Source organism: Paenibacillus sp. FSL K6-4396 (assembly GCF_038002525.1).
Lineage (GTDB): Bacteria > Bacillota > Bacilli > Paenibacillales > Paenibacillaceae > Paenibacillus > Paenibacillus amylolyticus_B.
On record NZ_JBBOCR010000001.1, the window covers coordinates 4959755 to 5075097 of the forward strand.

100 protein-coding genes and 1 other RNA gene (2 of these 101 running past the window's edge) are annotated in these 115343 nt (G+C 46.7%); 10 read left to right on the forward strand and 91 right to left on the reverse strand.

Translation table 11 applies throughout. The features are described 5' to 3' along the window. The 24 genes from ftsA to MHB85_RS21975 all read right to left on the reverse strand — a co-directional run. On the reverse strand, window positions 1–171 hold the beginning of the coding sequence (gene ftsA / locus MHB85_RS21860) for a cell division protein FtsA (RefSeq protein WP_036614863.1). It extends 1113 nt beyond the left edge of the window; 171 of the gene's 1284 nt are visible here — the first part of the coding sequence; the start codon lies at window positions 169–171; its stop codon lies off the left edge, out of view. A 293-nt stretch (window positions 172–464) separates the two neighbouring features. Beyond that, on the reverse strand, window positions 465–1232 hold the full coding sequence (locus tag MHB85_RS21865; protein ID WP_149846753.1) for a cell division protein FtsQ/DivIB: 768 nt from the start codon (window positions 1230–1232) through the stop codon (window positions 465–467). A 58-nt stretch (window positions 1233–1290) separates the two neighbouring features. Further along, window positions 1291–2574 carry a UDP-N-acetylglucosamine 1-carboxyvinyltransferase gene (gene murA, locus MHB85_RS21870; protein ID WP_091014075.1) on the reverse strand — a complete coding sequence of 428 codons (1284 nt, stop codon included), beginning with the start codon at window positions 2572–2574 and terminating at the stop codon, window positions 1291–1293. A gap of 17 nt (window positions 2575–2591) precedes the next feature. Then, window positions 2592–3497 carry a UDP-N-acetylmuramate dehydrogenase gene (gene murB, locus MHB85_RS21875; protein ID WP_091014073.1) on the reverse strand — a complete coding sequence of 302 codons (906 nt, stop codon included), beginning with the start codon at window positions 3495–3497 and terminating at the stop codon, window positions 2592–2594. Between the two features lie 149 nt (window positions 3498–3646). Further along, complete coding sequence (gene murG / locus MHB85_RS21880; RefSeq protein ID WP_192134174.1) at window positions 3647–4756, reverse strand: undecaprenyldiphospho-muramoylpentapeptide beta-N-acetylglucosaminyltransferase; 1110 nt, start codon at window positions 4754–4756, stop codon at window positions 3647–3649. A gap of 7 nt (window positions 4757–4763) precedes the next feature. Then, entirely contained in the window at window positions 4764–5861 is a 1098-nt protein-coding gene (gene spoVE / locus MHB85_RS21885) for a stage V sporulation protein E (RefSeq protein WP_074095851.1), read from the reverse strand. Window positions 5862–5909: 48 nt separating this feature from the next. Next, the gene (murD, locus tag MHB85_RS21890) at window positions 5910–7331 is read right to left on the reverse strand and encodes a UDP-N-acetylmuramoyl-L-alanine--D-glutamate ligase (protein ID WP_192134176.1); all 1422 of its coding nucleotides are present in this window, start codon (window positions 7329–7331) and stop codon (window positions 5910–5912) included. Window positions 7332–7334: 3 nt separating this feature from the next. After that, on the reverse strand, window positions 7335–8303 hold the full coding sequence (gene mraY / locus MHB85_RS21895; RefSeq protein WP_047843751.1) for a phospho-N-acetylmuramoyl-pentapeptide-transferase: 969 nt from the start codon (window positions 8301–8303) through the stop codon (window positions 7335–7337). A 12-nt stretch (window positions 8304–8315) separates the two neighbouring features. Continuing rightward, on the reverse strand, window positions 8316–9728 hold the full coding sequence (locus MHB85_RS21900) for a UDP-N-acetylmuramoyl-tripeptide--D-alanyl-D-alanine ligase (protein ID WP_341074262.1): 1413 nt from the start codon (window positions 9726–9728) through the stop codon (window positions 8316–8318). Then, the gene (locus tag MHB85_RS21905; RefSeq protein WP_341073695.1) at window positions 9728–11215 is read right to left on the reverse strand and encodes a UDP-N-acetylmuramoyl-L-alanyl-D-glutamate--2,6-diaminopimelate ligase; all 1488 of its coding nucleotides are present in this window, start codon (window positions 11213–11215) and stop codon (window positions 9728–9730) included. Before MHB85_RS21905 ends, MHB85_RS21900 begins: the two co-directional genes overlap by 1 nt. A 140-nt stretch (window positions 11216–11355) precedes the next feature. Beyond that, a complete protein-coding gene (locus MHB85_RS21910; RefSeq protein ID WP_192134183.1) occupies window positions 11356–13308 on the reverse strand; it encodes a stage V sporulation protein D in 1953 nt (650 codons plus the stop codon). 94 nt (window positions 13309–13402) lie between these two features. Beyond that, complete coding sequence (locus tag MHB85_RS21915) at window positions 13403–15754, reverse strand: penicillin-binding transpeptidase domain-containing protein (RefSeq protein WP_192134185.1); 2352 nt, start codon at window positions 15752–15754, stop codon at window positions 13403–13405. Between the two features lie 12 nt (window positions 15755–15766). Beyond that, complete coding sequence (locus tag MHB85_RS21920) at window positions 15767–16195, reverse strand: hypothetical protein (RefSeq protein WP_036614881.1); 429 nt, start codon at window positions 16193–16195, stop codon at window positions 15767–15769. 27 nt (window positions 16196–16222) lie between these two features. Further along, complete coding sequence (rsmH, locus tag MHB85_RS21925) at window positions 16223–17173, reverse strand: 16S rRNA (cytosine(1402)-N(4))-methyltransferase RsmH (protein ID WP_091014057.1); 951 nt, start codon at window positions 17171–17173, stop codon at window positions 16223–16225. Between the two features lie 18 nt (window positions 17174–17191). Further along, window positions 17192–17629 carry a division/cell wall cluster transcriptional repressor MraZ gene (mraZ, locus tag MHB85_RS21930; RefSeq protein WP_091014054.1) on the reverse strand — a complete coding sequence of 146 codons (438 nt, stop codon included), beginning with the start codon at window positions 17627–17629 and terminating at the stop codon, window positions 17192–17194. A 273-nt stretch (window positions 17630–17902) separates the two neighbouring features. Further along, window positions 17903–19168 carry an adenosylhomocysteinase gene (locus tag MHB85_RS21935; protein ID WP_091014053.1) on the reverse strand — a complete coding sequence of 422 codons (1266 nt, stop codon included), beginning with the start codon at window positions 19166–19168 and terminating at the stop codon, window positions 17903–17905. Between the two features lie 44 nt (window positions 19169–19212). Continuing rightward, window positions 19213–20844: a bacillithiol biosynthesis cysteine-adding enzyme BshC gene (gene bshC / locus MHB85_RS21940; protein WP_192134187.1), complete on the reverse strand. Its 1632-nt coding sequence runs from the start codon at window positions 20842–20844 to the stop codon at window positions 19213–19215. A gap of 157 nt (window positions 20845–21001) precedes the next feature. Next, a complete protein-coding gene (locus MHB85_RS21945; protein WP_105599709.1) occupies window positions 21002–22771 on the reverse strand; it encodes an ABC transporter ATP-binding protein in 1770 nt (589 codons plus the stop codon). 17 nt (window positions 22772–22788) lie between these two features. Further along, window positions 22789–23670, reverse strand: a complete 882-nt coding sequence (locus MHB85_RS21950) for an ABC transporter permease (protein ID WP_370511422.1) — start codon at window positions 23668–23670, stop codon at window positions 22789–22791. A gap of 47 nt (window positions 23671–23717) precedes the next feature. Next, the gene (locus tag MHB85_RS21955) at window positions 23718–24650 is read right to left on the reverse strand and encodes an ABC transporter permease (RefSeq protein WP_036614893.1); all 933 of its coding nucleotides are present in this window, start codon (window positions 24648–24650) and stop codon (window positions 23718–23720) included. Window positions 24651–24839: 189 nt separating this feature from the next. Beyond that, window positions 24840–26537, reverse strand: coding sequence for a peptide ABC transporter substrate-binding protein (locus MHB85_RS21960; protein WP_076211569.1), 1698 nt, complete (start codon window positions 26535–26537; stop codon window positions 24840–24842). Between the two features lie 153 nt (window positions 26538–26690). Further along, window positions 26691–27065 carry a DUF3397 domain-containing protein gene (locus MHB85_RS21965; RefSeq protein WP_192134189.1) on the reverse strand — a complete coding sequence of 125 codons (375 nt, stop codon included), beginning with the start codon at window positions 27063–27065 and terminating at the stop codon, window positions 26691–26693. After that, a complete protein-coding gene (locus MHB85_RS21970) occupies window positions 27065–28024 on the reverse strand; it encodes a ketopantoate reductase family protein (protein ID WP_192134191.1) in 960 nt (319 codons plus the stop codon). The genes MHB85_RS21965 and MHB85_RS21970 overlap by 1 nt, the downstream gene beginning before the upstream one ends. A 150-nt stretch (window positions 28025–28174) precedes the next feature. Further along, the gene (locus tag MHB85_RS21975; protein WP_076211575.1) at window positions 28175–28825 is read right to left on the reverse strand and encodes an RsfA family transcriptional regulator; all 651 of its coding nucleotides are present in this window, start codon (window positions 28823–28825) and stop codon (window positions 28175–28177) included. A 315-nt stretch (window positions 28826–29140) separates the two neighbouring features. Between MHB85_RS21975 and MHB85_RS21980 the strand changes: the two genes are divergently transcribed. Further along, window positions 29141–29377 carry a DUF2626 domain-containing protein gene (locus MHB85_RS21980; RefSeq protein ID WP_076332330.1) on the forward strand — a complete coding sequence of 79 codons (237 nt, stop codon included), beginning with the start codon at window positions 29141–29143 and terminating at the stop codon, window positions 29375–29377. Between the two features lie 183 nt (window positions 29378–29560). Next, a complete protein-coding gene (locus MHB85_RS21985) occupies window positions 29561–30640 on the forward strand; it encodes a hypothetical protein (protein ID WP_105599713.1) in 1080 nt (359 codons plus the stop codon). Window positions 30641–30742: 102 nt separating this feature from the next. On the opposite strand, the gene MHB85_RS21990 is transcribed toward MHB85_RS21985, so the two are convergent. Both MHB85_RS21990 and MHB85_RS21995 read right to left on the reverse strand, forming a co-directional pair. Further along, window positions 30743–32014 carry an ABC transporter substrate-binding protein gene (locus MHB85_RS21990; RefSeq protein ID WP_105599715.1) on the reverse strand — a complete coding sequence of 424 codons (1272 nt, stop codon included), beginning with the start codon at window positions 32012–32014 and terminating at the stop codon, window positions 30743–30745. Window positions 32015–32236: 222 nt separating this feature from the next. Then, window positions 32237–33571: a PhoH family protein gene (locus MHB85_RS21995; protein WP_024628438.1), complete on the reverse strand. Its 1335-nt coding sequence runs from the start codon at window positions 33569–33571 to the stop codon at window positions 32237–32239. A 152-nt stretch (window positions 33572–33723) separates the two neighbouring features. On the opposite strand from MHB85_RS21995, the gene MHB85_RS22000 reads away from it, so the two are divergent. Continuing rightward, window positions 33724–34422, forward strand: coding sequence for a YhcN/YlaJ family sporulation lipoprotein (locus MHB85_RS22000; protein ID WP_192134193.1), 699 nt, complete (start codon window positions 33724–33726; stop codon window positions 34420–34422). A gap of 7 nt (window positions 34423–34429) precedes the next feature. Here the strand turns inward: MHB85_RS22000 and MHB85_RS22005 are convergent, their stop codons facing one another. The 6 genes from MHB85_RS22005 to MHB85_RS22030 form a co-directional block, all read right to left on the reverse strand. Further along, on the reverse strand, window positions 34430–34882 hold the full coding sequence (locus MHB85_RS22005) for a pyridoxamine 5'-phosphate oxidase family protein (RefSeq protein WP_105599717.1): 453 nt from the start codon (window positions 34880–34882) through the stop codon (window positions 34430–34432). Between the two features lie 98 nt (window positions 34883–34980). Next, on the reverse strand, window positions 34981–36042 hold the full coding sequence (locus MHB85_RS22010; protein ID WP_105599718.1) for an LCP family protein: 1062 nt from the start codon (window positions 36040–36042) through the stop codon (window positions 34981–34983). Window positions 36043–36132: 90 nt separating this feature from the next. Beyond that, a complete protein-coding gene (locus tag MHB85_RS22015; RefSeq protein WP_053781242.1) occupies window positions 36133–36429 on the reverse strand; it encodes a YlaH-like family protein in 297 nt (98 codons plus the stop codon). Window positions 36430–36734: 305 nt separating this feature from the next. After that, window positions 36735–38579 (reverse strand): translational GTPase TypA, encoded by a 1845-nt coding sequence (gene typA / locus MHB85_RS22020; protein ID WP_036614992.1) that lies wholly within the window; start codon window positions 38577–38579, stop codon window positions 36735–36737. Window positions 38580–38756: 177 nt separating this feature from the next. Continuing rightward, window positions 38757–39251, reverse strand: a complete 495-nt coding sequence (locus MHB85_RS22025; protein WP_091014032.1) for a hypothetical protein — start codon at window positions 39249–39251, stop codon at window positions 38757–38759. Window positions 39252–39542: 291 nt separating this feature from the next. Next, entirely contained in the window at window positions 39543–40202 is a 660-nt protein-coding gene (locus MHB85_RS22030) for a TerC family protein (protein WP_091014030.1), read from the reverse strand. An 87-nt stretch (window positions 40203–40289) separates the two neighbouring features. Here MHB85_RS22030 and MHB85_RS22035 point away from each other — a divergent pair, with 87 nt between their 5' ends. Continuing rightward, window positions 40290–41000 carry a TerC family protein gene (locus MHB85_RS22035; protein ID WP_047843768.1) on the forward strand — a complete coding sequence of 237 codons (711 nt, stop codon included), beginning with the start codon at window positions 40290–40292 and terminating at the stop codon, window positions 40998–41000. 124 nt (window positions 41001–41124) lie between these two features. Here MHB85_RS22035 and thiI read toward each other — a convergent pair whose 3' ends face one another. The 6 genes from thiI to MHB85_RS22065 all read right to left on the reverse strand — a co-directional run bounded on the left by thiI (window position 41125) and on the right by MHB85_RS22065 (window position 45975). Continuing rightward, window positions 41125–42366 carry a tRNA uracil 4-sulfurtransferase ThiI gene (gene thiI, locus MHB85_RS22040; protein ID WP_341074263.1) on the reverse strand — a complete coding sequence of 414 codons (1242 nt, stop codon included), beginning with the start codon at window positions 42364–42366 and terminating at the stop codon, window positions 41125–41127. 5 nt (window positions 42367–42371) lie between these two features. Beyond that, a complete protein-coding gene (locus tag MHB85_RS22045) occupies window positions 42372–43520 on the reverse strand; it encodes a cysteine desulfurase family protein (RefSeq protein WP_341073696.1) in 1149 nt (382 codons plus the stop codon). A gap of 173 nt (window positions 43521–43693) precedes the next feature. Then, window positions 43694–44446 carry a lytic transglycosylase domain-containing protein gene (locus MHB85_RS22050; RefSeq protein ID WP_341073697.1) on the reverse strand — a complete coding sequence of 251 codons (753 nt, stop codon included), beginning with the start codon at window positions 44444–44446 and terminating at the stop codon, window positions 43694–43696. 190 nt (window positions 44447–44636) lie between these two features. Then, window positions 44637–45050: a hypothetical protein gene (locus tag MHB85_RS22055; RefSeq protein WP_091014021.1), complete on the reverse strand. Its 414-nt coding sequence runs from the start codon at window positions 45048–45050 to the stop codon at window positions 44637–44639. Window positions 45051–45085: 35 nt separating this feature from the next. Next, the gene (locus MHB85_RS22060; protein WP_074095869.1) at window positions 45086–45304 is read right to left on the reverse strand and encodes a DUF1540 domain-containing protein; all 219 of its coding nucleotides are present in this window, start codon (window positions 45302–45304) and stop codon (window positions 45086–45088) included. Between the two features lie 164 nt (window positions 45305–45468). Then, window positions 45469–45975 carry a YpuI family protein gene (locus MHB85_RS22065; protein WP_091014020.1) on the reverse strand — a complete coding sequence of 169 codons (507 nt, stop codon included), beginning with the start codon at window positions 45973–45975 and terminating at the stop codon, window positions 45469–45471. A gap of 283 nt (window positions 45976–46258) precedes the next feature. Here MHB85_RS22065 and MHB85_RS22070 point away from each other — a divergent pair, with 283 nt between their 5' ends. Further along, on the forward strand, window positions 46259–48133 hold the full coding sequence (locus MHB85_RS22070; RefSeq protein ID WP_105599723.1) for a S8 family peptidase: 1875 nt from the start codon (window positions 46259–46261) through the stop codon (window positions 48131–48133). Window positions 48134–48234: 101 nt separating this feature from the next. On the opposite strand, the gene MHB85_RS22075 is transcribed toward MHB85_RS22070, so the two are convergent. Continuing rightward, the gene (locus MHB85_RS22075) at window positions 48235–48492 is read right to left on the reverse strand and encodes a hypothetical protein (RefSeq protein WP_076211601.1); all 258 of its coding nucleotides are present in this window, start codon (window positions 48490–48492) and stop codon (window positions 48235–48237) included. Window positions 48493–48578: 86 nt separating this feature from the next. Next, window positions 48579–50099: a MocR-like pyridoxine biosynthesis transcription factor PdxR gene (pdxR, locus tag MHB85_RS22080; RefSeq protein WP_192134199.1), complete on the reverse strand. Its 1521-nt coding sequence runs from the start codon at window positions 50097–50099 to the stop codon at window positions 48579–48581. Window positions 50100–50206: 107 nt separating this feature from the next. On the opposite strand from pdxR, the gene MHB85_RS22085 reads away from it, so the two are divergent. Continuing rightward, window positions 50207–51436 carry an aminotransferase-like domain-containing protein gene (locus tag MHB85_RS22085; protein WP_091014010.1) on the forward strand — a complete coding sequence of 410 codons (1230 nt, stop codon included), beginning with the start codon at window positions 50207–50209 and terminating at the stop codon, window positions 51434–51436. A gap of 251 nt (window positions 51437–51687) precedes the next feature. Here the strand turns inward: MHB85_RS22085 and rnpB are convergent. The 24 genes from rnpB to MHB85_RS22205 form a co-directional block, all read right to left on the reverse strand. Further along, window positions 51688–52097, reverse strand: an RNA gene (rnpB, locus tag MHB85_RS22090) — RNase P RNA component class A. A gap of 82 nt (window positions 52098–52179) precedes the next feature. Next, complete coding sequence (locus MHB85_RS22095) at window positions 52180–53295, reverse strand: Nif3-like dinuclear metal center hexameric protein (RefSeq protein WP_192134202.1); 1116 nt, start codon at window positions 53293–53295, stop codon at window positions 52180–52182. Continuing rightward, on the reverse strand, window positions 53271–54029 hold the full coding sequence (locus tag MHB85_RS22100; protein WP_192134204.1) for a tRNA (adenine(22)-N(1))-methyltransferase: 759 nt from the start codon (window positions 54027–54029) through the stop codon (window positions 53271–53273). Before MHB85_RS22100 ends, MHB85_RS22095 begins: the two co-directional genes overlap by 25 nt. 184 nt (window positions 54030–54213) lie before the next feature. Beyond that, a complete protein-coding gene (gene rpoD, locus MHB85_RS22105; RefSeq protein ID WP_017687256.1) occupies window positions 54214–55353 on the reverse strand; it encodes an RNA polymerase sigma factor RpoD in 1140 nt (379 codons plus the stop codon). 43 nt (window positions 55354–55396) lie between these two features. After that, window positions 55397–57217 carry a DNA primase gene (gene dnaG / locus MHB85_RS22110; RefSeq protein WP_091014001.1) on the reverse strand — a complete coding sequence of 607 codons (1821 nt, stop codon included), beginning with the start codon at window positions 57215–57217 and terminating at the stop codon, window positions 55397–55399. A 47-nt stretch (window positions 57218–57264) separates the two neighbouring features. Next, on the reverse strand, window positions 57265–57732 hold the full coding sequence (locus tag MHB85_RS22115; protein ID WP_017687254.1) for a YaiI/YqxD family protein: 468 nt from the start codon (window positions 57730–57732) through the stop codon (window positions 57265–57267). 229 nt (window positions 57733–57961) lie between these two features. Further along, entirely contained in the window at window positions 57962–60037 is a 2076-nt protein-coding gene (gene glyS / locus MHB85_RS22120) for a glycine--tRNA ligase subunit beta (RefSeq protein WP_192134207.1), read from the reverse strand. Further along, window positions 60030–60917: a glycine--tRNA ligase subunit alpha gene (gene glyQ, locus MHB85_RS22125; protein ID WP_017687252.1), complete on the reverse strand. Its 888-nt coding sequence runs from the start codon at window positions 60915–60917 to the stop codon at window positions 60030–60032. Before glyQ ends, glyS begins: the two co-directional genes overlap by 8 nt. Before the next feature lie 410 nt (window positions 60918–61327). After that, a complete protein-coding gene (recO, locus tag MHB85_RS22130) occupies window positions 61328–62080 on the reverse strand; it encodes a DNA repair protein RecO (protein ID WP_047843778.1) in 753 nt (250 codons plus the stop codon). Between the two features lie 33 nt (window positions 62081–62113). Next, window positions 62114–62254 (reverse strand): YqzL family protein, encoded by a 141-nt coding sequence (locus tag MHB85_RS22135; protein WP_091013993.1) that lies wholly within the window; start codon window positions 62252–62254, stop codon window positions 62114–62116. A 104-nt stretch (window positions 62255–62358) separates the two neighbouring features. Continuing rightward, on the reverse strand, window positions 62359–63258 hold the full coding sequence (gene era / locus MHB85_RS22140) for a GTPase Era (RefSeq protein WP_047843779.1): 900 nt from the start codon (window positions 63256–63258) through the stop codon (window positions 62359–62361). 37 nt (window positions 63259–63295) lie between these two features. Next, entirely contained in the window at window positions 63296–63709 is a 414-nt protein-coding gene (locus MHB85_RS22145) for a cytidine deaminase (RefSeq protein WP_036615035.1), read from the reverse strand. A 307-nt stretch (window positions 63710–64016) separates the two neighbouring features. Next, window positions 64017–64388, reverse strand: a complete 372-nt coding sequence (locus MHB85_RS22150) for a diacylglycerol kinase family protein (RefSeq protein WP_017687246.1) — start codon at window positions 64386–64388, stop codon at window positions 64017–64019. After that, the gene (gene ybeY / locus MHB85_RS22155; RefSeq protein WP_036674804.1) at window positions 64388–64885 is read right to left on the reverse strand and encodes an rRNA maturation RNase YbeY; all 498 of its coding nucleotides are present in this window, start codon (window positions 64883–64885) and stop codon (window positions 64388–64390) included. Before ybeY ends, MHB85_RS22150 begins: the two co-directional genes overlap by 1 nt. Window positions 64886–65103: 218 nt before the next feature. Then, entirely contained in the window at window positions 65104–67353 is a 2250-nt protein-coding gene (locus MHB85_RS22160) for an HD family phosphohydrolase (RefSeq protein ID WP_091013988.1), read from the reverse strand. Window positions 67354–67369: 16 nt separating this feature from the next. Then, window positions 67370–68341 (reverse strand): PhoH family protein, encoded by a 972-nt coding sequence (locus MHB85_RS22165; protein ID WP_192134209.1) that lies wholly within the window; start codon window positions 68339–68341, stop codon window positions 67370–67372. A 6-nt stretch (window positions 68342–68347) separates the two neighbouring features. Further along, on the reverse strand, window positions 68348–69541 hold the full coding sequence (gene yqfD / locus MHB85_RS22170; RefSeq protein ID WP_091013986.1) for a sporulation protein YqfD: 1194 nt from the start codon (window positions 69539–69541) through the stop codon (window positions 68348–68350). Continuing rightward, the gene (yqfC, locus tag MHB85_RS22175; protein WP_017687241.1) at window positions 69538–69831 is read right to left on the reverse strand and encodes a sporulation protein YqfC; all 294 of its coding nucleotides are present in this window, start codon (window positions 69829–69831) and stop codon (window positions 69538–69540) included. The genes yqfD and yqfC overlap by 4 nt, the downstream gene beginning before the upstream one ends. A 179-nt stretch (window positions 69832–70010) precedes the next feature. Next, on the reverse strand, window positions 70011–70610 hold the full coding sequence (locus MHB85_RS22180; RefSeq protein WP_091013984.1) for a hypothetical protein: 600 nt from the start codon (window positions 70608–70610) through the stop codon (window positions 70011–70013). 13 nt (window positions 70611–70623) lie between these two features. Further along, window positions 70624–71634: a flotillin-like protein FloA gene (floA, locus tag MHB85_RS22185; RefSeq protein WP_091013981.1), complete on the reverse strand. Its 1011-nt coding sequence runs from the start codon at window positions 71632–71634 to the stop codon at window positions 70624–70626. 159 nt (window positions 71635–71793) lie between these two features. Then, complete coding sequence (locus MHB85_RS22190) at window positions 71794–73116, reverse strand: NfeD family protein (RefSeq protein ID WP_091014395.1); 1323 nt, start codon at window positions 73114–73116, stop codon at window positions 71794–71796. Window positions 73117–73398: 282 nt separating this feature from the next. After that, on the reverse strand, window positions 73399–73842 hold the full coding sequence (locus MHB85_RS22195) for a GatB/YqeY domain-containing protein (protein ID WP_017687237.1): 444 nt from the start codon (window positions 73840–73842) through the stop codon (window positions 73399–73401). Between the two features lie 15 nt (window positions 73843–73857). After that, entirely contained in the window at window positions 73858–74031 is a 174-nt protein-coding gene (gene rpsU / locus MHB85_RS22200) for a 30S ribosomal protein S21 (protein ID WP_005547957.1), read from the reverse strand. Between the two features lie 232 nt (window positions 74032–74263). Beyond that, entirely contained in the window at window positions 74264–74623 is a 360-nt protein-coding gene (locus tag MHB85_RS22205; RefSeq protein WP_017687236.1) for a histidine triad nucleotide-binding protein, read from the reverse strand. 304 nt (window positions 74624–74927) lie between these two features. On the opposite strand from MHB85_RS22205, the gene MHB85_RS22210 reads away from it, so the two are divergent. Next, window positions 74928–75851, forward strand: a complete 924-nt coding sequence (locus MHB85_RS22210; protein WP_192134211.1) for a PLP-dependent cysteine synthase family protein — start codon at window positions 74928–74930, stop codon at window positions 75849–75851. Between the two features lies 1 nt (window position 75852). Further along, window positions 75853–76986: a bifunctional cystathionine gamma-lyase/homocysteine desulfhydrase gene (locus MHB85_RS22215; protein WP_341073698.1), complete on the forward strand. Its 1134-nt coding sequence runs from the start codon at window positions 75853–75855 to the stop codon at window positions 76984–76986. Window positions 76987–77294: 308 nt separating this feature from the next. Here MHB85_RS22215 and MHB85_RS22220 read toward each other — a convergent pair whose 3' ends face one another. The 6 genes from MHB85_RS22220 to MHB85_RS22245 all read right to left on the reverse strand — a co-directional run bounded on the left by MHB85_RS22220 (window position 77295) and on the right by MHB85_RS22245 (window position 92526). After that, complete coding sequence (locus tag MHB85_RS22220; protein WP_105599735.1) at window positions 77295–77639, reverse strand: hypothetical protein; 345 nt, start codon at window positions 77637–77639, stop codon at window positions 77295–77297. Window positions 77640–78139: 500 nt separating this feature from the next. Continuing rightward, window positions 78140–81559, reverse strand: coding sequence for an SMC family ATPase (locus tag MHB85_RS22225; RefSeq protein WP_341073699.1), 3420 nt, complete (start codon window positions 81557–81559; stop codon window positions 78140–78142). Next, a complete protein-coding gene (locus tag MHB85_RS22230) occupies window positions 81556–82740 on the reverse strand; it encodes an exonuclease SbcCD subunit D (protein WP_341073700.1) in 1185 nt (394 codons plus the stop codon). The genes MHB85_RS22225 and MHB85_RS22230 overlap by 4 nt, the downstream gene beginning before the upstream one ends. Before the next feature lie 59 nt (window positions 82741–82799). Then, window positions 82800–87221 (reverse strand): helicase-exonuclease AddAB subunit AddA, encoded by a 4422-nt coding sequence (addA, locus tag MHB85_RS22235; RefSeq protein ID WP_341073702.1) that lies wholly within the window; start codon window positions 87219–87221, stop codon window positions 82800–82802. After that, window positions 87218–90721, reverse strand: a complete 3504-nt coding sequence (gene addB / locus MHB85_RS22240; protein ID WP_192133646.1) for a helicase-exonuclease AddAB subunit AddB — start codon at window positions 90719–90721, stop codon at window positions 87218–87220. The genes addA and addB overlap by 4 nt, the downstream gene beginning before the upstream one ends. A 428-nt stretch (window positions 90722–91149) precedes the next feature. Then, window positions 91150–92526: a class I SAM-dependent rRNA methyltransferase gene (locus MHB85_RS22245; RefSeq protein WP_341073704.1), complete on the reverse strand. Its 1377-nt coding sequence runs from the start codon at window positions 92524–92526 to the stop codon at window positions 91150–91152. 364 nt (window positions 92527–92890) lie between these two features. Between MHB85_RS22245 and MHB85_RS22250 the strand changes: the two genes are divergently transcribed. Beyond that, window positions 92891–93892: a Na/Pi cotransporter family protein gene (locus MHB85_RS22250; RefSeq protein WP_105599743.1), complete on the forward strand. Its 1002-nt coding sequence runs from the start codon at window positions 92891–92893 to the stop codon at window positions 93890–93892. Between the two features lie 63 nt (window positions 93893–93955). On the opposite strand, the gene MHB85_RS22255 is transcribed toward MHB85_RS22250, so the two are convergent. The 18 genes from MHB85_RS22255 to gpr form a co-directional block, all read right to left on the reverse strand. Next, entirely contained in the window at window positions 93956–94390 is a 435-nt protein-coding gene (locus MHB85_RS22255) for an NUDIX hydrolase (RefSeq protein WP_105599745.1), read from the reverse strand. Window positions 94391–94503: 113 nt separating this feature from the next. Next, the gene (gene mtaB / locus MHB85_RS22260) at window positions 94504–95850 is read right to left on the reverse strand and encodes a tRNA (N(6)-L-threonylcarbamoyladenosine(37)-C(2))-methylthiotransferase MtaB (RefSeq protein ID WP_047843791.1); all 1347 of its coding nucleotides are present in this window, start codon (window positions 95848–95850) and stop codon (window positions 94504–94506) included. Window positions 95851–95852: 2 nt separating this feature from the next. Next, the gene (locus MHB85_RS22265; RefSeq protein WP_192133644.1) at window positions 95853–96617 is read right to left on the reverse strand and encodes an RsmE family RNA methyltransferase; all 765 of its coding nucleotides are present in this window, start codon (window positions 96615–96617) and stop codon (window positions 95853–95855) included. 138 nt (window positions 96618–96755) lie between these two features. Then, entirely contained in the window at window positions 96756–97436 is a 681-nt protein-coding gene (locus tag MHB85_RS22270) for a site-2 protease family protein (RefSeq protein ID WP_091013958.1), read from the reverse strand. A gap of 3 nt (window positions 97437–97439) precedes the next feature. Further along, window positions 97440–98405, reverse strand: coding sequence for a 50S ribosomal protein L11 methyltransferase (prmA, locus tag MHB85_RS22275; RefSeq protein ID WP_105599750.1), 966 nt, complete (start codon window positions 98403–98405; stop codon window positions 97440–97442). A gap of 190 nt (window positions 98406–98595) precedes the next feature. Beyond that, window positions 98596–98988, reverse strand: coding sequence for a hypothetical protein (locus MHB85_RS22280; RefSeq protein ID WP_105599752.1), 393 nt, complete (start codon window positions 98986–98988; stop codon window positions 98596–98598). Then, a complete protein-coding gene (locus MHB85_RS22285; protein ID WP_017687220.1) occupies window positions 98981–99160 on the reverse strand; it encodes a YfhD family protein in 180 nt (59 codons plus the stop codon). Before MHB85_RS22285 ends, MHB85_RS22280 begins: the two co-directional genes overlap by 8 nt. Window positions 99161–99438: 278 nt before the next feature. Continuing rightward, window positions 99439–99807: a hypothetical protein gene (locus MHB85_RS22290; RefSeq protein ID WP_017687219.1), complete on the reverse strand. Its 369-nt coding sequence runs from the start codon at window positions 99805–99807 to the stop codon at window positions 99439–99441. A 240-nt stretch (window positions 99808–100047) separates the two neighbouring features. Beyond that, window positions 100048–101172, reverse strand: a complete 1125-nt coding sequence (dnaJ, locus tag MHB85_RS22295) for a molecular chaperone DnaJ (RefSeq protein ID WP_091013948.1) — start codon at window positions 101170–101172, stop codon at window positions 100048–100050. 129 nt (window positions 101173–101301) lie between these two features. Beyond that, on the reverse strand, window positions 101302–103146 hold the full coding sequence (gene dnaK, locus MHB85_RS22300) for a molecular chaperone DnaK (protein ID WP_192133641.1): 1845 nt from the start codon (window positions 103144–103146) through the stop codon (window positions 101302–101304). Between the two features lie 161 nt (window positions 103147–103307). Continuing rightward, window positions 103308–103871 (reverse strand): nucleotide exchange factor GrpE, encoded by a 564-nt coding sequence (gene grpE, locus MHB85_RS22305; protein WP_076211668.1) that lies wholly within the window; start codon window positions 103869–103871, stop codon window positions 103308–103310. A gap of 44 nt (window positions 103872–103915) precedes the next feature. Continuing rightward, window positions 103916–104947, reverse strand: coding sequence for a heat-inducible transcriptional repressor HrcA (hrcA, locus tag MHB85_RS22310; protein ID WP_036615092.1), 1032 nt, complete (start codon window positions 104945–104947; stop codon window positions 103916–103918). 255 nt (window positions 104948–105202) lie between these two features. Next, the gene (locus MHB85_RS22315; protein ID WP_017687214.1) at window positions 105203–105673 is read right to left on the reverse strand and encodes an N-acetyltransferase; all 471 of its coding nucleotides are present in this window, start codon (window positions 105671–105673) and stop codon (window positions 105203–105205) included. Window positions 105674–105791: 118 nt separating this feature from the next. Then, entirely contained in the window at window positions 105792–106976 is a 1185-nt protein-coding gene (gene hemW / locus MHB85_RS22320; protein ID WP_091013944.1) for a radical SAM family heme chaperone HemW, read from the reverse strand. A 219-nt stretch (window positions 106977–107195) separates the two neighbouring features. Further along, a complete protein-coding gene (lepA, locus tag MHB85_RS22325; RefSeq protein WP_036615097.1) occupies window positions 107196–109010 on the reverse strand; it encodes a translation elongation factor 4 in 1815 nt (604 codons plus the stop codon). 145 nt (window positions 109011–109155) lie between these two features. Beyond that, window positions 109156–109515, reverse strand: a complete 360-nt coding sequence (locus tag MHB85_RS22330; protein WP_091013942.1) for a hypothetical protein — start codon at window positions 109513–109515, stop codon at window positions 109156–109158. Between the two features lie 53 nt (window positions 109516–109568). Further along, window positions 109569–110864, reverse strand: coding sequence for a stage II sporulation protein P (locus tag MHB85_RS22335; protein WP_091013939.1), 1296 nt, complete (start codon window positions 110862–110864; stop codon window positions 109569–109571). A 145-nt stretch (window positions 110865–111009) separates the two neighbouring features. Then, window positions 111010–112011: a GPR endopeptidase gene (gene gpr, locus MHB85_RS22340; RefSeq protein ID WP_091013937.1), complete on the reverse strand. Its 1002-nt coding sequence runs from the start codon at window positions 112009–112011 to the stop codon at window positions 111010–111012. 175 nt (window positions 112012–112186) lie between these two features. On the opposite strand from gpr, the gene rpsT reads away from it, so the two are divergent. Next, window positions 112187–112459: a 30S ribosomal protein S20 gene (rpsT, locus tag MHB85_RS22345; protein ID WP_024628504.1), complete on the forward strand. Its 273-nt coding sequence runs from the start codon at window positions 112187–112189 to the stop codon at window positions 112457–112459. A gap of 188 nt (window positions 112460–112647) precedes the next feature. Here the strand turns inward: rpsT and holA are convergent, their stop codons facing one another. The 3 genes from holA to MHB85_RS22360 form a co-directional block, all read right to left on the reverse strand. Then, complete coding sequence (gene holA / locus MHB85_RS22350; protein WP_036668560.1) at window positions 112648–113664, reverse strand: DNA polymerase III subunit delta; 1017 nt, start codon at window positions 113662–113664, stop codon at window positions 112648–112650. Window positions 113665–113919: 255 nt separating this feature from the next. Next, window positions 113920–115203 (reverse strand): anti-sigma factor family protein, encoded by a 1284-nt coding sequence (locus tag MHB85_RS22355; RefSeq protein WP_341073707.1) that lies wholly within the window; start codon window positions 115201–115203, stop codon window positions 113920–113922. After that, window positions 115200–115343, reverse strand: the end of a protein-coding gene (locus MHB85_RS22360) for an RNA polymerase sigma factor (RefSeq protein WP_017687205.1). Its footprint extends 405 nt past the window's final position; the window shows 144 of its 549 coding nt (coding positions 406–549); the start codon falls outside the window, past its right edge; the stop codon is at window positions 115200–115202. The genes MHB85_RS22355 and MHB85_RS22360 overlap by 4 nt, the downstream gene beginning before the upstream one ends.

The following is a 115343-nucleotide window of genomic DNA, read 5'->3' on the forward strand; positions in this document are numbered from 1 at the left end:
AATCGACTGCACCGTCTGATCGATATCTACGATTACACCTTTGCGAATTCCCTCCGAGTCGGCAGATCCAACTCCTATAATATTAAAGGTTCCATTATTCATTTCCCCAATAATAGCGCGAATTTTGGATGTACCGATGTCCAAACTAACAATGATGTCATTGTTGCTCAAGTCTGTGGCACCTCCTGACTCCAATAGTAAATTACGTTCGAATTTAAACACTCTTAAAACATATTCAACACACTTCAGGCTTTCCCTCTTTTTTCTACAATGTTTTTGGGTGTCAAAATCTGGTTGCCAGACATAAAACATTGAAGAAAAAAGAAGGAGGCAACTCATGTGCCATAAGTTCAAGTGTATCATTTTTTCTTCATCTCAGAAAGAACAAGTTTCATTGCTCTGACGGGGTCAAACCCCGACCTGCCTAGGCTTTCATATTCAGTCCAGCCTCATCATGGCAAAGATCAGGGGGTTGCTCCTAGTTCAGCATCATCTTCCGGGTCATCCGGGATGAAAGGGACATAGGTATCTGCCTCAAGCATGGTGATTTTCCCAGGCCGTTCGGTCTCAATCACCTGATTCAGATACTCCACTTTATCCGATAAAAGAGAGACGGTTGTAATCACTTCAAACTGTGATTTGGTATACATCCGAATCTGATCCGGAAATGAAGGCGTTGGATTGGGAATAATTTCCGAAATATCCGTCGTCAATTCATTCGGAATTTTAGCCAGTGTCTGGCTCAGTTTGGCTTTGAGTGGATCATCAGCCTTCCATTGGGTCAATATGGGCTTCTCCACAGCAACACCAATTGTTGCCGGAACCGTCAAGCTTGTCCCACTGGCTAATATCGCTTTTAACGTACCGTCAGAACCAAGCTCATAAGCAACCGTGGCATATTCCTGAACCTTGATATGGATGATACCCGGGAATTGCTTGTCCACGGTAACGGTGGAAATCGCCTTGATGGTCTTGAGACGCTCAATAACCTCGGCAGTACTTGTCCCAAAAAATTGTTCGCCTTCTTTCAGCCCGCTTTTCTCCAGCAGTTCTGAAGTTGCTGTATATACATTACCCGTAATTTCAATTGCCGAAATCCGACTCATGGAAGAACGAAAGAATAATACAGCAAGCAATACAATAAATAATAATAAGAGAATAATTACAATTTTTCGGCTTGTGTTTCCTTTTGGCCGATTCTTCTTCAGAACCGGAATTTGACTTTTAGGCATAAGTAGCGCTCCACAAAGCCTCAGGTCCCCTCCCTTCAAGAAGGGGACGCCAAGGACGTTAATTGGCAAAATCCAACTGTTTCGAAACGGACGACTGTCGCTCAACCGATGCTCCAAGACTTTGGAATAACTTCTCGATCTGATCGTAGCCCCGGTCAATATGATGCACTTGCTCCACAACCGTTTTGCCTTGAGCAGCCAGACCAGCAATGACCAGAGCTGCACCTGCACGAAGATCGGTTGCTTCTACTGTAGCCCCGTACAGACGGGGAACACCACGGATAAATGCTGCGTTCAGATCGACTGAAATATCAGCCCCCATCACATTCAGTTCATCCACATGTTTGAACCGGCCCTCGAATACCGTTTCCTTCATCACACTGAATCCGTCTGCCAGACTGAGCAGCACCATGATTTGCGATTGCAAATCTGTCGGAAACGAAGGATACGGAGAAGTCACAATACGGTCTACTGATTTGGGACGGCTCATACAGCTCACCGTCATTATATCATTGCAGACTGTGATTTGAACACCAGTGCGCTTCAATACATGTATAAGTGAAGTAAGATGAGCAGGATTGCAGTGTGTAAGGGTAACATTGCCTCGTGTTGCTGCTGCTGCAATCATCACAGTTCCGGCAACGATTCGATCCGGTATAATCTCATAGGAACAAGGCTTCAGTTTCTCAACGCCATTGATCGTGATTGTATCCGTTCCTGCACCAATAATGCTTGCACCCATAGCATTCAAAAAGTGTTGCAGGTCCTGTATTTCAGGTTCTCTTGCCGCGTTGCAGATGGTTGTCGTCCCTTTAGCCATAACGGCTGCCATCATGATATTCTCGGTCGCACCCACACTCGGGAAATCCAAAAGAATATCTGTACCCACCAGATTACGTCCATGACAGATAATCTGTTGGTCCTGCTCTTCAATCAAAGCTCCGAGCGCTTCCAGGCCCCGGAGGTGAAGATCAATTTTGCGTTCTCCGATGGCACAGCCTCCTGGCTGATACACTGACACTTGCCCAAACTTAGCCAGCAATGGTCCCATCAAAAAAATGGAAGAGCGCATCTGCTTCATTAGATCTTCTGGCACATCATATGACCGGATAGACGAGGTATTAATCGTCACTGTTCCCTGTTCATGCCGACACGTGCATCCAAGCCGTTCCAGGATATACAGCATCACTTCAATGTCCAGCAAGTGTGGAACGTTATGCAGTGTAACTTCTCCATCTGCCAACAAACTTGCGGCCATAATCGGTAAAGCGGCATTTTTTGCTCCATGGATGCGTATGGATCCTGAGAGGGGTTTCCCGCCTTCAATCACCAATTTGTCCAATGTATCACCTCCGGGGTTTACCGCTCACCCACTACGAAGACTTCCGGTACCAGGTTAATACCGTTTTGAGATGATATAGTGCTCTGTATCTGCTGCATTAGGGTGATAACGTCCTCTGCTGTTGCTTGGCCTGTATTGACAATGAAATTGGCATGCATGGTGGATACCTGTGCGCCTCCCTGGGTCATTCCTTTCAGCCCTGCTGCTTCAATCAGGCGGGCTGCATGATCACCCGGTGGATTTCGGAATACACTACCTGCACATGCCATCTGCAGTGGCTGTGTGCGGCGCCGGCGATCTTTGTAAGCCGCCATGGTTTCCGAAATGACGTTACGCTCTCCATGCTGGAGTTCAAATGCAGCTTCCAGCACAATGCCTCTCCGATCATGCAGAACAGAGTGGCGGTAGGCAAAATCCATGTCCTCCTTGCTGTAACGTACCAATTCCCCTGTCTCCAGTACAATCTCAGCGAATTTGAATATCCGTGACACATCCGATCCATGCGCGCCTGCATTCATGTACACAGCTCCACCGACAGTGCCGGGGATACCGCTGGCGAATTCCAGACCGACCCATTCCTTTTTGGCAGCAACCACACTGAGTTTAACAAAAGAATGCGCCGCTCCGGCGGTTACACCACCTTCGTGAAATTCGGCATAATCAAAGCCCTCGCCTGGTTTCACCACAACACCACGTATTCCTTTGTCTGACACCAGCATGTTTGAGCCCCGTCCAAGTTGCATCCACGGAATCTGATACGTGTGAAGCAATTGAACGAGATTCATCATCTGCTCTTTATTCTCGGGAATGACCAGTGCATCCGCAGGACCGCCGATCTTCCATGTGGTGTATTTGGCTAGTGATTCGTTTTCAAGAACTCTGCCAACATTATTCTGGGATAGTAACGATATCCACTGATGCATGTTTGCTTCCTCCTTTGCTTCAAAACCGATGAGCACGGTATGTTCTGTTGTTACAGACCGTGTTCTGGCGCCATGGAACGATGGTCACGATTTATACGGTATCTTATGTCAGCCCCGTCTTGTGTGTGACAATCGCCCACAAACACACTTTATCGGCGTGCAGCAAGACGCTGAATTTCATGAACAAGCACTTCAGCTGCATCAGGTTTCCCCAGTTTCCTAGAGGCTTCAGCCATCCGTTTGCGTCCCGATTCATCATTCATAATCTTGGCGATGGCTTCATACAGGACTTTGCCTGTAAGATCCTTCTCCAGCATCGTGAGTGACGCACCTCCACCTTCAAGCGTGCGTGCATTGGCTTCCTGATGATTATTAGTCACGTTAGGTGAAGGAATCAGGATCGAAGGAATACCCAGTGATGTGATCTCCGCAAGGAATGATGCACCTGCACGGTTTACAATCAAGGATGTGCAGGCAAGCACCTCAGGCATATTATGCATGTAAGGCAGGACATGCAGGTGGTTTGGCATCGTACCCAATGAGCTGCGAATGGCTTCACGCGTTTCATCAAAATAGGTATCCCCTGTCACGTAAACTACATGTACATCGTCCAGTTGTTCCAGCATTGGAGCCATGTCCACCATGGCCTGATTGATTGCTTTTGCCCCGCGACTGCCCCCAACCACAAGAACAACACGGCTATTCATCGGTACACCTAATGTGGCAAAACCACGATCACGGCTAGCCTGGGCTACCGTAGTCGCTCGCGGATTACCGGTATAGATCACCTTTTTTGCGCCGGAAAACGATGTTTCAGAACCTTCAAAGCTAACGGCAACCGTGTCCACATAACGCATCAAAAATTTGTTCGTCAGACCAGGAATGGCGTTCTGTTCATGAATTATACTCGGAATTCCCAGTTTTGTTGCTGCATATACCACAGGTCCACACACATATCCACCTGTACCAATCACAACATCCGGTTTGAATTCCTTCAGCATTTTTTTGGACTTGCGTACACCTTGAATGAAACGCATGACCGTTTTCAGGTTGTCGATGGACAATTTCCGCCGAAAGCCCGTAATATCAATGGATTTAAAAGGAATATTTTCTTGGGGAACCAGCTTGCTTTCCAGCCCTCTGGTTCCTCCGATGTACAGAAATGTCGAGTCCGGGTTCTCCGCCTCGCATTGTCTTGCTATGGCAACGGCCGGATAGATATGTCCACCCGTACCGCCACCGCTTAGAACGACTCGCATCGCATAGTCACCTCGCATAACGGGATAAATTCACTAAAATGCCCAGTGCTGTGAGCATGAGGGTTAATGATGATCCACCGTAACTGATCAGAGGCAATGTAATGCCCGTAACAGGCATCATGCCAATGACAACACCAATGTTAATAATGACCTGTACGGCGACCATACCCACGATACCAACACCAAGCAGACTGCCAAAGGCATCCGGAACGGTCATGGCTACACGCATACCTCTCCACACCAGCACCAGAAACAACAATAATACAATCATTCCACCTATAAAGCCGAGTTCTTCGGCCAAAATACTAAAAATAAAGTCCGTTTGAGGTTCAGGTACATAACTGTACTTCTGCCGACTCATACCCAGTCCCAATCCCGCCAGTCCACCAGGACCAATCGCGTATAAGGATTGAATGATCTGATATCCGGCACCCAGCGGATCGGACCACGGGTCCAAAAACGCTGTGATACGCTGCAACCGATAGGGTGCTGCTGCAATCAAAGCTGCAAACCCCGCTACGCCGCCAAGAGCAAGCAAGCTCAGATGTTTCATTCGCGCTCCGGCTGTGAAAATAATAAGCATCGATGCGCCCATCATCACGGTGCCAGTCCCCAAATCAGGTTGCAGCATAATAATCCCAAAAGCCAACCCGATCAATCCCAGCGGTGGTAGAAGCCCCGATGTGAAGGTTTTGATTTTGCCCGGTTCCTTGCTCAACCAGTGAGCGAGAAACAGAATCATGCCCAGCTTCATGAATTCCGAGGGCTGAATACCGAACGAACCAATGCCCAACCAACTTCGTGCACCACCGCGAACCACACCGATTCCAGGAATGAGCACCGCAATGAGCATAATAAAACAGGCAATCAATATAGGCTTGGCGTATTTCCTCCACACCCGGTAGTCTACATTAGCAGTTACGAACATGGCCACAAGCCCAAGCACCGCAAACAGGGCCTGTCTTTTTACAAAATAAAATGAATCGCCATAGTCATGAAAGGCAAGCACCGAGCCCGCACTATATACCATAATAATGCCGATGGCAAGCAATGCCAAAATACAAATCAGCAACCAAATATCTGGTGCCGGTCGCGTCTGTTTCATCAGGAGGCCACCCCTTGCATGGAAGTAGGGGCTTTTCCACCCCCCTACTTACAAGTTATGCGCCGCCTCTTTAAAAATGCGTCCCCGCTCTTCATAGGAAGCAAACATGTCCCAACTTGCACATGCCGGGGATAACAAAACGACATCACCGGCACTGGCAAGCTTCGATGCTTCCTGCACAGCAACGGTTAACGTCAGGGCAGCGTCCTCCTCATTATCGACGACCTTAATTTGCTTTAATCCGGCAAGTTCCGCGACCTTGGCAATTTTTGTCCGTGTCTCTCCAATTGCAACAACAGCTTTTACCCGTTCCTGGAACAAGGGTAACAACTCCATCATGTCTGACCCGCGATCCAACCCTCCAGCAATTAATACAACTGGCTCCTTGAACGAGTTCAGAGCCATGACCGTAGCCTTCGAATTGGTCGCTTTGGAGTTGTTGTAATACGCAGCGCCATTATGATCTAGTACATATTCAAGGCGGTGCTCAACTGCCTTGAAGTCTGCGAGCGGCGCTGCCAGTACCGCTGGATCAGCTCCTGCAGCCACGGCAATAGCCACAGCCGCCATTGCATTTTCCACATTAAATCGTCCAGCTATGCCAATGTCCTCAATATCGATGATCATCTGCTGATCTCCGTTTTCATCCGCGTAGATAATCTGGCGCTTCACATCATCCTCTTCTCCATCCACATAAGGTGGATATGCATACACACCTGTATCCAATTTCTCAATCATTGAGAAGGGAAGCAATCTGCCTTTGATGTAAGGAACCAGACCACGACATACCGCATCATCCCAATTCAGGATGGCTACGTCGTCAGGCTGCTGATTGGCGAACAGTTTGGCTTTGGAAGCCACATAATCATCCAGATCCCCATGATAGTCCAGATGCGTCTCTGCAACGTTAAGCAAGCTGGCGATCCGGGGACGGAAATCAACCGTTCCTTTGAGCTGGAAACTGCTAAGCTCAACAACCATCCAGTTATCTGGAGAAGCTTGCTCTGCCGCTTCACAGAGAGGTGTTCCGATATTACCGGCAACGATCGGTTTGAGGCCGGCATGCTCCAACATTTTACCCACCCAAGTGGTCGTTGTTGTTTTACCGTTGGAACCCGTAATCCCGATCATGGGTGCAGCACATAGATGATAAGCTACCTCTACTTCGGTCACCACTTCAATGCCCAATGCCATAGCTTGCTGCACAGGAGCTGCATGGTATGGGATACCCGGGTTTTTAACGACCAGCTTCACACCACTGTGAATCAGATCATCCGGATGTCCTCCGCATACAACAGAAATTCCCAAAGCCTCCAATTCGGAAGCTTCGGGACATTGATTTCTCTCTTTTTTATCATTTACTGTGACCTTCGCTCCGGCGCGATCCAGCACTTTGGCGACCTGTACCCCACTTTTCGCCAATCCGAGCACGACTACTTGTTGTCCGCGATATGATTCAGGATGATTCATGATCTACAACCCCTTGTTGAGATAAAGTCCAAGAGCGGCCAAAATTGCGCCTACCGCCCAAAAGGTAATAACAACCCGCCACTCTGACCAACCACTTAATTCAAAGTGATGGTGAATGGGGCTCATTTTGAATACACGCTTGCCACGAGTCTTGAAAGATACCACTTGAATGATGACAGACAGGATCTCGATAACAAAAATACCGCCAATGATGACAAATAGAAGCTCTGTCTTGGTTACAATGGCTACCGCACCAATCGCACCACCAATACCCAGAGAACCGGTGTCTCCCATAAACACTTTGGCCGGGTGTGCATTGTATACCAGAAAACCGAGTACGGCTCCGATCATCGCTGCTGCACAAACTGCTGCCGGCATCGACGTGGCTTGCATCGCTACAATGGCAAACGCGCCAAAGGCAATCGCACTTACCCCTGATAGCAAACCATCCAGACCGTCGGTAAAGTTAACGGCATTGGTAATAGCAAGCATCATGAATACAACAAACGGATAATAGAACCATCCGGTCCAGTCAAACGAGAATGACGTACCCGGGATAGAGATGGCTGTGCTGTGTCCATTCTGGATCAGCAAGAAACACATCACTGCACTGAAGAACAATTGACCCAGCATTTTTTGTCTGGCCGTCAGTCCCAGCGAACGTTTGAACACAATTTTGATGTAGTCATCCAGGAAACCTATAAGCCCGAATCCCAGCGTAGCCACAAGCAAGACATAAAAGTCTGTATTCTTGACTGCCGAAAATTTCAAAAAGGCCAATGTGAACGCAACTAAAATGACGACTCCACCCATTGTAGGTGTTCCGCTTTTTTTCAAATGGCTCTGAGGCCCATCTTCCCTAACTTGCTGTCCGAATTTCATCCGGCGTAACAGCGGAATCAGGAGCGGTGCGGCAATCACCGCCAGAATAAATGAAACGCCGATTGTTAACAGTAATACCTGAAAATCCATGGGTTCACCCCTCTAGTCTACTCGATTCTGTAATGGTGCTATTTGTAGTGCTTCGACCACGTCCTCCAGCTTCATGCCTCTTGAAGCTTTGAACAAGACAACGTCTCTGGGATGTAGTTTCTCCAGTAGATAACGGGTCATTTCTTCTTTATCTATAAAAGCATGCACAGCCTCTGCCGGCATATGCTTTCTTGCTCCTTCAGCAATATGTGCTGATAGGTGACCATATACGAGCACCATGTCCATTTTGGCAGATGTAATATACTCACCAATTCCAAGATGCAGATTCTGTTCTTCAGGTCCAAGTTCAAGCATATCACCAAGCACAGCCACTTTCATGCGGTATCCTTTCAGACCCTCTAGTACATCAATTGCGGCCTTCATGGAGGTTGGACTTGCATTGTATGCATCATTCAGCAGGGTTAGACCACTAACGCCTTGAGTAACCTCAATACGCATGCCTGTCAGTTTCAAGCGAGACAATCCCGCTGCAATCTGCTCTGTCGTCACTTTGAAATGACGGGCTACAGCCAAAGCAGCCAGACAGTTAACGACATTATGCGTTCCCAGCAGAGGTAGCGTAAATGCATGTTCTCCAGACTGTTTGGTGGTGAAAACTACGCCGTTCTGCGCATTCATAATTCCGGTAGGATAGTCATCATTATCGGTTTGCAGACCAAATGTAAACCGCTGCAATCCCTCAGGTTGTTTCGTTGCGGGCTCTTCAAGGACTTGTGCAATTAAAGGCTCGTCTCCGTTGTAGATCAGTAACCCGCCAGGCTTCAATCCCGCGGCAATCTCGGCTTTGGCTCTGGCAATCTCCAATCTGGACCCCAGCTGAAGCAGATGAGATTCACCAATATTGGTTATAATCGCTACATCTGGCTGAGCAATAACCGACAAATCATTAATTTCCCCGCGACCACTCATACCCATCTCCAAAATGATAATCTCGGTATCCGGGTCCATGCTTAGTACAGTCAGTGGTAAACCAATGTGATTATTAAAGTTGCCTTGTGTCTTATGCACTTTGAACGTCGTTGAGAGAATGGCATCTACGATGTCCTTTGTTGTTGTCTTGCCGTTGCTGCCTGTGATGCCGACTACAGCTGCTTTATTCTCCGTTAGATAAGCCGATGCGAGTGCTTGCAGTGCGACAAGTGTGTCGTCAACAACAATGACAGCTCCTTGTGGCGGAATACCATGATCCTTTTGCCAGATCGCGCCTGCAGCCCCCTTCTCTAGACAGGCTTGCACAAATTCGTGTCCGTCAAACCTTTCACCCACTAGCGGAATAAATAAACTGCCTTCCAGAGGTTTACGCGAATCGGTAAACACCCCTTCAACCATTACATTGCCATGAGCGGCAACATCACTTAATGTTCCTCCACACATCTCGGCCAATTGTGCCAATGTTCTTTTTATCAATTGGATTTGCCCCTTATCGCTTCTTTGGCTATGATTCGGTCATCAAAATCGGTTTTGGTTGTGCCGATAATCTGATAGGTCTCGTGACCCTTGCCCGCAATCAATACTACATCGGCTGGGCTTGCCATTTCAATAGCTGCATGAATCGCCTGGCGTCGATCCACAATCATCGTATAACGTTCAGCAGGAACGGATTCTTCAATCAGGCCCTGTTCAATGTCTTTGAGAATCAGATCCGGATCTTCTGTCCGTGGATTATCGGAAGTAACCAGTACAAAATCACTATAATTCGCAGCAATTTTCCCCATGAGAGGACGTTTGGTACGGTCCCTGTCACCACCACAGCCAAACACGCAGATTACACGCCCTTCGGCAAATTCTTTCACCGTCCGCAACACATTCTCCAGTCCATCCGGTGTATGGGCATAATCGACAATAACAGCAAATGGCTGTCCTTCGTCCACTCCTTCAACACGTCCATCCACGCCCGGAACCGTCTCCAGACTGCGCTTGATCTCTTCCAGCGGAATACCTTCCACCAGCGCTGCAGAGATTGCTGCCATTGCATTGTACACATTGAATTTGCCTACCATGCGCAAGCGAATATCCGTGCTGCCTGCAAATGTATCCACGTGGAAAGAAGTTCCCTGAGACGTGATTGAGATTTGGGATGCGCGTACATCCGCCTTTTCACCCATGCCATATGTAATCACTTCAGCCGCAGTCACAGAGATGAAATAATCCGCTGCCGGGTCATCTGCATTGATAACAGCAAATTTACGCTGTGAGACATCTTCCGTATAACCGTTACCCAGACGTGCAAAGAACAATCCTTTGGCCCCGCGATATTCCTCCATGGAATGGTGGTAGTCCAAATGATCCTGCGTCAGGTTAGTGAATACCGCAGTGCGGAAATTCGTTCCCTTTACTCGCCCTTGTTCCAACGCGTGAGAAGAAACTTCCATAACACAGCAGTCCGTACCCTTCTGAACCATATCATGCAGACTACGCTGCAGATCAAGCGCCTCTGGTGTTGTTCCTGACATCGGGTAGGTGCGACCGTCATACCGCATTTGAATGGTACCGATTAATCCCGTCTTGCGCCCGTAATCACTCATGATTTTTTCAATTAAATAGGTGGTCGTTGTTTTGCCGTTCGTTCCCGTTACACCAATCATATTCATCTTCTGGCTTGGCGAGTCAAAAAAGAAATCTGCCAGAACAGCCATCGCAAATCGGCTGTCTTTCACCAGCAATTGTGGTACAGGCAGATCCAGCTGCCGTTCAACCACCAATGCAACTGCACCTGCATTTACAGCTTTTTCTGCATAATCATGACCATCTACCGTATGTCCCGGAAGACAGATAAACAGATCACCCGGTTTTACCTGCCGGGAATCTGTCTGAAGGTTTTGGCATTCTGTATTTGATTCGCCCACGAGGCGGGCGGTGGTCAGCATCGATGCAAATTGTTTTAAAAGCACATGAATAACCTCACTTTTCCAATTATACTTCTGTTTTAACATATGTCTGTATTTATTAATATCGTCAATACAACCCAATAATGAAACGCACCTGGATGAATTTTGTTGCGCTAGAAGCTTCAAACTACCCCTAAGCCCCGTTATTCATCCTTTGTGTGATCATGTGCATCGTTCAGTACATTCCCCATATAAATGCGGATGGTTGATCCCTGATCTACCCTCGCCCCAGGCTTAGGTGCCTGATTAATTACGTATTTACCACTGCCAGACTTCGCCAGCATAAAATTCATGTTCAGGTCTTCGTACAGATCTTCAACAGTAGCTCCTGTCAGGTCTGGGACTGTCACGATTTTGGTTTCACCATACTTGTATTCTTTGGCGACCTGATCCTTCCGAACAGGTACATTCATATAATGCAAAGCATCTTCAAGGATGTTCTGCACAATCGGGGCGGCAACCACACCTCCGAACTGAATTCCTTTGGGATTATCCACTGCGGTATAAACCACAATCTGTGGGTCATCTGCCGGTGCAAATCCGATAAAGGATACGATATGCTCAGTCGAGGAATAACGTCCGTTGATAACCTTCTGGGCTGTACCTGTTTTGCCACCAACCCGGTATCCATCAATGAATGCCGGACGTCCGGTACCTTTTGCGACAACACTCTCGAGTGCTTCACGTACTTGTTTGGATGTATTCTCCGAGATCACCTGACGAACCAGTTCTGGCTTGGCTTCTTCCATAACTTCCCCTGTGACCGGATGGACCCACGCTTTCGTAACATAAGGCTTGTAAAGTTTACCCCCATTGATGGCCGCTGACACAGCTGCTACTTGCTGAATGGGCGTTACCGATACACCTTGACCAAAAGCAGTCGTTGCAAGCTCGACAGGTCCCACTCTGGACAGTTTGAACAGAATTCCACTGGCTTCTCCGCTGAGATCGATCCCTGTCTTGGTACCGAAACCAAAATCTTTAATATAGGAGAAGAGCGATTCTTTGCCCAGCCTCTGCCCCAAAGCCACAAAGCCCGGGTTACATGAGTTCTCCACAACTTGTAAGAAGGTCTGACTTCCGTGGCCGCCCTTTTTCCAGCAACGCAGACGGGCTCCACCCACCTCAACATATCCGGGATCAAAAAATTGATCCTGTTGCAGATTGACCTTTTTCTCTTCAAGCGCTGCTGCCAAAGTAATGATCTTAAATGTGGAGCCCGGCTCGTAGGTCATCCAGATCGGTAAATTGCGATTGTATATCTCCGCTGGATATTGCTGATAATCGGCAGGTTCGTATCCCGGCCTGCTGGACATCCCCAAGATTTCACCCGTTTTGGGATTCATCGCTATGGCCAATGCTGAGTTCGCCTGAAACTTCACCATGGCCTGATCCAGTTCTCTCTCCATGATGGACTGAATGGATTTATCAATGGTCAGCTTGAGGTTAAGGCCGTCCTTCGGTTCCACATACTTCTCGGATGAGCCCGGCATTAGCCTTCCGGCCGCATCGGACAAGTAGGACACACTGCCATTCAAACCATTCAGCTTATCATCATACTTCTTCTCGACACCCGTTAAGCCCTGATTATCAATGCCCGTAAAACCAAGAATATGGGCAGCCAAATCATCATAAGGATAAAAACGTTTATTGTCCTCAGCAACAACGATACCCGGAAGCTTCAAATCACGGATGCGTTGAGCTTTCTCCATCGTAATTTTGCGGCCGCCGGGTTGTAGTCGTACAATGAGTTCTCGTTTCTTGATGGTTGCGAGCACTTTTTCATCCGTCATCCCAAGCAATGGGGCCAGCGCTTTAGCTGTCGTTTCAGCTTCTTTAACCTGAGCCGGAATGGCCATAATGGTCGGTGTTGTCACATTATAGGCCAGAGAGGTTCCATTTCGATCCAGGATCTCCCCCCGCTTGGCTGAGTAAGGAATATTACGCCGCCAGGATGCTTCTGCTTTTGCTGATAATTCAGGGCCTTCCCCGAGCTGTACATAAGCAAGCCTGATCATCAGGGCCGAAAATAACAAAACTAAAATCATTAAACTCCATAGCAACCTGCGCCGCAGATTTACGCTTGATCCCTTCACGAAAAGATCCCCCCACTCGTCCCAAAATCATGACATTCGTTCCATTCATGAATATTCAGGACAACCGGGGGTTAGAACAAGCTGTCAGAGCTCCCTATGGAAGCGAAGCTCCGTTTGTGGCTGGATCATTAGAGGATTCGGATTCATTGGCAGGAGCCTTGTTGTTATCTGTTTTATCTGTTTTATCTGTTTTGTCTGTTCCGTCGGTTTTACCTTCTCCGCCCGAAGGCTCTTGTTCCTCCACTTCAGCTTCTGACGACGGATCAGAAGAGATCGGAGCCTCATCGGCTATACCTGTCACTGCAGCTTTGGCAGTTTGCAAGTTCAACTGCACAGTTCTCTGCTCACCTGCGACCTGCTCGGTTTGCTTCACGACATAGCCCTCACCCTTGACCGTAACCCCCACCTTCATGAGAGAAAGTACTTCAAGGGCATCACGGAGAGATTCACCTGTTAGATCGGGAATCTTCATCTTGCTGCTTTCTTCCGTTAGCAGATAGATTCGTTGTCCTGGATTCATAGAAGCGCCAGCAACCGGATACTGCCGAATTACATTATCACCTTGACCAAGAGTCACATAAGCAATACCTGCGCTTAGAAGCTGGCTTCTGGCCTGTTTGGCTGTCTTGCCACTCAAGTCAGGTGCCTTGGCTTGCACGACAGAGACTTCTTTTGACTTTTTGTCAGGAGTTTTGGCTGTATCTTTGGGTATTCCCATATATTGAAGAGTCTGGCTGACAATCTTTTTGAACACCGGTGCAGCTGCGGTTCCTCCCCCAATGTTGGTTCCATCCGGTTGGTCAATGACAACAAGTATAGCAATCTTCGGATTATTCACGGGCGCGAATCCAATAAACGATACAACGTCTTTTGACTTACTGTATGCTCCATTAACAACCTTTCTTGCCGTACCTGTCTTACCAGCTACACGGTAACCCTCAATATAGGCGTTACGACCAGTACCAATCGTTTGGTCTGCAACCACTTGTTCCAAATAACCACTCACCAGTTTGGAAGATTCCTTGGAAATCACCTGACGAACAACTTTAGGTTTGATCACTTCCGTTGTCCCATCATTCGGGTTCTTGATCTCCTTCACCAGATGTGGCTCCAGCAATTTGCCGCCGTTGGCGATCGCAGAGATGGCTGCGACCTGTTGAATTGGTGTTACCTGTACAAGACCATGCCCATAGGCTGCCGTGGCAATCTCAGATTTGTATACAAGTGGCTTGATCGGTGACGCTGACTCATTCGGTAGATCAATACCTGTCTTTTTACCAAAACCGAATTCGTCTATGTAATGACGCAGACGTTCACCACCAAGCATGTTATAACCCAAGTTAACAAAGGCAATGTTACTTGACCGTTTGACACCTTCAAGATAAGATATCCAACCATAGGCATGTCCATTATCACTAATTGGGAAACCACCGATATACATGCGTTTGGATTCGAAACTTGCATTGGGATCGAAAAGTTTTTCTTCTACAGCCCCTGCCAGCGTAACTATTTTGAATGTACTACCTGGCTCATAGATGGATTGAGTAGCATGATTGATAAAATTCTTTTGATCAGGTGTACTCCCATACGAATTCGGGTTAAAAGTTGGCCAATTCGCCATGCCTAGAATCTCCATCGTGCTCGGGTCTGCTGCAATGACCGTCATACTCAGTGGATTATATTTGGCAACGGCTTCTTTCATTGCATCCTCAATGTAGAACTGGATCGTGTCATCGATGGTTAGCGTAAGGTTTTTACCGTTCTGAGGTGGCAGATAGTTATCCTGTGAATCCGGAAGTTTAATGCCTTTGGCATCCTTCTGATAATTCAGATATCCGTCTGTACCAGTCAGTGCTTCATCATATGAGACTTCAAGTCCATTGACAGCTTTCCCATCACGGCTCATATATCCCAATAGGTGAGAGGCAAGTGTTTCTTCAGGGTAAAAACGCTTCGACTCCTGAGCCATCACAATTGCATTACGCGCCTTATATTCATCTTGCAGTTCTTCACGCAACTCGTTGACTTGTGCAGCAAGTTCAGGACTTATCTTATATCCTTCACTGCGTACTTCACGTTGCTGATAGAAGACTCCATCTTTATTTTTGGCAGTGACCAGAGCACGCATCTCACTCTCATTTTTCCCAAGAAGGGCAGAAAGTTTCTCCGTAACAACATCCTGAATTCCAAGTTCATTAATTAATAACGGATTAACAGAAACCGTATACGCAGGCGCGTCAGTAGCCAAAATGTTACCATTGCGATCCGTAATCGTTCCACGTGCAGCCTTAATCGTCTGTTCCCGCTCTACCAAACCGGCTGCCCGTTCCTGCCATACACCGCCATTCACAACTTGAATGAAAAAGATTCGGGTTACGAGTACAAGAAAAAAGAGGGTAATACATCCCCCTATAAGCAACGTGCGCATCTTTATTCTTTTTATCATCGGAACACCTCTTTACTTACTGCTTGCTGTATTCGAGGACGACTCAGTACCAGTTGATTTCGTACTTGTTGAGCGAGGTACATAAATGACATCCTTACCGGAAGCTTCAACGTAACCAAGTTGTTTTGCATTTTCGATAACCTGGTTATTCAATGTTTCTTTTTCCACCTGCAGGTCTGCGATCGTCTTTTCATACACCTTGATATCCGAAATAGTGGACTGCGCCTGCTTGTTCAGATCGTAGATATGAGCATAACGAGACATCAAGGCTCCTCCAACAAGGATAACTGCAACCAGGGTAATCAGATACAAAATCTTCTCGCGCGCCGGAAGACCCGTACGACGGGTCACCACTTTGGTGGTTTCTTTGTATCGTTGCTGGGTCACACGTTCCTGGGACGCTTTTTCTTTTACAGCGAGATTACCACGTGTATATGCCATACTCCGATTCTCTCCTCCACTCTTGATCTACAATTTCTCGGCTACGCGCAGCTTGGCTGAACGAGCACGTGAATTTTCGGTCAATTCCGTTTCCGTTGGAATCAACGGTTTTCTGTTAACTAAACGCAGGGTCCCCTTGCCGCCGCATACACACAACGGAAAATCGGGTGGGCATGTACATTTTTCCAGATAACTGCTGAAAATCTGTTTACATATCCGATCCTCAAGGGAATGGAAGGTGATAACAGATACACGTCCTCCTGGTGCCAGACAACGAACAGCCTGATGCAAACCTTCCTCAAACGCACCCAACTCATCGTTGACGGCAATGCGTAGTGCCTGGAAGCTGCGTTTGGCAGGATGTCCACCAGTACGTCGAGCTGCCGCCGGGATGCCTTCCTTGATCAATTCCACGAGTTCACCTGTCGTCTCAATGGTGGACTGCGCTCGTTTTCCGACGATAACACGGGCAATTCTTCTCGAAAACTTCTCTTCACCATAGCGATACAAAATTCGAGCAATCTCTTCTTCTGGCCACTCATTCACAATCTCTTTGGCCGTCAGCATTGCATCCTGGTCCATTCGCATATCGAGCGGAGCATCGTGATTGTAACTGAATCCACGTTCTCCTTCATCAAATTGCGGAGATGACACACCCAAGTCGTACAAAATACCGTCGACCTGTGGCACACCATCCATCATTGGTACATCCAGATCCTTGAGTACCTGTTCCAGATCCCGAAAATTGGTTTTCACCAATGTTACACGTTCTCCATAAGCTGCGAGCTTCTCACGAGCATTGTCCAAAGCCCAATCATCCTGATCAAGTGCGATCAGACGTCCCCCTGGACCAAGCTTGGAAGCAATCACGGAGCTATGTCCGCCACCGCCTAAAGTGCAGTCCACGTATATACCGTCCTGCTTGATGTTTAATCCCTCTGTTGCCTCTTCTTTGAGTACGGTTATGTGGTGAAACAACCTGCACCCCTCCTGACTTTATAAATCAAAATTAAAATCGACCAGCTTTTCGGCAATGTCGTTGAATGCTTCTTCGGATTGATTGAAATAACTCTCCCATATGCCTTTGCTCCAAATCTCCACCCGGTTCGACACGCCAAGAACAACACAATCCTTGTCCAGCTTGGCATACTCTCTTAAATTGCCCGGCAGATTTACCCTGCCCTGTTTGTCCAGTTCACATTCGGTTGCACCCGAGAAAAAAAACCGGGTAAACGCACGTGCATCAGATTTCATCAATGGCAGTGCTTTGAGCTTCTGTTCCATGACCCCCCACTCCTCCATGGGGTACACGAAAAGACACTGGTCCAAACCCCGTGTGACAACGAAAGACGATCCCAGAGATTCGCGGAATTTAGCCGGAATGATAACCCGACCCTTATCATCAATGCTATGTTGGAACTCCCCCATAAACATTGGCCCACTCACTCCTCACCCGTTTCTCCCACTTTGCCCCACTTTCCACCACCTAAGCATAATAGATTCGCACAAAAAAATCAAAACCCTTCTTGCATGACTTGATTTTTTATTTTTTCAGCATAAAAAAAACGTCCTTGATCCTGTCACTCAGGATCAAAGACGCTTCCGTAAACGGGCAATCGTATGTCTACCCGCACATGAGCCATATCATCAATAAACCATTCTATACCTATTGAATCATTTCATCAGCTTGTAATTATTGGATAGTGCTTAAAATTTCCAGCTATCCAGGTATTTCACTTGCTCAGTTGACAAGGAGTCGATGCCAATATTCAGGCTTTCAAGTTTATAGCTGGCAACCTGCTGATCAATATCATAAGGTACATTAACAACGTTTTTACCCAAGTTTTCATAATTCTCACTTACATAACGCAGACCAAGTGCCTGCAAGGCAAACGTCGTATCCATGATTTCGGCAGGGTGACCATCTGCTGCACCCAGGTTCACAAGACGACCTTCTGCAAGAAGGTACATCTTACGACCGTCTTTGAAACGATATTCCTCAATGTTGCGGCGAACTGTGCGAATCGATTCCGAACGTTTAGCCAGTTCAGGTTTATTCACTTCAACATCAAAGTGACCTGCATTACTCAGGATCGCTCCATCCTTCATCACATCGTAATGCTCCCCTGTGATAACATCCTTATTGCCTGTAACCGCAATAAAGAAATCGCCCAATTTGGCGGCTTCCACCATTGTCATGACCCGGAACCCGTCCATGTGTGCTTCTACCGCTTTGATTGGATCGATCTCGGTTACGATCACATTCGCACCAAGACCTTTGGCGCGCATCGCTACACCTTTACCACACCAGCCATAACCTGCAACCACTACGTTTTTACCAGCGATAACCAAGTTGGTTGTACGAATAATTCCGTCGAATGCAGATTGTCCTGTACCGTAGCGATTATCGAACAGATACTTGCAGTATGCGTCATTAACTGCAACCATTGGAAACTTCAATTGGCCTTCTTTCGCCAATGCTTTCAAACGAATAATACCCGTTGTCGTTTCTTCTGCTCCGCCGCGAATTGTTGCTGCGAGGTCAGGGCGCTCGGATGCAATAATGGTTGCAAAGTCTCCGCCATCATCAATAATGAGATCAGGCTTCACTTCAAGCGCACGCAGTTGCAAAGATTTGAATTCCGCAGGTTCCGGATTGTATTTCGCATATACTGTAACACCGTCTTCCACTAATGCTGCGCAGACATCATCTTGCGTAGACAATGGGTTACTGTGCGTAATCGTTACTTCCGCCCCACCCGCTTGGATCACTTTTGCCAAGTAAGCTGTTTTTGCCTCCAGATGAAGACAAATCGCGACCTTCAAACCTTTGAAAGGCAGATCCTGTTCGAATTGGCGACGAATGCGGTTTAATACCGGCATATGTGCCTCTACCCAGTCTATTTTCAGATGACCCTCTGAAGCGAGTCCCATATCTTTAACAATACTGTTTTGCAACGCAGGTGTAGTCATTTCATATCCTCCTTGTTTATGTGTTTCTTCTATTATAAAGGACTCTATAGTGCAATAACCTTGTGCTCTCCAAGGAATTCACTTGAGGCCTTAATCAGTTCATCGATCCACTCGGTGCCATAACGATTCAGGTAAAAGAGTGCATTATGTACTCGTTCCTGTGGTTTGCCCGTTGGGAATAAGGAGTTTTGAATGCCGTTCCAGTGCCTTAGACTCACATGGTGTTTATCTTCGATAGCTTTGTGAGTCTGCTGTTTCAGATACTGCATTTGCTCGTTGATTTTACTCAAATTGGTATCGCCAATTCGTTCCAGCCCAGGATGAATCTCCGCAATCTCATCTAGCAACGGTCCATACAGATCAAGAAACGCCTCCTGAACCTTGTCAAACTGTTCATCTACCTGGAACGTCTCCTGCTGTGCGAGCCACTGCTCCTTCTTTTCTTCCATATGATATTGAACATCCTGAAAAGAAAGTCCATATTGTTTCATATGTTTGTGATGAACATCTTCCATAATGGTGAAAGACAACCGCGGCAACAAAATGGGCATTTGCAGGCCGAACTGACGGAATGCTTCCCGAGTCAAACCCCAATATGCAATTTCACCTTGCCCCAAAATAACAGCGGCTACAGGCAACACGGAATCTTGCATTAATGGTCGTGTCAATACGTTGTTACTGAAGCGCTCCGGATGTTCTCCCAGTTCCTGAAGCAAACGTTCCTCTGTGAAAGAAACCAAACCTTTGCGATCACTATATAGACCGTCCTTCAACAACAAGAGCAGACGCGTACCTTCATGAATATAGAACAAATTGGCTCCATCCTCCGCTACTTCGGCAGGCATAGCATAACCAGCTTGTTGTACCAGCGAAGCACCTTGTGTGTATGCGCTGCGCAGCACTTCATTTTTTCGTATCAACCGCTCAAACACGGGCTGTTCCAACCTGCGTAAATCTGGATCCGATGCATCCATTAGAACAAGTCCACTACTGGCAAACAAGGCAGATATCATGCGAGCAAACGCATCACTCAGATTTGAACTGGATTGATGGATCTCTGTGATGCATTTCATCAGTCCTGGTTTATGTATCGTATCAGGTAAAAGATGTTCCACCTGTTCGAGTACATTCACCCACTGCTGCGAATCCACATGAACATTACTCACAGAATCCCTTCCTGCGAATCGTCCTTGTAACTTAACCTTCTTCATGTCTCCCTGATGATCAGGTAGATAAGTGTGGTTAACCTCATCCCAGTCATGGTCTTCACCGGCAATCCAAAATACTGGGACTACCGGGCGTTGAAGTCTTTCTTCCGCTTCACGCGCAGCTGCCACTACGCTGGCGGCTTTGTATATGACGAACAGAGGTCCGGTCAACAGACCGCTCTGCTGTCCTCCTGTAACCACTAGTGCATCTTGTTCTGCAAGACGTGTGATGGACGCATGAACCTCTCCATGGTCGTTCACCCGCTTATTATATATACGTAAATACTCTGCCAGATCACGACGATCAATACGTGTGTTTTCCGATTGGTCCACCCACTCGGCACGCGCCTGAAGTCCTGATTCCCAGCGAATGTCATACTCGTAAAGGCCACGCGCAGCATCTCTTGAACAGATATAATCTTCTGCAAGTCTTGATCCGCTGCGGAGTGCCTCGGTAATACCGTTCATGAGGTCTGCCTCCTATTCTGCTTCAAAGAGCCTTTCTTGATTGTACCGAATTCAAGGCCGCTTCGTCAAAAGAAAGTGATCAAAATACGAAAAAAACCGCCGAACGAGTCGGCGGCATTTAATACATCAATAATAGCATATCGCTTTAATATTCCTATTATACGTAAGGTTCTGCAACCCAGTGACCTTTGGAAACCTCAATCAATTGAGAATTTTCCAGGTTGTACGGATCATTTGCAGGACCGCCAGATCCATTCTGAATCGGGCTCATATGCTCTTCTGGCAGCAAGATGCGACGTTTGTTCGCTTCCACTTCCGGATCAGGTACAGGGATCGCGGAAAGCAATGTTTTGGTGTAAGGGTGGACAGGGTTCGCATACAGTTCTTCACTTTCTGCGAGCTCAACCACTTTACCCATGTACATTACAGCTACACGGTCACTGATATGTTTAACCATTGACAAGTCATGCGCAATAAACAGGTATGTCAAGCCGAGACGTTGCTGAAGTTCTTCAAGCAATTTAACGACCTGCGCCTGAATGGATACATCCAGTGCAGACAATGGCTCATCACAGATGATGAATTTAGGGTCTACAGCAAGTGCACGCGCAATCCCGATCCGTTGTCTTTGACCACCGGAGAATTCATGTGGATAACGAAGTGCATGACTTGGATTCAAACCTACCAGATCAAGCAGTTCCTCCACTCGTCTCTTGCGCTCTTTAGAGCTGGAAGCCAGGCCATGAATATCGAGTGACTCCCCGATAATATCCATAACATTGAAACGCGGGTTAAGAGATGCATATGGATCTTGGAAGATCATCTGCATATCTTTACGCATTTCTTTCATTTTGCGCGGGGACAACTTATAGATATCCGTTCCGTTGAAGTTAACATTTCCGCCAGTTGGCTCATAAAGACGCAGAATGGTACGACCTGTTGTTGATTTACCACAGCCAGACTCGCCTACAACGCCAAGTGTTTCACCTTCAAAGATATCAAAGCTTACGTCATTGACCGCTTTGAGAATGTTACCTTTACCCAAATTAAAGTACTGTTTCAAGTTTTTCACTTGTACCAGAGGCTTATTGCTGCCTTTGATAATACCAGCCGGAGCTGCTTTTTCCTTTTTGGGCTCGTCCAGACGAGGCAGAGCATTCAGCAATTTAATGGTGTATGGATGTTGAGGGTTACTAAAGATTTCAGCTGTTGTTCCTGTTTCAACAACTTCGCCTTCCTTCATAACAACAACACGGTCACACATACCCGCTACGACACCAAGGTCATGCGTGATCAGCATGATCGATGTTCCCAGCTTTTGCTGCATGTCTTTCATGACATCCAGAATTTGAGCCTGAATTGTAACGTCAAGTGCAGTTGTCGGCTCATCCGCAATCAGAAGGGATGGACGACATGCAAGCGCGATCGCAATCATGGCACGCTGACGCATACCACCAGAGAATTGGTGAGGATAATGATTCATGCGAATAGCCGCATTTTTAATACCTACAAGTTCCAGCATCTCCAAAGCCGCTTTATTCGCCGCTTGTTTGGACATGTTCTGATGCTTGCGCAATACTTCAGTAATTTGTTTACCAACTTTAATGGTAGGATTCAATGAAGTCATTGGATCTTGGAAGATCATACCGATATCTTTACCACGAATCGCTTCCATTTGTTTGTCTGTCTTATTCAGCAGGTCTTGCCCGTGAAAAGTAATTTCTCCGCTTTTGACCTTCGAAGGCGGGGAGGGAATCAATTTCATGATGGTTTGGGCGGTAACACTCTTACCACTACCCGATTCACCTACGATCCCCAGCGTCTCTCCTTTGCCAAGTTCAAAACTCACATGTTTAACGGCATCAAATTCACCAGAACGTGTTGAGAACGACACACTCAGGTCTTTGACAGTTAAAATCGGCTCCATAATCCCACCTCCTGTTTCTATTTACGTAATTTCGGATCTAGTGCGTCGCGCAGACCGTCTCCGAGCAAGTTAAATGCAAGCATTGTAAGAACCATCAGACCTGCTGGGAACCACATCCGCCACGGGAATAGCGTCCAGCCTGTAAGTGCATCATTGATCATAGAACCAAGTGAAGATCTTGGTGCTGATACACCCAATCCAAGGAAGCTCAGGAACGCTTCGGCAAAGATTGCATTTGGAATAGACAATGTCAATGTTACAAGAATGGGTCCTATTGCATTGGGTAGCAAATGACGGAACAATTGACGCCCTGTGCTTGCTCCCATGGACCTTGCAGCAAGAATAAAGTCTCTGTTTTTGAGTTGCATAATTTCACCACGCACAATCCATGACATGCTGATCCAGCCTGTGATGGTGAGGGCAATGATAATCGTTGTCAGACTTGGTTCCAGTACAACCAGCAACAAAATTACAACAAGCATGTACGGCAATGAGTAAAGGATTTCGGAAAACTTGTTCATAATTCCATCTACACGTCCACCGTAGAAACCCATGATCGCTCCATAAATAACCCCGATAACAAGGTCAATCAAGGCTGCGGCCAAACCTACAGTAAGGGATACACGTGCTCCTACCCAAGTTCTTACCCACACGTCACGACCAAGCTCGTCCGTACCGAACCAGTGCTCCGCACTCGGCGCTGCATTGGCATTCAACAAATCATTGGAATAATAATTATAACTTGTAAACAAAGAAGTTGGACCAATCAAAGAGAAAATCACGACAAGAACCAATACACTCAGACTGATCATAGCAGCCTTATTGGTTGCAAGTCTGTACATGGCATCTTTAAAAAGGGATACACTTTCTTGCGGTTTAACCGCTGCCTGACTAGTCAGGTTCGTGTTCGCCGTTTCATTCTTTTTATTATTCGTGCCAGACAACGTTATGCCCCCTTCCGGCTTTCCAGCTTAATTCTAGGATCAATCAGCACGTAAGCGATATCCGTAAAGAAACGAGCCAACATCAGGAGGATACCATAGAAAATCGTAATCCCCATGATCATAGTGTAATCACGGTTTGTGATACTCTCTACGAATACTTTACCAATTCCCCCGATGTTAAAGATCTGTTCAATTACAACGGAACCTGTGATGATATTCGCTGTCATTGGACCAACATAAGTTACTACTGGTAGAATACCGTTTCTTACAACGTGTTTAAACATAATTGCAGGCCATTTCAGACCTTTGGCTTTAGCTGTTTTGATATAATCTGCATGTAATACTTCAAGCATGCTTGAACGCGTCAAACGAGCGATAAAAGCAATCGGAGATGCAGATAACGCTGCAACCGGAAGAACATAATCCAATGGACCATCAAAGCCCATAACGTTAAACCAGCCTAACTTAGTAGCAAAGAGGTACTGCAATAGTGAGGCAAGCAAGAAGCTCGGAACAGCTATCCCTATGACAGCCAGGATCATCGTGATATCATCAATGAGTTTACGATGGTAAACTGCAGCAATAAGGCCCAGCAGAACACCCACGATAATGGAGATAACAATTGCAAATACTCCAAGCTTCAGCGAAGCGGTGAATGTTTCACCGATCATTCCGGCTACATCTCGATTGAGATATTTCATTGAGACTCCGAAATCTCCCTTAATGATTCCACCCATATACTTCAGGTATTGTTCATACATCGGTTTGTCCAATCCATACTTCTGTTCCAGCAAGACCCGAATTTCAGGCGACACTTTTTTCTCGGATGTAAAAGGGTCACCCGGAATAGCCTTCATCAGGAAGAAGGTTGCAGATGCGAGTATGAAAAGCGATAGCAGCATAAATAATAGTTTTTTCAACACATACTTAACCAACCCTTGCACACCTCCACAAACAATATTTTGTATACAAATCGATTGTAGAATTAGACAGAAATAAAGTCCAATCCATTTATCGGAAATTTCAAGAATTATAAGGAAAATCGGTACACATACAAAAAATCGGGATATATATGGAATTCCACATATATATCCCGAAGTATTCATATTAGACTTCAGAACAACTTATTTCTCTTCCAGATATGCACGCGTGAAGTCAATAGCTCCACTGAAATCAAGTTGTACGCCTTTCAGGTAAGGCTTGGTCAAAGATACGTTAGTGTAGTAATAGATTGGCATAACGCCCATTTCATCTTGAATCAGGATTTTCTCAGCGTCAGCAAATGCAGCCATACGTGCAGCTGGATCAGCAGATTTTACAGTTTCTTTAACATCTTTGTCATACTGTTCGTTGCTGAATTTGGAATCATTGTTTGTGTTTCCAGTAGTCCACATTTCCAAGAAGTTGTATGGATCGTTGTAGTCAGCAGACCAACCTGCACGAGCTACTTGGAAGTTTTGGTTTTGACGGTTCTCAAGGAATACGCCCCACTCTTGGTTTTCTGTTTTCACATCAACACCAAGATTTTGTTTCCACATGTCAGCAACCGCCAAAGCGATTTTTGCGTGACCATCACTAGTGTTGTAGATCAACGTAACAGCTGGCAATGTTGTGTAACCTTCTTCTTTCATACCTTCAGCAAGCAATGCTTTAGCTTCTTCCACATTTTCTGTGAAGTAATCGTCTTTGTGCTCATCACGGAATTCGCCGTTTTCACCACGGATACCTGGAGGTACAAAGCCGAATGCTGGAATTTGTCCACCTTGTGTAACTTTGTCAACAATCAGCTGACGTTGAATTGCCATTGCAAATGCTTTACGGATTTTAACGTTGTTAAATGGTGCTTCGTTTACGTTGAACTGATAGTAGTACGTACTTGCAATACCAGTAGCTTTGAACTCGTCCGGCAATTCCGCTTTTACAGAAGGAATTTGGTCGGATGGAATTTCACCGTTAGGTGCACCAGTGTAGTCCAATTGTCCTGATTTGTAAGCTTGCAGCTCGGAAGCACTGCTGTTTGTCAGAGACATATCGATTTGAGCCAATTTAATATCGGCAGCTGCATGATAACCATCGTTTTTCTTCACAACAATTTTTTGACCTTTAGAATATTGATCCATTACAAATGGTCCGTTAACAATCATGTTTTTGTAGTCTGTGAAGAATTTGTCATTTGTGTCAGCAGATGCATGTACTGGGTAGTACGTGTAGAATGCTGTCAGACCCAAGAAGTAAGGTGTTGGGTTTTCCAACGTTACTTCCAATGTGTGCTCATCAGTAGCTTTAACGCCTACTTGTGAAAAATCTGTGACTTTAGTACCTTTGTATGTTTCATCTTTGCTGAGGTTGTAACCTTCAGCACCTTTGATGTAGTACAATTGGTAAGCATATGGAGAAGCTGTTTCCGGTTTCAAAGCACGTTCCCAAGAACGAACAAAGTCTTCGGCAGTGATTGCATCACCGTTGCTCCATTTAGCATCCGGGTTCAGGTTGAAAACATATTTCAAACCATCTTCGGAGATTGTCCAGTCTTTAGCTACGCCTGCTTGTTCTTTACCATCAGCATCGATGCGTACAAGACCTTCGTACAAGAATTTCAAAACTGTGTTGGTTTGGCTGTCTTTTGCTTGAGCCGGGTCCAACGTAGGAGGTTCAGCTGACAGGTTGATTTTCAGAATTTGATCTTTAGCAAGACCATTTCCTTCGTTTGCAGAACCAGTATCGGTGTTACCTGTGCCTTCGTTTTTCGATCCGCACGCTGCAAGTACGGTACCGAACGCCAAAATCAGCGTCAAAAGGACTAATAGACTTTTCCTTTTCATCTAACACGTTCCCCCTAAATTGATATGGTTTATATGTTTATAGATTATACAACCACCGGTCAAAAAAATCTACATTACTTTTTCAGAAAGTAATGTTTTTTTCAGTATTCGACAAAATCGACACATTTTTTGCCTCTTTTGCGTTATGTAACCTTACATCTGTTTCATTAAGTATCTAAATAATCCAAATAAAGTAAACAAAATATACCCAAAACTCATAATGATGAAGGCCATGCGCCATACGGCCCGGAACATTCTCCCCCCATCGACCTTCCCCTTTAGTCGATTTTGCGCACCTCCGATAAATCCAAGTGCTAGTAGTATGAGTAATAATGTCAGATAAAAACCAAAACTCGAATCAAATGTTAAGTTGAATAACGCCGATACTGAAAAAACAAGAAAAAAAGTAGTTATATCCATTGCCATCCGCATGGCGTTCCGTTTGTCTTTTTTCCATACGTACATGCCCCAATAGACAAGAAAGAACGGAAAAAAGGGCAATATGCTCAACACAATAAAAAGTCCCATTAATTCACTCCTTCCGGTTGCATTCCTTCAATCAGATGAAGCAGTATTTCATGTGTAGGTGCAACAAGGTCCAACTTCTGCGCCATATTTACAATATGACCGTTAATTGACCTCACTTCTGTACCACGTCCAGCGAGAACATCTGCGAGCATGGAGGAAGTATTCGTGGCAGTAGAACGACAGACCGATATCAGTTGATCCCACATATCCTGATCCAAACATATTCCACTTGCAGAGTAGATTAACAATACTTCATCATATAACTGGCGCATTAGCCTCTTTCGTTCTTCTTTAACGATCAATTCTCCATTAGGGATTCGCCATACTGCCGTGAGCGGGTTAATGACTGAATTAATCAATAGTTTCCTGTATATCAGCTTATCGATTTCATTCGACACTGCACAGTCAAATCCTGCTTGCTGCAACGATCCCGACAGAGTAAATGTTCTCTTCTCCTCTATAGAGGTAGAAGCTACTATATGTATGTTGTACCTCCCCAGCCTGGTTTCACCTGTACCTGCACGAGTCACCTGACTTTGTGTACGCTTCGCACCTTCTGTTGTAACTGCACTACACAGAAGCGACTTTGGCAAAGCTGCTTGAAGTTTTGCCAGATGGCCCATCCCATTCTGAAAACAAGCGATATTCAGCACATGATCTTGTAATGGACTAATCTCATGAATGAAATCATCCATGCTTGTCTGCTTAACCATGAGCAGTAACCATTCTCCTGGTGTATTCTTCCATGTGTCAGTCAGCTCACTTATTGGTTTCGCCTGTATTTGATCCGGTAGAATATGTATCTCCTCGTCTTGTTCTACAATGGTTACTCCATTATGGCTGAGGAGGTCTGCCTGAGCTGTTGTTCTGGTCCAAAATCTGACCTGGTTACCTGACGCCAGCAGTTTCCCGCCATACAAAAGACCCAGTGCCCCCGCTCCTACGATGTCAATGATCATATGATGCACTCCTCTCCGCTTCAGTAGTTTCTCTTCTATTATCTATAATAGAACAAAAACACCAAACTAAAAACCCGTCATACCTGCCGTTTTGTAACGGAGGTGTGGCGGGTTCATACCTGACTTTCACAAATCAAACGTCTGAATTTGTTACTCAATTCGTTCCAGATTTCCGTTGGCATCCATCTTGAAACGTGTCTTAAGTTCCTCTTCTTCTTCGGACAAGAATGCGAGTCTGCGAGCCCGATCCATAATCTGAATCAAAGCTTTGTAGTCGTCATTCACCACACGGTAATCCGTCTGCACTTCATTCACTTCCTTGGAAAGACGGTCATTCTCAAGACGTAGTTCAAGCAATTCATCTTCTTTCTCGCGAAGCTCCTTCTCCAGCATCTTGAGTTGACGATTGCTCTCCTGCACGGTTCCCTTCCATTGTCGCAGGAAGCGGATTACTGCATCCATCGATAATGAATCGTCTGAAATCCCATCTGATTTGTACAGATGTTCTTCAGTGTCCAGGGTAGACAATGCTGCAACCTGCGGTCCGAGCATAGCTGGTTGCTTTCTGAGATAACTTCGTTTTTGTCGTTGTGCCTTGGCGTTACTGATGGCAGAATCATACTTTTTACGTACACAACTGTTCCAGCGAAAACCGCATGCGGCAGATGTTCTGCCTATTTTTTCGCCTACCTCTTCAAAAGCGGCCAATTGTGTACTGCCTTCCCGAATATGACGCAAAGTAACCTCAGCCAATATCAAATCGTCCTCTGTACTCCAAGCATCCTGTCTCACTGCAGTCATGCTATAATACCCTCCTAACAACATCCTAAAATAACCGTCCGCATTACCGGAAGCCCGGTATGTGAATTAGGTATAAAAGCTGCTTCATTCATTCTTATGCCTCTCATAGAGTTCATAGAATTGATTTCATACTAAAATGTATTTCCACATTCAGGCTTGCTCATACGTGACTCACGTAAAACATATCCCTCTATACTTACTTTGAGCAAAAAAAAGAATTCGCTTTCATATCCAAATTTGTTTACACGTTTTTCCTTTCCCGGTATAATGTTGTGTAGACAATCTATGAACGTACTTAGGAGAGGAGGATTTACCGTGGCACGCATGTTTCGGGTACTCGGGTTCTTCACGCTTGCGATTGGCCTGATGGCTTTTGCGGGAGATCTGGTCGAAATGGCTTTGCTTTTTTTCCTGCAGACTGCGTTTTTTGTCATTTTGGGATACTTGAAATTTACTGAAAGAACGTACATATTGCTCTTCTGGGGTTATATGATCGTCACATTCACGGGGTTCAGCTACTGGACCGTATTCCAAATGGGTTTGCCGCTATAATCCACCTGCAGCATCAAAGTAATCCGATATCTGTCGGGTTGCTTTTTTGTTGTGTTCAGATTAAATGGTTGTTCATGGTGTTATGTAACCACTAAGGATAATTCACGTAATTGTTTCATATATTGTCTGGAAGACAACTAGCCTGTACTATTGTCATTGAAGAAGTGGAAAGGAGAATGATCGTTGAGACGTCATAACGGCATTGCCGCATTTATATTATGCATCATCGTATTCCTGCAACTACCCTCAACCTATGCCTATGGAGAGTCTTCACCTGAGGATACACGTGAGATATTGCAAAAAAGTCTATCCATCGTTGAAATCGATCACGAAATTGAACGTATCGCAGGCAGACAGAAGCAGCTGGCTCAACAATACGAGACATTATCTGTCCAGCTTCAGGATCAAGAAGAACAGATACATATTCAGCAAGATCGGGCCGGAGCTGTAGTGAGGTCCTACTATACTGGAGAACGCGACAGTCTTCTTATGACGGTCCTGGGAGCCCGGTCATTCAAAGACCTGTTTGTACTGTATGATTATTACCAGATTATTATTGGACGGGATCAGGCTGTGCTGGACAAGTATCAGGACCGGTACCGCAACCTGCAACAGACTTCCACTCAGATTCGTCAGACTACAGCAGAACTAACCGAAATGAAGACTAATCTTCAAAACCAGCGGGAACGTGTAGTCACCTTGCAAAAAGAAGTAGATGCCCAAATAGCCACCAGCGGAGATGCGGCAGCGATTCAGAAACTGATGGATGAACTGACCCTCTATTGGGAGAATATCGGCATCTATGAGGTGAAACGATATTTCAAAGCATTGGCATCTGCCATGCAGAACCTGCCTGACTTTATCCAAAAACAAAACGGAGGCATATCCACAACTGGAACAACGTATACGATTCGTATTGGGCAGGATGAGCTTAATGCATTTTTACGTTCGCAAAATCCCATCTTTGAAGACTTTGCCTTTCAGTTTAATCAGGATAAGATCATAGCTTCCGGTCAGCGGGATCAGTTGCAATTAAGCATTGAAGGACATTATACGGTAGAAAATGAACCTCAAAACTCCATTCGTTTTCATGTGGACAAACTTGTATTCAACCAACTTGAATTACCAGACACCACTCGCCGAATGCTGGAAAAAGAATTTGACCTTGGGTTTTATCCACAGAAAATCCTCTCGTTTGTGAAAGCAACCGATGTTTCAACAAGTGAAGGCATACTGGAAGTAAAACTAGCTATATCATTTTAAAGAGATTGTTCCAAAAGTCTGCTTAAATTAAAAAGGATGCCTAATGGCATCCCTGGCATTAAAGTTAAAATCCAGACTTTTTTTTGAACAGGAACTAAAAGGTTAGTTCGTCGTTCTAATACTATTTACGTATTGATTCGCTGTAATCTCTCCCTTTAAGAATTGTTGTACCTTTTTATGAAAACGAGTTATTAGAGCGAGCCTTTCGGTCGTTGCAGCAGGGGCATCTTGGGTTGTTGAGAACCAGGAATGTCTCTTTGTCATTTCATAACGTCGAGTAAGTTTATCAGACTCCAAATCCAGTTCCTGTTGCTTTGCCGGCAATCGGTTGACCTCCTGGTACCATTTTAACTGTGTCGTAGCGGACGTCATTCCTTCAATCCATCTACTGGCCTCCTCTGCCTCAACCGAACCCGAAGTAATGACAAGACTTCTGGAGCTTACAGTTTCCAAGGATTCAAAAGAAATGCGCTCTAAAGAATCTTTATGAACTGTACTCGATTGATCAGCACTTAATAATTGAGATAACAAGGATACAACCATCGGTATGTTATTCTCGTCAGCAGTTGATGAGAACATTGGATAGGTAGACTGGGCCATTATATGAGGTTGAATGTGATTCATCAATTGAATCCCCTGTTGGAGATCCCCCGGTTGCGAATCTAATTGCGTTTGATTAACTTGATCAGGTGCCATCCTCGGTTCCAAATGATTTAACCACGCATTTGTCCCGTACATATCATTGATGTTCATTGTAATTAAAGGGATTCCTTCGGCAATGGCTTGTTGAGTAAGTTTGATCCACTGATCTTTATTGTGAGGTAATGACTCCATTCCAGCTCTCTTCAGAAATGAAGATTGTGCAGCCAGAATGTAGGGATCAAAATCAAAAGGCATCCCCCATTGATAACCATTCCACTCTGTCATTCCCCGTAATCCAACTACCGTATCTCCAAGCGACTTTGATAATGTTGTTCCGTTTAACGGATACAGGTACCCTTTTTGGGCATAGTATTGCACTTCCTCACTATCAAGCAGAACAACATCACCGTTCTCTCCTAGTGAAAATTCAAGATCCAAAACATGCTTATATGTATCCGGCTTCTCATTCCGAAGATTAATCTCTACCAGCTGGGAAGCAGCAACTTCTTTAGCTATTTTTTGAAAGGCTTGAAACTCTTCATCCGACATGGCGACTACAATCTCCAGCGGAGCTTGAGCATCTTCATTACGGGACGAAGACCCAGGAAAAGCATCCTTCTCCTGATCGCGTTCCTGATTGAGCTGCGAACCTCTAAAGTCAAAACTCGGTGACAAGATCGTTAACGAAAGCAGCAATACCGCGAACAAAACAACCTGATGTCTACGCTTCATTAACTTCCCTCCCTGTTCCACCTAGTTTTTTCCTGCAGCAATTATTGTAACAAATAAGTAGTGCTCTTGTCCTACCCTGCCGAAAAACACTTTTTCTGATTTTTGCATAATACGAGCATATCGAGTTCTGTGTAATAACGCTTACTTATTTTTTCAGCAAAAAACCGGCTCCAGGAGCCGGCTTTAATAACAACATTTTCCGGGAAATAAATCCCCTGAATGTTACAACAAATCAGCTGCAAGCTGTGCCAGCTTGGACCGTTCTCCTTTTTCGAGCATGATGTGTCCGCTGATTCCCTCTTGTTTGAATCGTTCCACGATATACGTCAGGCCGTTACTCGCAGAATCAAGATACGGATGGTCTATCTGCTCGGGGTCTCCCATCAAAATAATTTTACTGCCTTCACCGACCCTTGATACAATGGTCTTCACTTCGTGGCGCGACAGATTCTGGGCTTCATCAATAATGATAAACTGTCCAGGTATCGATCTTCCACGAATATACGTTAAAGCCTCCACCTGAATACTGCCAAGCCCCATTAGGATTTTATCGATATCTCCGGCTTTTTTGGTGTCAAACAGAAACTCCAGATTATCATAAATCGGCTGCATCCATGGACGAAGCTTTTCTTCCTTCTCACCAGGCAAATAACCGATATCTTTCCCCATCGGAACGACAGGACGAGCGATCAACAGTTTTTTGTATTTATGATCATCCTCTACCTTAAGCAGACCTGCTGCAAGTGCCAGCAAGGTTTTCCCTGTTCCGGCTTTACCAGTGATGGTAACAAGCGGGATGTCATCATTCAAAAGCAGTTCCAATGCCATACGTTGTTGTGCGTTACGTGCGCTAATGCCCCAGACATTATCATTACTGAGGAAAAGCGGCTCCAGCTTTGTTCCCTCTGTGTTCACTTTAAGCAAAGCCGATTTATTGGTTCCCATCTCATCTTTAAGAATGACAAATTCATTCGGATACAACGAATAAGACAACTGCAACGGTTTGATTGGTAAAAAACGATATGTGTAAAACTCATCAATCACTGACGGATGAACTTTTAGGGCCGTATATCCTGGATATAACTCACTGAGTCCTGCCGTCCGATCTGATAAGTAATCCTGTGTGAACAGACCAAGTACATCCGCTTTAATACGCACAAGTACATCTTTACTGACAAGCACAACCTGACGTTCGACTACTTCCTTTTCATTCTCCTCAATCTGATAATTCAGTGCGACAGCTAAAATACGATTATCATTGGACACTTCACCAAACATTTCCTGAACTTTCACGAAACTCCGATGATTCAGCTCTACTTTCAGGTTACCTCCATTAGCCAAAGGTACCCCACTGTGCAAGTGACCCAGCTCTCGTAATCCATCTAACAGTCTGGATACATTACGGGCATTACGCCCAATTTCATCAGCATTTCTTTTTTTGGAGTCGATCTCCTCCAGTACAACCGCGGGAATGATTACCTCATGTTCCTCAAAGGCAAATATGGCATTGGGGTCATGCAGAAGCACGTTGGTATCCAATACAAAAATCTTTTTCATTCAATCCCCTCCAAAGCGGCGTCGTTAAAGGCATGAATAGTGTGATCTTTCAGCAGCGGCATGGACAATCATGATCCCATACATAAATGTATTCGACTAGGGCAAAATAATTGTCAACCATTCTGAAAAACTCCAAGAAAGGATGAACATTTATGAAAATATGGGTTTGCACGCTGCTTCTGATCTTTATACTTACAGGTTGCAACAGTTCCACACGCAGCGCTTCTCAGGAACCGCATACGTCACATCCAAGAAGCTACGGAGGAAATGTAACAACTCAGCAAGAACAAGGGAAAGGATCTCACATGCTCAATGCACAGGAAGATCGGATGAATCCTTCACGTTTGGATCGTCTCAATGAGAATACAGGTGAAGTCCATGATACCAACATTGCTGATGATGCACAGAGTGGCCGGATGCCAAATGAAAAACGAATCAATCACCTTAAAGCCCTTGCCAAGCAAGTAGAAGGTGTTGAAGATGCGAACTGCGTCATACTCGGTAATACAGCCGTAGTTGGCATCGATGTTGATGGTGAACTGGAACGTGCTCGGGTGGGTACCATTAAGTACGCTGTTGCCGAAGCACTTCGCAAAGACCCCGAAGGTATAGATTCCATCGTTACTGCTGATGCAGATGTCACTGAACGAATTAAAGAGATCGGTGAACATATTCGTCAAGGGCACCCAATTTCGGGTTTTGCTTCAGAACTCGCTGACATGGTGGGACGAATTATCCCTCAACTCCCGAAAGACGTCAAAGTCCGTCAAAATCCGGATGAACACGTGAGTCAAAAACAACAAATGCAGCAGCTGCATTCATCAGACAAAAGACAACAAAAAGCCCAGTGATCTCTCACTAGGCTTTTTTCATGGCAGCAAAAACCTGCTCATCTAATTTCTCAGCAGCACGCTGATCATATATTTTGACATATTGAGGCACAGAGGACAATTGAGCGCCGTAAAACAGAGCATTCCTCACCGCTTCAATGGTAATGTCGAAACAGCACATATTAAATGGAACATCCAGTAGAGGATCTTGTCGTACCGCAGCACGTCCGTTCACTGCGTACACCGTCTCTTCTCCAAAGACAGTAACCGTAATGAGCGGATTAGTAATCATGTTATTCACTAAACGTGAACGATGATCGATCGCTACACGAAAAGTAGAAGCATTCTCCGCATAAATCCAGGAGATGGCTGTTGAAGTCGGACCTCCGGATTCTCCATCCACTGTGCTCAAAAGCACAAAGGTCTCATTCTTGAATTGCTGTAAAAGAGATTCAGTTAATTGTGTGACGGCTTCGGACATTCAACCAGCCCCCTAACCTTCTTTATGCAATTCTTGTACTTGGTTTATGTTATTATAGCATACCGATTAACGTGCTTCCAATCCTAAAAGATTGAAGGTTATTCGCCTGAAGGTGAAGCCGTTACTTTACCTGAAAGTGTATCTTGTAAAGCCTGCTTGGCATTGGCGAGTTCCGTTTCATTAATATACACATATGGACTTCTCCACTCTCCAGTAACCGGAGTATAATGCACATCCGAAGTGGAAATGTTCCAATACGTCGAGATAAAGTTTTTCATTTGTTCCGATTCCACATCTGTCGTCATATTCTTGTCAACTGCACCAATCACTTTGCTGATCTTTGTAATGCCCCCAAGAGATTTCATCTGATCCAGCATGGAGTTCAGCACTTGGTTTTGACGTTTGTTACGATCAAAGTCGTTGGATTCATCAGTCTTCGGATTACAATTGGATTTGCGGTAACGAACAAAATCTAGTGCTGCTTTACCATCGAGATGTTGTGCCCCTGCGACCAGATTGATATCTGTACCATCGGCTGTATCTCTATAACACATATTTTTATCCACAGTCACATCCACGCCACCCACGGCATTAACAGCATCACGGAATGCCTGGAAATTCAGGACGGTTGTATAATTAATATCTACATCCAAATACTTGCCCATCATTTCTTTCATCTGATCCTCTGCATTTTTGCCAGTGGTTTTTTCCTGTGCTTTGAATTTCGGATAATAAGAATTCAGCTTGTTGGATTTGTACCCATCCAATTGAATACGCGTGTCTCGCGGCAAAGATACAATGGTTGCCGTCTTGGTCTCCGGATTCAACGAAGCCACCATAACGACATCCGAGAGATATGTGCCCGTTTCAGGACGGTTATCTGTGCCTAATAACAGCATCGTGATCGGTTTGGTTGTGGCTGACATCCCGGGAGGTACCGGTTTATCGATGCCTGTATCCACGACTTGATTGTATACCCAGTACGTATATCCACCGCCTACCACAATGGCAATAACCAATAGACTTAAAAGGATTCTGCCAAAAGCATTCATTCTCTTTTTCTTCTTAGGCTGCTTGCCCTTGCCATTCTTCGATCCAGAAGCACCGGATTGCGTTGGTGCCTGTCTCCGTGGAGGCAGTCCGTTCGAATTTGAGTTCATATCTTCAACACCTTTATCACATCTGTTTTTGTCTAAATAAAAGACAACCGCTTTCCCTAAGGAAAACGGATGGTCTGTACAAGACAGGATTTATGAGTTTCGAGCGGCAGCTTCCGCTTTTTTCTTTTGACGGCCTTCGATAAAATAACGCACTCTCACTAACAACATCAAACCAACCGCGACCAACAAACATTGAATGATGGGCAGCTTGTCGATCTGAAAAACAAGAAGCATGAATGTGCCCATCGCCATCAAAATATAGAGAACGATTTCCTTACCAAGTGGCAATTTCTGACGTACCCGAAACACCTTGTTATATACGTAAGTAATCAATACAAAGATGACGATGTAGGCTACGATCGGGTTTGACGCGAACCATGCTTGCATGCACAGCCAGCTCCTTTCGTGTTCATGCTAGGATATAAGTTAACTGGTTGATGGAGCACACCAACAACATTAATTACAAAGCTCTGCATGTGAGACCGTTTCGAATTCGGATCGTTCTTTTGGTCGCTGTTATCCCCAGATTTTTTTGATCCATTTTTCAATGGTAAAATCCGGGGATAAAGGCGAACGCTTCGCTCCTACAGAATCGATTCCGTATCCTCCACTACTTTAGTGGATTGTAACCAACGCCGATGGTGCATATGTGTTCCATCAAACGTTAACTTATAACTTTTATTTTGTTGTTATTAAGCTTTAGAAGCCATTTTGCGTTGTTTTTCTGCACGTTCACGCTCGGATTTATTCAGGATCTTCTTACGAAGACGAATAGATTTTGGTGTAATCTCACAATATTCATCTTCATTCAGATATTCAAGCGCCTGTTCCAACGAGAAGATAATCGGAGTTTTAATTTTAACCGTATCATCTTTACCGGAAGAACGAACGTTAGTCAGTTGTTTTTCTTTGCAGATGTTAACAACGATATCATTGTCACGTGTATGTTCACCAACAATCATACCTTCGTAGATTTCAGTACCCGGCTCCAAGAAGAGCGTACCGCGATCCTCAACGCCCATCATACCATAGAACGTAGATGTACCCGTTTCAGTTGAGATCAACACGCCTTGGTGACGTCCACCCACTTGACCGGATACTACTGGAGCGTAGCTGTCAAATGCATGGTTCATTACACCGTAACCACGAGTCAATGTCAGGAAGTTGGTGCTATATCCGATCAAACCACGTGCTGGAATCAGGAACTCCAGACGAACTTGACCACTACCTGTGTTAACCATGTTAACCATCTCTGCTTTGCGTGCGCCCAGGCTCTCCATTACGGAACCCATGCTCTCTTCAGGGATATCAATCAACAAGCGCTCAACAGGTTCCATTTTCTTACCGTCAACTTCTCTTACGATAACTTCTGGTTTGGATACTTGAAGCTCATATCCTTCACGACGCATATTTTCAATCAGGATACCCAAGTGAAGCTCACCACGTCCAGAAACGATAAATGCATCTGGGCTATCCGTTTCGTCAACACGAAGGGAAACGTCTGTTTCCAATTCTTTTAACAAACGCTCACGAAGTTTACGGGAAGTTACCCATTTACCTTCACGACCTGCGAATGGACTGTTGTTCACGAGGAACGTCATTTGCAGTGTTGGCTCATCAATTTTCAGAACTGGCAAAGCTTCCGGGTTGTTAGGGTCGGCAATGGTTTCACCAATGTTGATGTCCTTGATCCCTGCAATGGCAACGATGTCGCCTGCTCCTGCTTCTTCCGTCTCAATACGTTTGAGACCTTGGAAACCAAACAGTTTCTCGATACGTGCAGTTTTGCTCTTACCATCACGCATAATAACCGTTACCGATTGTCCTTGACGGATCACACCGCGGTTAACACGACCAATGGCAATACGGCCAAGGTATTCATTGTAGTCCATCAAAGTAACGAGGAATTGAAGTGGTTCTTCAACATTTTCGGTAGGGTGTGGGATATGACTAACGATGGTATTGTAGATCGCCATCATGTTGTCATCTTGTTTGGCAGGATCATTATCCATGCTGGATGTTCCGTTCAACGCGGAAGCATATACAACAGGGAATTCGAGTTGTTGATCGTTGGCACCCAGTTCAATGAACAGGTCCAATACTTCATCAATAACCTCAGTCGGACGAGCCGCTGGACGGTCAATTTTGTTTACAACAACGATTGGTGTCAGGTTATGCTCAAGTGCTTTACGAAGTACAAACTTCGTTTGTGGCATACAGCCTTCATAAGCATCAACAACGAGCAATACACCGTCAACCATTTTCATGATACGTTCAACTTCACCACCGAAGTCGGCGTGTCCTGGTGTATCCACAATATTAATCAGGTAATCTTTATAAGTTATAGCCGTGTTTTTGGCCAAAATCGTAATACCGCGTTCACGCTCCAAATCGTTGGAGTCCATTACGCGCTCCTGTACCGTTTCGTGATCTCGGTAAGTACCGGATTGCTGGAGCAACTTGTCAACGAGTGTTGTTTTTCCGTGGTCGACGTGGGCAATAATCGCAATATTGCGAATGTGTTCTCTTGAATGCATGTTTTGTATCCATATCCTTTCCAATTTCAAATCATATCTACTTAAACTTCCCGCAATTTCGCAGGTTACTCACAAAATAAGCGTCGGTGATATCCCGACGCATGTCTATATCCCTTATATTATAGTTTATTATAGGTAAAAATCAAGATATTTCGCACGAAAAGACCACTGGGAATGTTACCAGCCTCTCCCTTGACGTCCTCGTCCAAGTAATAACCAAACTCCACCCAAGATCAAAAGGACAGCAAGTACATAGATTATTCCCGTTTGCAGCAGGGTAAATCCGAATAATATGATGGACACCGCACCAAAGATCAAAGCTGCAGGTAACACATATTCCGGTCTTCGTCGTTCAGCCATTCCATATTCGAGTAACCCTATGGCGATCCCAAGCAAGAATGCTGGCCACAGCCTGCTCATAAGTCCAGCACCCCATGTATTCGTTATACTGAATAAAACACCATACACCGTTAGTATGCCGGCAGGAACGAGTGACCACGATGGTGAAATACGCGCATAATATAACGCATGAAGGGCGATGCCTGGCAGCAGGATCAGCAAAGGCCAGAAATTACGACCAATAAATCCAAACACGCCAAACTTGCCAAGCAGAATAATAATTCCCGCAGCTACAATAAATAGTCCAATCGCTTTTTCATTTCTCATCCTCAATCACCTCTTATACTATGGCTATGTACTTTATTTCTTCATAAACGATACGCATTCCATGCTGACTGTTGTTTTTCAAACCTGTAATCATGCTTCTAGTGTATCCGATGTTTCGGCAAAAAACTATACTCTATGTCGCACTTTGCGTGCGTCCTTTATCTGTATTACCCTAAAATGTGCAACTTATGACCAGCCCAATGATTGTTGTATTGACAAGCGTATCCTCTCACCACAAAACCGCCTAAACCGGACGGTTCAGACGGTCATATGTTCAAGCTTTTATCCAAAATTAAACTATGCGTTCTTCCGCACAAATTTATGTGCGCCTCCAATCGCAACCACAAGACAAGCCATGGCTACGGGTAACAGCGTATGCACCTCTGATGCCATACCTCCCAGCCATTCTCCTAACTTGGGGTCTTTCATCACCATCTCACCTGCTGTGAAAGCCAGAATGCCTGATCCAACGAATACAAGAATCGGAAATCGCTTCAACAAACCAACAATTAACCCGCTCCCCCATACAACAATGGGGATACTGATTGCAATCCCGATGACGATCAAAGCCAAATCTCCATCTGCCAAAGCCGCTATGGCCAAAACATTATCCAGACTCATTACAAAATCCGCGATCAGAATGGTTTGAATAGCTTTCCAAGTCGTAGAAGCTTCTCGAATATGTACCTCATCATCATTTTGAAGCAGCAGCTTTACTGCAATCCAGAGTAGCAACAGACCACCTGCCGCTTGGATAAAGGGAATTCCCAGCAATAATACCGCTACAAAGGTTAACACACAACGCAGCAGTACGGCACCAAAAGCTCCCCACCATACCGCTTTTTTGCGTTGTATTGGTGGCAGATCCTTGCTGGCAAGCGCAATAACAACCGCATTATCTCCACTTAATACCAGATTGATCATTAAAATTTCAGTTAACAGCCATAGTGTATCCATGTCCTCATCCCCCCACATTAACTTGTATGTCAGAGTTGTCCATGCTATTCTTAATGATTGAACCGTATATAAGGAGTGACATATATCATGGAGCTATTTAGTCCCACATTCTGGCTGGCTTTGCTGAACGTTGTCTTTATTGATCTAATTCTGGCTGGGGATAATGCCATCGTCATTGGTCTCGCAGCTCGAAATTTGCACCCTTCCGTGCAGAAAAAGGCGATTCTATATGGAACTGGCGGCGCACTTTTAATTCGAATTTTAGCAACAGTTGTTGTTTTATGGTTGCTTAAAGTTCCGTGGCTCTTGCTTGTGGGAGGCATACTTCTGATCTGGATTGCCTATAAATTATTGGCGGATCAGGGAGATGAACACAATGATGTCCAAGCAGGAACTTCCTTGTGGACCGCTATTCGTACCATTGTGATCGCGGATGCAGCCATGGGACTCGATAACGTGATTGCAGTTGCTGGAGCAGCGCAACAGCATCTCGTGCTTGTCATCCTTGGACTCCTGATTAGTGTACCTATTATCGTCTGGGGCAGTACCCTGTTTATCAAGCTAATTAATCACTTTCCTTGGATTATCTATGTCGGAGCCATCGTTCTCGGGTATACGGCTTCCAATATGATCACTGAGGAACAGCGACTCTTGCCTTACTTCACTGAACATCCGGCATTGCGCATTCTATTTATCGTTGTGGTTATTGCAGGTGTAGTCTTTGCAGGTTATCGCAAACGCTCCAGCAGTTCCAGCCACAAGGGATCTGGCGGGGAACAGCAGCGCTCCTATTCGTAGGCTAATTTAAACTAAAAATTTCATCTGAATACAGCAAAGGACTGAACGATATTTCATCGAACAGTCCTTTTTTTTGCAGTTAACATAGCCCTTATTATGTCAGCCATGCTAATTTTTATTGAGTTTAGAACCAATCATCCTTCATGCCATTGTCTTCTGTCTGATTCGTTACCACAGAAGTTTCACCGGCATGCAGTGTGATCGTTTCAGTTTGTTCCACCGCCTGATCCACCCATTCTGACAGATGGCTCATTGTTGATTCTATTTTATCCACAATTCGAAGATTCGGATTGGTTGAAGGTGACTTTGGCACAAAGAGAGTACAGCAATCCTCATATGGCAAAATAGATATGTCATACGTTCCGATCTGTTTGGACAGGGTAATGATCTCCTGTTTATCCATCATAACCAGTGGTCGCAACAATGGCAGATCTGTCGCACGACCAATGACATTCATACTTGGAAGAGTCTGACTCGCTACTTGGCCCAAGCTATCCCCGGTAATCAGCGCGAGTGCCCGCTCACGCTCGGCAAGTTTGGATGCAATTCGCAGCATTGAACGTCGCATCAGCGTAATAATCAGATTATCCTGACCCAGCTGGGTAAATGCCGTTTGAATCTCTGTAAATGGAACAAGATGCAGCTTGATTGTTCCTGCATGATCAGCAAGGGCACGCGCCAAATCAATGACTTTCTCTTTGGCGCGCTGGCTTGTGAACGGATAACTGTAAAAATGTACACATTCCACTTCAAGTCCACGACGCATGGAAGACCAGGCTGCCACCGGGCTGTCTATTCCACCTGATAGCAGTACCATTGCTTTGCCATTCGTACCCAGTGGAAAGCCACCTACTGCCGGAATGGTTTCGTTGAAAATATAGGTACCCTGATCCCGAATCTCCACTCGCAGTTCAATATCAGGTTGACGAACATCAACACTTAATTGCTGAAACTTCCGAAGGATCGGGGAACCGACCAAATGGTTCATTTCATGGGAAGAGTTCGGGAATTCCTTCCATACCCGCCTTACATTTACCTTAAATGTGGTGCCTTCTTTGAAGTCGTCTTCCCTTTCGTCCATAAACGCAACTGCAGTTTTCACAATCTCATCTAGCTCGGATGGAGTAACTTTAACCGGACTAATCGACATCACACCAAATACCCGCTTCAGCACCTTAATCAGTTCAGTATGTGATTCACCGCCAAGATCCACATAAACACGGCCATATTCTTTGCGAAGGCTCGCTCCTGGATAAGGTTTAAGCAAAGCTTTCACCTGTGTAATGATCGTTTTTTCAAATCGGGCACGATTTTTCCCTTTTAACATAAACTCTCCGAAACGGAGAAGCAGCATATCATAGTTCATATCCATTACATCCGCCTTTCGAGGGGCCGCAACTGCGCCACCATCTGATGTAAAGCCTGTTCAAGCAAGGCTACATCTTCTTCTGTATGTTCATCTCCAAGACTAATACGCAATCCGCCACCAGCACAAGCTGCATCTCTGCCCATCGCAAGTAGAGCCCGACTCGGTTCAGCCGAACGCGAAGAACAGGCAGATTGGGTCGATATGGTTACGCCAAGTTGCTCCAAGGTGTGCAGCGCCACTTCTGCCTTCATCCCGGGATAGGAGAAGTGCACAATATGAGGTGCACCCTCTGTGCGACTGTTCAATTCAAATTCAGGAATAACACGTATCGTTTCCATCAATCGATCACGGAGCACCGTTGTACGTCGGGCAAAATCAACCTGATCTTCTGCTGCCATTCGCATGGCCTTGGCCATGCCTACCAGCAAGGCCACGTTTTCTGTGCCTGCTCTTAGGCCTTGTTCCTGTGATCCTCCTGACAATAGTGGCGTAAGCTCCACTCCACTTCGCACATACAGGAGACCTGCTCCCTTCGGTCCACGAATCTTGTGAGCAGACAAACTGTACAGATCTGCACCCCAAGCAGCAGGTGTCGCCTCCATTTTCCCAAAACCCTGAACACCATCTACATGGAAAAGCACGCGTGGTGCTTTCTTTTTGAGCTGTTTGCCGATCTCTGCAATCGGATGGATGGCTCCTGTTTCATTGTTTACATGCATCAGACTCACAAGCACCGTGTCGGGCCTGATCGCGTCTACAACCTTTTGAGCGTTCACTACTCCATCGGAATTCACAGGAACTAATGTCACTTCCCATCCCCACTGCTGCAATTGCATAAAACTTTCGTACACCGAGGCATGCTCGGTAGCCGTAGTGATGATGTGTCTGCCTCGTGACTGATAACGTAATGCCGCACCTTTTATCGCGAGATTATTACTCTCGGTCGCACCAGAAGTAAATACAATCTCTTCAGGCTTAACGCCGATTGCAGCAGCACAGCCGGATCGAGCACGACGCAGCAACTGATCGGCAAGCTCTCCATAGCCATGGATGGAGGATGGATTACCGAATTGTGTCTCCATAATTTCGGCCATCGTACGAATTACATCCGGATGGGGAGGTGTGGTTGCAGCATAATCAAAATATTTCAAATGAGGTTAGACCTCCCTTATCTCTTCGTTCATGAACCTACAGTGAGCATTGTAACACGATACCCGTACAACACAAAAAGACCAACCGGGAACAGGCGTTTTAAGCGCTTCTGCTCCCACATTTGATCTCATCCTGCCTATCATGTGTTTTCGCAAATGTCTATCTTTGAGTTTTAGATCACATATTTCGACTGTGCCTTCTCCACCTTGGAGATATAATTCTGAGTTTCGGAAGGCAAACGGTTAAGTACACTCATCAGTTCGCTATCACTCGACACGCCTAGACGTGAAACACGGCCCGGTCCTGCATTATACGCGGCAAGTGCCATCTTCACTTCTCCACCGAAACGCTGGAGCTGAAGGGAAAGATACTTCGTACCCGCATCAATGTTCTGGGCAGGGTCAAATGAATTACTCACTCCCAGCCCTGCAGCCGTGCCATCCATTAATTGCATCAGCCCCTTGGCACCGGCGGAGGACACGACATTTGGGTTGAAATTGGACTCTGTGTCAATGACGGCCTTGATCAATGATTCAGGAACACCGTACTTCGCACTTGCCTCGGCAATTAAAGATTCAAAATCCGTAGGTACAGATGCACCGGAATTCACGATTCCTGTATTGGATGAAGATAATAAAGACTCAACGATGTTATTGGAGACAGAGGACGATCCTGCCGTATTTATATCTGGATTGTACGTGCTTCCGAGTTGCAGCCACAACAGACCATCACTGGATCTTTTGGAGACCGTCGCGGTGGAATCTGTATTGCTCGTCGTATTGGCACCCGTACCTAACAGCCCGTCCATCACATTGGCGAAATCCACTGTTGAACCAGCATCCGATTGTGATCCAGTGGTTTGGTTATTCAAATTGGACAATTGCAGTTCCAACAACTGCCGCGATCCGTTTGGATCAATCTGCATGAGTTATACCCACTCCCGTATAATTAAGCGTATTATGACCTTATTCTACATCGTTTTACAGCAAGGTTCCATTGTTTTCATAAAAATAGTTAAACCTCTCCACATAACCTGCGCATATACGAAAAAAACCTTCTGTAATTCACCGCAAATGGGTGAGAACAGAAGGCTTTTGAATGAATCATTTTACACGTTAGCGAGCGAATGGAATCATGAAAAAATAACTCAGCGTAGCTACAACACCCAGTCCAATGGACCAGGCTCCCGCTGTCTTACGACCATTCACATAGGCATAGTAACCCAGTACGGCTGCGGCCGGTCCAAGTACGATTGACCACATGAACAAAGACGCGATCCCGAAGGCAAGTCCCATGTAACCCGCAACCTTACCTGTTGATTCCATGACACGGTCTGCCTCATGCTTCTCAGGTACAGGCTCTGCCCGTTCGGTACCTCCAGTTCTTACGACAGTCGGAGGAGCAACCTCTGCCCCGTATTCTTCGCGATGTACTTTTCTTGGATAATCGACACGCATACGCTGTTTTTCACTTTCAACCTTGGTTTCAGGGCGATCTTGAAAATTAAACTTATTATCGTCATTTTTCATTGGGAAGCACCTCCGTTATGAATAGGGATGACTGCTCACTTGGGTTTAAACGTGTGACAGCATGTTGCAGAGGATGTGCGTGCGTGATCATGGTGATCGGAGTCAAATGTCTCACCGGCAAATTCCTCATGCAGACGACGGGTGGCATGTTGGTCAATGTCAATCATGATGGCATCAGCGTGGCAGAAGTTGTTCTCTCCCCAAAAGTTGCAGTTGGAGACGCTGCATTTGACAATTGGCTTGTCTTGGCTCATTTTTATCACCTCGACTACTATTGTCTCCTCGCCACAAACCTGATATTCCCCGTCAAAATGCCAGATGATGACATGATTACACCTCGTCTGATTCTCACTAAAAACACAAAAAAACCGCCACAAGGGCGGTTTCGTCCAATTTCATATTCAGGTTTAAACGTTAATTAGGCGTGATTCCGTTGATTTTGCATACGGCGCTGAGTCAGGTAATCACTTTCATAATATGCCAGATCATCGCGCAATTCTTCGTACGTTTTGGAAACCTCCAGAATAACATCCCGTACTGCACGGATTGGCTTATCACGGAAACGAATGGCATCTTGTCCTGTGTAAGCGTATCTTCCGTCTTCGGAATAACATTCATTTTTGGGATAGAAAAAGCTGTTTACGCATTGGTGATACGTATTATAAAGAGCCTTTTCGGCAAAATCGACATCAAAGTTGGCACGACGCAGCACAACGCCAAGTTTTTCGTAAGAAACTTCAGAAAAAACGAGTAAATGACGGAGATCTGAAAGAAATCCTTTGTAGAAGACTGTTGATTCTTCCGTCTGATTCTGATCCAGTTCAGGCAAAGCATTCTCATTCAAAAATTTTTCAATCCGATCGATAGCCGGTTTTAACTTTTCCCTAGTTGACTCACATGTTTTCTGTACATTGGCTGCTGACATAAAGGTAGCTCCCCCTTAAATAAGTCCTTACATATAGGTCGGCCAACGGTGGTTTTCCCCTGACCTTTCAATTCTCAGCTATAATCCTACCATAAAAAGTTGACGAGCGGTATACCTTAATCATGCTTTCCGTTTCTGCCATTGAACATGCCTATTATACGCAGTCAGACTCGAACTCGTTTGCATAAAACGTTCCGCTTTTTCTAACGATAGATATAACCAGTGACAACGATGAAGCACGGTTAACGATTGTTCAAAATGAACGAAGGAGGTTCCATCCATCATGTCCAGACCGAAATGGATTAACTGGGCCCTTGCAGCTGGTGCGGGAGCACTCGCCCTGACGCTTTTGCTCCCAACATCCAATCGTCAAGAACCTAAGCCTAGTGCGCTGTCCGACTCTGCTCATGAAGAGCATACAAGTAAGCAACGTCTGAAAGTACAGGATGTCAAAGCAACAGATCTCTTGACCCGCATGGACGCCAAGCAACATCTCAGTATCATGCTGGAGAAAACCGCCACAATGAATGCTGCGCAGGTTAGCCGATATGTGAATGATCTCCAAAGTTCACATGAACATATCAGATCCATTCATCTCATGAATACCAATGGCTCTTTTGACAAGCCCTTTGATCAAGCCACCTCACAAGGAAGCAAGTTGGAACAACAGAAGCTTCAACATTCGCTCAACCTTGCCAAAAAAGCGGTAAAAAAACGTCAAAGTTTTGAGTCCTCTTCTTTTCCTTTGGGAAAAGAAAAATATTTTGTGATGGGACAACCCTCCAAAGATGGCAAAAGAGCTGTAATTGCCTTGTTCAGCCAGAACGTATTAAATGCTGTTGAACAACATCAGCGCAAAAATCTGCGCATGATCCCTTATCCGCGTGAGGGTAAATTCAAAATTGAGTCTGTTCACCCTGATACGCTTAACGAAATTACAGTGAAGACCGGACATGATAATGCAAATGCCAGTCATTTTTACGAAAATGAAATCGTCATCCGTTTTCGCCAAGATCCCGGTGAACGGGATATGCGTATCATTAAATCCGATCTGAGAGCGCAATCTGCGCGCAAGCTGGGATACACGTATGTTTTTCGGTCAGAACACATGAGTTACAAACAATTGCATAGTTATTTCGAAAGCAAGTGGAATCCACTTTATATGGAGCCCCACTATATGTATTTAACCAATGATACTGTAACTGAACAAACCGATGTAACGATACCCAATGACATTTTGTTCTCCGATTATCAGTGGAACCTGCCTGCGATCGAGACAAACAGAGGTTGGAATATTACCAAGGGAAACAAAGATGTCATCGTAGCAGTAGTTGATACGGGGGTTGATATGAATCATCCTGACCTGAAGGGCAAGCTCCTTGAGGGTTATAATGTGGTCGAGCCGGGAAGCAAACCGATGGATGATGTGGGACATGGTACACATGTCGCAGGCATTATCGGCGCTATTGTCAACAATAACGAAGGCGTGGCAGGCATGAGCTGGTATAACAAGGTACTACCGGTTAAAGTACTCGACAACTCAGGTTCTGGTACCACGTATGCCGTTGCTGAAGGCATCATCTGGGCAGCCGATCATGGAGCCAAAGTTATCAACATGAGTCTGGGCAATTATGCTGATGCGCAATTTCTTCATGATGCCATTAAATACGCTTTTGACCGGGATATCGTCCTGATTGCAGCCACGGGGAACGATAATACAGAGCGTCCAGGATACCCTGCTGCTTATCCGGAAGTATTTGCCGTATCTGCTACGGACCCGGATATGAGCAAAGCTTCCTATTCCAACTACGGGGACTATGTGGATGTGATGGCTCCGGGGTCCAGTATCGCCAGTACCTATCCAAACAATCAGTATGCGGCCTTGTCTGGAACGTCCATGGCCAGCCCTCATGTAGCCGCACTTGCAGGTTTGATTCGTTCGTTGAACCCGGACTTGACTAACACGGAAGTGATGGATTTGATGCGCCAAAGTGTTATTGACCTCGGTGATCCGGGTCACGACAAGTATTTCGGCTATGGCCAAATCGATGTCTATAAGGCACTGCAAGCCGCATCAGGCAACAGCGCTCCTTTGCAATTCTGGCCGCAACATGTCAGACAACAAATGGATAATACGATGAAAAAGTATACGCAGTAAGCGTAATGAAGATAATCTGTAAAAAATACAAAAGCAGCTGCGCCCCGGGGCGTACGCTGCTCTTTTGGTTTATATCCAATTCCCCGGGGCACCCGCTGCAATTAGCGCTTGCGAGAAGATGTGCGGGCTTTACTTGATTTTTTCACGGATTTTTTCTTCGGATTATGGCTGGATACATAACAAGGGTCTTCTTCTTTGACAACAACAGGATACATGTGGTGATGAATCGGAACACAGTGATGTTTTTTGATCACTTCAATCGGGTGGATGACAGGCACGATTTGTGGGATGTAATAATCCTCAACAACCTGGATCGGGTCACATACAATCGGGCAAAGCGGTGGACAGTAATGGTTCATTTCAAAACCAACTCCCTTTCTGGTGATACTATAACCTATTGCAACAGATCGAAAGTGGATTGGATGTATGTCCATAGTCCGAAAAATTATATGAGCGGTAGCCTGTCCGCCACTGTCCCACCCTGCCCAGGTGTAACTTCGTCAATGACTTGGCACAGTACACGAAGTCCTTCACACAAAAGCTCAACATTTGTTACGGTGAAGCAAATACGCAGACTTGGTGTATCCATCTCTCCTACATAACAGGCGGAACCCGGGAGGAAAGAGACCCCTGCAGCAAGTGACTGATGATGCAACTCACGCATATCCAAGTTACTCGGAAGTTGGAGCCACAGATTGAGTCCTCCCTCTGGCAATCGCCATTGCATGCCCATAGTAGCATGCTCTTCCAGCACTTCAGATGCTGCGCACAAGCGAGAATACAATTCATCCCTCAATCGGGATACATAGACACCGTACTGATTCTGAATAAAAGATTGCAATGCCTTTTGTGTAAGCAGCGGACTCCCCAAATCCGCCGTAGATTTCGCAGCCACAAGCCGGGTCAATACACTTCCGTCTGCAATGGCGCAGGCTATACGGCAACCAGGAGACAGCACCTTGCTGAAGCTTTTGATATATACGACATGACCTGTCCCATCCATCGATTTAATGGATGCCGGAGGAGGGTCCCGAAAATAAAGATCTGCAAACGGATCATCCTCCAGAATGAGGCAGTGGTAGCTTTGCGCGAGATTCAAAAGCTGTGCTCGCCTTCTTGCACTCATCGTGATACCTGTTGGATTGTGATAGGTCGGGATCGTATAGATCAGCTTGGGCGGATAGGTATCACATAACCGGGTCAACAGATCAATACGCATGCCTTCGTCATCCATCGGGACCGTAATGATCTTCGCGCCTCTACTCGTAAATACATCAATAGCTCCGGTATAGCTTGGTGCCTCCATGTATACAACATCCCCAGGTCCGACAAAAGTCCGTGCCACAAGATCGATCCCCTGCTGAGCACCACTTGTAATTAACATGCGTTCAGGTGCAGCCTGTAGTCCACGCTCGGCAAAATGTTCGGCCAAGATCTGTCTAAGCTCACGATCCCCCTGAAAAGATCCGTAAGCTGCCATACGCTCTGTATGATCAGAGGAGAGTCGGTAGGCGCTGTCGATAATCTCTCGTGTAGGCAACAGTTCAGGCTGAATCGCTGACATATGAAGTTCATACCGCACTTGAGGTGACGTATCAAAATGTCTCCAGAGCTGCGCTCGAGGTAAATAATCCACCAGTGCCATCTGCCAATTCCATGACGTACCGGATTCACTGTTGGCATTGTTTCGCTGGGTTCGGTCCACATCCTCCATCTGATCCACGTTCAATGTACCTCTCACATAACAACCTTTCCCCTGGGAGCAGGTGATCAATTGAATCGCTTCAAGTTCAGCATACGCTTTGGATACAGTGACCAGGCTGACACCCAAATCCGCGGTCATTTTACGAACAGATGGAAGTCGGGTTCCGGGTTCAATGAGTCCTGATCGGATGCGATCGGCAATCGTTAGCGCAATCTGCACGTACAATTTGGTACTGCTTCCCCGCTTTAATTCAATATGCATATGTGCTCCCCCAACTGTTATGATCTTCATTTTACTGTTATAGTGTAGTCCGTCTATTATAGTTTATAATATCAGTATAACAGTGAATAACAGGAGATGAGAATAACATGAGTATCCCTTGGTCCAAAATGGCACAAAACACCCCGTCCTCTGTCGTTCGCGACATGCTCCAGGCCGCTCAGGCACCTGGAATGATCTCACTAGCCGGTGGATTACCAGCCCAGACTTCATTCCCGCTGGAAGCCATCCGCGTTGCATATGAAAAAGTATTTATGAGCGGAGCAGCCGCTCTTCAATATGCGGAGACTGAGGGTTACCGTCCTCTTCGCGCCAAAATCGCTGAACGTCTTGAATCCAAGGGCATTCCCGCTTCACCCGATCACATGCTTCTCACTACGGGTTCACAGCAATCCATTGACTTGGTTTGCCGCATCCTTCTCGACCCGGGTGACCGCGTATTGGTTGAATCACCAACCTACCTCGCTGCTCTGCAAGTCATTCATTCCTATCAGGCTGAATCTCACGGCGTAGCTTGTGATGATCACGGCATGTTGCCTGAATCTCTGGAGGAACAGCTCCAGTTGCATCGTCCAAAACTTGTCTATATTAATCCCACGTTCTCCAATCCTACGGGAAAAGTATGGTCGCGAGAAAGAAGACAGCAGGCTGTGGATCTGTGCCGCAAGTACGGCGTACTTATTCTGGAAGATGATCCCTATGGTGAAATTCGGTTTAATCCGGAGCAATTGGATGTCCCTGCTCTCGCAGAACTGGATGCAGTATCCTATGACGGCTCTTCCAATGTTATCTACACCAGTACATTCTCTAAAACGGTAGCACCTGGCCTTCGTACGGGATGGATTCTGGCCGCTCCCGATATTGTCAAAATGGCAGCACGAGCCAAACAAGGTGCCGACTTGCACTCCAGCAGCATTGACCAAAGAGCGCTTCATGCACTACTCGAATCTTTCGATCTGGATGCACATATCCGCCATATTTCAGAGGATTACGAAAAACGCATGAGAACACTGACTACTCTTATGGCAGCCAAAGCATGGGAAGGTATCTCGTGGAATTCACCACAAGGTGGCATGTTCTTGTGGCTGCAATTGCCTGAAGGCATGCTTGCAAGCAATCTGTTCACTTACGGTATCCAGGAGAAAGTGTGCATTGTGCCAGGTGATTCTTTCTATGCAGGTACACCGGAGTTAAACCGCATGCGGATCAACTTTACTCATACGGACCCTGAGCTCCTTCCGGAAGCCGTGGAAAGAATGGATCGCGCCATCCAACGATGGCATGCTTCCTTAACATCGGACAGTGTTGTTACACTGTAATGAACTGTCATAAACGTTTGACTATTCCATTAGCGTATGAAGGTTAATAACTTGATATGAGAAACAAAAATAAGGCGGCAGGCCCGAGAATCTCGGAACTGCCGCCTTATTTTTATAGACCTGTTATCAACAGGAGTTATGTTTTTTTAGATGTTCATGGGTCCTTTCTGATCAGTCAGGTCATCGGATGATTCATACGAGTTGTCCTCGACTGATAGATGGACTACATTGTGTTGTGTTGTTGTTGCAGTTAGGAAAGCTTACCGTAAGCCGGGTTCTGTGCTCTTCGTGGTTCATACGGGAACTACCCTCCCACCAGAAGCGACAATCATCTATCTAGGCCATACATTGCTGCACAGCTCAAGCGACCAACCTAGACACACCTCGGGCTAAGGCTGCCTCCTCCAAAGAGGCGGCTGTGTCCCATTAGGTCTTGCTCCAGATGGGGTTTACCAGGAACGAAGTCACCAGCGTTCCTCGGGGTCTCTTACACCTCGGTTCCATCCTTGCCTGTGCCGGAAAATCCGGCCATCGGCGGTCCATTTCTGTGGCACTATCCTTCAACTCGCGCTGACTGGACGTTATCCAGCATCCTGCCCTGTGGAGCCCGGACTTTCCTCTCGTGGCAACAAAGGCCACCAGCGATTGTCTGTCAAGCTTTCCGAACAACATTACATAGTATACAGGCATTTGAGTTCCCAGACAAGCTTAATATTACTGGGAATCACACAGCAACTGTCTTTTTAGATAAACCGGAATACCTCCGTATTGACCTCTGAAGCTGTAACTTGCGTATCATATCGTTTTTCTTCCAAACGGGAACGAAGCCAATCGGCCGTTTTTGGTTTCATAATCTTCTCTGAATTATGTCCCGGGTCGATGATACACATACCTGCCATTAACGCATCATGAGCCGTGTGATAATCAATATCTCCGGTCACAATAACATCCGCACCTTTGAAGCGGGCAGTGAGCGCATAACGGCTGCCAGATCCGCCAAGAACCGCTGCTTTTTTGATCTGCTTGTTCAGATCTCCTACTACACGGACATGAGGCACATTGAATTGGGTCTTCACGACCTCCACTAGCTCACCTAATGTCTTAGGCTCCCTAAGGGGTCCCAAGCGTCCCAGGCCGAGCGTACGGCCTTTTAAATCCATGGCATAGAGGTCATAGGCCACTTCCTCATACGGATGAGCCTTAAGCATCGCCTGAACGACCTTACTTCTCAGACTTTGGGGTACGATGGTCTCAATACGCATTTCTTCCACACGTTCCATCTGCCCTTGGGTACCGATAAACGGTTGAGCCCCTTCACCAGGTACAAATGTTCCTGTACCTTCCGTGTTAAAGCTGCACTTGTTGTATTGACCGATACTCCCCGCTCCGGCTTCCAGAATGGCCTGAAGAACCTGCTCATGATGGGTACGAGGCACAAAGACAGCCAGCTTGTACAGATGATCTGTGTGTACATCTTCCAGCGATTCTTTACTCTCGATGCCAAGTGCCTCGGCCATCCAGTCATTCATACCACCCTCGGCCACATCCAGGTTTGTATGACTGATATAGACAGCAATATCATGCTTAATCAGCTTTTCATACAATTTACCCATAGGTGTATCTGTACTCAGTGACTTAACCGGACGGAAAATGATCGCGTGATGAGCAATAATCAGGTTGGCTCCGACGCGAATCGCTTCGTCCACCACTTCATCCGTCACATCCAAAGCTACTAACACGTGACTGATTTCTTTTTGCAAACTGCCGAGCTGGAGACCAATGCGGTCATCCGGTACAGCCAGATGTTTGGGAGCGAGTTGCTCCATCAGTTGAATTACAGTTTGACCTTTGGCAAACATGCCAAAACCTCCTTCAAGTTTGCGATAAGACGCTCTACCTCAGCCGCCTTGTCCCGGGAAGAATCCTGATCGGATTTGGAGATGGAGTTAACAACCCCCTGCAGTTTGACGATCTCACTTTCCCATTTGGAAAAAAATACATCCGTCGGTCGATCAACCAAATAAGGTCCCATCCGCAGCAGCAAATCTTCCGTCAATTCTGTCCCGCCTTGAAGCGGACGTGCACGATACACCTCTACATTGGCAATCGGGCTTACAGATTGTGGCATCGCCGTTATAATCTCATAAATCTTGCCATCTTCTTCGAGCAACTGTTCTGCTACAACCACCCAGTGATGCTCCAGTAACCAGCGTCTGAGGATATCCTCACCCACATTTGGTTGCAAAATAAGTAACTGGACTCCTTCCAGTTTGGATATACCTCGGTCCAAAATAGAGGCAATCAAGGCGCCGCCCATGCCTGCGATGGTGATGACATCCACTTCACCCGCAGAGATCACATCAAGACCGTCTCCACGACGCACCGTGATTTTTTCTTTCAAGCCAGCATCGCTGACTTGTTTGCATGCAGCATCATAAGGGCCAGGATTGACTTCACCGGCTACTGCACTTGCAGCTTTCCCACTGCGGATTGCGGCTACTGGCAGCAACGCGTGGTCTGAACCGATATCAGCCATGCGGCTGCCATCGGGAATTTGATCATGTATTTGCTGTAATCGATTCGAAAGTTTCATGAAGCACCTACACCATTCATTTAATTTATTGATTTGCATTGAACAAGGAAAAGCGATAAAATAAAATCCAATAAAACATTTCAAGGATGAATTTCCAAAACCAAGAAATCAAGACGTTTAAATTAAAAATAAAGGAGACCCCGCCGCCGCTAAAGCGTCTTGCGGAAAGTCTCCCATAGTTCGATTATTCGAGGAAATCCTTGAGTCGTTTACTACGACTCGGGTGACGCAACTTACGAAGAGCCTTGGCTTCGATCTGACGAATACGCTCACGCGTAACACCAAATACCTTGCCGACTTCCTCCAGCGTTCTCGTCCGTCCATCGTCCAGACCAAAACGTAGACGAAGCACGTTCTCTTCACGTTCAGTCAATGTATCCAACACATCTTCGAGCTGTTCTTTCAGCAACTCATACGCAGCAGCATCCGCCGGAGCAAGTGCTTCCTGATCCTCAATGAAGTCACCCAGATGGGAATCATCTTCCTCACCAATTGGTGTTTCCAGAGAAACCGGTTCCTGTGCAATCTTCGTAATTTCACGAACTTTCTCTACACTCAGATCCATCTCAGCAGCGATTTCTTCTGGTGTCGGTTCACGACCAAGTTCCTGCAACAGCTGACGGGATACCCGGATCAGCTTATTAATCGTCTCCACCATATGCACAGGGATACGAATTGTGCGCGCCTGGTCAGCAATAGCACGAGTGATCGCTTGGCGAATCCACCATGTTGCATACGTACTGAACTTGTATCCTTTTTTGTGGTCGAACTTCTCAACCGCTTTAATCAGACCCATATTACCTTCCTGAATCAAATCAAGGAACAACATTCCACGTCCAACGTAACGCTTGGCGATACTGACAACGAGCCGTAAGTTAGCTTCAGCCAGACGACGCTTGGCTTCTTCATCCCCGTTCTCAATCCGTTTAGCCAGTTGTACTTCATCATCTGCCGACAACAGTGGCACACGACCAATTTCCTTCAGGTACATACGGACAGGGTCATTGATTTTGATACCTGGCGGCAAGCTCAGATCATCATCAAAGTGGAATTCGTCCTCTCCCTCTCTGGTGTTGTTCTCGGAATCTTCACTAGGACGAAGTGTAACCTCTTCATTGTTTTCATTCACTACATCAATGCCCAGATCGCTCAGTTGCTCATAGAACTCATCCATTTGCTCTGCATCCTGCTCAAAAGGAGAGAGTTTCTCTATAATTTCCTTGTAATTCAGCGAAGCTCTTTTCTTACCTGATTCAATCAATTGATCTTTAACCTGATCCAGTGTCAATTCTGTTTCTAGTTCAGTATGCTGATCATTCGCCATAATTCGACTCCCTCCTCCCTAGAAACATCTAATCATCAGACGTTCACTGTCTCTCTAGGGCAATCATTTCAATTGCAATCTGTGCCGCGCGTACAGAATCACCTGCCCGCTCTGCAGCAATCATTTCTTCTTTTTTCAAATCGTACTCTTTCTTACGCGGATGCTTCAGCACTTCTCTGATGCAATCATCGAGCATTTGAATACTCCATTCACCTGGACCATCCATCATCGAGATTGAACTGACCGTTTTTTCCAGGCGATCGTCATGCAGTGAAGACATAAAACGGCTTGTATCCGACGGTTTGCCTTGCGCATAGTAGGCATATAGATAAGCAGCAATAGCTGCATGATCATCCAAGTTAAAAGCTTCACCAAGATGCTCATTCACGTACTGGGCAGCCTCATCATCCTGCAACATCCAGGCGATCAGTTTGCGTTCAGCTGCGTGGTAAGCCGGCAACAGATTGGGTGTAGGCACCTGCCTATTTTGTTGCCTACCATTATTCCACCTTTTCGGGTTATTATCCCCATACTGGAGGTTATTTTTCATCGCCTCCCGTTCTTCATTACACTCCTGCTTCAATGTTTCGAAGGATACGTCCACTTCTGCAGCCAGTTCACGAAGATACACTTCCCTTTCTGTTGGAGAAGGTAAGGGTGCAATCAACTTTACTGCTTCTTTCGAATAGGCGATTTGTCCGCCACCCTCTAGCAGTATATGGTTTTTTTTTAAGTTTATAAGTTTAAATTTTGTAGTTGTCACGGCACCATCCACAATCTGGTTTCGGAACCGTTCACCACCATGCTTCCGGATAAAATCATCCGGGTCAAGTCCCTCGGGAATGAGAGCCACTTTGACCTGCAATCCAGCTTCCTCAAGAATAGGGAAGTTTTTGAGTGCAGCAGCCTGTCCTGCTCTGTCGCCGTCATAACATATGATGACTTCGTCGCACATCCCTTTGAGCATCAGTGCCTGATTCTCGGTTAGCGCAGTACCCATTGCCGCTACACCATTCTGGATGTCCTGATCCCATGCGGAGATGACATCTCCATATCCCTCGAACAAAATGGCTTGTCTTTGTTTGCGAATTGCATTTTTGGCATGATGCAGATTATAGAGAACACGGCTTTTGTTAAATAACCGGGTTTCCGGTGAATTTAGATACTTCGGTTGCCCATCTCCCAATATGCGTCCTGCAAATGCAATCGGCTTACCGCTCCTACCATTAATCGGGAACATAATCCGGTCTCGGAATCGATCCACATATCCCTGACCTTCATTTCGCGGTGACAGAAGTCCACCCTTTTCCATCTCTTCGAGCGGATAGTTACGTTTCTCAAGAAATTGTACCAGTGTGTCCCAACGATTTGGTGCAAAACCAATCTGGAACTGGTCGATCAACTTGTCGCCAAAACCTCTTGAGCGTAAATACTCCATGGCTGACTTGCCGTGCTCTGTATTTTTCAACAAAAAATGATACAGCTTCGCGGTAAGCTCATAAGCCTCCAACAGACGTTCCGTCTCCGGATTCACATGAGCAGATTCACGCCCTTGCCAGTCCCCCATAGAGATGTGACTTTCTTCCGCCATCGTTTTGACAGCCTCGGGAAAGGATAACCCTTCGATTTCCATCCTGAATTTGATGGCATTTCCACCCGTGCCGCAACCGTAGCAGTAGAAAATTTGTTTCTCAGGTGTAACGGTGAACGAAGGCGTCTTCTCGGAATGAAAAGGACAGAGGCCTTTCATATACTTCCCCTGTTTGGTCAGATGCACAAATCGGCTCACCGTATCGACAATATCATTCTGCTGTAACACCGATTCAATAATACTTTCGGGTATACCGCCTTGTCCGGTACTCATCTCTGGCCACCTTCATCTCTTCAACACGTAAATATAATTCGATAAACTTACACATTCTCCTGCAAATCTTTTAAAAGTTTTGTCAGTTTATGTTGAAACATTTCTCGATCCTGCTCTGTGAAAGGCTTTGGGCCTTTCCCGTAATGACCTCTTTTTCGTGCTTTGGCCGCAGTATGACGAGAATCCAACATGAAATCAATGTCACGATCGTTGAACTCACGACCACGAAAGGACAAAACATAACAACGTTTGCCAAGCGCAAGTGCCGCAAGTCCATAGTCCTGAGTGATAACCACATCATATGGCTTAATATGATTAGCAATATACAGGTCTGCGCTCTGATCACTGCGATCCACTTGCACGGTTCGTACCCCTTCTCCTCCTTGAAGCAAATGATCAAATGAAGAGACTAACAATACGGGGATGTTGAAAAGGCGAGCGGTTTGCGCAATCTCGGTTTTGACCGGGCAAGCATCACCATCCACAACAATGTGGCGTATATTTAACTCACTCAAACCCAGACCACCCGGTTTCATAAAATAGCTGCATATTGTTATATACGACCCCGGCCAGGCAAAATCCTTCTGCCGGAACGAGGGAAATCAAAGGCTAAAATACGGAGCGGTTGTCAAAAATACATTTCACAACCCGTTCCGTATATTTATACCCTCATATATCCTTCTTTAATACTGAATTTTAGCTTTGCGCCAAGTCTGTGGAAAAGGACTCATGAAATATGTCCAATTACCAAACCAACTTTGAAAAATCAGCAAAGCCTTTCAAGTCACGATCAATAGCCGCGAGCAAGGCAAGTCGATTCGCTCGAACAGCTTCATCTTCAGCCATAACCATGACCGAATCGAAGAATGAGGTAATACCATCCTTCCAGGCAGATGCAATAGCCAGTGCTTCAGCAGCATGATGCTGAGTCAACGCCTGGCGATATTCTGCATTCGTTTTGCTCCATGCCTCATGTAGTTGACGTTCTCCATCTTCTGTGAACAGTTCTGGATGTACGGAAGCATTGGATGCTTTGGCAGCCAGATTACCCACACGGTTGAACGATTCAACCGTTGTTTTGAATGCGTCTCCTGTCAGAACAGCCGCCATCAACGCTTCACCTTTTGGAACCACGGCGCTGATATCATCGAATCCGGAAGAAATTACGGCATCCACTACGTCGTAGCGAACGGTTTCGGACAACAATTTTTTCACACGAAGACCAAAGAAGTCTTGCAGATCTTTACGAACCTCTTCATCTGCACGTTTCAACAAGTTCATCTGGGCATGTACTTGAAGTGCTACTCCGAACACGTCTGACAATGTCAGCGGAAGCTTGTGATCCAGCAAAATCTGTACAATACCTGCAGCCTGACGGCGCAGCGCGTACGGATCCTGAGAACCCGTTGGAATAATGTTGATGGAGAAACAACCCACGATTGTATCCATTTTGTCCGCTGCACTCACAATGGCACCAACAAGAGAAGCAGGGGATTGATCTCCAGCGAAACGTGGCTGATAGTGTTCGAATACCGCTTTGGCCACTTCTTCTTTTTCGCCGGCTTTACGAGCGTAATCCTCACCCATCACACCTTGCAGTTCAGGGAATTCTCCCACCATCAGTGTCACCAGATCGAATTTGCAGATATCTGCTGAGCGGCTAACGGATTCTGCAACATCACCGGATACTTGCAGTTTGGCAGCAACACCATCGGCAATCTTGCGAATACGACGCACTTTATCTCCAACCGTTCCCAATTCTTCCTGGAAGACGATACTTTCCAGCTTCGACAATGCATCCTTAATCTGTAACTTCTGATCTTCCTCATAGAAGAACTTGGCATCAGACAGACGTGCACGCAGAACTTTTTCATTCCCTCTGGCAATAACGTCCAGTGAATCACTTCCACCATTACGTACTGTCACGAAGAATGGCAACAATTGTCCTTCACTGTCCAGTACAGGGAAATAACGCTGATGCTCACGCATAGAAGTAATCAATACTTCTTGTGGAATATTCAAGAATGAGGAGTCAAATGTCCCGAACAATACGGTAGGTGTTTCCACCAGGAACAGAACTTCCTCCAGCAAGTCTTCCTTAATCGCAATATCCCATTTTTTCTCAGCAGCCAGTGCCTGAATCTGGGATACAATCATCTGTTCACGTTCCTGGATATCAGCAATGACATGTTCGGAACGCAACACTTCCACGTATGAAGACGGAGTGGAGATCACAGCCTCCTTACCGAGGAAACGATGTCCACGAGTTACATTACCCGACTTAACACCTGTCACTTCCAGATCGATAACCTCACTGCCGAGCATAGCCACAATCCAGCGGATTGGACGTACAAATTTGAAATCATAGGAAGCCCAACGCATGAATTTCGGGAACGTCATGGCATGTAATACAGAAAGTAATCCTTCGCCAACTACAGAAGCCGTCTCCACACCTTTGCTGCTCTTCGTTGCATAGATATATTCAACGCCGTTCAGTTCCTTGAACGTGAACTGGTCGGGTTCAACACCTTGACTGCGGGCGAATCCGAGTGCAGCCTTGCTCCAATTGCCACTGTCATCCAGGGCAATTTTGCGTGAAGGACCTTTCACTTCTTCCTCGATATCTTCCTGCTTTTCAGCCACATTGTGAATCAAAACAGCCAGACGGCGCGGTGTAGCATATGCATTCACTTCACCATAAGCAATGCGGGATGCGTCAAGCCATTTCACGACACGTTCTTGCAGCTGTGCGATTGCTGCGCGCATAAAGCGTGCAGGTACTTCTTCCAGCCCTATTTCAAACAACAGATCCTTAGACATGCTCGGCTCCCCCTTTCTTGATCAGCGGGAAGCCTAGCTTCTCACGCTCTTCCATATATGTTGCAGCGACTTGGCGAGCCAGATTACGAACACGTGTGATGTAACCCGTACGTTCCGTTACACTGATGGCTCCACGTGCATCCAACAGGTTGAACGTGTGGGAACACTTCAGCACATAGTCATATGCCGGGAATACCAGATGCTGCGCCATGGCCTTGTTTGCTTCTTCTTCATGCATGTTGAAGAGTGTAAACAGCATTTTGACATCAGATACTTCAAACGTATATTTAGAGTGTTCGAATTCTGGCTGACGGAATACATCACCATAAGTGATACCTTCAACCCATTCCAGATCAAACACATTCTCTTTATCCTGAATGTAAGAAGCCAAACGCTCCATACCGTACGTAATTTCAACAGCTACCGGATTTGTCTCGATACCACCAACCTGTTGGAAATACGTAAATTGCGTAATTTCCATGCCGTCCAACCAGACTTCCCAACCAAGACCTGCACAACCAAGGGAAGGATTCTCCCAGTTATCTTCAACAAACCGAATATCATGTTTGAGCGGGTCAATGCCCAGACGCTTTAGACTTTCCAGGTAAATTTCCTGAATATTGTCCGGAGAAGGCTTGATGATTACCTGGAACTGATGATGCTGGTAGAGCCGGTTAGGGTTCTCACCATAACGTCCATCCGAAGGACGACGGGAAGGCTCCACATAGGCCACTTTCCAAGGTTCGGGTCCAAGCGAGCGTAAAAAGGTCATCGGGTTCATCGTACCTGCCCCTTTTTCCGTATCGTATGGCTGGACAATAATACAGTTATGCTCGGCCCAGAATTGTTGCAGCGTTAGAATCATCTGCTGAAAATTCATAATCATGCTCCTTTTCAATGGTTTGTTAGCAAGCTTAGGACGGTGAAGACAACAATAAATAGCCCCCGTCCTACGCCTGTTGTACAGACGTAGGGACGAGAGCTATTCCCGCGGTTCCACCCTACTTGGCTTAGATCAAACAGGATGATCCTGTTCGTTCCAGCCCACTTTTCCGTGTCCATTCATGCTCCCGAGTGCCGTTTCAAAGACCGATTCAGCCAGGCTCCCACCATCCCCGGCTCGCTCATTCATGATTACCAAGTGTTAAACAAAGACTTGTCTCCATAAATGCAATAAATCCAGTCTTTTACTTTCTCGTTCAATGCATGTCTCATAAAGAGAAATTATATTTCATAATATATAAAATCTAGTATGAAGTCAAGATATAGTTTCACTTCCACCAAAACGCCTCAAATCCCGTACTTCTCCATCTGATCGAGGAAAGAACGGGATTTAAGATTCAGACCAAGCTGATGATCCATAAAGGCACGCATCAACTTTTTGATCTCATCACGGGTAGACTCACTCACTGATATATTCCCCAAGCGCTGCAGATCCAACTGCGCGAACAAACGCAACAACTTCAGAGCCTTTGGACTTACGGACATCGCGGGAGGATCGAAATGTTTGCATGCTCGACATAAGACGCCACCAAGTCTGGGACTTATGAACAACTGCTCATCTGGTCGCTCCTGGTTGCAGGAGATGCACTCATCGAACTGTGGACCATATCCGGATGCCTGTAATATTTTCATTTCGTACAGACTTGTAATAACAACCGGGTCTTTCTCTTCCTTCAACGCCTGCAAACACGCCTTTAACTGTTTGAACCAAAATGTACCTGTCTCTTCATCCTGAAGCACCCGATCCAATAGTTCACACGCATAAGAAGCATATGAGGCCTTGACCAGATCTTCACGCAACTCATGATAAGATTCAACAATTTCTCCAGCGTTCAGTGTGCCTAGACCTGTATTGCGAAAATATACATATTGACCATACGTAAACGGCTGCACCAGTGCAGCATGTCGGCTCTTGGGCTTTTTGGCACCGCGGACGAGTACCCCTACTTTCCCGCCGCTTTCGGTGCAAAGCGTAATGATTTTGTTCCCTTCGCCGTAGTCCATGCTGCGGATGACAATCCCTTCCACCCTGTATAGCATGCCTCGTCACCTAACCATTCCCGAATCAGCCAGTTATCCTTCGGCTTCTTCATCTTCAATCACTTCCCTTGCATGATCCGACTCCTGTCCTAACGAGTTACACGCCTCGGTATATAACAAATAGGACTCTACATCCCCCGTCATCGCAAAAACCTTCCACGAAAAATCTCGCATCGGAATTTCATCCTCTCTTCGGAAATGACGTCTGCATCTACCAAATAGGATGGAGTCTTGCAAGGTAAACTATGTGTTGCAATTACTGGATACAATTCCGACGATCAGTCGCGGCCAAAGCCAAGGTCACGCAGAACTCTATCCTGATTTCTCCAGTCTTTTTTCACTTTAACCCACAGGTCCATGAAAATTTTGGAGCCGAGCAAGTTTTGAATATCGTGTCGAGCTCGTTTACCTACTTCTTTCAGAAGGGCACCCTGCTTCCCGATAATGATCCCTTTTTGGGAATCCCGTTCTACAAAAATGACAGCTGAGATATAAACGACACCGTTATCTTGCACTTTCATATCTTCGATCGTTACAGCAATGGAGTGAGGCACTTCTTCACGAGTCATTTGCAGAATTTTCTCACGAATCAACTCGGCACATACAAACTGCTCCGGATGGTCAGTAACCTGGTCATCAGGATAGTACTGTGGACCTTCTGGCAAATACTTGCCGAGCTGTTCCAGCAACGTGCTGACATTGCTGCCAAGCATGGCAGAGACAGGAACGATTTCAGCGAAATCGTGAAGCTTGCGATACGTCTCAATGAGTGGCAGCAGTGCTTCCGGCTCAATTTTGTCAATTTTATTCATGACAAGAATGACAGGTGTACGGATATTTTTCAATTGTTCCGCAATGTAACGGTCACCGCCACCCAAACCCTCCGAAGCGTCAATCAGGAACAGTGCTGCTTCTACTTCTCCGAGCGTATTCAAAGCAGTCTGGTTCATGTAATCGCCAAGTTTGGATTGACGTTTGTGAATACCGGGTGTATCCAGGAAAACGATTTGCTGATGTTCGGATGTATACACACCATGAATTTTATTACGTGTGGTTTGTGGCTTGTCCGACATAATCGCAATTTTCTGTCCGATCACCTGGTTCATCAATGTGGATTTACCTACGTTTGGACGTCCAATAATGGCTACAAAACCGGATTTAAATGCTTGTTTTTTCATATGTTCCTCCTCAGGCGCCTAGGCCTGGAATATTGGTTTATTTTTTGGCAGAATTCAGATCAGAAGGCCCAAAAGCCCAAGGTAACAGTTCAGCAACGGTGGTCTCTTGCAGATCACCTTTCAAGTTCCCCAAGATGACTTTCATATCAGGTTCACACAGTTCGTACATGACCTGACGACATACGCCACATGGAGCAATCGGACCATCCGTGTCGCCCACAATGGCAATCGCTGTGAAGCTGCGAGGCTTCTGCCCACCTGCAATGGCACTGAACATCGCCGTACGCTCAGCACAGTTACCTGGTGTATACGCAGCATTCTCAATATTACAACCATGATGCACATGACCTTCACTGTCAAGCAAAGCCGCGCCAACACCAAAATGGGAGTAAGGCGTATACGCCTTCGTACGTGCCTTAATTGCTTCTTGCATTAACAAACCGTTATCCATTAATGTTCTCTCCCTTAGGGTGCAATATAAAGTTACTACCTACGGATTAAGTTCAACCAAAGCCAAATTCACACTAGCCACTCCGAGTCCAGAATAACCCTTCGATCGCTGTTATCCCCAGATTTTTTGATTCACTTTTTCATTGTGAAAATCCGGGGATAAAGGCGAACGCTTCGCTTCTACGGTTTATTCCTGCCCTCTTCGTTATCGTGTAATGTCAACAAGTTCAACTTAAAAAAGGTCTAACTTCACAAATTTGTGTAGTATTAAAATCAAACAAAACGAATCAAAACAAAGTTAATACAAATCAGTACAAACCTAACCAGCTCATCACCGGCTTAATGAAAACGATACAACCGATGATGACGGCGAATACCGCAGCCAGAAGAACTGCCCCGGCCGCGGTATCCTTTGCCGCTTTTGCCAGCGGATGGATATGGGGGTGTGCCAAGTCAACCGCTGCCTCTACAGCCGTGTTCATCAATTCAGTCACCAGGACCAAAAAGACAGCGGTCAGCACAAACATCCAATCCGTTCTTGAGATTCTGAAAAAAAAGCCGGCTACACACATCAAAATAGCCACTCCCGTGTGAACTCTCACATTACGCTGAGTCCGCAACCCATATGCGATTCCTTCCGCAGCATTGCGGAATACCAGACCCCAGGAGCGTCTTTTCATTATCGTGTCAACCCGGCCTGGGCCAATACCGCTTCTTGTTTGCCCATCATTTCAGCCTCACTTGCTTCATCCTGATGGTCGTATCCGAGCAGGTGCAAGAAACCATGGACAAACAGAAAACCAAGTTCACGTTCAAATGAGTGTCCATACTCTTCACTTTGCAGGATGGTCCGTGGTACGGAAATGATGATGTCTCCAAGAACATCCGGCATTTCTTCCATTTCTTCATCTTCGTCCAGCTCATAGATAATATCTAGTTCTTCATCCACCGTTTCGTTCATCGCAAAAGACAGTACATCCGTAGGACGGTCAATGCCGCGATAATCACGGTTCAACTCATGGATCTGCTCATCATTCACAAAAGTCAGAGCCACTTCTCCGTCTGCAACACCTTCCGCTTCTCCAGCTAGATTCAGCAACTGTTCCAGCATTGCAATCATCGGTTCTGTAATTTCTTTATCCTGTTGTTCATTATTCCATGCCAGGTTAAGACTCATTCTTTCATAACTCCTGTCTACTAATATTAGAGGTTGTTCAAAAAGCCCGCTTTTGATTACGAAGGATGCCTAGGGGCATCATCAGCATCGAATATGGAATTCAGCCGAAATGTCCGTTGCTCACGTAGTTTTCCCTACGCTCCGCTACTCCATTTCTAGCTTCATCCCATCTTCTCGGTACTGAAAACCGACCTTTTTGAACACGAACTATTATTGAATTAGCCTGCTTCGGGTGAAGTGGGCTTTGGTTTCTTAATCTCCTCCGGATATTCTATCCTGGAGTGGAAGATACCCATCACCGTTTCCTTCAATGTCCTAGCGACGATATCCAGTTCACGCATCGTAAGGTCACAATCATTGAATTGATGATCGTCCAATCGTCCTTTAATAATCTTCTCAATCATGGACTCCACTTGCTCCACGGTCGGTTTGCGCAAAGATCTCACAGCAGCCTCCACACTATCGGCAATGCCAACAATAGCCGATTCCTTGGACTGAGCCTTCGGCCCAGGGTAACGGAAATCTTCTTCCGTGAAATCAGGCTCAACGCCTGCTTCTTCCGCCTGGCGCAGTGCTTTGTGATAGAAATAGTGGAGAAATGTCGTGCCGTGATGCTGTTCCGCAATATCCCGAATAGGTCTGGGCAGCTTGTAATCCTTCTGCATTTCCACCCCATCGCGCGCATGGGCAACGATAATGGATTTGCTCAGTTTCGGATCAATTGAATCATGCGGATTCTCCATATTGTTTTGATTTTCAATAAAATAGATGGGCCGCTTTGTCTTGCCAATATCATGATAATACGAACCCACTCGGCAGAGCAATCCGTTAGCTCCTATGGCTTCTGCTGCTGCTTCGGACAGATTACCTACCATAACGCTGTGATGATAGGTACCCGGTGTCTCCGTCAGCAACTTGCGAAGAAGCGGATGGTTCGGATTAGATAGTTCTACCAGTTTGAGCGCTGACAAAATGCCAAATGAAGTTTCGAAAAATGGCATCAGCCCAATGACCAGTATGGCAGTCAGCACTCCACCAGCAAATGCAAACCCAACGCCATACAGTGTCGTAGTTCGATTCCAATCGCCCGAGTCAATCAAAGCCAGGGTGAAAACGGCTATGGACCCGAACAGACAGACCATAATGGCCCCTTTCAGGATCGTTGATCGCTGGCTAGCCTTATGAGTTGCGAAGATCGCAACAAATGAAACTAATACAGCGAAGAAACCCAGTTCGAAGTCAAAAAGTTGACCCTGATGCGTATTCAAAATAATGCTGGACAACATACCGATCAAAATCGAACATACAAAGGCAAGCGACGTATCCAGCAAGAGCGCAATTAACATCGCTCCTACCGCAACAGGTGCAAGGAAGCCAACATAAGACCTCTCATTGGTCTGGATAATCGCCGTCACATGCATAACCACAATCGTAATAATAAAAATGAGAACAAGCATCAACAGCTGGGCATTATTATACTTAAAATGTGTTCCGCTGCCTTGCTGAATATACATCAGAATGGCTGCTGACAACAGGCAGGAAAACATAAGAAGCCCAAGCTGCGGCCAGTAGTTCACTTCATTTTTCAGCAAATCATTTTCATCCAGCAAAGTATACATCTCCGGAGTGATCATCTCACCCTTGGCAACTAATGTGTCCCCTTGCTTGATAAAGACGGTTTGCGTGTTCTCACGCGCCTGTACTTTGGCTTCCTTGGTTCCCTCTTCATCGTAGAAACGGTTCGCTGTCACCACTAGGCGAGCAAGCTCTTGCACGACCTCACGTTGCGTTCGCTTACCAAGAGAGCTGACACTCACCATTTCAGCTACTTTGGCACGGGCAGTGGTTGCATCGCTGATCTGATCCGTCATTAACCGGGCAACAATATCCCTCGCAACCGGTTTCATCTCCTGGATATCATCCGATGTCAGACGCGAGATTTTGATGTAAGTTTCTTCGGGAATACGGTAGCTTTGCTCCTGTACCACATTTCTGATCTCTTCCAAAAGAGTCTCGGAGTATGTACCGGCTTTCCGATTATTATTGATATAGTTGGTCACAAAGTCCTTCTGGCGCTGCGGAATTTCATCCTTATAAATATCAATCTTGTCCTGACTTGAAATCTGATCATCCTGATTTAATCGATCTACACGGTCAAGCAGGGTAGTCATCAAATTTTCGTTTCGCAACTGGACAATCTGAAATATCGGCTGTACCCGTTCTGCAGCTTCTTCCTGTGCTTTGAGTGTGGCCTTGTTATTCGGAATCTGCATGGGCGCAGCAATATCCACTTCACTCCGTGTACCTTCCTGAATATCATACCGCTCAGGGAGCAACTTGGAAGCCAGACTCACGTAGAAAAGAATCACCAGAAACAAAAACAGAAGATAGCGTGCCCACACGCTATACTTCCATCCTGTAGCCTTATTCTGAAAAGATTTGCCTTTTGACGGTTCCTTCGAGGTCACTTTAGACAATCCCTTTCTATGCTTGATTTTCTGCGGCGTGGTTGTAAGCCACGATAATTTTCTGGACAAGGGAATGCCGGACAACATCTTGCTCGGCAAAATAGACAAATCCAATCTCGTTAACTTCGTTCAAGATCGTATTCGCTTCCACAAGTCCGGATTTCTTACCACGCGGTAAATCAATCTGTGTCACATCTCCGGTGATGACCATTTTGGAGCCAAAACCAAGACGGGTTAGAAACATCTTCATCTGTTCCGGCGTTGTATTCTGTGCTTCATCCAGAATGATGAAGGAGTCATCCAGCGTACGCCCCCGCATATAGGCGAGTGGCGCGATTTCGATCAACCCTCGCTCCAGTGCCTTAGCGGTCTGTTCCTGTCCCATAACGTCATACAGGGCATCGTACAGTGGTCTCAGATACGGGTCTACCTTCTCCTGAAGATCACCTGGCAAAAACCCAAGACTCTCTCCCGCTTCAACAGCAGGCCGTGTGAGTACAATGCGTTTGACGCTGCCTTCTTTAATTGCAGCAACAGCCAGTACAACAGCAAGGTAGGTTTTACCCGTACCGGCAGGACCAATGCCAAATACAATATCACGTTTTTTAATTGTAGTTACATAGTGCTTCTGTCCAATGGTTTTAACACGGATTGGTTTACCTCGGTATGTCGTCGTAATCTCGCCCTTGAACAGATCCAATAGCTGGTCTGCCCGCATATCCTTGGCAAGTTCAATCGCATACTTCACATCTCTTTCAGTTAACACATATCCGTTGCGTATCAATTGCAGTAACACATCAAATAATTGTTCAAGCGATTCCACTTGCTTTGCGTTGCCGAAAATCACAATCTCCGCTTCACGGGATGCAATCTGGGCAGGAATCTCGGATTCAATCAGTTTAAGAAAAGTATCTTGGGGTCCAAAAAGAGACTGACCCTCTCCCGCACTCTGGAGCGAGATTTGTATGCTGCGTGTTTGCTCTGACAAATATCCTCATTCTCCTTGACTATGGACTAGCGGAAGTTCCTCCGCAATGCTTTCTTCTACTTCAAATAAGACTTTCATATAAACTTTACCATTCTCTTTCTTCTCATGCAAAATTTTTTCACTTATAATTTTCGTTCCTTTACCGTTTTTGGCGATAATGTCGTTCCTTGCTCCTTCCAATCCTTTCGTTCTGGCCCATTCTATCGTCTGCTGTTCCTCATGCTCTCGGGTCTCCAGATCTTTCTCTGTCAGCCAACCCATCGGGAGTGTGAAGGATCGCCACGTCAATGGTCTGTGATTACTCTCGGTATCAAATGAACTGAACGGTGTACTACCGTACCCCCACAGTTGGATCGCCCAATTCCCCAGCACCATGTAAAAACGTTCTTTGCTCTCACCTGTCATTGTATTATGTTTTTGCACCAGTGGAACCTCTACCTGATACTCACGCCACACCAGACCACGAACTTCACCTTTGGCAACGATGGTTTTGGTGTTCTCCTCATCCCCGAGAATCCCCGAGATCAATACCTGACCCTTTTTGACACGCATGTCCTTCTGAACTACAGGGCGTCCCTGCTCCGCATAGATTTGAGTGACAACAGCATCTGACTTGCTAATCAGATGTCTAGGGTTCAGTAATGGTTCGCGCTTTGGTTGGGCAGATTCTACGACCTGAATGGTAATGGTTGTCCCCTCTTTGCTGACGCCAATCCAGGTTACATCCGGCAGAGCGAGTGCAAGCTGCCTGGAGAGCTTGTCTTGGCTTTCCAGACGGAACCCCCATTGGAAAGGATATATGCCCTCTTTCTTCGCTGCTGCGAGCACCTCGTCGGTGGGAATGGTGACGTTACCCTTGACCTCCACATCCCATACCATGGACGACAACGCAAACAAAGCTACCACAAAAAACAGCATCCCCCCAAGAAAGAACTTCCTCCGCAATAAACGGGCCGCAAAAAAGGGGAAACCGCTGCGATGGGTTACTTTCACCCTGCAGCCTGTCCGTTTCAACACAGGACGCAACCTGAAAAAATGCGGCAGCAGAATGTTCATCTCTGCCACGCGTCCATCGTGAGCACGCAGGTTCCAAACTTCCAGTCCCTGCTCTGCCACCGTGTTAATTAATGTTTCAATGTCTCCCCCAGTGACCGTGATTCGGACTGCTCCCCGCAGTTTATACAGACTGGGCTGCTTCATCCGTTCCCCTCCACTCCATTCATATGAATATCCAGAATCGTTCCTTCAACAGCTACTTCATCCGGCAAAATATTACGTATCACCAAGGCAGTTCCTTTGATCTCTAACTGGCCTTGGGAAAGAGCCAACACGATACGATCCGGCGTGAAATGGATGACACCGCGATGATTCTCTATATACAGTTGCTTACTGCCGATCAGGGTTAACCGTGGCATATCATAAAGCACATCCTGCGGCAGATCCAACACTTCACTGGTCCATCTGCGCAGCTTGCGGCTGATCCGGGTCATTCGAAGGTCTTCCCCCTTCCTCTACAGTTCAACTTATGCGCAGATTCATGAATTTATGAAAATTCCGGAGCGTGTTAGGTAGGAATGTTGAGAAAAAAGTGAAGAACACAGAAAAAGCCGTCTCTGGCGGCTTTTGGCTCACCAGAGACGGCTCTATTCCCGTCCAACAGCATAACTTACTACAGTTTCCCTCTTGTACCAAACGGCTGCTTGGAACGGGGGGGACCCAGTACTTCTGCCCATAATACACCTGTGCGGACATCTTCAGAACGAAGTGGAGACACTCCCGATTCACCCGTGCTGGGTATATCCCAACTGGAATCAGACACAACAGGTTTATTCGCAGAAGAGAAGCGATTTAATCTCTCTTGAATCAAGCGCTGCTGTTCTTCCATACCTCTCATCTGTGCCTCAAGTGAATTCTCCATGGCACTCATCGTGCCCTCACTTCTGTAGTCAGTTTCGGGGCGAGAAGATGCAGCAGGCTCTGAATACGGCTCATCATACTGATTCTTATATTGCACGTCATCATACCGATCGTCATACTGTTCATCATAGCGGGGGTCTGCAGGTCCGGAAGACTGCTGCGGAGATGAATTGTCTCTTGAACGTTCATCCCGGCCTGAATCACCACTGCCTCCAAATGTAGGCATCCCGTTGGCAGGACGCTTTTTGTTCGGATCAGCCGATTTGGCAGCTTTCCCCAAGAAGGAGAAGAGTGCAAAACCGATGACGGCCACAATATACAGATTATTAAAAATCCATTCAAATAGGCCCATATGCACTCACCGCCTATCTTCCGTTTTTGGAATCACCCTGATCGTTGGAATTCGAACCTTCACCAGGTTTTCCTAATGTGTTGCGCATCTGAGTATCCGCTTCAATATTTTTGAGATTCATGTAATCCATAACACCAATTTTCCCACTACGTAAAGCCTCTGCCATTGCAAGTGGTACTGCGGATTCAGACTCAACAACACGCGCTCTCATTTCCACAACGCGCGCTTTCATCTCTTGTTCTTGGGCTACAGCCATTGCACGACGCTCTTCTGCTTTCGCCTGAGCAATTCGCTTGTCAGCTTCTGCCTGCTCGGTTTGCAGGAATGCACCAATATTTTTACCAATATCCACGTCCGCAATATCAATGGACAGTATCTCAAAGGCAGTTCCAGAATCCAGTCCTTTGGACAGGACTGTACGAGAGATCAGATCCGGATTTTCCAACACCACTTTATGCGTTTCTGCTGAACCGTTGGTACTTACGATCCCTTCACCGACACGGGCAATGATCGTCTCTTCACCGGCACCGCCGACGAGTCGGTCAATATTCGCACGAACTGTAATTCTTGCTCGAACTTTAACTTCAATACCATCTTTTGCCACCGCAGATACAACAGGCGTTTCGATAACACGCGGGTTAACACTCATTTGGACCGCCTGTAATACGTCACGACCAGCAAGGTCAATCGCAGCAGCACGTTCGAATTCAAGTGGAATGTTTGCACGCTGAGCAGCAATCAGAGCGTTTACAACACGGTCAACATTACCACCCGCCAGAAAGTGACTTTCCAGTTGGTTCATGGTTAATTCAAGGCCCGCTTTTCTTGCTTTAATCAGAGGATTTACGATCCTGCTAGGTGTTACACGTCTAAGTCTCATGGCTACCAGTGTAATGATACTAACACGGACACCGGATGCAATAGCTGAGATCCAGAGCATGACCGGGAAAAAGCTGAAAAATACGCTCAGTACGATAATCGCAACTACCGCAATGAGCAAAACCGTAATCATAGTTGGTTCCATAGTAAAATTTCCTCCATTTGCAATTCAAATTTGATAAATACTTCAACAGTCATTCATGAATCCGCTGCTAAAATAAAGAATGCACCACCTCGCTGGCAGCTTCAGCGAAGTGGTTATGTACATTGCCGAAACGTTAATCCGCTTCGACAACAGAGCGGGTTACACCGGTAATGCTTGCTGAACCACAATCCGGGTGCCTTCCGCTTTAATCACAATAATCGGGGTATCAATGGGAATAAAGTCTCCATCCGATACAACATCAATTCGCTCACCCTCAAACATCGCTGTTCCAGAAGGTCGAAGCGGTGTAAGACTGATGCCTTGTAGTCCAATCAACTCTTTACGCTCGGTAGCGGATGAGTATCCACGCTCAGCTGACAGACTGTCACTCAAAATGAATCGATTCCATATCCCTCTATCTTTAAACAGTACTGCAATAATCGCAATCACTACCAATGCTGCTCCGAAAGCGATACCCAGGGAAACGAATGCGTCACTCGTATCATAAGCAGCCCTCACAACACCTGCAACAAGCGCAATTGATCCCAGAATGCCCAAAATACCCATGCTTGGTATGAACATCTCCAGAATCATCAAGATGAGTCCAACAGTGAACAATACCCACGTCTCTGCTCCTGCAAAACCGGCAACGTAATTTCCTGAGAAATACAGGACAAAACATACAATACCAACAATACCAGGTACTCCGAACCCAGGAACGATCAATTCAATGGCCACACCTGCGATTCCGAGGAACAACAATATGGTCATGACAACCGGATTCGTAAGAAAGGATGAGATATTCTCTGCTGTCGTCCGTTCTACCTTAAATACATCATCCTGGCTGTAACCGAGCCACGTTGCCGCTTCTTCCGGTGTGTTGCTGATGTGGTCGGCATAACCAACTTTCAGCGCTTCTTCAGCCGAGAGAGCAATAATTTCACCTTTTTGCTTGGTTTTATTAATCTCTGGCATTTCAACAACCATGTTAACATCCGTCATTCCAGCTGCAATCTTGCCATCACGACCACTGATCTCAGCTGCTCCCTGCATTTTGCTTTTCCAGAACGCAACAAGCTTTGGATCCTCAACATGTTTACCCGTACTGTCCACCATTGCTGCCGCACCAATCATACTGCCTGGTGACATTACGATCTTATCTGCATTCAGAGCCAGAAAACTCCCGGCTGAAGCAGCATCTCCACGAACAAATGCAACAGTCTCAATCGGACTGTCCTTGATCAGGGTACCCAATGCTTCTGCAGTGTCGACACGGCCTCCCGGCGTATTGATATCAAGAACGATCAGGCCAGCATTCATCTCTTCTGCTTGCTTGAACCCGCGTTCCATGAACTTGCCAAGTCCCTGCTCGATTGGTTTATCAACCGGAATAATATATACGGCACCACTCTTCTCAGCTGCATGCGCTGACGGTGATCCAATCCAGACAGGAAGCAACAGCGTCAGCAGCATTAAGAGCATCAATGGCCCCGTAAGCTTCTTCCGGCGCTTTCCCTTCACAATAGTCCCCCCTTTTCCATTAATGTTATACTGTCCAGCTTATGGTATTTATTACGTGCAATGCAACATTTCGTTTCAAAATCTTAAAATTATATTTGAAAACTCGATCAATTGCAAGAATAAAAATCCATAATAATATATATTAACCATTAAAAAGAAATTTCGTCATCCCAAGGACATCATGCTTTCTGATAAATGGAAAAAACACCTCCTGACAAGTCAGAAGGTGTTTATTGATTTGCTTTATTGCAGAAATTGTTGAACTGCTTGATTTACCAGTTTGCCGTCCGCTTTGCCTTTAACTTTTGGCATAAGGGCCGCCATGACTTTCCCCATCTCGGCTTTCGAAGAAGCACCGGTTTCCTGGATGGTCTGCTGTACAATAACTTTAATTTCTTCTTCGGTAAGCTGTGTGGGAAGGTACTGGATGAGTACTTCAATTTCCGCTTTTGCATTTGCCGCGAGATCTTCACGGCCCGCTTTGTCAAATTCTTGGAGGGCATCTTTGCGCTGTTTGATTTCACGACTCAGGATATCAAGCACTTCGTTGTCATCCAAATCTCTTTTCAAATCTATTTCAAGATTCTTGATCGTCGAACGAATCAACCGAATGTTGGAGAGTCTGAACTTGTCCTTACTCTTCATCGCTTGCTTCATATCTTCGTTCAATCGTTCGCTAAGATTCATGTAATTAAAATCCTCCTAAAACTTTCTCTTACGAGCAGCCTCGGACTTTTTCTTGCGCTTTACGCTTGGCTTCTCATAATGCTTACGTTTCTTCACCTCAGCCAATACGCCATCTTTAGCGATGGAGCGTTTAAAACGACGAAGTGCAGCATCAATAGTCTCGTTTTTGCGAACTTTAGTTTCAGACACCAGTTTTCCCTCCCTCCGACCAGACCGTCCAAGAGCAATAACACGGTTCATCATCTTACATTATAGGCGAAAGATAATAAAGGTGTCAACCTCAATGTAATGATCACTTATTTGAATCCATTTTAAAACTCAAAGGTATTATGAAATGAATTCATTATATAAGCATTTGGTCACACATTCGTGGATTTAATGCATATGACTAAATCCTCAATATTAGTACCCATTAGCTCGTTTATTTGTGAGAATCGGACAGACTTGTCAACACGCCAAGTCTGGTACCACCCAACAAATGGTAATGCAGATGATGAACGGTTTGTTCTCCATCCTTACCACAATTGTTGATCAAACGATATCCTGTTTCCTCCACGCCAAGACGCTTCGCCGCTTCTTGAGCAGCCAGATGAATCTCGCCGATCAATGGCAGATCTTCTGCAGTAACTTCATTCATGGAAGCAATATGTTTCTTCGGAATGACAAGAACATGTGTCGGTGCAGCGGGCTGGATGTCATGAAAAACGATAACATGGTCGTTCTCCAGTACTTTATTGGAGGGAATGGTGCCCTCTACAATTTTGCAAAATAAGCAATCCATAGTTCATACCCTCCTTTGTATTCCAGTGTATGTATTCCCTTCTATCATACTAGAAGTAAAAACCCACGTCCAATCTCTAGACACACAACCAGGCATTCCAGGTCAACTCTCCATTCCCCTGCCTTTCAGTGATCTATTTCAATAGATTGCAGGTGATGAGACAACAATTAGGAATTCATCATAATCAGTCATATATAGAGGTATGTATTACAGACCATTTTATCGAAATATGATTTTAACACGCACCTTTCCCAAGTAAACCAATATGTATAGTTAATAAACTCCAAAAAGGAGATTGGTTAATTTGACCGTTTATCAACATGTACAGGAACTTATAGGTAATACACCTCTGCTTGAATTAACCCGTTATCCATTACAGGAAGGAATCCGCCTATTCGCCAAGCTGGAATTCATGAATCCCGGAGGAAGTGTGAAAGACCGGAGCGGCAAGTTTTTATTGGAGAAGGCCTTGGCACGAGGAGATGTTAAGCCAGGTGGAACGGTGATCGAAGCTACCGCAGGCAACACAGGAATTGGTCTTGCAATGGCGGCTGTAGGCCTGAATTTAAAGGTCATTTTCACCGTACCTCAGAAGTTCAGCGTTGAGAAGCAGCAGTTGATGAAAGCCCTTGGAGCTACGGTCGTGAACACACCCACATCCGAAGGAATCACCGGTGCCATACGCAAGGCGGAATCGCTGGCCAAAGAAATACCGGATTCGTATATTCCAGGTCAGTTCTCCAATGCGGATAATCCACTCGCACATTATGAACATCTGGGCCCTGAGATTTGGCATGATCTGAACGGGCAGGTGGATGTATATATCGCCGGAGCTGGGTCTGGCGGAACTTTCATGGGAGTATCTCGCTATTTGAAGGAGCAAAATCCGTTAATCAAAACATGTATCGTAGAACCCGAAGGTTCGATTCTCGCAGGAGGTCCCTCCGGACCTCATCGTACAGAAGGAATAGGAGTCGAAACGTTATCTCCTTTTATGGATGTGAATTATTTTGATGCCATTCATACGATCTCAGATGAAGATGCCTTTGAACGTGTTAAGGATCTAGCCTTGTTGGAAGGCTTACTGGTAGGAAGTTCCTCAGGTGCAGCTATGCAAGCCGCATTAAACGAAGCTGTTCACGCAGCTCCCGGAAGTAACATCGTCGTTATTTTCCCGGATAGCAGCGAACGGTATTTAAGCCAAAATATCTATAATGGAGGACAATGAAATGAGACCAAAAACCAAGTTGATTCATGCAGGTATTGTTGGTGATCCACACACTGGAGCAGTGAGTGTACCGATCTATCAAGTAAGCACGTATGAGCAGGAATCGGTTGGCGTACACAAAGGATACGAATATTCACGAACAGGTAACCCTACCCGTCATGCGTTGGAAGAAGTCATTAAAGAGCTGGAGGATGGCGTTCGAGGGTTTGCTTTTAGTTCGGGGATGGCTGCAATTCACGCTGTACTGTCTCTGCTGGAAACTGGAGATCACGTCATACTGACGGATGACGTATATGGCGGGACTTATCGCATTTTCACCAAGGTGCTGAATCGTCTGGGGATCGAGTCTACCTTTGTAGATACTACCTCACTACAAGCACTGGAGCAGGCTTTGCAATCCAATACAAAGGCCATTTATGTAGAAACACCTACTAATCCGTTACTCAAGGTCACTGATATTGCTGCTGTAGCGAAATGGTCAAAGCAACATGAATTGTTATTCATTGTGGACAACACGTTTAGTACGCCTTATTGGCAAACTCCGCTGGCTCTGGGGGCAGATATTGTACTGCATTCTGCAACGAAATATATCGGTGGGCATAGTGATGTCGTGGCAGGACTTGCGGTTGTCAACAGCGAGCAACTTGGGGAAGATCTGCATTTTATCCAAAATGCAATCGGCGCAGTCCTGGGACCTATGGATTCCTGGCTACTAATGCGCGGTCTGAAAACGTTGGGATTGCGCATGGAAGCGCAAGAACGTAATACAGAGCAGCTTGTGACATTTCTAAATCAGCATCCAACAGTGAGCAAAGTCTATTATCCCGGGTTGCCCGACCATCCACAGCACAAACTCGCTTCCACGCAAGCGAGGGGTTATGGCGGTATGGTTTCCTTTGATGTAGGCAGTACTGAAAAAGTAGATGACGTGTTAAGCAAAGTTCGTTATTTCACATTGGCTGAAAGTCTGGGCGCGGTGGAGAGTTTAATCTCTGTACCTGCCCGAATGACACATGCTTCCATTCCCTATGAACGTCGGCAAGAATTGGGGATCACGGATGGTTTGATTCGGATCTCCGTTGGGATCGAGGATGTTGATGATTTACTTGAGGATTTGAAATTTGCATTAAGTTGAGGGCATTTTGAAGTCCATGCTGGTTTGTCGTCGATCTTATACTAATTAGGTTCCAAAAGGTCATACCTTACAGAAGTTCGCTTCTGCACAGGCATGACCTTTTGGATGTTCGTATGTTGCCAGTTGTATTGCAATGACTGTTGCGATACATCAGGCTGAGACTCCGTATGTGATAAGACCTCTCTATCTCATGCTGTACGGTATGAATGAAACATCCATCCTCAGCTTGATATTTTCAAGATTTTCATAGGATGCCCATAGGGTACATAAGAATGTTTCACTTGCAGTTATGAATGTTTTTTCTAATTTCAATAGTACGGTAAAAGGGTTAACGCTGTAAGCGCAAATAACGGGAGCACCAGTCGGTTAAAACGTCTACGGCCATAACCATAATACGGATAAGGCGTAGGGTAGCCGTAACCTGGATAAAATCCGCGAGTATGACCTATTGGATAGTTCCCTCCAGGCATTGCATTTGGAGCCCAGTTCGCATGATTCACCATGGCTTCCGGTCCAACGGGAACAGCCAGGTAGATCATTTCGTCATCCACATTTTCCATAATGCCATCGTAGTGCATACCGTCATTCATCTGTACACATACATAACGGTGCATGTGTTCCTTGCATATTTTCTTCGCTTCCACTTTTTCCACTTGCCAACGCCTCCCTGATTCTGCTCTTGATCACCTTTTCATGGTATTCAAAACTGGGCGAATTGACACTACTGACGAGAAAACACAAAAAAAAGAAGCACCCCGTGAGCGGCTTCCTTGGAAGGCTGCTGCGCGGACATCTATTCAGGAAACGTCCTGATCAGATGTCCACCGGGGTACTTAAAACAAGTTTGTCGGCTTAACTGTAGTATAACAGCGGGATGAACCTGTATCTGTGATGTAACTCACTCCGCTATATTATAAAAGCAAGAAAAGAAATATTTTCACAAAAATAATATTCGGTAATAGTGCGTGTTTAAAAAAGGCGGTTTTCAGTATCAAAAAGACGCTTATTTCGGCTGAATTCCATATTCGATGTTGATGATGCCGCTAGACACCATTCGTAATCAAAAGCGGACTTTTTGAACAACCTCTAATATTCATTTTGCATGGACTATTAGAGGCGCTTCTATGATCTATATTGCTTACACATTTGCCCTCTACAGAGTCTCCAAGACCACACGTGAGCCGTTTCCGGCCTCACCTGCCGGAATTACCACAAGTTTGCGCGGCAAGCGTGCACGCAGTTCAGGCACGTGACTGATGACACCAACAGCCAATCGGTCGTCATGCAATTTTTCCAGAGACGTAATGACAGTATCCAACAGCTCAGGGTCAAGTGTACCAAACCCTTCATCCAAGAAAAAGAATTGAAGCGGGTACTGACCTCGCAGCTGAATCTGGGCCGACAGTGCCAAGGCCAATGACAACGAAGTCAAAAACGTCTCGCCACCGGATAACGTCGATACCGGTCGTTTGACTCCTCCGTTGGCATCATCACAGATCACAAAACCACCACCGGAATCCACCTCCAGTGAATAACGTTGTTTGGTCAGGAAGCGCAGACGCTGAGATGCCGCATGACTGACCTGCATCAGTTGTTCCTCTGCAATATATTCAACAAATGCATTACCTCTGAATGCGGATTGAAGTTTGCTGAGCAGTTCGCCTTGACGGCTGACCTCCAACCTCTTGTTCTCCAGTTCGGTCCAGCGAACATGTCGCTGCTCCACATCCTCCAGATCACGTTCTGCGCGTGCTTTGGCACGAAGGGCAGCTTCATCCTCAATCCGGACCTGCTGCAAACGTACGGTGCAGGCTAACCACTGTTCCTCCGATACGACAGCTCCACCCAGCTTTTGTTCCAGTTCACGCAATTGGGATGCCAATTCACGCTCACGTTCACGGTGCTGCTGGATCTCGCCCGCCAGTCGTTCCGCTTCCTGGGAAGGTATCGCCGCGGACACAACGGCATCATCCGAGTCGAACGGGGATTGTTCCAGCAATTGATTCCACCGTTCCTGTGCCTGTTGCAGATGCTCTGTTGCCGAGGCGGCAGCCTGCTGAGCCATGACATCTTTCTTGGCTGATTCCTGCTTCAGATGATCCGCTTCTTTGAAGCGTTGTGCCGACTCCGCAGCTTCTTTCCGCAGTCCATCCAGACGAGCCTGAGCCGCAGCAATCAGGTCTTCTACCCGCTGCTGCCCAACCCACTGGCGCAAGCGTTCTTCTTTCTCGGCGAGCAGTTTGTTATTGCCCTGCCACTGCGTTTGCCACTGGATCAGTTGTTTGTCCAATTCCACCAGCTTCTGCTGAAGCGATTGAATGATCTGATCTTTTTCCTCAAGGAATGTCACGCTTTTATTCAGACGTTCCTTGATGTCTTCGGCGCGCGCATCGCGCTCCTGCATCGCCTGATAGAGGGCCTTGGCCTCCTCCTGAGCGATGCCCGGCAGTTCCGCGGTCCAGCGGCCCTGCAGGGCAGCCGCTGCAGCCTCGCTCTCGGCCAGCTTGCGCTCCGCCTGGGCGAGCCCGGCACGGCCGGCCTCTTGCGCAGCTGCCGCTTCCATGCGCCGCTGCTGCGCGCCCACAGCCGCCTGCTGCAACGCGGCGGCTTCGGCCTGGAGCGGCGCTGCTGCGGCAGCCAGCGCCTGCGCGGCTTCGCGCAGCGCAGCGGCACGCGATGCCCAGCCTGCCGGGGAGCGCCCGTATTCGGGCGACCCGGCGGGCTCGGGCTCCGCTGCCGCAGGCGCGGCCTCGGCTGCGGCCGGAGCATCGCCGGCCGCAGCGCCAAGCTGCGTCAGCAGGCTGCGACGTTCGTGCAGCTGCTGGCGCAGCCCAAAGCGCAGCTCCTGCAGCTCCGCGTGCAGGCTGCGCAGCAGTTCCAGGTCCGCATCGCCTGCGTGCGGACCTTCTCCCGTCGGCGCAGCCGGGAGTGGGTGATGCGGCGAGCCGCACACCGGGCATGGCTCGCCATCGCGCAGCTCGGCGCGCAAGGCGGAGGACAGCTGATGCAGCTCCTGCTCACGCATTGTGCCACGCAGCTGTTCCTCCGCAAGGGCCAGCAAGCTTTGTTCCCGGCTAATATCCTGCTCACAGGCAAGCAAGGCCTCAAGACCTGCTGACGCCTGTTCTACCAGATGCTGACGCTGATCACTCAGGCGTTTTTCTTCCTCAGCCGCCGCCCTCAGCTTGTCGGCTCCCTGTTCTGCCGACTGCTTATAGGCTTGCATGTCAGCCTTGTTTTGCTTTAATTGCTCCGCAGCAGTATCGACACGATGCTTCAGTTCAAGCGCAGCCTGAAGTTTTCTGCGTTCCTCTGACTTCACCTCATTCGGCTTGAGGCTCTCTTGTAGTTCCTCACGCCGTTTGCGCCCGCGCTGCTGCAGCTCCTTTTCTTTCTCAAGTTGCTGTCCCAGCGCAGTCTGTTCGCCCTGCCCCTGTTCCAGTAACTGAGCAAGGCGCGTGCAATCGGCTTGAAGCCCGTCCCGTTCCCGTTGCAGCTCTTTCGCTTGTTCGAGCTGCTCCAGGCGCAGCAAAAGTTTCGGTTCTTCCTCAGTCATTTGCTTGCGTGCCGTCTCAGCCTTCTCCGCTTCCTGAACAGCCAGACGCTCATGTTCCAGTGCTTGCTGATGAGCTGTCTCGGCGGTATCCTGCCGCTGCTTCTGTGTAGATGCGGCATCTCGTACCGTCTGCAGCGCAGGCAGTATTGCATCTGCCGCAACGGATTGTTTCAGCCGTTGTTCGCCTGCCTCTATCTGTGGTTCCAGTGCTTTCAGCTTCTGCTGTTCATCCATCCGGGCCTGCCGTTCGTGACTTAACTCACGAATTCTGCCCAGCTTTTCAGCTTCCTTCGCAGCTTCATCCAGCGTTTTGCGGGACAATTCAGACTGCTGAACAGCGGTTTGAAGAAGACGTTTCGTTTCTTCCAGCGTCTCCTTGCTGGCATTGCCCAGTCCCTGTTGCTCCGCAGCAAGAGATTGGTGAACCATATCATTATCCTTGACCCGCCGGCTTAATTTGATGGCTAACTGGTCCCCATATTTCTCCAGATGGAATAATCGTTGCAGCATCTGGCGACGTTCACTGCCTTTTAGTGACAAAAACTCGGCAAACTTCCCTTGCGGAAGCACCACTGCCCGTGTAAAATCATCCATCTTCAAACCGATCACATCTTCAACACAGCGATTCACATCTGCCAATTTGTCGGCAAGTACCTGTTCTTCGCCATTAACCGTCTCTATGAATTTGCTGATCGTGTTACTCACCGACACTTCATTATTTCGTTTGAAACGTCGCTCTACACGAAATCTTCGAGTCCCCTCTGCAGACATCAGTTCAAATGTAAAAGCAACCGACAACGAATCCTCTGCATGGTTCATAATGCCTTGCGTCCCATTCACCGCACGTTCCACTTTTCCGTACATGGCGAGTGTGATGGCATCGAGCAAGGAAGATTTACCACTACCCGTTGGACCGAAAATACCGAATAGTCCCGTCTCCGTCAGCACGGTAAAATCAATCTCCTGCATCTCCCGATAACTTTGCAGTCCGGCAACTTTTAATAGAATTGGCTTCATCTTTCCTCGACCTCCTCACGCACACCTGGCTCGTCTTCATCCACAAGTTCCAGGAAAAGCTGTACCAGGCTGTCTTCCGGCTGTGCACCACCTGTCTGACGCTGATAGAATTTACGGAACAGTTCATGTACAGGCAGCTCGGATCGTTGTTCCAAAAGCCCTGCTGCAGCCATTTCGGGATACACCGGGCGAATATGAATGATACCTTCATGTGATTTTCGCAGCTGCTGAATCTCCTTCAGGGACATCGCCTCGTCCAGCCACACTTCCATGTCGATAAAAGCCTGTGGATCACGTCCCTCATCCAGCCAGCGATATACTTCTGCCAGACCACCACGGGCCTGCCAACGCACAAGCGGACGCCCGGACGTTAACAAAACTTCCTCTACCTGTGCAGCTCCGCCCGGCGCCAGATCAACCATCGTGACAGACTTGCTCTGCCCTGCTTCCGAGAAGCTGTAAGCCAGCGGAGAGCCGCTATATCGAATCACACCGTCTCCTTTGACAGCCTGTGCACGATGAAGATGCCCAAGCGCCGTGTATTGCGCACCAGTCGATAAAGACGAAGGGTCCACCGTGTAGGCCCCACCGATCTGAATCGGACGTTCCGAATCACTCTCAAGACCGCCGAGCACATAGATATGACTCATGGCCAAGTTCACGGTATCCGGGCGAAAAGAAGCGGCCAGACGCTGCATTAACATCCCCACCCGTTGACTGTATGCCTGACGAAGCACATTTTCGTCCCCATCCGTTGTCAGCAATTCATTCAATCTTGCTTCAGAAGGATAAGGTAATGCGGCAATCTGTGCAATTTCTCCGGTTCGTTTGGCATGGATAGTCACCGCTTCTGAAGTAGGCATCCCTACGAGTGTGATGCCCTGTCTGTTCACAAGCGGAGTCACAGAAGCCACACGCTCTGGCTGATCATGATTTCCTGCAATCACCACGAGGGGTCTTCCATGCTCCGTCAGACGCGCTGCCGCTTCATAAAAAAGTTGTTCCGCCGCTGCGGGAGGATTCACCGAATCGTACACATCCCCGGCCATCAATATGGCATCCGCCTGCTGATCATCCGCCAGTCTGACGAGTTCATCAACGAAATCTTCCTGTTCACGCAGTCGGCTTCGTCCTTCCAGCGTTTTTCCCAAATGCCAGTCCCCTGTATGCAAAATACGCATCGTCCGTTCCACCCCTCTCCTATATGAAATCCATGGTTTTGAATTCCGATCAAGTTCATTTATATTTTCACTGCATGTCCACCATCAAAAAAGTACAGCCATTTTCGGTCCATTTTCCGACCTAATATATCTTCAACAGCCCGTCCATACAGATCCAGTTGGAAGCGATAGTTTTTGGTGAGTTCATCCAAACCACCACGATGCTCCAACACCCGGTCTGTCTTGTAATCGAGCAGGACAAGCTCGCCGTCAACCTCATACAGACAATCGATAATCCCCTGTACTAGCACAGTTTCATTTTCAATGGAGGCTTGCAGTTTGCTATCTTCATTTATGGTGTGCATACCTGAGTTCGCTGCCGCCTGTCCATGTAGCCACTCCACAGGGGACTGATGTGCCGGAAGCCCATACACAAACGGAATCTCCCGTTTCACCCATTCTGCACGCAACAGTTCTTTCCCTGGTTCTGTATCGAAAAATCCAACTAACTCTTCCGGTTCGATAGCCTCCGCGTGATGGGACAGCAAAATCTGAAGCTCTACCAATCGCTGAGTGGTCTGCTCAATAAGCTGTGAATCAATGGCCGATCCATCTAGAGGAAGATGTTGCATCAACGTATGATACACGTTCCCCCGTTCTGCCCCTGTCAGCTGCGTTGCCTCCATGAATTTCGGACGACGCAGGTGCAGTTTGAAAGACGTACCCGCAGACCCCGCATCTGGAAGGTTCACCGTACCGTTTGAATCTGCCCCTGATCCAGTCTCGCGCTCGTTAGATTGATCGGATACGCCACGTAGCACATGGCCTGCTTCATCTTTGGTGTAATTGATTCCTGGGGTGTTGTGAGCCATTAATTTTTCGGACTGTTCTCCCAGTTCCTCCATCACCTCTACGGACTGGACATCCTGCATCGCAAGTAACGTTTTCAACTCCGTGACAGAAGTACTGGCTGCTACTTGAGTTGCTGCTTCATAGGGGTACGTCCATGAAAGTCGTTGATCAACCTCGTTGATCAGCCGTGTTTCCTCTTGTTGAAGAGCTACTGTATCTGCACCTTCATCTTCAATGTTTTGGTTAGCCGTATCTTGTGCACTCTTCGTCAGCTCTTCTACAGTTGAGGATGTAACCACCTTCACAGGCTGAACAGCTTTTAGCGCAGCAATTCGTTCTTTCCGTACCTCAGTCATTCCGTCTTCTTCTCCGAGTGTCTGATCCACCACATGGTCACGGGATACCTGATCGGCGGAAATAATAGAGATCGCCCATCGTGATTGATCATCTGCAAGACAGGACGAGAACGAATCATGACTTCCAGCAAGTTCACGCAGCACAGCCGCATCTGGATGTCTCATCAGGGATGGTCCAATCCAGTCCAGGTAACTCCGTCCTGCAGCAAGCAGATAATCTGGCAATGCCAGTTCAGGACTATCCTTGACTTGAGACCATGCCAGCGCTTTTTTCGCAGCATCTTTTACAGTACCTAGCAGAATCATTTTCTCTTTGGGACGGGTCAACGCAACGTACAACACACGCATCTCTTCAGCAAGCAATTCAAATTGCGCACGACGACGTATCGCCAGATTGGCTAATGTAGGATAGGCAACCCGGTTCTCACGATCCACGAACCTCGGACCAAATCCCAGTTCCTTATGCATGAGAAACGGTGCGTTCAGATCCTGCTGATTGAACATCTTGGATATGCCACCGACAAAGACGATCGGAAATTCCAAACCTTTACTCCGGTGAATCGTCATGATACGTACGGCGTTGTCCTGCTCCCCAGAACTACCTGCTACAGTTCCGAGGTCTCCCCCGTTTTCCCGCAATCTTGAGACATAGGTCAGAAAACGGAACAAACCGCGATTTGCAGTTGATTCCTCATACTGTCGTGCGCGATCGTACAATGCCTTAAGATTGCTTTGTCGTTGCAGCCCTCCGGGAAGACCACCAACCCAGTCCAAATACCCGGTTTCCCGATACATTCGCCAGATCAGTTCACTCAGACTGCCTTGTCTTGCCTCAAGTCTCCACTGCTGCAATTGACGCAAAAAGCGAATTAACTTTTGCTGCAACTCTGAGCCTGAAATCTCCGTAACACCCATATCCTCGCTTGCATTTCCAGTAAAACCAACATCTTGAATTCCTTCTGTATGCGCATCGGATTCATAGACATCATCCAGGATCTCAGCCTGGACTGAAGCTGCTGTCTCCCGCTGTCCTTGTTCCATCTCTGACCAGGCTTCCGGCCACTGCAACTGGACGATATTGGAATCAGGATGATTTTCCTGCCGGGATTGTTGTACGTCATTAGTGGAAGAATCGCCCCATTCCCCAGCAGCCGTTATAACTGCATCATAGAATGACTGTCTTTTGTCACCAAGCCGAATCTGTGCCAGTTCTTCTTCATCCAGTCCGACAATGGGAGAACGAAGCACGGAAGCGAGCGGAATATCCTGCCTTGGATTATCAACAAGCTGAAGCAGAGACATCATGATTTCCACTTCTGTAGCCTGAAAATAGCCCTTGCTCTGTTCTCCTCCAGCAGGAATTCCCTGCTGTCTGAATTCCTCAATCATGAGCGGAGCCCACATCAAGGTTGAACGCAGCAAGATGACCATGTCACCGTAACGTGCCGGCCGCATCGTTTGCAGGGCTTTGTCGTATACATGGAGGGCAGGTTTGTCCGTATCTCCAACCATCTCACGAATACGCCTTGCGATCGCCCGTGCTTCCAACTGCGCTGTCTCAAGTTCGGCACTCTCCAGTTCTGCGGAGACCGCTGCATCCCCGTTCTCATCCGTACTCTCTGTCAGATCAGGACCGCCGCCCTGACGATCGATCAGCATGAGTTCAGGTGTATACGCCTCATCCCCAAGCGTTTCTGACGGGAACGTGGCCCCATATGCCAGTTGAGCTCGTTCATCGTAAGCAATCTCTGCCACACCTTCGTTCATGAGTTGCCGGAATATCATATTGACCGAATGTACGACTTCCGCACGACTGCGGAAATTCCGCGCAAGATCAATACGTTGACCTGTACGATTCGGGCGATCTTCACCATTTCTGTCCTCATGCGTGTTCGCTCCATACTGGCGATATTTGTTCATAAACAGACCTGGTTCAGCCAACCGGAACCGGTAGATACTCTGTTTGACATCACCTACCATGAATCGGTTACCCGGGTTTTCTCTGGAGATCAGTTTCACGATATCTTCCTGAACCGTATTGGTATCCTGATATTCATCAAGCAACACTTCATCGAATCGCGAACGGTACTCCATAGCCGCATCGGAAGGCATCGAGAGTTCAGGCGTTGAATCCTCATGTCGCAAAATGTGAAGACAGTAATGCTCCAGATCACTGAAGTCAACTTGCCCACGTTCCTGTTTGGCCTGTCGGTAACGTTCTCCAAATGTACTAACCAACCTCGATAACTCCTGCATGAGTGGTGCCGCTTGCTCCAGCTCCTGCCAGAACGAAAACGCACTTCTTCCGAACAATGAACCTTTCAGGTCGGTAACTGCTTTTTTCGCAGCCTCACGGAGTTCCTTCACCTGATCCTGTAAAGCAGGGTCCGTCTGATCTTTTTTGCAGGGTTTCAGTTTGCCAAATGTAGCAGGTTGAAACACTTCAGGCAACCTCTCCCATGGCATAACCTGGGCCGCAGACAACAGCTCCTCTACCATCACCAGGTCTTCTTTTAACGTATCTGCATAAGGTGCCGGACCTTCAGGCTGCATGGATATGTGAATGCCTTGACGGAGCAGTCCTGCTGCACCACTTAAAGCAAGAGCCGCATCACGCATAATACTCTGAACCCATGCTGAATGCCCCAGCTCCTCCACACTCTCTACCTGAAAAGCGGATGCCATCTCTGAGAGCCAATGATCCGGCCAGGAATGACTGCGGGAGAAATCATACAATCGTTGCACCAGTCGATGCATGGCATCATCATTTCGTTCTCCACTGAACCAGTCCACCAATTCGCGGAATGTACTCCCTTCATCTTCTTGGCCATACTTTTCCTCAAATAGTTCTTCGAGTAGTTCCTGGCGCATGATTTCCGCTTCATTTTCATTCAGGATACGAAAAGCCGGGTTCAACGGAATTTGCTGATAGTAACGGCGAATGACTTCCATACAGAATGAATGCAGCGTTGTAATAGATGCCCGTCCAAGCAGCGACAGCTGCTTGCGCAGATGCTCTTCTCCAGGTTGTTCTTCCAGCGCACGTTCCAGCGCTTCCCGAATCCGTTGTTTCATCTCGGCGGCGGCGGCTTTGGTAAACGTAGCTACAAGCAAGCGATCCACACTGAATCCTTGGGAGGGATCTGCGATCTTGCGAATAATTCGTTCAACCAGTACAGCTGTCTTGCCTGATCCCGCCGCAGCGGCAACCAGAATGTCTTCTCCGCTTTCGGAGATGGCACTCCACTGGTCATCACTCCAGAAGCTTCCTTCCGGTTTTGGCATATTCGTCATGATGTTTCCCCTCCCTTGGTGTGAGATAACATATCCCAGATTTGCTGTTTACCCGGTTTGGACAACAGGTTGTATTCATTTCCTTCTATATTCTCATCAAACTGACATACAGGCTTATACGGACAGAACGTGCATGCCACTTCCTGTTGAATACGATAAGGCTCAATGGCCACATCCCCATCCGTAATTCGGGTACCAATCTCACGGATATTACTGCGAACCGAAGCAAGCAGCGTATCCCATTGCTCTGGCGTAGCTACAGCAGCACTACTATAAAAGCTGCCATCTGCCTTAAGGGCAACCGGAATAATGGCTGAATACCCCTTATCCAGGGTGTTGTCCATTTGTGCGATTGCATCCCGGTCTGCCAGCAGCAAACCTTTCATTTTGAACCGTTTCAGCAGTTCTTGCCCGGCCTGCTCCGATGTCATGCCGTTTGCGGATTGCAACAGCGGGTTATGCACGTGGAAATACAACGTTCCTCCCGGCATCGCCGTTTCCCCAAGCCATTCTTCGGCAGCACTAAGCAGCACCTCCAGATAGGTGAGCATCTGCAATGACAGACCATAGTACACTTCATGTAACTTGAGGTCCGTCTGGCTTGATTTATAGTCAATGACACGCAAGAGCAGACCATTCTCTCCTTCTGCCACATCCACACGGTCAATCCGACCCACGATCTCCATCACACATCCGTTCTCCAGTTCAAAACGGAGTGGGGGCAGCGTTTTATCCGGTCCAAAATCAAGCTCCAGCCCAATCGGTTCAAAACTTCCACGTCTGGACTGTTCCCCAAGAATAACGGATGCCCGGCTAACAATGTCCTTCAATTTGCGGAAAATATAACCGTATCGCTTGGTGCTTAGCAAAATCTCCCCTTGCAGCTGTGGTGCAATCTGCTCCACCGTTTGCTCGGCTTCCTGACGGCATTGGTCTGGAGTCAAACTGCCCCAACTACGATTTTCTTCACGTAACCGCATAGCCAGCTGGCTTAGTGCAGCATGAAACAGCTGTCCGATATCAGGAGCCTGAAGGCGGTACAATTGCCGTTCTTTGAGACGCAACCCGTGCGAAGCAAAATGGGAGAACGGACAAGCGACGAAACGCTCCATTCGCGAAACACTCGTCCTCACCTCTGTGCCATACAATCTGCGACTGGTAGCTGTACGTAGTGGCAATGCCCGATTACGATAAAAGATCGATCCCATCAACCGCTCCAGCTGAGGTCTGCTTGTCTCCCGAGATACATGCCAATTGTAGACCGCCCACCACATTTCAGGGATGTCTTCTCCGCGGCGCCATTTGCGCAATTGTCCAATGAGCGTAGACAGACTCTGACCCGGATGGGTGACATAGGACCAATGTGCTTCTTCCGAGTTCGCAACCGGTGGTTGAGCGAGCAATGGCTGTTCTTGTAAACCAAACATCTTCCGTACATGGCGGACAATCTCGGAAGGAAGCAGTGCTTTCCCCTCATCATCAGCAACAGGGTAACTCAGCCACAACTGGCTGCTTGCCGCTGTAAGTGCCGTATAGATCAAAAAACGTTCATCCAGCATCTGCCTTGTTGCACCTGGTCCAAGCGCCACGCCTCTTTCCGTCAGTAACGATCTCTCCAGTTCCGTTAATACGCCATCATCCTGAGGTATTGCGGGTAATTCACCATCAACTGCACCAAGGATAAATACGTATTTGATGTCCTGAAGACGTGTACGGTCCATGGAACCGACCAATACCTGATCAAGTGCCGGTGGTACCAGACCCAGCTTCAGTTCCGTCAATCCGGTCTCGATCATCCCGGCAAACAGCGTGATATCCAGCCGTTCATTCCCCATCATATCGACCATCTGATCCAATAAATCCAGCACAGCTCCCCACATCTGCCGATGTTCTCTCGACCGTTCGGGGTCACCTTGAGCCTTAGCTTCAGCAGACATGTTCTCCAGCTTCCATGGGATCTCAGCATCTTCCAGCAGTCTGTATAGTGCCTCGCACTGGGCTTTGGCTGTCTTTGCCTTTTTCATTCGTTTCTCAAAAACACCCAAGGAATCTGTAATGACCGCTCGACAACGCTCCATTAAAGAAAGCATTTGGTCCCGTCCTCGACTACGTCCATCCTGACCGTTGTCTTCAAGCGAAAGGCTTGGGACATACTTCCACGGTTTGCCGTCAGTCCAGCGATATCCATGAATACCACAAGCCAGTACATAATTCTCAAGCTGGTCCATATCTTCACGGGTGATGGAACCATCACGCGGAAGCAGCAGATCCGTTTTGACACAGCGAAATACATCCTCGTAACGCCAATGGCGCCGAACAATATCCAGTGCCGAACGGATAAACTCGGATAATGGATGATGAAGTTCATTTCTTCTGCGGTCCAGAAAGACGGGTACGTCATAATCCCTGAATAGAGGTTCAGCTATATCAGCGTAGGTATCCAACTGACGAACAAGTACTGCCATATCCCGATAACGCGCACCTTCGTTTTGCGCCAGACGCCGCATCTCACGCAGTGCTCCCTCCATCTCAGCTCGTCGGTTCTCCGCTGCAACCAGTCGGATTCCGGAATCAAGGCCATCACTTTTCCAACGAATTCGGCGGTCGAAACCAGCCTCCAGATGAGCAAGTCCCGGACGATCCTTGTATCTCGGTGGAATCTCCGAATCTAGCACGGTTATATCGCTCGGTACACCCAGTTCTTCAGCCATCCCTTTCAGACGCGCATAGGCACTTGCCGTGGGATAGAACAGTTCCAATTCTCCAGGCAGTGCGCCGTGATCATAAGGACGATCCAATGTCAGTGCAATGGTCACGGAAGAGGACTGCAACATCAGCCGACCAATCACACTCATCTCCTGTGGCGTGAATCCCTGAAAACCATCAATCCAGATCTGGGCATCCTGCAGCAATGCACTTTCCGACAAACGATCTGTCAGCTCGGTCAACGTGTCTTCATCATCAATATATAAATTGGTCAGTTCCTGTTCATAGTCACGATATATCAGATTCAAGTCATGCAACTTATCCTCCAGAATTGGCGAAGTCGATGAGGTATTCCCTCCAGACAGCCCCTCTTCCAGCAATGATGGATCAAATTCATAACGTTTAAATTCACTATATAAGTCATTTAATTCGCCTATAAAACCCAGCTGGCTGCCGGATGCACCAAACAGCTTTAATTCTTCCTTACGGCGCTGGATGACCTTGTAGAGCAGCATCTTTTTGCCTTCGGCTCCGATCGGAATACGAGCAGAACCACCTGCTTCCTGCATTACACGATAGGCTAAACGGCGAAAGCCGAGCACTTCTGCACGCATCGTACCTTTAATTGTTCCAGAAGACACCAATGCCTGCTCTGTTCGAAAAGAACTCTGTTCGGGAACGAGCAAAATCAAAGGTGTGCCTTGCGGTTCTTGTTGAAGCAGGGATGTAATTTCCCGGGTAATCAGCGAGCTTTTGCCGCTGCCTGCCCGGCCAATAACAAAACGAACGGACATGTCTAATCCTCCAAACCACACGTACAAGATTTTAATTCCCAGTATAACATATCTGACTTGGTTCGGAACATACGTTTGCCACTATCCGGTAAAACCGGAGATCATCTCCGTTAACACAGCAAAACAGCAAAAAGCCCGCAGCTAGCACACACTGTGGACTTTTGACTTGATCTATAGATTAAATTAAAGATAATTTACACTTGCCACTCCGATGACAGAACAACCCTCCGATCGCTGCTATTCCCAGATTTTCTTGATTCAATTTTTAAAAAGTGAAAAAAAACGAGAATAAAGGCGAAGATTATGCTTCCGAAGCAGCTCTTCAGAAAGCTTTTAGCTTCACTTCTTCAGGTTATTTCTGTCCTCTACGTTCTCGTGTAAATCTTTAGTCCAATCTATACAGTGAAATTTGAACGGAAATCATACGATTAATTCTTTTTGCTGCGCACTTCGAAAATAGCAAATTTGAGGTAATGTCCTTCATCCACACCCAAAATTTGCGGGTGATCCTTACCAGCTGCCTTCCAGTCGATTAGACGCAGTACTTTTCCTGCATCTTCTGCTGCCTCGGCAATCGTGTCCAAGAAAAGGTCAGGACGCATGTGATACGAACAGCTGGCTGTTACCAAATATCCGCCTTCATTAACCAGTTTCATACCTTGCAGGTTGATATCCTTATACCCGCGGCATGCACCTTTAACTGCTGATTTCGTCTTGGCAAACGCCGGGGGATCGAGGATGACTACATCAAATGTTTTACCGCCAGCTGCAAGCGCTTTGGAAGTATCTACTTTTTGTTCGCCAGCGCGCGCACGTGCAGTACGTTCATCCAGCCCCTTCACTTGTTCACGCAAGTACTGGAATGCATCAGCAACTACGAATTCGACCCGGTCGGTGAAACCATTCAACTCCACATTTGTTCGTGCACTCTCAATGGCATGCTCCGAAATATCAAGACAAGTCACTTTTTTAGCTCCATACTTGCAAGCATTCAACGTAAAGCTGCCCGTGTGTGAGAAACACTCCAGTACAGTGGCACCATCCCAATATGGGAATGTAACTACCTTACCGCTTTTATTCACAGGCAAGAGCTGCTCTGTGCCATCCTGCTCAGTCGTTTGAAGTGTGATTCCACTCTTGTAGCCCCAACCCTTCATGAGCGGTTCGATCGCTGCACGATTCTCACGTTGATCGAAGAAGTAACCTGTCTTCTGTCCTTCCACGATATCGACTTTAATGAGTAGTCCATTCTCTGTAACCGTGACATGCCGTGGGCACTCTCCGTACAGCGGACCTTTGGTCTGCTCCAAACCTTCCAGTTCACGAATCGAGACATCACTGCGCTCGTAAATGCCTTCAGGCTGCATTACTTCAATGAGTGCCTGTACAATGGCTTCACGGCAACGATCCATGCCAAGTGTAAGCAACTGTACAACGAGAATGCTGCCGAATCGGTCAACGATTAATCCTGGCAGAAAATCAGCTTCGCCGTAAACGAGACGGTAAGCCTCTCCATCCTGGATAAAACGTTCCCGATGACGCAAGCAATCGCGGAAACGCGCTGCAAAAAACGCCGTATCCATTTGTTCGGACTCCAAAGGTTGATAAGCTACAACCCTTACAGTGATTTGAGATGCGGGATTGTAATATCCTGTCGCCAGATAGCGACCTTGATGATTCAATACATTGACCAGATCTCCCGGTTCCGGGTTTCCGTCAACAGAGGCAATTTCGTTGTTAAATATCCATGGATGTGCATGTTCAAGCCGCTTTTTGCGACTGCGTTCGAGTGTAACTGATGGCAAGGTAGATCCACTTCTTTCATAGTTAGTTGAAAAGATAGGTTTAGTGCAAAGGAGACGCTACGGCGACGAATTGTTCCTCTGATCGCTGTTATCCCCAGATTTTTTGATTCCCTTTCTTTAAAGGGAAAATCCGGGGATAAAGGCGAGCGCTTCGCTTCTTCGGTAACAATTTCGTCTTCTTCGCTACGTTTGCACGAATCACCGTATCTTTCGAATTGGGGCGGGTAATTTAGACGCATTTCCGTAATTTTGAATGAAGGAACGGAATGGTCGGTTCCCTCTGATTTCCTTCAGGCTTGTCATGGTTGTCTTTTCTTACTCATAGGATGAGTTAAGGAACCCGGACGGAAGGAATGATGTTTCTATGTTTAGAGATGTTATATTGCCCCTACTTTATGGGCTTATTATCTTTTTTGGTGGCATGAAGCTGATGGAAACGGCCTTGCAGCGCATGGCTGGGCCCATGTTGGAAAGTTGGCTCAATCGGGCCACCTCTGCTCCATGGAAAGGCATGGCCTTCAGTGCAGGTGCAACGGCTCTGTTACAGAGCAGTACTGCAGTCACCGTACTCACCATTGGACTGGCTAATGCCAGATTAATTACCTATGGGCGGACACTCGGCATCATCCTCGGCACCAACATCGGGACATGCCTGACAACGGAGCTGGTGGGACTGCAGATCGGGCGAGCTTCCCTGCCATTGCTTGTCCTGTCGCTGACGGGCTGGGCCATGTTTGTTGTACTTGGTGAACGCAATCTGACCGCTCCTGAACGTACGCGCCAGACTCTGTTTAACATCCAGTACAGCTTCCTCTCAGCTGCGGGATTTGCACTTGTTATGACAGGCATTCAGGTGATGCAATCCATTGCCTTACCCTTGCGGAGCATGGGCGTATTTCAATGGTTTCTCGACCGCTCGGCCGACAGCTTGTGGTGGGGCTTCCTGGCAGGTGCCTGTTTGACAGCGCTCATTCACAGCAGCGCTGCTGTCATTAGCATGGCGATTACGCTCGCAGCCACAGGGGTATTACCTGTGGAAATCGGCATCGCCATTGTGATCGGGTCCAATGTGGGGACCTGCATCACCGCTGTGATCGCTGCCGCGGGTGGAGCATCCGCAGGCAAGTTTGTCGCAGCCTCCCATGTTGTATTAAACATTGCGGGAGCACTGCTCTTTATGCCGCTGATCGGCCAGCTGCATGCAGCTTCGGCCTGGCTGTCAGCGGACAACGGGGCACAGATTGCGCATGCCCAGACCCTTTTTAACATCACCAGTTCACTGCTTGCTTTACCGTTCTGTTACTTGCCCATCTGGCACAAAAAACCACCGGTCCACGCCCCCGCGGCGAAGTCACCCGTGGCTTGATGATCTGCCTATCGGACCCACAAGGCGCGAGGGCTAACTGACTCGAACCAGAACTATAATGCGTTATACGTTAATGCCTAACTTGTTCAGGGCTACACGCAAGATATCATCGTTATTATCATATCCGCTCTGCTGCTGTAAGGACCATGCTTCTTCCGGAGCATACCAATCCACACCCTTGATTTCTTCAATCTGAGGCTGTAGATCACCACTCTTGGCTTCAACGAGATAATAATGGACTTCCTTGTCCACCGGGCCAAAATCTGCATGTTGGTACGTGTAAGCAATGATGTCAACCGGTTCTACAATGCGACCCACCATACCTGTCTCTTCCAAAATCTCGCGCAGTGCCGTCTGTTCGATTGTTTCTCCCTCTTCCATTTTGCCCTTGGCGAGAGTTGTTTTACCGTAACGATCTACGATAAGCTGAATTTGAAGACGTCCGTCTTCCCCTGTTCTATAAACAACTCCGCCTGCTGAAATTTCTTTTTTGTTCATCGTGCTCTCCCCCATCAACTTCGATATCTTTATCTTATTTTTTGCAAAAGAAGGACCTCATCTCCCCGGGTAAGCTCCCCAAGGAAATGAAATCCTTGTTTCTGACGCCTCGATCACATCGCGGCGGACTTAAGATTCTCTTCCAACACACGTACCAGCGTAGCCTGACTCTCGTTGACGCCGGCTTCAACCACTTTGACTCGGCACACTTTACCGACCATATCCATCGTTCCGTCAAAGACCAGTTGAATGTAGTTGTCGCTATAACCGTGCAGTTTGCCACTTCCCTCGCGGCCTTTGGCTTCACCTTCGGGAATAACATCCAGTACCTGTCCGACAAACTGCTCAGCATACTCCAGCTGCATCTGCTCAGACAAGTCAATCAGTTCATGCACACGTGCATTTTTGACCTCTTCGTCCACCTGATCTTCCATTCGTGCTGCTGGCGTACCCGTACGCTTGGAATAAGGGAATACGTGCATTTCGGAAAAACCGATCTTCCGCATCAACTCATAGCCATTACGGTACATCTCATCCGTCTCACCCGGAAATCCAACAATGATGTCTGTTGTAATCGCTACATCCGGCATTGCTTCCCGAATGCGAAGCATCTTGTTGTAAAACTCTTCTGTCGTATATTTACGGCGCATGCGTTTCAACACCGTATCATCACCCGCTTGCAGCGGAATATGGAAGTGACGAACCAGTTTGTCTGAACGTTTGATCACGTCAAGCATGCGGTCATCAATCTGGCTGGCTTCAATCGAGCTGATTCGAATACGCTCCAAACCCTCTACCTTGTCCAGGTCCCACAGCAGATCGGTCAGATCATAATTCTCCATGTCATCGCCATACCCACCTGTATGAATACCGGTCAGAACAATCTCCTTGTATCCGGCGTGTACGAGTTGATGCGCCTGTTGAATAATGCTGTTTGCCTCACGGCTGCGTGAGAGACCCCGAGACCACGGAATAATGCAAAATGTACAGAAGTTATTGCAACCATCCTGAATTTTCAGGAATGCTCGGGTACGGTCAGCAAAATCCGGTACGTCCATTTCTTCAAATACACGGGTTTTCATAATATTACGCACCGCGTTAACCGGTTGACGGGACTCCTGGATTTCATTAACATATGGCAAAATCTTGTCACGGTCCTGTGTACCGATAACCAGATCCACCCCTGGGATGTCCAGAATCTCTGCCGGAGAAGTCTGCGCGTAGCAGCCTGTAACGGCCACAATCGCCTCCGGGTTGCGCCGAATGGCACGACGAATAATTTGACGGCTCTTTTTGTCGCCGGTATTGGTTACTGTACAAGTATTAATCAAGTATACATCCGCTGTCTGTTCATCAAAGTCCACTTGATCGTAACCTTCGTTTTTGAACAATTGCCAAATCGCCTCTGTATCATAGAAATTAACTTTGCAGCCTAAGGTGTAAAACGCCACGGATGGCATAATTACATTCCTCCCATTTCTCCGGATTCATATAACACGCAAGTTAGTGCCGCCATTCCAGCTGTCTCAGCACGCAAAATGCGTTTGCCCAGTCCAACAGATACAGCACCTGCCTGATCAGCCTCTGCCGTCTCCTTCTCAGAAAATCCACCTTCCGGTCCAACCACGATCAAAACTTCTGCACTTGCATCAGGTGCAAGCTGCTCAACAAACGGTTTCAATGCATCTCTCAGCTGTTTACCGTTTTCTTTCTCATAACAATAACATACCAGGCTGTAGCCCTCAAAAGAAGATAACAGCCCTTTCCAGGAAAGCGGCTGCTCGACGGAAGGAATGCGATTCCGGTGACTCTGTTCGGCAGCTTCCTTGGCAATTTTCCGCCAGCGCTCCAACCGTTTGCCTTCTTTCTTGGCGTCATATTGCACAATCGTACGTTCTGATAGGAAGGGTACAAATGATACCGCCCCAATCTCTGTACATCTCTGGATCACTGTTTCCATCTTGTCGCCCTTGGGCAAACTCTGTGCCACAGTTACACGAATCCGTGCTTCATGGTCCATCTCGAGAGGTTCCACAATATTCGCTGTCACTTGGCCAACTTCAATGGTCTCAATTTCCACGAGTGCTTCTCTGGAGTTTCCGTCACTGACAATCAGTTTATCTCCAGGCTTACCACGCATGACCTTGCCGATATGGCGTGCATCATCACCTGTGATGATCACAGCGTGTTCATTAAACTGTTCTGCAGATACAAAATATCGCTGCATTAGTCAATCCACCCATTCTGTCCTGTTATGACTGGAATTCACCGCGCCTAATGACAAGCGTGAATCCAATCGCCACAGATGATCATACAACTTTTACGTGTTTCTGACCAGTATTCCGGTCCAATACAAGATGCGCTTTTAGCGATATAGTTCAATAACCAGCTTTGCCAGATCCACATACATCGTTTGCGCAAACTCATACAAAGGTTGAATCGTCACATTTTGCAACGGAGGTATAACAAGAATCAATAGGAAGATAAAAATGGACCATTGCTCCACCCCTTGTAGCTTGCGGCTGATTGCAGGTGGCACTAAATCTTCCAGAATCCGATAACCATCCAGTGGGGGCAACGGAATCAAGTTAAACAGGAACAGGAAAAAGTTGGTTAAGTTAAAGATAGCGAAGAACGTTGTGATTGCTGTCAGCAACCGCTCATTATCAATGCCGCCGAGTGCTCCCGAACCAACCAGTGAAGCATAGATGATTGTACCAATGATCGCGAGCAACAGATTACTCAGAGGCCCTGCTGCGGATACGATGATGCCCATCAATCTAGGTTTTTCGAAGTTAGCCCGATTAACCGGAACTGGACGCGCCCAACCAAAGCCAGCAATAATGAGCAACAGCACACCAAATAAGTCAAAGTGTACAACCGGATTCAGTGTGACCCGACCCAACAGCTTGGCTGTTGGATCACCGAATTTGTTGGCAAAATACGCATGCGAGAATTCATGCACCGTAAATGCGATCAGAATGGTCAGCAGGAAAAACGGAAGCTGATCGATCGGATAACGAAAGAACGAATTCCAAAAGTCCATACGTTACCCCTTTCTGGCTACAAACGCGAGCCAATCCTCATCACGGTGGATGGCACTTACTTCAAACCCGGAGGCTACCAGAGCATCATGTACAACCTGCTCTTTGTTCTTCCAAATGCCAGATACAATATAGGTGCCACCCGACTCAAGTGCATTGTACACATCGTCCACGAACAACAAAATGATCTCAGCTAGAATGTTCGCCACCACAACCTTAACCGGTAATTGCACACCAAGCGCAGGGTCTTGACTCCCAAGGACGGACAACAGATCACTTTCTTTAACCGTAATTTGTTGCTCCAGCCCGTTCAGTTCCACATTCTCTCTGGCACTGATTACCGCAACCGGATCAAGATCGAGCGCCAGCACATGTTTTGCCCCGAGTTTAATCGCGCCTATAGCCAAGATGCCAGAACCTGTACCTACGTCAATGACTTCCTCACCGCCCTGAATAACTGTTTCCAGTGTGCGCAAGCAGAGGGAGGTCGTTGGGTGTGTTCCTGTACCAAAAGCCATGCCGGGATCAAGCTCAATGATTTTCTCATCCGAACTTTCTGGCGTATACTCTTCCCACGTTGGTTTAATCGTGAGACGTTCCGATACACGTACCGGCTTGAAATATTGCTTCCAGGCTGTTGCCCAGTCATTTTCATCCACTGTACGCGTCTCATAACGAACCTCACCTGTATCAATTCCGAATTCAGAGAGTTCCTCAACTCTAGGATTAACTTCTGACTGTAGTGCAACCATATCCGTACCTTCGGAGAAGTAGCCTTTGATGACCGCAAAGCCTTCCGGAATATCATTCAAAGGAACGTCGTATAACTCACCATATGTCGTGTCCCGTTTTTTATTTAAAGTACCGGACTCTTCAATCGAAACCCCTCCAGCACCCGCTTCATGTAAAAAATTCGAAATCATCTCCACAGCTTCTTCTGTGGTATGTATTGTTAGTTCATGCCATAACATACTTGGTTTTTCCTCCTCATTTTTCAAACATCCCAACTATTGTACTACACAAGCTAGCCGGAGCACAAAGCCGCACCAGTAAAAGAAAAACAAAACAGGATATCCGCAGCCTGACTGCTCGAATATCCTGTCATCTATTCATACATATCTGTTTCATTTACTTCAGCATTTTGCAACATTCGAATCTCACTTAGCAAAAACGTCCACCATTCTGCGTGATCATCTCTGCGGCTTGCGGGAGCGAATCGTTGGATACGGACACGGTAAGCAAAATTTCCTGTTTTAGCCTGTTTGCCGAATCCTCTTCGGGTGTATCATACACCTGACCATTGGACAACATTTCCGTGTCATCACTAATCAGGGCAAGTACATTCAATTCGCCACTAAATCCTCCGACGACGGCTGTAGGAGAATTATCGAAGCCCTTAACATCGTTTGAATCCAATGCAGACGATTCATTGCCAAGACTCTCTATACTCAATTGGTTTGGGTGCAACAATTCCAGGGCTCTGCGTGCAGACTCGGCCTCAGTCCAGCTTGTAAAAACAGCTTCGAGGGTCACTGCCGAGCGATCTTCAGTCATGAAGCTCCCGTCCCTGACGTCGATCAGCCGCTTCACTGCGGCGTAATGCTTCGATATCTTCATGATCCGCAGCTTCAGCGCTGAATTCCACGTCCTCATTTTTTGCGGATTGCATACGTTTCATCTTTTCCGTTTTCGTTAAAATCTTGCCTGGACGTTCATGTTCTGCCATTGTAATGCTCCTCCTTCAAATTGTATAAGTTCAACTAAATCATATTTACACTGACACTCCGATGACAGAACAACCTTCCGATCGCTGTTATCCCCAGATTTTTTTAATTCCCTTCTTCCAAAGGAAAAATCCGGGGATAGCGTATGCTTCCGAAGTAGCTTTCTTGCGAAAGCTTTTAGGCGAACGCTTCGCTTCTTCAGTTTTTTCTGTCCTCTCCGTTATTGTGTAAATGTTTAGATTGAATCTTATATTGTGATCTAAATATAGATTTCTTGAAACTAGATCATTCCACCGGCTTGTTCGATTATAGACATGGCGCGGTGATGTACCGATTCATCTACGATGACCGTTAGTAATACATCCCTTCCCGTAGGTCCACCTTGTCCACCATCACTCATGCCGCTTGCAGAAGGGTCCGCCGCAGCCATGATTCCAGCACTGGCATTTGTTTGCATCGAATCGGGCACCCATGATGAAAAACTGCCGGAAACGCCCGGCTTGTAGGAAGCCCCGCTTGGTCCTACACCCGCATAACGGCTGAATCGATTAATCGACAGGTCCTCCACTCGCAATGCCTCCAGTTTTTTGGCTGCCCCTTGGGCCTGCTCCGGGCTGTGAAAGTACGCCAAAATATTTTTCTCGGTCATCCGCTTCACCTGCTTCCTAATTTCTCGCATATCAGCTATGCATATCATTCTCGCCATGCTATCTTTCCGCAAGTTCGCTCAGAATATACCGAAATGCTCCCACAAATTACTTTCGTTCTTCGTAGCATATATCCATGGACTTTGCCAAAACCACTGAACCACTAAAAAAAGGCGTACAAAAAAGGACACCCTGCGGTAAAAACCGTTGTGGTGTCCTTTTGGAATTGCTATATGTTATTCTCAGTCGCCTCGGAAGGCGCGTTTCACTCGATCAAAGAAAGATTGTTCATGCTCATGTGTCTGTTCTCCATCCAGCGCAGCAATTTGGCGAAGCAGATCTTTCTGCTCGTCATTCAGCTTACTAGGTGTAACCACAACCACTTTCACATGTTGATCCCCTTGCCCCATACCGCGCAGGCGTGGTACGCCTTTGCCTTTGAGACGGAAATACGTTCCCGTTTGTGTACCGGCTGGTACTTTCAACTTCACTTTCTCGGTCAACGTCGGGATCTCAACCTCATCTCCCAGAGCTGCCTGAGCAAAGGTAAGTGGGATTTCGCAATAAATATCGTCGCCTTCACGCTCGAAGAAATCATGTGTCTTCACGCGAATGACAATATACAGATCTCCGGCTGGTCCGCCACGCAGGCCTCCCTCGCCCTCACCTGTCATACGCAGTTGCGCGCCGTCATCTACACCCGCTGGAATGCGAACATGGATTTTGCGTTGCTTGCGGACTTTACCGCTACCACTGCACGTCGTACATTTTTCTTTGATAATCTGGCCCGAACCACTACAGTTCGAACATGCACGACGATTAACCATACGACCAAACGGTGTATTTTGCACGACTTCCTGCTGACCGCTACCTTGGCAGACCGAGCAGGTTTCCGGTTTCGTTCCAGGTTTGGCACCTGAGCCATGACAGGTATCACAGCCTTCGGTACGCGGAATCGTAATATCGGTTTCTTTACCAAATACGGCTTCCTTGAACTCGATCGTCATTGTGTACTGCAGATCATTTCCCCGTTGCGGAGCATTAGGATCACGTCGTCCACCGCCACCGCCGCCAAAGAACATGTCGAAGATGTCGCCAAATCCGCCACCGCCAAAATCACCGCCACCACCGAATCCACCTTGATTCGGATCGACATGACCATATTGATCATATTGTGCACGCTTCTGACCGTCACTCACTACGTCGTAAGCTTCTTTAACTTCTTTAAATTTAGCTTCCGCATCAGCAGCCTTGTTTACGTCAGGGTGATACTGACGGGCAAGCTTACGGTAAGCCTTTTTAATCTCATCGTCGTTAGCCGTTTTACTAACGCCAAGCACCTCATAATAATCACGCTTTTCAGCCACTCTTCCACCCCCATATCATTCACCTTATCGCACATCGTGACAAAAGGAAAGCCAAAGCGCGGGAGCCCCGGCTATGACTTTCCCTCTAATTCGAACGTCACCGATGTTTAATTCGCGTAGAACTACGAATTAGTTTTGTTTTTTATCTTCATCCACAACTTCGTAATCAGCGTCTACGACGTTGTCACGTTTTGCGGAACCTTGTTGCTCTTCAGTACCTTGCGCTTCTTGCTCTTGCGCCTGAGCCTGCTCATACAGTTTCACGGACAGTTGTTGAACGATCTCTGTCAGTTCTTCTGTAGCAGCTTTGATATCTTCCAGGTTGTCGGAAGCCAGAACGCCTTGCAGTTTTTCTTTGGCAGCATTCGCTTTTTCAACTTCGCCAGCATCAGCTTTTTCGCCAAGATCTTTAATCGTTTTGTCAACAGAGTAGATCAATTGATCTGCACTGTTTTTCGCTTCAACGAGTTCTCTGCGTTTTTTATCTTCTTCAGCGTGCAACTCAGCATCTTTCATCATTTGCTCAACTTCAGCATCGCTCAAACCGCTGGAAGAAGTAATTGTGATTTTTTGAGTTTTGTTCGTACCTTTATCCGTTGCAGATACGTTAACGATACCGTTGGCATCAATATCGAAGCTAACTTCGATCTGTGGAACGCCACGTGGAGCTGGTGGAATATCACCCAACATGAAACGTCCAAGCGATTTGTTACCCGCTGCCATCTCACGCTCACCTTGCAGAACATGAATCTCAACACTTGGTTGATTGTCTGCATAAGTGGAGAACACTTGAGATTTGCTTGTAGGAATCGTAGTGTTACGCTCGATCATTTTAGTGAATACGCCACCCGCTGTTTCGATACCCAGGGACAATGGCGTTACGTCGAGCAATACAACGTCTTTCACGTCACCTGTCAGTACGCCCGCTTGTACAGCAGCACCCAAAGCTACAACTTCATCCGGGTTAACGCCTTTGTGTGGCTCTTTACCCGTCAGTTTTTTGATAGCTTCTTGTACTGCTGGAATACGTGTCGAACCACCAACCAATACGATCTTGTCGATATCGTTAGGCGTCATACCCGCATCACTCAATGCACGACGAGTTGGTTCAAGCGTACGCTCAACCAGACCTGCAGAGATTTCTTCAAATTTCGCACGGCTCAGGTTCAACTCCAAATGTTGTGGAACGCCATCAGCAACTGTGATGAACGGCAAGGAGATCGTTGTAGTCAATACGCCGGAAAGTTCTTTTTTCGCTTTTTCCGCTGCATCTTTCAAACGTTGAACCGCTGCCTTATCTTTACTCAAGTCAATGCCTTGATCTTTTTTGAATTCACTTACGAGGTAATCAATGATCACTTGGTCAAAGTCATCCCCGCCTAGTTTGTTGTCCCCGCTAGTTGCTTTAACTTCGAAGAAGCCATCACCCAGTTCAAGAATGGATACGTCGAACGTACCGCCACCCAGGTCATATACGAGGATCGTTTGGTCTTCGGATTTCTCCATACCGTATGCCAATGCTGCTGCTGTCGGCTCGTTGACGATACGCAGAACTTCCAAACCTGCAATTTTACCAGCATCTTTAGTCGCTTGACGCTGACTGTCATTGAAGTAAGCTGGTACAGTGATAACTGCTTGAGTTACCGTTTGACCCAGATAAGCTTCAGCATCAGTTTTCAATTTTTGCAGAATGATTGCAGAGATCTCTTGTGCGGAGTAGTCTTTGCTATCGATTGTTTCCTTGTGGGAAGTACCCATGTGACGTTTGATCGACATGATGGTACGATCCGGATTGGTGATCGCTTGACGTTTTGCTGTTTCACCTACAACGCGCTCTCCATCTTTTTTGAAACCGACTACGGATGGAGTTGTACGTGCGCCCTCCGGATTTGGAATTACGACAGCCTCGCCGCCTTCCATTACTGCTACGCATGAGTTTGTTGTTCCTAAGTCAATACCAATTACTTTGCTCATCCGAAAATTTCCTCCCTCAACAATTTAAAATGAATGGGTCTGATCTGACCCTTATTTAGATGTTCATGTTGCTAATCGTGCTCTATGTGTACAAACCTTTATATTAAACTTCGCCCACATTGTTCAACTATGGAGCCGACTCATTCCTTCCTATAAGGAATTTATGAGCTGACTTTAACCATAGCTGGACGAAGCACTTTATCTTTCAGCATGTAGCCTTTTTGGACTTCCTCAACGACGATACCTTCTTCGTACTCGTCGCTCTCCACTTGCATAATGGCTTGGTGGAATTCAGGATTGAACGGTTGTCCTACCGATTCCATAGCCGTCAGACCTTCATTATTCATCACGGTTTCCAATTGACGGAAAATCATTTGGATGCCCTTGGAGAAAGATTCGACCTCTGCTCCTTCCGGTACAGTAGCCATGGCGCGCTCGAAGTTATCAATAACCGGTACCAGTTCGGTGACCAGCTTCATCGAAGCGTATTTAGCCAATTCTTCTTTTTCCTTCTGAGTACGACGACGGAAGTTATCAAAATCAGCCTGTGCACGGACATAACGCTGTTGTTGCTCCTCAGCTTCTGCCTTCAAACGTGCAAGCTCATCCTGCTCCTGATCAGCCATCTCTTCAGCTTGTGCTTCTGCAGCGCCAGCTTCATTAATAGGCTCCTGCTCAGCTGCTGTTACCTCTTGTTCTTCTGTAAATGATTGCTCCTCTTTCAAGATGTTCACCTCCTTATACGAATGAAATGGTTCATTCCCGAATCTTATTTGAAACGATGTGTCAGCATCGCCGTCAAGTCACGGGATAGTGTATTTAGAATATGAATGACACGTGCATAATCCATCCGCGTGGGTCCTAGAATACCGATCGAACCCAAAGCCTCACCGTCCAATGAATAGGAAGCTGTAATCAGGCTGCAGTTGGCAAAGGCTTCATGATCATTCTCAGTGCCGATTCGCACTTGAATACCAGATCCACCCGGCACGGGCATCATCAATTTCATGAGTGTTGGTGTCTCTTCCAGCAGGTCAAGAATATCTTTTACCTTTTCGATATCTTTAAACTCCGGTTGAGTCAACATATTGGTGGCACCACTGAGGAACAGACGATTATCATGTTCGTTATCAAAGGCACTGTTCAGCACCTGCATAACTTCCTCATAACGTGTAATATGCCGTTCCATCTCTTGCCCAAGTTCGGTATAAAGACGGGATTTCAATTTGTAGATGGGTACGCCCACAAGCTTGGTATTTAACAAGCGAACCACATTTTCCATCTCGGCTACCGAGATTTCTGGTGGAATCTGAACCGTCTTGTTCTCCACCTGACCTGTATTGGTCACGATGATTGCCACAGCTTCACTCTCGTTCAGCGGAAGCAATTGAAAGTGACGTAAGGACGTATGGAATACTTCCGGTCCAAGCAGGATCGAAGTATAATTCGTCATATGTGACAAAATATTGGATGCATGCTGAATAACTTGCTCCATGACGTTCAACTTTTCAGCGAAGAACGACTTCAGATCATCCAACTCCTGAGGCTCCACTTGATTCCAAGGAACCAAATGATCGACATAATATCGATAGCCTTTATGGGATGGAATACGTCCAGCCGATGTATGCGGCTGTTCCAGAAAGCCCATATCTTCAAGGTCCGCCATTTCATTACGGATCGTCGCCGGACTGTATCCAACATCTCCCCTTTTGGAAATGCTCCGGGACCCTACGGGCTCAGCTGAACGGATATAGTCATCCACTATAGCGTTCAGAATCATTCGTTGACGCTCTGTTAACATGGTGAGTATTCCCTCCTTCTGACTGTACTGTCCCATGTCGTTAGCACTCCGGTTAGATGAGTGCTAAGCGGTAATACAAAAATACCAAACTGACGTGAACATTGTCAAGTGAGTTTGATGAGTGGGCTCATCTATTTATAGTATAGACCAATGTCGACGAGTCCTAACAACTTTATTGAACATACTTTGAAGTAAAAAAGGACTGCATGTAGGGCAGAGGTTGACTCGGCTCGATCCATGCAGTCCATTCAGTTATTAGGCTGAAACGTTAAGCTCTTTTAATACCGCGATCTCGTCACAACAATCCTGCTTGCTGCAATGAACACAGTCAGTCCATACTTTCTCGGGGAAAATCTCTTTTTCCACCACGGCAAAGCCGTTTTTGAGGAAGAAGGATACTTCATATGTCAACGCCATCACCTTAGGAATCTGTTGTTTCTCTGCTTCTTCTACCAGTCGGTCCAGCAATCGGGAGCCAATACCGAGCCCTTTGTGTCCTTCCGAGATACCGAGTGACCTGACTTCTACCAAATCATTCCCAAGACGACAAAGTGATCCGCAACCCACCACTTCACCATCAACTTCGGCTACAACAAAGTGCTCCAGCTGTCGGTGCAGTATTTCCCGTGATCGCGGAAGCATGATCCCACGCTCTGCATAGCCCTTAATCATTTCATACAGTGGTTCAACATCTTCCGGCACAGCTTTTCTGCATATTACCGACATCCTGCTCTCCTCCTATTACCAAGCTTTCCAGAGGAAAGCTGACTTCGTAGTTGTTAAATTAACACGCTCTGTAAAATCAATATGAATAAATATACAACAGAGCGTATAGAATTTCAAGCTATGAATTCAGCGATATGGACCCGATAAACTCCGCAAAAACGTCATTTCCGAACAGGATACCCTGCTCGCTCAGTCGGAAGCCGTCTGCCGTCCGCTCAAGCAACCCTGCGTTCAACATTTTGCCCAAAGGCTTCGCAAACACTTCTTCCATGGACTCTCCGAACTGTTCGCTAAAGCGTGAGGCCGAAGCTCCCTCCAACATTCGCAGTCCAACCATCAGATAATCTTCCATAGCTTCCGGGCGAGCAATCTCAAAATGATCCAGACGAGGCAGCCCTGCACGTGAAGCTTCAACATAAGGATTTATACCTTTAATATTCATATGCCGTTCGCGGCCCACATATCCATGTGCACCTGCACCCAAACCGTAGTAGTCCTCATTACGCCAGTAGGTAATATTGTGACGACTCTCAAAGCCCGGCTTGGCAAAGTTACTGATCTCGTATTGTCCATAACCTGCTTCTTTCATACGTCTCATTAATAGAAGATACATCTCCAGTTCATCATCTTCATGAGGAAGTGGTAACTGGTTCTTCTGATACAGTGTATGGAAAAGGGTATTCTCTTCCACTTTCAGGCTGTAAATGGAGTAATGCGGCAGATCCAGTTCCAGCGCTTTGTCGATACTTTCATTCAACATCTCTACAGTCTGGTTCGGCAACCCGAACATCAGGTCAATGGACAGATTAGTCAGTCCCGCTTTTCGAGCGTTCTCCAGACTCCGATATACATCATCCGTATTATGAATACGGCCAATGCCTGTCAGCAGATCATTCTGAAAAGCCTGCACGCCAAAGCTGACACGGTTGACGCCGCCTTCTTTCATTGCAGCGAGTTTCTCCGCATCTGTTGTTCCCGGGTTGGCTTCCATCGAAAATTCAATATCGTCCGCCCAATTGGGGAAATACGTCTTCACGGAACGAAGAAATACGGCCATCTCATCCGGTTTCAAAGCCGTTGGCGTACCCCCACCTACAAATATGGTCTTGATCTCACCCGGTGGATTGGCCTTGACTGTATGTTCCATCTCCCGTTCCAGCGCTTCGAGATATTGCATCACGGGCTGATCTTTCAGAACGTAGGAGTTAAAGTCGCAATAAAAACATTTATTCGTGCAAAAGGGAATGTGAAGATACACCGCTTGGGGCGCACCTGTCTTCCGGCTGTGTGCTGCCAATGTCATGGCAAGTCCCCCTCTATTTGAAAAAAGGAAAGCCATCCGGCTTCCCTTTCAGCTTAGTTATTTAATATTCTGTGTTGTAACCATGTTGCAAGCAAACGTCCTAATCTAATTTGAATACACACATTCTGTGCTGTACCCGAGACAAACTTTCGTTTATCCATTTATACGCAATTTATTGATGTACCAAATGGATTCACGTGACGTTTGCAAGCAAACGTCCTAATCATCAATTTTTAGTACCGCCATGAATGCCTCTTGCGGCACCTCAACGTTACCAACCTGCTTCATCCGCTTCTTACCTTCCTTCTGCTTCTCAAGCAGTTTCCGTTTCCGCGAGATGTCACCACCATAACACTTGGCAAGTACGTTTTTACGCATTGCTTTTACCGTCTCACGAGCAACAACCTTGGTACCTACAGATGCCTGAATTGGCACCTCGAACATTTGCCGTGGAATCAGCTCGCGCAGTTTCTCACAGACAATGCGTCCGCGATTATAGGCACGGTCACGGTGAACGATGAAGGACAGAGCATCCACCTGTTCGCCATTCAGTACAATATCCATTTTCGCCAGATTGGACTGACGGTAACCGGACAGTTCATAATCCAGGGATGCATATCCTTTGGTACCGGATTTCAACTGGTCGAAGAAGTCATATACAATCTCTGACAACGGAATCTCATAGGTAATGGTAACCCGGGTTGTGTCCAGATATTCCATATTTACATATTCACCGCGTTTAGTCTGACACAGCTCCATAATGGTACCTACATAATCATTCGGCACGATAATATCTGCCTTGACGTATGGTTCCTCGACGTAATCAATCCGTCCCACCTCAGGATAGTTGGATGGGTTGTCGATTTTCATCACTTCACCATTTGTTAAGGTGACGTGATAGATTACACTTGGTGCCGTTGTGATCAACGGAATGTTAAACTCCCGCTCGATCCGCTCCTGGATCACGTCCATGTGAAGCAGTCCAAGGAATCCGCAACGGAATCCAAAACCGAGAGCACTGGATGTTTCCGGTTCAAAGCTTAGAGACGCATCGTTCAACTGCAATTTCTCCAACGCTTCACGCAGATCAACATAGTCCGATGTTTCGATCGGATAGAGACCACAATACACCATTGGGTTAATTTTACGATAACCCGGCAAAGGTTCCGGTGTTGGATTTTTGGCATCCGTTACCGTATCCCCGACTTGTGTATCGCCAACATGCCGGATACCTGCAACGATAAATCCAACATCACCCACGTTCAGCTCGTCCACGATGGTCATGCGAGGTTTGAACGCTCCAACTTCAATGACTTCAAATGATTTACCTGTTGCCATCATTTTGATTTTGGAACCGGATTTGATTTTGCCGTCAACAACACGCACATATACGATTACACCTTTGTACGGGTCGTAGTGCGAGTCAAAAATCAGCGCTTTCAAAGGCTGGTCAGGATCACCAGTCGGTGCCGGAACACTTTTCACCACTTGTTCCAAAATTTCTTTGATTCCGATTCCTGATTTGGCCGAAGCCAAAACCGCATTACTTGTGTCCAAACCAATAACATCTTCCACTTCCTGCTTCACCCGTTCAGGATCAGCGCTCGGAAGGTCAATTTTGTTGATAACCGGTAAAATTTCAAGATTGTTATCCAATGCCAGATACACGTTGGCAAGTGTTTGGGCTTCAATTCCCTGAGCCGCATCCACAACCAGCAGAGCACCTTCACATGCAGCAAGACTGCGTGATACTTCATACGTGAAGTCTACGTGTCCCGGTGTATCAATCAGATTCAATAAATACTCTTCACCATCATCCGCTTTGTAAGTCAAGGCTACTGCTTGTAGCTTGATCGTTATTCCACGTTCACGTTCAAGGTCCATTTTATCCAGAACTTGTTCCTGCATTTCACGTGAAGTGAGCGCACCTGTGTGCTCCAAGATCCGGTCCGCAAGTGTTGATTTGCCGTGATCTATATGTGCAATAATAGAAAAGTTACGAATTTTACGTTGTCTTGCCCGAATGTCAGTCATTCCTTACCCCCAGAAACAGCCTAGTGTCAATCACTTCATTATAACAGTTGAAGCACAGTGCATCAATCCCGTGATGTCTCAACTTTATAATAAAGTGTCATCATGCACTCCCAGAGGTTATATTGTACCTTGAAATTATGGTATTTTATTCAGCAACACCGCTAAAAAGAGAGACCACCCACTTGATTCCACTGTGTGAGAGATTTTGCAATAGTCCAGCCGTTTTGTCTGCCAACACATCAACCGGAGCCTTATTTTGATCTGCCCCAAGCACTTGGCTTGGTGACTGAACAGGTACAAATGGTGGTTCTTTAATTTCCTTTTGGACAGGTGCAGTCGGAACAGATTCGGTCACCGATGAAGTTGGCTCAGTTGTCACAACGGTTGACGTGCCTCCTGATGGATTGCCCATATGAAAGTTGCTGCCAGCCAGCTGCATTCCAAACAGAATACCCAGCAACATTAATACAGCGATGGATAACAGTCTTTTACCGAATCTGGACATGTACATTGCCTCCTGTCACGCTCTACTATTTTTCTTTCTTACATATATGGTTCCTATCCACCCTGCGACGAAGTTTTGGCACTGGCTTTGTCCACCTTCTGATCTTCCCAATACACTTGGGCAATCATGTCTGCTAGAATCTTCGATGTCCGTTGGAGCTCAGCTCCTGTGTTGTCGATGCCACCAATCTCAATCAAAATGCTATTTGGTGAAAGGGTTTGGTTATACTCTCCATTGTTGGCTCCTCCGCCATCTTTGCCCCACACACCACGGGATACCCCAGGATACTTCGATTCCAGTTTCTTATGAATTTTCGCTGCAAAGGCTTCATTCTGCCGCCAATTTGGATTTTCATGTCCAATAATGAAATATACTTTGGCGTAGCCCAAGTCATTAATAGTGGTTGTTGTTTTGCCATGACGCTGTGAATCGCGATGAATGTCTATGAGATACGTCAGATCATCATTTTGAGCGAGTGCCGCTTTTACCGTTTGACGGGAGTATTTATAGGAATAGTTCCAGTTGTAGTCCTTAACTTTAGTGGGGTAATCATCCTTGGCGTGTTCTACGCCGATTCCCAGCTTCTTCAGACTGTCTGAGAGGTAGGTTCCCACTTGAAACACATTGCCTGTTGATTTGCCTGATGATGGATTATCACTTTTTGTACCTAGTAGTGGATTGTAGCCTTCACGTGGATGGGAATGATAGATAAGAATTGACTTTTTACCTGTTGTCGGTGAGCCTGAATTGTCTTTCTCACCATTCTTCGCTGGGGGATCCTCTTTACCTTGTCCATCTCCAGGCTCACTCGACTCAGGTGGATCCGTATTGTCCTGACCTGGTGGAACATGCAGCTCACTACCGGGTTTTCCTCCACCTGCAGAAGCCGTATCCGTAAGACCGGGACCTGGCTGATAATCTTCGGGAGCCTCGGCTTTTTCGTTACCAGATCCAGGACGGAGCAGAACAGGTTGGTTGGAACCCATGCCCGGCATTTCTCTCGCAATCAGGCTCTTCGGATCTTGAGGATTTACATTTGTTAGTAATTGGAAAACAAAAGAGGTGAGATTCTCACCGGATATGGCAGAGGTCTGTTCCTTCTGGGTGAGATGGGGCATCTCCATACCGAGCATATCGACAAAAAAGCGGCTTGATACGGCACTCGCAAATCCTTTCATGGAAGAAACGGGGGAATTATTCAAGCGTTTCTCTGCCATCCCCCCCAGACCCAGTACGACAAAAAACAAGGCAGATATGATCATAAGCAACAACAACGTACGGCCCATGGCCAGCACGTGCAGACATCTTTTTTTCCACTTCCCAATATTCCAGGCCAATATCTTGTTCATTCTGCTGTCTCCTTCCCTGCTGGACAACTCTTATACTTCAACTCTATGAGCCCGCCCAAATTGATAGAACAGGAAAATGAAAGATTCCAGAAACAAAAAAAAGAAAGTCCGATAGATTCGGACCTTCTTCTCAGCAGTTTTAGTTTTAATGTGTATAGGCGGCTACGTTATCCGGATTCACGGCATCATGGAGTGCGGCGTTAAGTCCTGTAGCGATAACATTGGCAATTCCCTCAATAAACTCATCGATTTCCTTTGGGGTAACAATGAGGTCATGACCCAGTGGCTCCAGTACCTCTTTGACCAGACTCAAGCGATCTTGCTCACCGATGTCGTCCAGCATACCCATGATCTGTTTGGTCTGATCCGTTTCCTGGCGGAAGTGTGAGCGCATCATCTCAATCACATTGTTCACAATGGTGGACGCATAACATACGGTTGGTACTCCGATGGCGATGCAAGGCACACCTAATATCTCACGGGTCAGGCCACGCCGTTTGTTTCCAATACCGGAACCAGGATGAATACCAATGTCCGCTACCTGAATCGTTGTATTTACACGTTCCAAGGAACGGGAGGCCAAGGCATCAATCGCAATAATGGCATCCGGCTTGGTCCGGTCTACAATTCCCTGTACGATGTCACTGGATTCAATGCCTGTTGTTCCTAACACGCCGGGAGCAATCGCGCTGACTTCCCGATACCCTGGCGCTACCTGATCTGGCACCAATTCGAAATACTGACGGGTTACCATCAGATTTTCCACAACAAGTGGACCGAGTGAATCCGGGGTGACATTTAAGTTGCCCAGGCCAACAATCAAGACCTTGGATGTTTTGTTGATTCCGGCCTTAACCATAAAATCTTCCATTTCACGTGTGAACTCGGCAGCAACTCGCTCCTGTAACTCGGTATCACCATTCCGGAGGGAAGGTACTTCCAAGGTGACATAGTGACCTTTCACCCGACCAATGGCCGTGGCTGCTTCTTCAGTCAGGACATCAATACGTGTAATCGTAATGCCCTCTTTTTTCTCCACATCTTCCCGCAGTCCGGGAATCGTCTGTTTCTGTCCACCTTGCGCCATTTCCTTGGAGTCGATCGCCAAATCGGTACGAACTGTATAGTTTTGCAAATCCAGTGTCATTCTGTCCCTGCCTCCCTTACCGCATTTGAGCATATTGTGTGGGAAAAAGGGTTTCTTTATACAGCATGTCGAACATCGTAGGAATATCTGTTGCATTTTACATGCTAGCGTGATAGAATATTTTAAGTTGTGAAACGTTTGTATTCATGCAAATGCCTTACAGGAGGTGAATGTAATGCCAAACATCAAATCCGCTGTTAAACGCGTAAAAACGAGCGACAAGCGCCGCGCACTCAACGCTTCCCAGAAGTCTGCACTCCGTACAGCTGTTAAAGCTGCTGATGCTGCTCTGGTAAGTAACGAAGTTGATACTGCAAAAGCTGCGATTCAAGCTGCTTCCAAAAAGCTGGACAAGGCTGTAACTAAAGGTCTGGTTCATAAAAATGCTGCAGCACGCAAAAAGTCTCGCTTGGCGAAAAAACTGAACGCTCTTTCCGCACAAGCGTAAGAAGCGTTACTTATACGATCCAATGGAAAAATCCTGAACAGCATAGGCTTTCAGGATTTTTTAGTATCTGATTCGATAAGTATAAGACACAGACAAAGCGACCTTTATTCCGATGATCTAACCATCATGGAGCAAAGGTCGCTTTGTTTGTTATTCACACTAGTAATCTATTACGGTTACTTATCCATTCATGCACCAAGTCTCAATAAGAACAGCTCCAGACCAAGCACTTTATCCACCGCTCCTGTTTTCATCTGGTAATCCAGCTCGCTGAGGTGACTCAGAATCATTCTCAGACGTTCCGGCTGAAATTTGCGGGCTTGCTCACCTGCAATCTTAACAGCATACGGATGCAGACCTAGCTGACTGGCAATCTGCTGCTGGGAGTAACTTTGTTGTCCCAACTCTTTCACCTGGATCATGATCCGAAACTGACGAGCGATTAAAGCCGCAATTTTAATCGGTTCTTCCCGCTGCTTCAGCAACTCATAGAAAAGAGCCAATGCTTTCTCCAGTCGCAAATTTGCGAGTTCCTCCACTAGTGAAAATACATTCTGCTCTGTACTGCGGGCAACCAGTGACTCGATATCAGCACGCTTGATTGTCCCCCCATTACCCGCAAACAAACATAACTTATCTACTTCAGCAGACAGGGTCTGAAGACCTGTTCCTGCATAGCTGATCAACGTTTCCGCCGCTCCCGTCTCCAAGGAAACATCCCGCTGCTTCGCCAGTTTCACTATCCAATTCAATAACTCTTCTCCACTGAGTGGAGCAAAAGCAAGAACGACTGCCTGTTTCTTGACAGCTTTCACCAGTTTCTTACGCTCATCCAGCTTATCCCCTTGGGCCAGGAAAACAATCGTACTGTAATCTGCCGGATTTTCCATATATGTAAGCAGACGATCAACCTGATGTTCAATCTTGGATTCTTTACCTGCGGTGAACAGGCTCGCATCCCTTACAATAATTAATTTGCGTGGAACCAGAAAAGGTACAGTCTCCGCTTCTTCAATAACGACCTCCACAGCCGTTTCAGACAAATCATATGGAATAATCGCAAAATCACGATGTTCTTCTTCAATAACCTGCTCTTTTAACATATCCGTAAATTGCTGTATCTGGTACTTCTCCGTTCCGTACAGCACATAGATCGGTGCCGTTTCTCCATTACGTATTGCCTTTGTTGCACTTTTTACATCCATTCACGGCGCCTCCTTATCCCTCTTATCCTACCAGAAAACATGCAAGACAACAAAGGGACCTTACATCCAGTTATGGATGAAGGTCCCCTGTCCTACATCTATATAAACGCAGACACCAGCAGTTCTAGAAAAAGCCGGAGCGCGGTCATACGACGTCAGTTGTTTGAACTGAGATAGGACGTTTTGTTACTCCACTATATGCTTGTCATACTGAAAATGTTCTTTCGTTGAGAGGAGCGCACTCCCCAATTTTAATTATTTCGAAGAAGCTCCACCTGAAACAGCAGGCACATTAAACGAGTTCTTCGCCGTTGTTCCGTCCTTGTCCGTTTCGTAATTAAATAGGGTACCATCCTTCGACCAACTCGCTGACTTCAGTGTCCCATCTATACTGCGTTGTTCAACCAAATTTAGAACATCCGGTTCGCTCGCAGGTTTGGAGTATATGCTGATTTGATCACCAATAAGCATAACTACATAAGAGCCGTCAGGGGATTTCCATTCTTTTGGTGCTGCCGTTGTTGTCATTTCCTGATCCTGTCCTGCTGCAAAACCTTTGTTTCCTCCAGAAGCGTCTGCACCTGCACTTGAATCAGGTACAGTGTTACCTTCAACCGGAACATCTTCAGTCATATTAGGTGTTGTATCCTGAGAAGTGAAGGATTGCGCATCTCCATTTTCCGTTTCTGTTATTCCATTCTCTTCGCCATCTGCAGAAGATTTAGGAGAATCTCCTGATCCCTGAATTCTCTGCTCAGAATCTTGGTTCTGAACCTGATTATTCTGATTATCCGTCCAAGGAGTTCTGGACGAATTATCCTGCGGCCCTTTATTCGGAGCAGGCGTTGATTCTGTAGCCGGTTGTTTAGGTGTCGGATCTGACTGAACTTCAGGCTCCTGTACCCCATCTCCACCGTTCTCTTCAGGAATTGTTTCTACGTCTTGGTTATCTGGTTTAGTTGGTGAAACATTCGATTGATCCACAAACACATCATTGCTGCTTGGTTGGGACGAAGGGGCAGGATCATAATTTTCAATATTCTTGCTTAATGAATTCTCATCCAAATTGCCGCCCTCTTGAGAAGCTCCAGAGCTCATTAGCATGGAATCGGCATTCTCAATCTGTTCAGGCGGATTCCCCCAGATGGCGAATCCCAATATAACTGCCGCAGCCGCTGCACCCATGGACATACGTCCCGCCATCGAGTTAAGCCATTTTTGCTTCGTTTTCCGCTCACTTGAACGTTGTAAATTCTCAAATGTAGCGGGGACAGGATTCATTTCCTGTATGGTGCTACTTTGTTCCTTCCGCGCTTCGTCAATGGCATCAAGTTGTGGCATAATCGCATCAACCAGACTAAATTTCGGGCTTACTTGCGGTAATTCTTCCAGTTCTCTGGAAAGAGCTCTGAGTAAACTAAAATTCTCGGCGCACTCCGGACACTTTGCCACATGCTGTAGCATCTGCGCGGTTTCCGCCTCGCCCAGATCATGATCCAGATAGCGGTGCATCCATTCCACCACCTCTTCGCATTTCATCCTGTCACACCACCTTTCTGATATTCCTGTAGTAGATTCTGTAACTGCTGTCTGGCTCTAAATAAATAAGATTTCACCGTATTCAACGGAAGATCGAGACAATCCGCAATTTCATTGTAGGATAAGTCCTGCAAATATCT

Bases quoted from the DNA above. Each gene is read 5' to 3' on its own strand.
- MHB85_RS21865 (WP_149846753.1), bottom strand. From the start codon at position 1,232: ATGCCTAAAAGTCAAATTCCGGTTCTGAAGAAGAATCGGCCAAAAGGA.
- murB (WP_091014073.1), bottom strand. From the start codon at position 3,497: ATGCATCAGTGGATATCGTTACTATCCCAGAATAATGTTGGCAGAGTT.
- murG (WP_192134174.1), bottom strand. From the start codon at position 4,756: ATGCGAGTCGTTCTAAGCGGTGGCGGTACGGGTGGACATATCTATCCG.
- spoVE (WP_074095851.1), bottom strand. From the start codon at position 5,861: ATGAAACAGACGCGACCGGCACCAGATATTTGGTTGCTGATTTGTATT.
- murD (WP_192134176.1), bottom strand. From the start codon at position 7,331: ATGAATCATCCTGAATCATATCGCGGACAACAAGTAGTCGTGCTCGGA.
- mraY (WP_047843751.1), bottom strand. From the start codon at position 8,303: ATGGATTTTCAGGTATTACTGTTAACAATCGGCGTTTCATTTATTCTG.
- MHB85_RS21915 (WP_192134185.1), bottom strand. From the start codon at position 15,754: ATGATAAAAAGAATAAAGATGCGCACGTTGCTTATAGGGGGATGTATT.
- MHB85_RS21920 (WP_036614881.1), bottom strand. From the start codon at position 16,195: ATGGCATATACACGTGGTAATCTCGCTGTAAAAGAAAAAGCGTCCCAG.
- mraZ (WP_091014054.1), bottom strand. From the start codon at position 17,629: ATGTTTATGGGGGAGTTCCAACATAGCATTGATGATAAGGGTCGGGTT.
- MHB85_RS21935 (WP_091014053.1), bottom strand. From the start codon at position 19,168: ATGACTACACCTGCGTTGCAAAACAGTATTGTTAAAGATATGGGACTC.
- bshC (WP_192134187.1), bottom strand. From the start codon at position 20,844: ATGAACGGTATTACCGAGGCACTCCGCAGCGGATCAAGACTTGCAGAA.
- MHB85_RS21945 (WP_105599709.1), bottom strand. From the start codon at position 22,771: ATGGAGCCGATTTTAACTGTCAAAGACCTGAGTGTGTCGTTCTCAACA.
- MHB85_RS21960 (WP_076211569.1), bottom strand. From the start codon at position 26,537: ATGAAAAGGAAAAGTCTATTAGTCCTTTTGACGCTGATTTTGGCGTTC.
- MHB85_RS21965 (WP_192134189.1), bottom strand. From the start codon at position 27,065: ATGGGACTTTTTATTGTGTTGAGCATATTGCCCTTTTTTCCGTTCTTT.
- MHB85_RS21970 (WP_192134191.1), bottom strand. From the start codon at position 28,024: ATGATCATTGACATCGTAGGAGCGGGGGCACTGGGTCTTTTGTATGGC.
- MHB85_RS21975 (WP_076211575.1), bottom strand. From the start codon at position 28,825: ATGACTGCAGTGAGACAGGATGCTTGGAGTACAGAGGACGATTTGATA.
- MHB85_RS21990 (WP_105599715.1), bottom strand. From the start codon at position 32,014: ATGAAGCGTAGACATCAGGTTGTTTTGTTCGCGGTATTGCTGCTTTCG.
- MHB85_RS21995 (WP_024628438.1), bottom strand. From the start codon at position 33,571: ATGAAAAAGATTTTTGTATTGGATACCAACGTGCTTCTGCATGACCCC.
- MHB85_RS22000 (WP_192134193.1), top strand. From the start codon at position 33,724: ATGAAAATATGGGTTTGCACGCTGCTTCTGATCTTTATACTTACAGGT.
- MHB85_RS22005 (WP_105599717.1), bottom strand. From the start codon at position 34,882: ATGTCCGAAGCCGTCACACAATTAACTGAATCTCTTTTACAGCAATTC.
- MHB85_RS22010 (WP_105599718.1), bottom strand. From the start codon at position 36,042: ATGAACTCAAATTCGAACGGACTGCCTCCACGGAGACAGGCACCAACG.
- MHB85_RS22015 (WP_053781242.1), bottom strand. From the start codon at position 36,429: ATGCAAGCATGGTTCGCGTCAAACCCGATCGTAGCCTACATCGTCATC.
- typA (WP_036614992.1), bottom strand. From the start codon at position 38,579: ATGCATTCAAGAGAACACATTCGCAATATTGCGATTATTGCCCACGTC.
- MHB85_RS22030 (WP_091014030.1), bottom strand. From the start codon at position 40,202: ATGGATACACTATGGCTGTTAACTGAAATTTTAATGATCAATCTGGTA.
- MHB85_RS22035 (WP_047843768.1), top strand. From the start codon at position 40,290: ATGGAGCTATTTAGTCCCACATTCTGGCTGGCTTTGCTGAACGTTGTC.
- thiI (WP_341074263.1), bottom strand. From the start codon at position 42,366: ATGAACTATGATATGCTGCTTCTCCGTTTCGGAGAGTTTATGTTAAAA.
- MHB85_RS22050 (WP_341073697.1), bottom strand. From the start codon at position 44,446: ATGCAGATTGATCCAAACGGATCGCGGCAGTTGTTGGAACTGCAATTG.
- MHB85_RS22055 (WP_091014021.1), bottom strand. From the start codon at position 45,050: ATGAAAAATGACGATAATAAGTTTAATTTTCAAGATCGCCCTGAAACC.
- MHB85_RS22060 (WP_074095869.1), bottom strand. From the start codon at position 45,304: ATGAGCCAAGACAAGCCAATTGTCAAATGCAGCGTCTCCAACTGCAAC.
- MHB85_RS22065 (WP_091014020.1), bottom strand. From the start codon at position 45,975: ATGTCAGCAGCCAATGTACAGAAAACATGTGAGTCAACTAGGGAAAAG.
- MHB85_RS22070 (WP_105599723.1), top strand. From the start codon at position 46,259: ATGTCCAGACCGAAATGGATTAACTGGGCCCTTGCAGCTGGTGCGGGA.
- MHB85_RS22075 (WP_076211601.1), bottom strand. From the start codon at position 48,492: ATGAACCATTACTGTCCACCGCTTTGCCCGATTGTATGTGACCCGATC.
- pdxR (WP_192134199.1), bottom strand. From the start codon at position 50,099: ATGCATATTGAATTAAAGCGGGGAAGCAGTACCAAATTGTACGTGCAG.
- MHB85_RS22085 (WP_091014010.1), top strand. From the start codon at position 50,207: ATGAGTATCCCTTGGTCCAAAATGGCACAAAACACCCCGTCCTCTGTC.
- MHB85_RS22095 (WP_192134202.1), bottom strand. From the start codon at position 53,295: ATGTTTGCCAAAGGTCAAACTGTAATTCAACTGATGGAGCAACTCGCT.
- MHB85_RS22100 (WP_192134204.1), bottom strand. From the start codon at position 54,029: ATGAAACTTTCGAATCGATTACAGCAAATACATGATCAAATTCCCGAT.
- rpoD (WP_017687256.1), bottom strand. From the start codon at position 55,353: ATGGCGAATGATCAGCATACTGAACTAGAAACAGAATTGACACTGGAT.
- dnaG (WP_091014001.1), bottom strand. From the start codon at position 57,217: ATGAGTACCGGACAAGGCGGTATACCCGAAAGTATTATTGAATCGGTG.
- glyS (WP_192134207.1), bottom strand. From the start codon at position 60,037: ATGTCTAAGGATCTGTTGTTTGAAATAGGGCTGGAAGAAGTACCTGCA.
- glyQ (WP_017687252.1), bottom strand. From the start codon at position 60,917: ATGAATTTTCAGCAGATGATTCTAACGCTGCAACAATTCTGGGCCGAG.
- recO (WP_047843778.1), bottom strand. From the start codon at position 62,080: ATGCTATACAGGGTGGAAGGGATTGTCATCCGCAGCATGGACTACGGC.
- MHB85_RS22135 (WP_091013993.1), bottom strand. From the start codon at position 62,254: ATGCGAGATTTTTCGTGGAAGGTTTTTGCGATGACGGGGGATGTAGAG.
- era (WP_047843779.1), bottom strand. From the start codon at position 63,258: ATGAAAAAACAAGCATTTAAATCCGGTTTTGTAGCCATTATTGGACGT.
- MHB85_RS22145 (WP_036615035.1), bottom strand. From the start codon at position 63,709: ATGGATAACGGTTTGTTAATGCAAGAAGCAATTAAGGCACGTACGAAG.
- MHB85_RS22150 (WP_017687246.1), bottom strand. From the start codon at position 64,388: ATGAAAAGACGCTCCTGGGGTCTGGTATTCCGCAATGCTGCGGAAGGA.
- ybeY (WP_036674804.1), bottom strand. From the start codon at position 64,885: ATGAGTCTTAACCTGGCATGGAATAATGAACAACAGGATAAAGAAATT.
- yqfD (WP_091013986.1), bottom strand. From the start codon at position 69,541: ATGAAGCAGCCCAGTCTGTATAAACTGCGGGGAGCAGTCCGAATCACG.
- yqfC (WP_017687241.1), bottom strand. From the start codon at position 69,831: ATGACCCGGATCAGCCGCAAGCTGCGCAGATGGACCAGTGAAGTGTTG.
- MHB85_RS22180 (WP_091013984.1), bottom strand. From the start codon at position 70,610: ATGGGCCTATTTGAATGGATTTTTAATAATCTGTATATTGTGGCCGTC.
- floA (WP_091013981.1), bottom strand. From the start codon at position 71,634: ATGGAACCAACTATGATTACGGTTTTGCTCATTGCGGTAGTTGCGATT.
- MHB85_RS22190 (WP_091014395.1), bottom strand. From the start codon at position 73,116: ATGCTCTTAATGCTGCTGACGCTGTTGCTTCCTGTCTGGATTGGATCA.
- MHB85_RS22195 (WP_017687237.1), bottom strand. From the start codon at position 73,842: ATGAATCTTAGCGAACGATTGAACGAAGATATGAAGCAAGCGATGAAG.
- MHB85_RS22205 (WP_017687236.1), bottom strand. From the start codon at position 74,623: ATGGATTGCTTATTTTGCAAAATTGTAGAGGGCACCATTCCCTCCAAT.
- MHB85_RS22215 (WP_341073698.1), top strand. From the start codon at position 75,853: ATGAGACCAAAAACCAAGTTGATTCATGCAGGTATTGTTGGTGATCCA.
- MHB85_RS22225 (WP_341073699.1), bottom strand. From the start codon at position 81,559: ATGAAGCCAATTCTATTAAAAGTTGCCGGACTGCAAAGTTATCGGGAG.
- MHB85_RS22230 (WP_341073700.1), bottom strand. From the start codon at position 82,740: ATGCGTATTTTGCATACAGGGGACTGGCATTTGGGAAAAACGCTGGAA.
- addA (WP_341073702.1), bottom strand. From the start codon at position 87,221: ATGACGAATATGCCAAAACCGGAAGGAAGCTTCTGGAGTGATGACCAG.
- addB (WP_192133646.1), bottom strand. From the start codon at position 90,721: ATGTCCGTTCGTTTTGTTATTGGCCGGGCAGGCAGCGGCAAAAGCTCG.
- MHB85_RS22250 (WP_105599743.1), top strand. From the start codon at position 92,891: ATGTTTAGAGATGTTATATTGCCCCTACTTTATGGGCTTATTATCTTT.
- MHB85_RS22255 (WP_105599745.1), bottom strand. From the start codon at position 94,390: ATGAACAAAAAAGAAATTTCAGCAGGCGGAGTTGTTTATAGAACAGGG.
- mtaB (WP_047843791.1), bottom strand. From the start codon at position 95,850: ATGCCATCCGTGGCGTTTTACACCTTAGGCTGCAAAGTTAATTTCTAT.
- MHB85_RS22265 (WP_192133644.1), bottom strand. From the start codon at position 96,617: ATGCAGCGATATTTTGTATCTGCAGAACAGTTTAATGAACACGCTGTG.
- MHB85_RS22270 (WP_091013958.1), bottom strand. From the start codon at position 97,436: ATGGACTTTTGGAATTCGTTCTTTCGTTATCCGATCGATCAGCTTCCG.
- prmA (WP_105599750.1), bottom strand. From the start codon at position 98,405: ATGTTATGGCATGAACTAACAATACATACCACAGAAGAAGCTGTGGAG.
- MHB85_RS22280 (WP_105599752.1), bottom strand. From the start codon at position 98,988: ATGACTGAAGATCGCTCGGCAGTGACCCTCGAAGCTGTTTTTACAAGC.
- MHB85_RS22285 (WP_017687220.1), bottom strand. From the start codon at position 99,160: ATGGCAGAACATGAACGTCCAGGCAAGATTTTAACGAAAACGGAAAAG.
- MHB85_RS22290 (WP_017687219.1), bottom strand. From the start codon at position 99,807: ATGACCGAGAAAAATATTTTGGCGTACTTTCACAGCCCGGAGCAGGCC.
- dnaK (WP_192133641.1), bottom strand. From the start codon at position 103,146: ATGAGCAAAGTAATTGGTATTGACTTAGGAACAACAAACTCATGCGTA.
- hrcA (WP_036615092.1), bottom strand. From the start codon at position 104,947: ATGTTAACAGAGCGTCAACGAATGATTCTGAACGCTATAGTGGATGAC.
- MHB85_RS22315 (WP_017687214.1), bottom strand. From the start codon at position 105,673: ATGTCGGTAATATGCAGAAAAGCTGTGCCGGAAGATGTTGAACCACTG.
- hemW (WP_091013944.1), bottom strand. From the start codon at position 106,976: ATGACATTGGCAGCACACAGCCGGAAGACAGGTGCGCCCCAAGCGGTG.
- lepA (WP_036615097.1), bottom strand. From the start codon at position 109,010: ATGACTGACATTCGGGCAAGACAACGTAAAATTCGTAACTTTTCTATT.
- MHB85_RS22330 (WP_091013942.1), bottom strand. From the start codon at position 109,515: ATGTCCAGATTCGGTAAAAGACTGTTATCCATCGCTGTATTAATGTTG.
- MHB85_RS22335 (WP_091013939.1), bottom strand. From the start codon at position 110,864: ATGAACAAGATATTGGCCTGGAATATTGGGAAGTGGAAAAAAAGATGT.
- gpr (WP_091013937.1), bottom strand. From the start codon at position 112,011: ATGACACTGGATTTGCAAAACTATACAGTTCGTACCGATTTGGCGATC.
- rpsT (WP_024628504.1), top strand. From the start codon at position 112,187: ATGCCAAACATCAAATCCGCTGTTAAACGCGTAAAAACGAGCGACAAG.
- holA (WP_036668560.1), bottom strand. From the start codon at position 113,664: ATGGATGTAAAAAGTGCAACAAAGGCAATACGTAATGGAGAAACGGCA.
- MHB85_RS22355 (WP_341073707.1), bottom strand. From the start codon at position 115,203: ATGAAATGCGAAGAGGTGGTGGAATGGATGCACCGCTATCTGGATCAT.